We start from the raw sequence: 112,247 nt of genomic DNA on the forward strand, positions 1-112,247 counted from the left end.
CCTTCACCAGCAGTACCGGTGAGAAGATTTCCTACCCCCAGGGTGGCTTTATCTTCGGCTACCAGAAGGACCAGCCGGTGCGGGTGTATTACCAGCCCGAGCGGCCGGCCAACAGCGCAATCATCGACGACCCGGCAGCACTCTGGGCCACCCCGGGTGTGCTCGGCCTGATCGGTCTGGTATTTACCCTGGCCGGCCTGGTGGGTGTCATCAGCCAGCGCGGACGAGCCACACAACGAGCAAAAGGACTTTGACCCCATGAACCTCAGCATTCCGATTCCGGTCAACGAAAGTAAATGGCTGTACCAGACCGCCAGCGGCGGCGGCCTGACCGTAGCCCTCGTGGCGGGTAGCGGCGGCTCGATCATCCTGCGTTCACCCCAGGGCAAGGACGTCAGCTATCGCTACGGCGGCCTGGGGGTGGGCGCCGGTTTTGGTGCGCGCCTGCCGCGTTTCGGCAAGGTCAATATCCAGGTCAAGGGCAAGAGCGTTGGAGGCGCAGGCGCGGCGGAGGCCTTTCCCAGCACCGGTAAGGTGTTTGTTAGCGATGCTCTGCGCAGCAGCGACCTGACGGAGGACGACATCACCGGCCCTTGCATGTACACCGAAGTGGGTGCAGGGCTGGTGGTGGGTGGTTCGGCCACGGCCTTGCTGTTCGGCTTGGACCCCAAGCTGCTTGCTATGGCGGTGGCCCTCAACTCCAGCCCGGTGACCTCGATCATCGCTTCGTCCCGGGTCAACGAACAGTTGATGCGCTCGGCCAAGGGCGCGTTGGTGATGGCGGGGATGAACGCCGGCGTACAGGCGGGTGGTGGCGCGGCGATCTACATGGGCTATCTGTTCTAGCCACGGCGCCGGCGCGCCGGGAATCACAGGCGCGCCAGGCATTCCTGGAGAATATCCAGGCCCTCCTCGAAGATTTCAGGCTCGGTGGTCAAGGGCGCCAGCAGGCGAATGATGTGCCGCGACTTGCCGCTGGGCATCAGCAGCAGGCCCGCATCCCGGGCGCTGCCTAGCAGCGTGCTCAGTTGCTCTGGCGCCGATTCGCCCCGGGCATTGACCAACTCGATGCCGCGCATGGCTCCCACCCCCGTCAGACGGCCCAGGAAGGGGCAGAGCCCACTGCTTTTCCAATGCTCATAGCGTTGCACGATCGCCCGCTCCTGGCGCTCGCCCCAGGCTTGCAGGTGCTCGTCGGTCATTTCATCCAGGGTCGCGAGCGCCGCCGCGCAGGCAATCGGGTTGCCCGAGTAGGTGCCCCCCAGGCCGCCCTTGGGCAGCACGTCCAGCAATGCTTTGCGACCCACCACGGCGCCCAGTGGAACCCCGCCGCCAATGCTCTTGCCCAGCAGGATCAGGTCCGGCTCGATGCCCAGGCGGGAGAAGGCAAAACGCTGCCCGGTGCGGCCGAAGCCGGACTGGATCTCGTCGGCGATCAGCAAAATGCCATGTTCATCGCAGAAGCTGCGCAAGGCCCTGGCGAACGTGGCGTCCAGGGCCAGGAAGCCGCCTTCGCCCTGCACCGGCTCAAGGATGAAGCAGGCCACTTCCTGTACATCGATCTCCACGCTGAACAGCCGACGCAATGCTTTCAGCGCTTCTTCGCAACTGACGTCGTTGTCGGCGCTGGGGTAGGGCAGGTGGTACACAGGCCCGGGTAGTACACCGACCTTCTGCTTGTAGGGCGCCACCTTGCCGTTGAGGTTGAGGGTGGCCAGGGTGCGCCCATGGAAGCCTCCGTCAAAGGCGATCACCGCGCTGCGCCCGGTAGCTCCGCGCACGATCTTCAGGGCGTTTTCCGCGGCCTCGGCGCCGCTGTTGGTGAGCATGCCGCTGACCGGGTAACTCACCGGGATGAAGTTCGCCAGGCGCTGTATGAACTCGATGTAGGGCCCGTGAGGCGCGGCATTGAAGGCGTAGTGGGTGAGCCGGGTGGCCTGCTGCTGGATGGCTGAGACTATGCGTGGGTGGCAGTGCCCGAGGTTGAGCACACCGATACCGCCGACAAAGTCGATGTAGCGCTTGCCATCGACGTCCCAGACCTCGGCGTTGCGTCCGTGGCTGAGGCGGATCGGGTGGACGGTGGAGATCGAACGGCTGATGTTCTCGTGGCTCATGGATGCGGGCTCTGGGTGCCGGAAACAAGCCGTTATCTAAGCCGGGGCCGGGGGGCCTGGACAAACGAAATAAAGTCGCCGGGTCAGTATGAAAATTCCCGATGTGCCAAAGCCCTTGTCTCAGTGCTGCTGGGCCTTGTGCCTATTACGCAAATGCCGCACCAGTGCCGCAAGGACCACCAGCGCTATCACCCCGAGGAAGATCGGCAGGCGATAGGGTTTCAGGTCGCCAAGAAAATGCTGCAAGGCTTCGCCGGCCCAGTAACCGGCGCTGACGAACAAGATGGCCCATACCGCAGCCCCCAGCACATTGAGCAGGGCGAAACGCCAGGGTGCCAGGCCACTGGCGCCGATCACCATCGGGCCCACCAGGCGCATGCCGTAGAGAAAGCGCACGGCGAACACCGAAGTCGAAGGGTAACGCCGGATCAGGCCCTGGACCCGTTCGATGGCCGCCTGATGGCGCTTGAGCTTGGGCAGCAGGCGCGCCCCGCCATAGCGCCCGGTCCAGAACAGCAACTGATCGCCGAGGATGCCCCCCAGGGTGGCCCAGCCGATCACTTGCGGCCATTGCAGGCTACCCTGATGCGCCGCCATGCCGCCGAGAATCAACACGGTTTCGCCTTCCAGCAGGCAGCCGATGAAGATCACCCAGTAGCCGTAGGCGGCGATCAGCGCGTTGAGGTCGAGGTGTTCGAGCATGGGCAAGGGCTTCCGCAGGGGGCATGAAAACAAGCCGGGCGATGATCAGGTTACAAATGGCTCTGATTCCTTTCACCGGCACAAGTGCCCGGGATCTTCCAGCGCAGGTACCGCCAGGGCGCCTGCCAGTCCATCAGAACCCAGCGTAGACGCCAGCCTCGGCGGCGGACACGGCTAGACCTACGGATATTGCTTGTGTGGAGCAAACTGGGTTCAGCGGGTATGTGAAAGCCCCTGCGAGTGCAGACTGGATGCGCGAGCAGGATCAGTCGTTATCTGCGTCGGCTTGCTCGGCCCAGGCGGACTTGGACGAGGGATAGCGTACTTCAACCTGGGCGCCGGCTTGAATCAGGGCCTCCTGCCAGACACTGAACTGTTGCGGCCAGGCCTGGATCACCTTGAAGGGGACGCCGGTCAGCAAGTTTCTGGCCACGTTGGGGCTTACGCCCATGGCTTGCCTGATCAGCGCGAAGATCTTCGCGGGGTTGGGGCCCACCTCGGTGATCCAGAGTGCTGGATCACTGGAGGCGAGGGGCGGGTAGTCCGCAAGCGGAGCATACTGCCGGGTCAGCACTGCCCTGGCATCGCTATAGCTCAGCGAAGCCAGGGCCCGGGCACTGGCCAGATGTTCATCGCAGAACCACTCGTAGCCATGAGGGTGCCCCGCGCACCCTTGGCCCAGCGGGCGATAATCGGCGAACTGCACCATGCCGCCGCCAGTTCCGGCATGGCACATCTCCGAGGAAAAATCGTTGTGGCACAGGTCGCATACAGGTGGCTTCATCGATCGATCTCTCTGGGCACGCTCGGCCTCTGGGCTGAGGTCACGCAGTCTGCCCCAACACCCACGCCCAGAACATCCCGGCCATGTACAAGCCCAGCCCGAACACCGAATGCGCCATCAGGCTGCGCAGCCGGGCCACATTCGGCTTGGGCATCTTGCTCGCCGCGATCCCGGCGCCCATGCCCGGTTGCATCAGCAGGAACGGCGCAGCCACCGTCAATACGCCGATGATCAGGGCCGGTGCCAGGGTCGGTTGCCGCGCCCACTCCAGGCCGCAGGCCAGCAGCAACAGGGCGGCAAACAGGACGCCGATCAGGTAGTGGGCCAGCCAGCCCAGGGCCCGTTCCCCCGGAACCGTGCCGGCTTGGGCAATGCTCTGGTGCAGGAACTGGCCACGAGGAAAATGCCCGATCCAGCGTCCGACCATGGCCCAGTTGGGGCCAGGAATGTTCAACACTCGTGCCAGAAACAGCGTCCACAAATCAAGGACCAAGGTAGCGCCGACACCGATCAGCAGTGCCGGTAAAATCAACGCCATGAACTCATGCATAAAGACTCCTGGGTATGGATGGCTGCACTTCAGCCTCGGCTATGGGTGTGATAAAGTTTCATTCAATTAAGTGATTGAATGATCAATAAAGCAGCAGGAGCTGTCAATGACTGATTCGATTTCCCCTCAACAGCCTCTGGCGGACATGGCCGAGCTGGCACGTATTCTCGGCCATCACCATCGCCTGATCCTGCTGGAGCACATTGCTCGTGGCGAGCAGCCGGTGGAGCGCCTGGTGGAAGCCTCGGGACTCTCGGTGGCCAACACCTCGCAACATTTGCAACAGCTGCGCCGGGGCGGTTTCGTGCAGACCCGGCGCGACGGCAAGCGGGTGCTCTACAGCCTCAGCCAGGGGCCGTTGGCCGCACTTCTGGGGGGCTTGCGCCAATACGTCGAATACAACCACGGGCAGATCCGTGAGCTGCTGGCCGACAGCGAGCAGCAGCCGGGGCGCCTGGAGGGCATCTCCCGGGAAGAGCTGCGCCAACGCCTGCAGGAGGGCGGCATGACCCTGCTGGACGTGCGCTCGCCGCAGGAGTTCGCCCTTGGGCATTTGCCGGGGGCAATCAATATCCCGGTGGAAGAGTTGGAGCAGCGTCTGGCCGAGTTGCCCGCGGGCCAGGAGTTGGTGGCTTACTGCCGCGGGCCCTACTGCGTGCTGTCACACAATGCCGCGGCCTTGCTTCGCGCCAAGGGTTTCAGGGTGCGGCGCCTGGACGACGGTTTCGTCGATTGGCAGGCCGCCGGCCTAGGGGTGGAAACCACCCGGTAAAAGTGTCGCAGTGTCGGCCATACAGGACATTGCCTATAGGGCCATGATCCATATCAACAGGGTTTTCAGAAAAATCCGCTACAAGGGCATCAGGCTCGGACCCACAAGGTATCGAGCCCCGGGCCTGTACCGTGAAGGCCGGGATAACCAATAAAAACCTTTGTGGATATCGGCCGAGGGGACCACCCCAGGCGGATTTTAAAGGAATAACCTGATGGCTTTTTCTCTGTCACGCCTGTGCCTTCTGGGCGCTGCGTTGCTCTGCGTACCCCTACTGCATGCCAGCGAGCCGACCCCGGCAGCGGCGGCCTCCACCCCAGATTCCGAACTGATCCAGCGTGGCCAGTACGTGGCCCAGCTCGGCGACTGCATTGCCTGCCACACCGCCAAGGGCGGGGCCACCATGGCCGGTGGCCTGGAGCTGAAGACGCCCATGGGCACCATCTACTCCAGCAACATCACCCCGGATAAAGACACCGGTATCGGCAGTTACAGCTTCGAAGCATTCGACCGCGCCATGCGCGAAGGCGTAACCCCTGACGGCAGTCATTTGTACCCGGCCATGCCCTATCCGTCCTACGCCAAGATGACCGAAGAGGACATGCGCGCCCTCTACGCCTACCTGATGCACGGGGTGGAACCCGTAGCCCAGGGCAACCTGGAAGCCGACATGGGGTTCCCCTTCAACCAGCGCTGGGGCCTGTGGTTCTGGAACCTGGTGTTCGTCGACAAGCAGCCCTTCAAGCCTGACCCGGCCAAGGACGAACAGCTCAATCGCGGCGCCTACCTGGTCCAGGGCCTGGGCCACTGCGGTTCCTGCCATACCCCGCGGGGCATCGCCTTCCAGGAGAAGGCCATGAGCGACAGCGAATCCGGCGGCCAGCACTACCTGGCCGGCGAGACGGTGGAAGAGTGGCGAGCCCTGAGCCTGCGCAACCTGTGGACCGTGGAGGACACGGTGCAGTTGCTCAAGACCGGGCAGAACCGCTTTGCCACGGTATCCGGCAACATGGCCGACGTGATCCACCACAGCACCCAGCACTTCACCGACGCCGACCTGACGGCCATCGCCGCGTACCTCAAGTCCCTGCCGGCCGGCAAGGACGACTTGCCCATGCCATCGGTGGCCCTGACCCCGGCGGCCCCGCCGAACGACCTGTTCACCTCCCGTGGCGGCCTGGGCTACGCGCAATTCTGTTCCGACTGCCACCGTCAGGACGGCGCTGGTGTGCCGCAGATGTTCCCGTCCCTGGCCGGCAACCCCAGCGTCGCTTCGGCCAACCCGACCTCCTTGCTGCACATCACCCTGACCGGCTGGAAGACCGCCCAGACCGCGGCCCATCCACGGGTCTACACCATGCCCGGCTTTGCCCAGCTGGCCGATGGCGAGATCGCCGAGATCCTCAGTTTTGTCCGCAGCAGCTGGGGCAACAACGGCTCCGCCATCAGCGCCGAGCAAGTGAAGAAGATGCGGGCGCAACTGAGCCCGCAAGTGGAAAGCACCCTGTTCGAAACCCCGCGCCTGGCCAACCTGCTGGCGGCGCCGAATGCCGAGCAAGTGGTGCGTGGCATGCGCCTGCACCTGGAAACCAAGGCCCTGCTGCCGGACAACGTCGGCAACTCGCTGAACTGCACCAGTTGCCACCTCAACGCCGGCACCGTGGCCGACGGTTCACCCTTTGTCGGCGTCTCGGCGTTCTTCCCCGGCTACGCGCCGCGGGCGGGCAAGACCATCACCCTGGAAGAGCGCATCAACGGCTGCTTCCGCCGCTCCATGCACGGCAAGCCGCTGCCGGTGAACGGCGCCGACATGCAAGCCATGGTGGCTTACTTCGAGTGGATGAAAATGAACACCCGCCCAGAAGACAAGGTGGCCGGCCGCGGTGTGGGCAAGATCGACCCGGCCCTCAAGCCCAATGCCGACAATGGCAAGCAGGTGTACGCCAAGCAATGCGCGGTGTGCCACGGAGCTGACGGTGAGGGCCTGAAACGCGCCGACGGCAGCCTGATCTTCCCGCCGCTGTGGGGCGATCAATCCTTCAACATCGGTGCCGGCATGGCCCGCACCTACACTGCGGCGGCCTTCGTCAAACGCAACATGCCGATCGGTTTCCACGAGAAGTTCCCCCTGGGCCAGGGCGGCCTCTCGGACCAGGAAGCCCTGGACGTGGCCGAATACTTCTCCCACCAGCCGCGCCCGGACTTCCCGGACAAGGTCAAGGACTGGCCCAACGGCGGTCGTCCGGCGGACGCCCGTTACTGAGGGCTTGACCCTGTAGTCGCCGCCTTTGGCTGCGGCTACAGGCCCCGCAGAAAAATCTGCCGATGCGCCCTGGCGCCGAGGTAAGATTGCCATCCTTTGCGTCAGCCTTCGCTGTCGGTCCTTCAAGGATGAATCATGCGGTTTCGCTCGATCCTGTTGCTGAGCCTGTCTCTGGGGCTCAGCGGTTGTGCCTTTGTTTCCGCGCTCAAAGCGACCACCGTCAGCTACCGGGTGCCGGCCGATGCCGGTGAAACCGCGCTGATCCGCATCGTCGCCCAGGGGCTGGTGCGGGGTGTGCCCTACAGCGACTGCATCGACTGGCGCAAACCCGCCTCAGGGCTGATGGTTCGCCCCCATCGCGGCATTGCCAATCCCAACTTCCGCAACCTGGGCATTCCCATGACGGCCGCTACCGACCGCATGCGCCGCCAGGAGGGCTTTGGTGCCAACGAACTGAAGATCCCGGCCAATCGCCCGTTCGCCTTCATGTTCTACAACACTGAACCGGGGATGGATAAGGACTACCGCGCCGTTTGCGAGCAAAGCGTGACCTTCGTGCCCGAGGCCGGCGCCACCTATCAGATGGTGTTTCTCCAGGATCAGATGTGCACCGCCATGCTGCGCAAGATCGACGACAAGGGCGAGATGCTGCCGGAGCGGGTGGCGCTGCGGCCTACCGATTACTGCAGCGCCGATGCGCGCTAGGGCAAGAACCTACGGGCCATAGTGCTTGCAGATTTCCTCCCAGATATAGGCGCCGCGAAAGCGGATCCAGCGGATGAACAAGCGGTCGCGAAAGGCCTGCCAGCGGCTGCTGCGCCGTAGTGCCAGGCTATCCTCGATTTCCTCCAGCAAGGACTCCCGCTCGAAGCCGATCCAGATCTCCGGGATCACCGACATCAGGTTGATGTAGCACACCGGCGCCACCTCTTCGTAGAGAATGCGCTCCACCTCGGCCCGGTCGTAGGCCTGGGTTTCCCGGGCGATGTAGGCGTAGTCCACCTCGTTGTCGACAAAGGCGTCCGAGAGCAGGTAGCGGATGGTGTCTCGCTGTACCGGGGTGATCGGGCTTGAAGGCATGTTGGGGCGGGTCCTTCCTGGTGGCCGGCGACAGCGGATTCTATCTCGGCGCAATCATCCGTGTCGGCGCCGTGCCATTGGCATTGTGCTGATAGATCGCCACGGGCTGCCCCTGCTCATTGAAAAACACCTGGCCGATCCCCGACGAGTTCCACAGCCGCTCCCCGGCCTCGGCATGCTCGGGCACATGGGGCATCACCTTCATCCGCCGGCGCTTGGTGAACCAGTTCAACGGCGAGCGCGGCGAGTAGAGCCAGCGGTTGAGGCGGTCGAACCATTCCAGCAGGGCGGCGGGGAATTCGTTCTTGATGCCGCTGCTGGTGATCTGCCAGATCCGCGGGCCGCCCTGGCGGTGGCGGATCAGCACTTCGTAGACGAAGGAGTAATGCACATCCCCCGAGAGAATCACGTAGCTGCCCGGGGTTCGCGAGTGGCGGAAGATGTTCAGGATCACCTGGGCGGAACCGCGATGGGCCATCCAGTTTTCCGCGTCCACCAGCAGCGGGTAGCCGCACCAACTGAAGACCTTCTGCACCGTTTCGATCAGCTTGACGCCGAAGATCGGCGCCGGTGAAACGATGATCGCCGAGGGGTGATCCAGCAGTTCATGTTGCAGTTCGCTCAGGGCTTCCCAGTCCAGCAGGCCGGAAGGCTGGCCCAGGTTGGACTCGCTGCGCCAGCGCCGGGTGCGGGTGTCCAGCACCACCAGGGCCGGGGTGCTGGGCAATACGTATTGCCATTGTTCAAAGCGCAGCAACTGGTCGATCAGATCGTCCTGGGGCTGACGTTGCAGCAGGTGTTCCGAGGCTTGTGCCGTGGCGCTCAAGGCCCGAGTGTGTTCCAGCAGCTGGGCGAAGGCATCCGGGTTGTTGCCCCAGCCCTGGCACAGCATGTAAGCCAGCAGCGCGTTGCCGATGATGCGCTTGGAGAAGGGGTGACCGTAGGCGGTTTCTTCCCATTGGGCGCTGAGGTTCCAGTCGTCGGTGATGTCGTGGTCGTCGAAGATCATCAGGCACGACAGGTGGGCAAAGACCCGCGCGGCACCCTTCAGGCCCTGGACAAACTCGTCGATGCGCTGCTGTTCCCGGGTGTAGCGCGTTTGCTGTTCCGGCGTCAGTTCCGGCGGCTGTGGCGTGATCAGGGTCCAGGGCAGCGGCGACCAGACCAGCAGGTACATGGCCAGCACCTCGGCGAACGTCACCAGGTGGTTGTCAGCGTTGCTGCTGGTGAAGATCGGCTTTTTCACTCCGCCGAAAAACCGCTCGCGCAGGGTTTCATTGCTCTTCAACGCCGGGAGCAATTCGGCCCGCTGGTAGTAGCTGGCGCCATGGCGGTACAACGCCTGACTGTCGGCCACTACGGCGCCTTCCAGTTGTTCATCGAACAGCCCGAGGCGCTCGATCAGGGCGTGAATGGCCCGCAGCATGGGGCCGGCCACATCGTCGGCGTACACCTGATCGCCGCTCATCATCAGCAAGGCCGGGCGTTGTCCGGGCTCGGGCTGTTGCGCCAGCAGGCGGTCGACGCAGAGCAAGCCGTCAGCGGACGGGTGATGGGGCTTGCGGCAGGAGCCGTGGAGCAGGTTGTCGATGCGGCTGTGGAGCACGAACTCAGGGGACCCGGCATCGCCATACAACAGGTGCGGCGCCCAATCGGCAATAGCCCGGGCGCTGTCGTCGGCATCGTTGATCAGCAGGTCATAGGCGATCGTCACGTCCAGGGGCAGGGCGTCGTCCAGTGCCACATCGATCAGATGGATGAAGGCATGGCGACCGACGGGAATGACCTGGCATTGCTGCGGGTCGAGGGCCAGATCCAGGGTCGCGCTGCCAGCGGGCTGCAGGCGCAGGGTCAGCGCCAACGCCCTGGAGCCCACCAGCCACAGCACCAGCCGCGTCGGCTCCAGGCGGCGCAGCAACGGGCCGGCGAGAACAGGAGGCAGGGCAGTGGGGGGCGTGGTCGGGAGCATCTGCTGCGGGATCTCTGGCGGTTGCAAAGGGGGCGAAATGGTAGCGCAGCCGATGTCGAAGAAACGTCGGTTGCGCGGGCTGGAGCAAGGCTTTTGTATCCGATTATTTATGGGCGTTGGCCCGCATTGCCCGCAAGCTGTTGCACCTGATTATCCATGGCGTCCTGGTGAATCTGCGCCAGCATCCAGTCGATAAACACCTGGGCTTCGGGGGCCGCATCACTGGCCAGCGCGTAGTAATAGCGGGTCAGGGGCTGGCGCAGGTCCGGCAAGGGGCAGATCAGGCGGCCGCTGGCCAGGTCCTTGGCCAGCAACGATGCCGGGCACAGCGCCAGGCCCAGCCCGTCAACGCAGGCCTGGAGCACGAAGTGCATATGGTCGAAATGCAAGGTTGGCGAGGTACGCAGCGGTTTCAGGCCGCAGTGCTCCAGCCACTTCTGCCAGTCGCTGGCGCGGGTGCGGCTGACCAGCAAGGTATGTCGCGGCAGATCATCGGGGCTGTTCAATGCTGTGCTGTGCAACAGCGACGGCGCTGCCACCACCAGGATTTCGTCTTCCAGCAGGCGTTGGGGTTGCAGCGTGGTTGCCCAGCCCGAGCGGCCACGGCGAATCACCAGGTCGAAGGTTTCCTTGGCGGGGTCGGGGAGCAGGGTGCTGGTCACCACCTCCGGCTGGATCTGCGGGTACAGCGCCATGAACTGCGGCAAGCGGGGAATCAGCCAGCGCACCGCGAAGGACGGCCGCACATTGATGGTGACCTTGCGCAGGGCCGCGCCGCGGCGCAGGGAGGCGGCGGCATTGGCGATCTGGGCCAGGGCCACGCTGACCTGCTCATGGAAGGCTTGCCCGGCAGGGGTGAGCACCGACTGGCGGATGCGCCGCTCGAACAGCAGCACCCCCAGGTGCTCTTCCAGCAACTTGATATGGCGGCTCACCGCGCTGTGGCTCACATGCAGTTCTTCGGCGGCGCGGCTGAAACTCTCGTGGCGAGCAGCGGCGGCAAAGGCGCGGACGGCGTTCAGGGGCGGCAGGTCAGTGATCATGTGTCTAATTTAGTCACATGTATGGCGCAATTAAAGCGTTTGTCAGTGCCGCAACAGAAGGTCACGCTGAACGCCGTTCATGACCTGCCGGTTTGCCTGCCATGCCCGATACCCACGCCCGCACCACCGACGAGGCTTCCGCCCGCGCCGCCTCGATCCTCGGCCTGTGCCTGCCCGGCGACACCTTGCTCTACCTGTTGCTGCCCATGCAGCACGAGGCCTTCGGCGTGACCCTGGCCGAAGCCGGCCTGTTGCTGGCAGCCAACCGCCTGGTGCGGATCTTCGGCTACAGCCATGTGATGCGCTTCTACGCCCGGCGCGGTGATCGCCCGGTTTGCGTGCTGGCCGCCTTCACCGCCGCCCTCTGTGCCCTGGGCTACGCCACCTTGTCCGGTTTCTGGTGGCTGCTGCTGTTGCGCCTGGGCTGGGGCCTGACCTACGCGGCCCTCAACCTGTCAACCCAGGTCATGGCCACCGCCGAGCCCACGGGCGCCGCCCGCCGCACCGGCCGCTCCCGGGCGCTGATCGCCACCGGGCCGATGCTGGCCTTGCCCCTGGGCGCGCTGGTCAGCGTCGAATATGGCCCGCGAGTGATCTTCCTTCTTATGGCCCTGACGTCGCTGGTCGCCCTGCTCCTGGCCTTCGGCCTGCCGAGCAAACCCCATCCACTGGCCAGTTCCAGCCGCCGTTTTCAGCGCCCCGACAGCGTGGCGCTATGGTCCTTTATCGAAGGGCTGGTGCTGGATGGTCTGTTCATCATTGGCCTGTCGCTGCAGGCCGAGCAGCTGATGGCGGGCAATGCGGTACTGGTGGCGGGCGGGCTTCTGGCCCTGCGCTACGTTTCGGAAATGCTCCTGAGCCCCCTGGGCGGCCTCGCTGCACAACGCTGGGGCGCGACGCGGATGTTGATCGTCTTCTCCCTGCTGACCTCTGTGGCCCTGGTGGGCTTTGGTTGCCATTGGCTGATTGTCGGCGGTGCCCTGGTGCTGGTGTTGCGGGCCCTGCAATTGCCGCTGGTGGTCACGGTGGTTGCACAGCGGCATCCGGGGACGGGCAGGGTGCGGGCCCTGGCGGCCAATGCGGTGTGGCGGGATATCGGCGCCGGGGTCGGGCCCTTGATCGCCGGCTTGCTGCTGCCGGTGGCGTCCACGGTGTGGGTGTATTCGCTGGCGGCGGGGTGTCTGGCGGTGAGTGCGTTGGCGTGTCGAGAGGTTGGTGTTCGTGGGGAGGCGGGCAGACAGGCGTCTGCCGAAGAGACTTAGGGGCGCCTCTGTGGCCACGGCCAGTCAGATCAGTTAGCGGAGTTCTGTAGGGGCGAGGCCTTGTGTTCTTCTCCGCGTTCAATGCTCTGCGGCTGGCCCTGCTCGATCACCCAGCGCAGCAGGTCGGTCACCGACACCCGATGCTTGCGCTCCACCCACTCCATGCCCTCGGGGCTGTAGTGCTCGCTGTAGCGGGTCAGCACCAGGTGATTCTGGTCTTCAGACATGCGCAGGCTGACTTCGCGGCAATGCAGGCTGGCGTTGTCGAGCTTGGTCACGCGTTGCAGCAGCATCAGGGCGTGTTGTTCGCAGGTGGGCATGGGCAGCTCCTTTGCGGCAAGAGGGGCTGGGGCCGAGGCGGGTTTGAGCAGGCGCATGGTCAGGGTTCTCCAGCAAGGGGAAGCCGATGCTGGCAGGTGAACCTTGCGCAAAGATGTCTGCTTTATTGCGTGGCTGAAGGTTTGTTACCACGTTGAAATATATGACGGGCCGCGCCGAATGGTTTTAGATAACGGCTCTTTCCGACCTTGAGTGATGCCTGCTGGTGAGCCGTCTTTTGATCGTGGACGACGACATTGAAGTCCTCGCTCTGCTGAAGAAATTTTTTGTCCAACAGGGCTATCAGGTGGCCGTGGCCACCGATGGCGCTTCGCTGTGGGCGGCTCTGGAGCGGGAGGTGCCGGACCTGATTATCCTCGACCTGATGCTCCCCGGCGACAACGGCCTGACCCTGTGCCAGCGCTTGCGCCAGCAGCACGCCACGCCGGTGATCATGCTCACCGCCATGGGCGAGTTGAGCGACCGGGTGGTGGGCCTGGAGATGGGCGCCGACGATTACCTGAGCAAGCCCTTCGATGCCCGCGAACTGCTGGCCCGTGTGCGGGCGGTGCTGCGCCGGGCCGGAGAGAGCCGGCCGGCGAGCGCGGACGTGCCGCGGCCCCTGATCAAGTTCGCCGACTGGCAACTGGACCTGACTCGCCGTGAGCTGCGCTCGCCGGACCAGGTGATGATTCCGCTGTCGGCGGGGGAGTTCGACCTGCTGCTGGTGCTTGTCGAGCACCCGCAACGCATCCTCACCCGCGAGCAGTTGCTGGACCTGGCCCGGGGCCAGGCCCATGACGCCTTCGATCGCAGCATCGATGTCCAGGTCAGCCGCCTGCGGCGCAAGCTGGAGTTCGACACCAAGCGCCCGGCAATGATTCGCACGGTACGCAACGGCGGCTATCTGTTCACCCCCAGCGTGACCCGCCAGTGAAGCTGATCAAGCCCTTGTGGCGTTATCGCCTGCGCGACACCGTGGCGCGCTGGATCGCCCTGACCATCATCATGGCCATGCTCACGGCCCTGGCGTTCAATGCGCTGTTCGTGCAGTTGGCCGGGGTCTGGGCTTATCCGCCACTGGCGGAAACCGGGTTGCTGGAGAAGTCCGCGGCCATCGTGCGCATGGTCGAGGCCTCGGAGCCGGGCCAGCGCTCGCGGTTGGCGGCTTCGGTCAGCACCGATCACCTGAGCATTGTCTGGCAGGCGACACGGCGGGGCCTGGATCTGCCGCTGCTGGAAGACTCCGAATACCGCGACGGCTCCGAGGCGTTTCGCGCCTTGCTCGGCCCACCGCAGCGGCATATCGAGGCCTATCAGCCCAGCGACTGGCGAAGCGACCAAGGTCGCTACGCGCTGCTGGTGCAGTTGAGCGACCAAAGCTGGCTGATGTTTTCTTCGGCGTCACGCAGTTGGGGGCTGGAGGAGGGCACGCGCAACCTGATCGTAATTGCCCTGGTGCTGATTTCCACCGGCCTGGTGGCCTTGATTGCCACTCGCCGGCTGGCCAAGCCGCTGCAGCAGTTCGCCCAGGGCGCCCGGCGCTTTGCCGTGGACTTTCGCGCGCCGCCCATCGATCCGGTGGGGCCCCACGAGATCCGTCAGGCGATTCTTGCCTTCAACGCCATGCAGGCGCAGTTGCAGCACTTCATCAAGGACCGCACCCAGATGCTCGCGGCCATCTCCCATGACCTGCGCACACCGCTGACCCGCATGCGCCTGCGCGGTGAGTTCATCGAGGATGCCGACCAGCAGCAGCGCCTGTTCCGCGATGTGGACGAGATGCAGGCGATGATCAATTCGGCCCTGGAGTTCTTCCGCGACGATGCGCGGCTGGAGCAGGCCACCCATTTCGACCTGGCCGAACTGTTGCAGACCCTGGTGGACGACTACCGCGACCAGTCCATGGAAATCCTCTTCACCGGGCCGCCGCGTCTGGTGTATTGCGGCCGGCCCCTGGGGCTCAAGCGGGTGATGACCAACCTGCTGGACAACGCGCTCAAGTACGGTGCGCAGCCAGCCATCGTGCTGGAACAGGGAGCGGATCAGGTGCGGGTACGCGTGCTCGATCGTGGCCCGGGGATTCCACCCGAGGCTCTGGAACAGGTGTTTGCACCATTCTTCCGGCTGGAGAGCTCGCGCAACAAGAGCACCGGCGGCGTGGGCCTGGGGCTGTCGGCAGCACGGGCCATTGTCCGCGAACACGGCGGCGAGTTGCGGCTGTTCAATCGTGAAGGCGGTGGGCTGGAGGCGCGGGTGGAGTTGCCGCTGTAGCCGCTGCCGCAGTTGAGGGCTTGCGTCAGAGCTCCATTGCCTCCGGCCCTGGCCCGCTAGGCTTTTTTTCAAGCTGCCCGTAGCGTGACTTGCGCCATCCTGCATTTGCAGGATGGTTTCTGCCCTGGTGCGCCGGGATACTCGATCAGGCATTACCGCGCCCCTGGGCGCACCCTCGCCGAAACCGATAACAACAAGAACGGTGGGCACTATGAACGCAACCCTGGTTGTCCGGAACGCGCCTGCCGCCTGGACATTGATCGATCCGCCTGTGCAGTACCTGGCCCCGGGCCAAGGTTCTGAACATCACGTCTTCCGCTGTTCGTCCACTGGCATGCGCCAGACATCACGGCCTCAAGCGCCGCCCTGAGTTTGTCCTTCCTGCAATCGCACTTCTCTGTCTGTGGCCTCTGTCGCGGGCCGCTATTGCTCGTCCCAAAGAAAGGATCTGCTTCATGACTGGTAAACCTTTAGCCATGCTGAGCGCTATTTTGCTGATCGTCAGTCTTGGCACTCATGCGGCGCAGCCGCCGGTGCAGCCCTACCTGGCGCCTCAGGCGCTGGATCTGGCGGCCTTCCTGCCTCCACCACCACTTGCCGGCAGCTCCGAGGACCGCCAGGACCTGGAGACCGTACTGCTGGTCCAGGGCCAACGCACGCCGCAGCAGGTGGCGCAGGCCAAACGCGACGATCATCTGAGCGACGCGGTATTTCCCTTTGCCGGGGAGATTTTCGGGCCGCAGTTCACTCTCGACCGGCACCCGCTGACTGCGCAGTTCTTCCGCCGCACCCTCAAGGACCTGGTGCAGACCCTGATGCCTGCCAAGGCCCATTTCGCCCGCCCCCGGCCTTATGAGCTGAGCGCCGAGGTAAAGCCGGTGCTGGCGCCGCCGATGGGCGAGTCCTACCCCAGCGGGCACACCATGGATGCCTACCTGAGCGCCATTCTCCTGGCGCGAATGGTCCCGGAAAAGCGTGACGAGCTGTTTGCACGGGCCGCTGCCGCGGGGCAAAGCCGAGTGGTGGCCGGGGTGCATTACCCCACGGACCTTGAAGGGGGGCGGATCTCGGCGGTGGCCCTGGCCGTCGAGCTGCTGCACAACCCTGAGGCCCTTGACGACTTCAACCGGGCCCGGCGCGAACTGCGCGCCACCCTGGCCCTGGATTGACCTCCTATCCCTGAGCGCCGGCTACGGGCGGCGCTCCTTCACTGACAAGGAACAGTGCCATGTCCGTGTATCGCACAAGCATTGTGCTGCTGGGGTTGTGGCTGGGCCCGGGCGGTATCAGCCAGGCGGGAGTTGAGGCCTGGGAGGAGCTGTTCACCGAGGGCGAGGCCCGGATGTTTTTCGATAACCAGTACTTCGCCCGGGATTACCGCAACGGGCCCAACAACAGTGGCCGTAACCGCTACAAACCGCGTAGTGAGCGCAATGGTTATCGCCAGGAGTGGGGCCAGTCGGTGCAGCTGTATTACCGTTCCGGTTTTACCCCCGGGCTTCTGGGCCTGGGGTTCGATGCCTTTGCCATGCAGGCCTTCAAGCTCGACAGTGGCGGTGGGCGCACCGGCACCGGCACCCTGGCGCTGGACGGCAAGGGGCATCCGCGGGACAGCCATGGCAAGGTTGGCGGTGCCCTCAAGCTCAAGGTGGCCGAGGCACAGCTGCGTTATGGCAATTTCACCACCCAGGCGCCGGTGCTGGCGGCCAACAACAGCCGGATCATTCCCGGGATGGCCTACGGCTGGCAGTTACAGCGCGACTGGGACGGGCTGAGCCTGGAAGCGGCGCGGCTGAGTGCCTTGTCCGGCCCCACCGAAAGCAAGGCCCGAGGCGGGATTTCCACGGTATACGGACGTTTGTCCGGGGCGCGGATCAATATCGACAGCGCCCAGTACCTGGGGCTGAACTACAGGGGCGAGCAATGGCGCGGGGCTTATTACCTGGGGCAACTGGAGGACGTCTGGACCCAGCATTACCTCAACCTGGGCCACACCCTGGAACTGGCTGGCGAGCGCAGCCTGAGCAACACCTTCAACCTGTATCGCACCCGGGATAGCGGCGCCTCGTTGTTTGGCCCCATCGACAACCTGATCGCCTCCCATGCCCTGGCGTACCGTTTCGATGCCCATCGCTTGACCCTGGCCTACCAGCGCTCGTTTTCGGATACCCCGTTCGACTACATAGGTTTCGGAGACGGCCAGACCGGGCAATCCATCGTCCTGGCCAACTCCGCGCCCTACTCGGATTTCAACGGGCCACGGGAACGCTCCTGGCAATTGCGTTACGACCAGCGCCTGGCCTGGCTTGGGCTGCCGGACCTGAACCTGGGGCTGCGTTATCAGCGGGGCTGGGGAGTGGATGGCAGTCATGCCCCGGCCAACAGCATCTACCATGGCCTGTATGGCGAAGATGGCCGTCATCACGAAACCGACCTGGATTTGAGCTACACCTTCAGCAGCGGTTCGCTGAAGGGCCTGCACCTGCGGGCCACGCAGATCTGGCATCGAGGCAACAGCGCCCAGGCCGATGGTTCCATCGACCAGTTGCGGATTCGCGTGCAGTATCCGCTGGCGCTGTTCTGAAGGGGCGGGGTGGGACTCAGGACCAGTCGAAGCAGAACAGCACCAGCCCTTCCACCGGTTCGTAGAACATCACGATCAGGTCGGCGCCGCTGATTCCGTAGTGGCTGGCCGGTACGCTGAGCGCGTGCTCGAAGCGCCGGCCAGCGGGGCTCAAGGGCCAGACGTCGATGTCGCCGCTGTCATCCGTGGCTTCGACGATATCCATGGGAAATTCCACGGTTTCCACCCAGTTGCCATAGCCCTCGGCGATGCCGGCCATCTGGTCGATGAAGGTCATGTGGTAGTCGCTGTCCTCCGGCCAGGTCAGGCGGCCGAGTTCCTGGTAGCGCTGGCGCGAAGCCTGGTAGGTGGCGTGCTCTTGGGCGTAATGGCGTTGCAGGCTGGCCCGCACGTTGCGCCGGGGCTCGGGCAGATCGGCATTGCCCGGGTGCAGGAAGAAGTAGCGCGGGTCGCCGCACAGGCGGTAGCGGCCGTTCTCGATCTTGAAGCCGATCCAGTTGGTCTTCAGCAGTTCGCTGCCAAAGCCGCAGTCTGCCGTCAATTCGCCTACCAGCCCCTCATCGGGTTCGATGGGGCTCAGCAGGTGCAGGCGCCCGGACCAGCCGGGGTTGATCAGGTTGGCGTCGATGGACAGCAGCGGCAGCAGGTGCTCGGCCAGTTCCTGCTGGTCGGCGACGAACACCTCCTGGGCATCGGGGTAGGCGACGGCGCCGGCCGGCAGTTGGGTGCATTCCGGGGTCTGGATCGTGGGCATACAGCGGGTCCTTGCTCAAACGGGAACAACAGGGAAAGAAGGCCGCGCCTCAGGCGCGGCTGTTACGGAAACTGCCGGGGGTAATGCCCACCACCTTCTTGAAGGCGCGGGTCATGTGGCTCTGATCGAAGAAGCCGCAGCTGAACGAGGCTTCCGCCAGGCTGGCGCCGGTGCGCAGCAGGTTCTGCACCTGGGCCACGCGCTTCTGGATCTGGTAGCTGTGGGGCGAGACGCCGACGGTCTTCTTGAACACGCGGATCAGGTAAAGCGGGTCCATGTCCACCAGTTGCGCCAGTTCTTCCAGGGGAATGTGCCGGGCGTATTCGTCTTCGAGCTTCTTCTTGATGAACTTGACGGCGCTGCGCTCGGCGCTGGCGATGGCGGCAATGGGGGCGCCGCTGCGTTCGAAGAGTTGGGTCACCAGGTCCAGGAGGATGGATTCGCGCTCCAGGCTGGGTGGGGAATTTTCGATGATCTGGTGTTGCTGGAGGAAGGTCAGGGCAAAGCTGGGGTCCAGGTTCAGGGCATTCTGGAACAGATGGATGTGCTCGGCGCCGAAGCGACCCTGGAAAATCACCCGGTTGACCCAGCCCGGGTCGAGGTAAAGCATGCGGTACATCCAGCCCTGGTCATGCCCGGGGAGGCCGTCATGAATTTCCCCCGGGGTGATGGTGACCACGCTGCCGGCGCTGCCCAGGTAGTAGCTGCCTCTATAGAAGAGTTTTTCCACCCCGCTGCTTATAACGCCTACTGCATACCGATCATGTGAATGCCTGCCAAAAGACTGAGTGCTATAACGCGCCGATAACAACTCACAGTCGCCTTCTGGTATTCGCCAAAACTGCACGAAATCCTTGTCTGGCCTAAAGACTTTGCCGGGTTGGTGCTCATCCATGAGTTTGTCCAGTTTTGTGCAATACGTTGGAAAAGAGGGCCGCTAAATTTAGCACCCATTTCACAACGCGAGCTAGGGGAAGTGATGCCTACAAAACTAGTTATTGGGGATTACAAAAAGTCTTCATGGTCATTTCGTGCATGGCTGGTTCTTGTAACGGCAGACGTCTCCTTCGAGACCCTTCAGGTCAAGCTGGAACAGGATGACACCCGCCAGCAGATCCTGCGCTATTCGCCCTCGGGCAAGGTGCCGGCACTGCTGCTGGACAAGGTGGTGATCAACGACAGCCTGGCCATCTGCGAGTACGTTGCCGGTGCCTATCCGGCGGCCAACCTGTGGCCCCAGGACCCGCTGGTCAAGGCCCAGGCCCGCGCTGCCGCGGCGGAAATGCACTCCGGGTTCGTCAACCTGCGTACCCAGATGTCCTTCGGCCTGAACACCGGCGATACCCCCGAGCCGCTGACCGCCGACACCCAGGAAGAGATCCAGCGGATCTTCGACATCTGGACCAACCTGCGCCACGCCAGCGGCTCCAAGCAGTTCCTGTGCGGCGACTTCGGCATCGTCGATGCCATGTTCGTACCTGTGGTGTTCCGCTTCCGTCGTTATGGCGTGGCGGTGCCGGCACAACTTCAGGCTTATGTCGAACAAGTTCTGGCCTACCCGCCAGTACAAAAGTGGCTGAAGTTGGCTGCGGAAGAAGTTTGAAAAAGCCGAACTAGTTATAACGAATAACGCTAACTAAAAATTAATGGCTATTTGACGGAAGGCAGAAAAGACACTGGTGTTTTTTCTGCTTTTTCGAGTCTGACTTTTGTTGCAGGAAGGGGAATTTATGAGTGTTCATAAAGTGACTGCCAAGGATGTTGGCCGTGAAGGGCAAGTTTACGACGTGATCGGCATCGGTTTTGGCCCGGCGAACATCGCCCTGGCCATCGCCATGGAAGAGATGGAATTTGCCGGCACCCGGCTGTTTCTCGAGCGTCACGCGAGCACTCAATGGCAGCCGGAGATGATGCTCTCCGGCAGCGATATCCAGAACCACCCGAGCCGTGATCTGGTAACGCCGCGCAACCCGCGCAGCCGCTATACCTTCACCAACTTCCTGTTCGAGAACGACCGCCTGTTCGAACACCTGAACCTGGGCCTGGAGTTCCCCCTGCGCAGCGAGTTCGCCGAGTACGTACGCTGGGTTGCCGGCTTTTTCGCCCGGGACGTGGCCTACAACCAGAGCGTGAGCCAGATCCAGGTCGACCCGGCCAGCAACCTCTACACCATCACCACCCAGGCCGGCGTGCAGTATCAGGCGCGCTCCGTGGTCCTGGCCCCGGGCCGCACCCCGGTGATTCCGCAGGTGTTCGCCAACGCCGCGGCGGACCGGGTGTTCCACCTGACCCAGTACCTGGGGCGCCTGGCCAGCCTGGCGCAGAAGGGTGAGCTCAAGCGTGTGGCGGTGGTCGGCGGCAGCCAGAGCGCCATCGAAATCATCCTGCACCTGCGCCACACCTACCCGAACCTGGAAATCGTCAGCGTGCAGCGCGGCTACGGCTTCCGCCTCAAGGACACCAGCCAGTTCAGCGAGCACGTGTACTTCCCGTCCTTCGTCGACCAGTACTACAACAGCTCCGCCGAGGCGAAGAAGAACATCAACCGCCACCTGCACTACACCAACTATTCCGCTGCCGATGCCGACGTAATCAAGGAACTCTACGTGGGCATGTATGAGGACAAGCTGCAGGGCCGCGAGCGCGTGATCATCAAGGGGCTCAGCGAGATCCAGGGCTGCACGCCGGACGGCGAGGGCTACAGCCTGTCGCTGCGCAACAGCAGCACCCACGCCACCGAGGAGCTGGGCGGGCTGGACGCGATCGTCCTGGCCACGGGTTTTCGCAACCTCGGTACCGGCCCCCAGGAAGAACGCTACCCGGCGATCCTCAAGGACCTGGCCGAACACCTGGAGAGCGACGCTCAGGGCGTGATCCGCATCGGGCGCGACTACAGCCTGGCCGCAGCCAAGGGCAGCCATCTGCCAGCGTTGTACCTCAATGGTCTGTGCGAATCCTCCCACGGCTATGGCGATGCCGGCTCCTTCAGCCTGCTGTCGCTGCGCTCGCGGGACATTTTCAACTCGCTGAACCAGCAACTGGGCCTGGCCCAGGCTGCAGAAAAGATCGCTTGAGCCGCTGCATCGAATCCTGAACCTCGACCCCTTTATGTGAGCAGGCAGCAATGGATATTTCAGAAATGGATGAGTTGGGCGTATTTGCGGATGTGGAGTCTTCGGCGCGCAGTTACTGCCGCAGCTTTCCGGTGGTCTTCGACCAGGCCCAGGGCAGTCATCTGTATGACCTGAAAGGCCAGGCCTATATCGACTTCCTGAGCTGCGCCGGGTCCGTGAACTATGGCCACAACCCCAAGGCGGTGAAGGCCGCGGTGATCGACTACCTGCAACGGGACGGCATCCAGGCCGCCCTGGACATGCACAGCCGGGCCAAGCAGGAGTTCATCTACAACTTCCGCAAGATCATCCTGGCGCCCCGGGCCCTGCCCTACAAAATGCAATTCACCTCGCCCACCGGCACCAGTGTGGTGGAGTCGGCGGTCAAACTGGCGCGCAAGGTCACCGGGCGCCGGCACATCGTGGCCTTCACCAACGGCTTCCACGGCATGTCCAACACCTCCCTGGGGCTGACCGGCAACCGTGACAACCGCCAGCCAGGGGTCGATCCCTATGTGTTCCGCATGCCGTTCGACGGTTACCTGGAAGGCCTGGATTCCATCGCCTACTTCGAGCGCCTGGTCAAGGACAACAGTTCCGGCATGGACCTGCCGGCAGCGGTGATCCTGGAAACCATCCAGGGCGAAGGCGGGATCAACGTGGCTTCGGCAGAGTTTCTCCAGCGCCTGCGCCAGCTGACCGCCGAGCACGGCATCCTGCTGATCGTCGACGACATCCAGGCCGGCTGCGGCCGCACCGGGACCTTCTTCAGCTTCGAGCCCTCGGGCATCACCCCGGACATGGTGTGCCTGTCCAAGTCCCTCAGCGGCTACGGCTTGCCGTTCGCCCTGCTGCTGCATCGCCCGGAACTGGACCAATGGTCCCCTGGCGAGGACAACGGCACTTTCCGCGGCAACACCCTGGCCTTTGTCGCCGCCACCAAGACCGTGCAGGAGTTCTGGAGCGACGACCGCCTGGTCAAGCACATCCAGGCCAACGAAGCACAGCTCAAGGAGTGGCTGGCTGAGGTGACCGAACGCTTCGCCGGGCATATCAAGGATGTGCGCGGACGCGGGCTGTTCTACGGCATCGAGTTCCACGACCCGGCCCTGGCCGCCGCGGTGATGCGTGCCTGCTTCGCCCGCCGCCTGATCATCGAGCGCTGCGGTCCGGTGGACCAGGTACTCAAGCTGATGCCGGCGCTGACCATCAGCAGCGAAACGCTGCAGGCCGGCCTGGCGAGCATTTTCGACGCCATGCAACAGGTGCTGGAGCAGGGCAAGTTAAGTGACCCGGACCAGGACGTCGATCCTCTGGTCTTCATTAATGGAGTCGCGCATGTCGACTAATACCAACCGCGCCATCATCGAGCTGACCATTGGTGGCTTGATGCTCAGCCTGTCGGCGCTGGCCGTGGCCTTTGCCCACATCGGCGCCGGTGGGGCCGGGTTCTACCGCATGCTGTTCGCCTCGATCCTGTTCTTCCTGCTGCTCAAGGTGCGGCGCATCCCGGTGCTGCTCAAGAGCGCCAAGGCGCAGCTGTACACGGCCCTGGCCGGGGTGTTCCTGGCCATCGACCTGGTGCTCTGGCACCAGAGCATCTACATCGTCGGCCCGGGCATCGGTTCGATCCTGACCAATTGCCAGGTGTTCTTCATGACCCTGCTGGGTCTGTACCTGCTCAAGGAGAAGCCGTCGATCTACTTCCTGATCTCCATCACCCTGGCGTTTATCGGCCTGTACCTGTTGCTGCTGCCGGAAATGACCAGTGCAGTGGGCATCAAGGGTGTGGTCTATGGCGTGCTCTCGGGCCTGGCCTACGCCATTTGCGTGTATTTCCTCAAGGTCAACACGCAGTTGCCTGACGGTGGGGGCGACAAGATCGCACAGATGCTCAACCTGAGCCTGTGGGCCGCGCTGGTGCTGCTGGTGTATGCCCTGGCCATGGGGGAAAGCCTGGCCATCGTCGATGGGCAGACCCTGGTGATGCTGATCATCTACGGGGTGATGGTGCAATTCGTGGGCTGGTTGCTGGTCAACCGCTCCATCGGTGCCATCAGCCTGGGCCTGGCGGGGCTGATCCTGCTGCTGGAACCGGTGATCACCTACTTCGTCGATGTGGCGTTTCTCGGCAAGGCCAGCTCGGCGCTGCAGATCGCGGGTGCGCTGTTGACCATCTTTGCGGTGTACATCGGCTCTATCAAACCACCGGAGAAGGTGACGCCGGTGACCGAGGTTGCCTGAGGCCTCGAACTGATCCAGTGCTCTGATTCATAGATCCGCTCGACTTTTGCTGCGCCCAGACCCGCCTGTCTGCGCGCAGTTTTTTTTGCCCGGAATTCAGGCTGACAAGGCCAGGCGTGTGGCTCGCGGATCTGTCGCAGCCTGGGCCTGGGTGCCTTCATCCTCTTCCAGTACCCGCGAGGCGCGGCCCACCAGCAATGGGTCTGGGGCATGGGCGACTTTCAGGTCCTTGCCCGGGTAGTCCAGCTCGTGCAGGAAGTGGCGGATACAGTTGATTCGCGCGCGCTTCTTGTCATCGGACTTGATCACCGTCCAAGGGGCATCGGCGGTGTCGGTGTGGAAGAACATCGCCTGTTTGGCAGCGGTGTACTCGTCCCACTTGTCCAGGGACTTGATGTCGATGGGCGAGAGCTTCCAGTGCTTGAGCGGGTCGTCCCGACGGGAGATGAAGCGGCGCAGCTGTTCTTCGCGGTTCACCGAGAACCAGAACTTGAACATCAGGATGCCGCTGTTGCACAGCATGCGCTCCAGCTCCGGGGTCTGGCGCATGAACTCCAGGTATTGCAGGGGCGAGCAGAACTCCATCACCCGTTCCACCCCGGCGCGGTTGTACCAGGAGCGGTCGAAGAAGACCATTTCCCCGGCGGTGGGCAGGTGCTGGATATAGCGCTGGAAGTACCACTGGCCCTTTTCCTGTTCCGAGGGCTTTTCCAGGGCCACGATCCGCGCGCCGCGGGGGTTGAGGTGTTCCATGAAGCGCTTGATGGTGCCGCCCTTGCCAGCAGCGTCACGGCCTTCGAACAGCACAACGATGCGCTGCCCGGTTTCCTTGACCCAGCTTTGCACCTTGAGCAGTTCGATCTGCAGTTCGTTCTTGGCCTTTTCGTACTCGGCGCGGCGCATGCGGTTGCGGTACGGATAATTGCCCGGCAGCGCAGCGGACACGCTGTCTTCGTTGGAGCCGCGCGGCGCGCTGGCCACCTGCAGGGCCATGGGCTTCTGGCTGATGGCGCTGATCTCGGCCTCGGCGGCTTTCACCGGTGCAGCCTTGCTCGCTGTGCGTTGGCGACGCGGGCGCGGCGTTGCGGGTTTGCGCGGGGTGCTCTTGGCAGGGCTGGCGGAGCTGGCTTCCGGCAAGGCTTTGGGTTGGGTGCGGAGGGTGGATTCTTCACTCATATAAGGAGGGCCTATGCGTCTCGTTCAAATGTTCACTTACAAGTGTATGGCCCTCAAACGTCGGCTCTTTGACCTCCATCAAGGATGTGCCCGAGAGATGCTTGTATCAGGCGCGCGGGGCCCTGGCGCCGGCTACGGAAGCAATTCCTGCTGATGCACCGCGAGCCTCGGGAATCCAATGCGAGTGTCGCCCCTGGCAGGGGGAGCGACATTCCTCGGAACCTGCATGGAAGGATGCTGAATATGGATACTGATACCGTTGTTCATTCACGCCGCCGTCTTCTGGCGCGTCGCTGGCAAAGTCTGTTTCTGCTACTGGGCCTGGGTGCGCTGGCGCAATCGGCGCTCGCCATCAACGTGGCGTTTGACGGTTCCTGTGCCACCCAGGCTGACCGTACCGCGGTGAGCAATGCCGTGGCTGTCGCTACTACCTGGTCGACCAATGCCTACAACCAGGTCAACAACAATGAAGCGACCTTTCGCCGCAATCAGGACCTGGCCTACCGGACCTGGTTCGGTACCTTCAGCCAGGATCGTTACCAGCGGGTGCGTGCAGTGCTCGACGGGGTGCGTTTCAAGCTCAACAGTGGCAACACCCTGACGGCCTATTGCCGGGTCAACCCGAATGACCCTTGCGACGCGCCCGGGGATATCGCCGCCACCTACGTCAACGCCCGCGGGGACGTGCAGGCCTGGTTCTGCACGGCATTCTTTGCCCTGCCGCCGCGCGTGGGTTTCGATACCCAGGCCGGTACCGTGGTGCATGAACTGACCCATTCCATTGGCCACACCACCGATATCCCCGGCGCCTACGGCGTGGCGGGATCGCAGAACCTGGGAGCCAACCGCCCGAGCGACGCGGTGGAGAATGCCGACAACTACGAGTACTACGTGGAGGACTTGTACGACTGAGCAGGGCGGGAAAGAGGCCCGCAACGGGAGGTGTGCGCCGTGCTGGCACTTTTCTGCAGGCGAAAAAAAAGACCTTGGATTTCAAGGTCTTTTTCATGTTTGGTGCCCCGAGGGAGACTCGAACTCCCACTTCTTGCGAAAACGGATTTTGAATCCGCCGCGTCTACCAATTCCGCCATCAGGGCTCAATGGCGGCGAAGTATAGAGAGGCGCTTACCGTTGGTCAATCGGCTTTCATGGTCAATTTTTGCTTAATCCGCTAAACTTTCCGGCCCTGCTAGACGAACCCCATCATGCGCGTTGCTGACTTTACCTTCGAGCTTCCTGATTCGCTGATCGCCCGCCATCCACTGGCCGAGCGTCGCGGCAGCCGTCTGTTGACCCTGGATGGGCCAACCGGCGCCTTGGCCCACCGTCAATTCACTGATTTGCTTGAGCATTTGCGCCCGGGCGATCTGATGGTGTTCAACAATACCCGGGTGATTCCGGCCCGTCTGTTCGGTCAGAAGGCTTCCGGCGGCAAGCTGGAAATCCTCGTCGAGCGGGTGCTGGACAGCCACCGTGTGCTGGCCCATGTGCGCTCCAGCAAGTCGCCCAAGCCTGGGTCGAAGATCCTCATCGACGGCGGTGGCGAAGCCGAGATGCTGGCGCGCCATGACACGCTCTTCGAGCTGGGCTTTGCCGAAGAAGTGCTGCCGCTGCTGGACCGGGTCGGGCACATGCCGTTGCCTCCTTATATAGACCGTCCGGATGAAGGCGCCGATCGCGAGCGTTACCAGACCGTGTACGCCCAGCGCCTGGGCGCGGTGGCGGCACCGACCGCCGGGCTGCATTTCGACCAGCCGCTGCTGGAGGCCATTGCCGCCAAGGGCGTGGAGACCGCGTTCGTCACCCTGCACGTGGGGGCTGGTACCTTCCAGCCGGTGCGGGTCGAGCGCATCGAAGATCACCATATGCACCACGAGTGGCTGGAAGTCGGCCAGGACGTGGTGGATGCAGTCGCTGCGTGCCGGGCTCGCGGTGGCCGGGTGGTGGCAGTGGGCACCACCAGCGTGCGCTCCCTGGAAAGCGCCGCGCGCGATGGCGTGCTCAAGCCGTTCAGTGGCGACACCGACATCTTTATCTACCCGGGCCGGCCGTTCCATGTGGTCGATGCCCTGGTGACCAACTTCCATCTGCCGGAATCCACGCTGTTGATGCTGGTTTCGGCGTTCGCCGGCTATCCCGAAACCATGGCCGCCTATCGCGCCGCGGTGGAAAATGGATACCGCTTTTTCAGCTACGGTGATGCGATGTTCATCACCCGTAATCCCGCGCCGACCGCTCCCAAGGATCTGGCCCCCGAGGAAACTGTATGAGTCGCACTTGTCGTATGTCCTTCGAGCTCCTGGCCACTGATGGCAAGGCTCGTCGCGGTCGCCTGACCTTCCCCCGCGGCACGGTGGAAACCCCGGCCTTCATGCCGGTGGGCACCTATGGCACGGTCAAGGGCATGCTGCCGCGGGATATCGTCGCTACCGGCGCCGAAATCATCCTCGGCAACACCTTCCACCTGTGGCTGCGCCCGGGTACGGAAGTGATCAAGGCTCACGGTGACCTGCATGATTTCATGCAATGGAAAGGCCCGATTCTGACCGACTCCGGTGGCTTCCAGGTGTTCAGCCTGGGGGCCATGCGCAAGATCAAGGAAGAGGGCGTGACCTTCGCCTCGCCGGTGGACGGCGCCAAGGTGTTCATGGGCCCGGAAGAGTCGATGCAAGTGCAGCGCGACCTGGGTTCGGACATCGTGATGATCTTCGATGAATGCACGCCGTACCCGGCTGATGAAGACGTGGCGCGAATCTCCATGGAGCTGTCCCTGCGCTGGGCCCAGCGCTCGAAGAATGCCCACGGCGACAACACCGCGGCGTTGTTCGGTATCGTCCAGGGCGGCATGCACCAGGACCTGCGCATGCGCTCCCTGGAAGGCCTGGACAAGATCGGCTTCGACGGCCTGGCCATTGGCGGCCTGTCGGTGGGCGAGCCCAAGCATGAAATGATCAAGGTCCTGGACTACCTGCCAGGCCAGATGCCAGCCGACAAACCTCGTTACCTTATGGGAGTTGGCAAGCCGGAAGATCTGGTTGAGGGTGTGCGCCGCGGTGTGGACATGTTCGATTGCGTGATGCCAACCCGCAATGCCCGCAATGGGCATCTGTTCATCGATACAGGCGTGCTGAAGATCCGTAACGCGTTCCATCGCCATGATGATTCGCCGCTGGACCCAACTTGTGATTGCTACACCTGCCAGAACTTCTCCCGTGCTTATCTGCACCACTTGGACAAGTGTGGGGAAATGCTCGGGAGTATGCTCAATACCATCCATAATTTGCGCCATTACCAGCGTCTTATGGCTGGTTTGCGCGAGGCTATTCAACAAGGTACATTGGCCGCCTTTGTCGATTCCTTCTATGCCAAACGCGGGTTACCCGTGCCGCCTTTAGAATAAGTTCTAAAGACGTTAAGACACTAATTCTGAAATTATCGGAGTGTTAAATGAGCTTTTTGATCCCTGCCGCGTATGCGGACGCCGCTGCACCTGCCGCTGCCGGTCCTGCTGGCACTGGTTTCGAGTGGATTTTCCTGGTCGGCTTCCTGGTCATCTTCTATCTGATGATCTGGCGCCCACAGGCCAAGCGCGCCAAAGAGCAGAAGAACCTGCTGGGTAGCCTGCAGAAAGGCGACGAAGTTGTGACCACCGGCGGTATTGCCGGCAAGATCAACAAAGTGACCGACGACTTCGTGGTTCTGGAAGTGTCGGACTCCGTTGAACTGAAGTTCCAGAAGGGCGCGATCGCTGCCACGCTGCCAAAAGGCACGCTGAAAGCGATCTAAGTTTCATCTTTTACCAATCGACGGGGCGCGCAAGGCGCCCCGCGTCATAAACGGGCGGCGTGATGCTGAACAAATATCCTCTGTGGAAGTACCTACTGATCCTGGCGGTGCTGGCGATCGGTTTTATTTATTCCGCTCCCAATCTATACCCTGATGATCCGGCCATTCAGGTCAGTGGCGCGAGTACCGCGTTGCAGGTCACTCAGGCGGATCTGGATCGTGCGAGCAAAGCGCTCACCGACGCCGGCATCAACGTCAAGGCTTCTTCCATTGCCGCCAACGGCAAGGGTGGCCTGCTGCGCTTGACCAACAAGGAAGACCAGCTTCCGGCCAAGGATGTAGTGCGCAAGGCGCTGGGCGATGACTATGTGGTGGCGTTGAACCTGGCGCAAACCACTCCGCAATGGCTGCGCAACCTCGGTGCGCACCCGATGAAACTGGGTCTGGACTTGTCCGGTGGTGTGCACTTCCTGCTGGAAGTGGACATGGACAAAGCCCTCGACGCCCGCCTGAAAGTCTATGAAGGCGACGTCAAGAGCCTGCTGCGCAAAGAGCGCCTGCGCTATCGCAGCCTGCCGCAGCTCAATGGCGCCATCCAGCTGGGCTTCAGCGATGAAGACAGCCGTGAGCAGGCCCGTTCGCTGATCCGCAAGAACTTCAATGATTTCGATATCGTACCGGCCGACCTCAATGGCCAACCGGTGCTGCGTCTGGCGATGACCCCAGCCAAGCTGGCGGAAATCCGCGAATACTCCATCAAGCAGAACTTGACCACCGTGCGTAACCGGGTCAACGAGCTGGGTGTGGCCGAGCCTCTGGTTCAGCGCCAGGGTGCCAACCGTATCGTGGTTGAGCTGCCGGGCGTGCAGGACACCGCTGAAGCCAAGCGGATCCTGGGCAAGACCGCCAACCTGGAGTTCCGTCTGGCCGCCGAGCCGGGTGCTTCCAAGGCGACTTCCGAGTCCTTCGAATTCCGTGAGGGCAATCGTCCTCCAGCGCAGATCGAGCGTGGCCTGATCATCACCGGTGACCAGGTGACCGATGCCCAGGCCGGTTACGACGAGCATGGCCGCCCACAGGTGAACATCAAGCTTGATGGCCACGGTGGCGAGCTGATGAACCGTTCGACCCGCAGCAATGTCGGTCGCAGCATGGCGGTGATCTTCATCGAGCAGAAGCCGATCACCACCTATACCAAACAGGTGGTCGACGGCGTCGAGAAGGACGTGCCGGTCCAGGCGTTCAAGGAAGAGAAGAAAATCATCAGCCTGGCGACCATCCAGTCGCCGCTGGGCAGTCAGTTCCGTATCACTGGCCTCAATGGCCAGGGCGAGTCCTCCGAACTGGCGCTGCTGTTGCGTGCCGGTGGTCTGGCGGCGCCGATGTACTTCGCTGAAGAGCGCACAATCGGTCCGAGCCTGGGTGCTGACAACATCACCAAGGGTATCGATGCGTCGCTGTGGGGCATGCTGTTCGTGTCGCTGTTCATCATCGCCATCTACCGCTTCTTCGGGGTGATCGCCACTGTGGCGCTGGCCTTGAACATGGTGTTGCTGCTGGCCCTGATGTCCCTGCTGGGGGCTACGCTGACCCTGCCGGGTATCGCCGGTATCGTGCTGACCATGGGCATGGCGGTGGACGCCAACGTGCTGATCTTCTCGCGGATACGTGAAGAGATCGCCGCCGGCATGACCGTGCAGCGAGCAATTAACGAAGGCTTCGGCCGGGCATTCACCGCGATTCTGGACTCCAACCTGACCACATTGCTGGTGGGTGGCATCCTCTTTGCCATGGGCACCGGCCCGGTCAAGGGCTTTGCGGTGACCATGTCCCTCGGGATCTTTACCTCGATGTTCACGGCCATCTGGCTGACCCGCGCGATGGTCAACCTGATCTTCGGCGGTCGTGACTTCAAGAAGTTGTGGATTTAAGGGGCTGCCATGTTACGTACTATTAACTTCATGGGCGTGCGCAACGTTGCGTTCGGCGTCACTGTGCTGCTCACCATCCTGGCGTTGTTCAGCTGGTTCCACAAAGGCTTGAACTACGGTCTGGACTTCACCGGCGGCACGCTCATCGAGCTGACCTACGAGCGTCCGGCGGATGTGATGAAGGTGCGTTCGCAGCTGAACGACGCCGGTTATCACGAAGCCATCGTGCAGAGCTTCGGTGCGACCACCGACCTGCTGGTGCGGATGCCGGGCGAAGACCCGCAACTGGGCCACCAGGTGGCGGCCGCCCTGCAGAAGGTCGGTGGTGACAACCCGGCGCAGGTCAAGCGCGTCGAGTTCGTCGGCCCGCAGGTGGGTGAAGAGCTGCGCGACCAGGGTGGCCTCGGCATGCTCATGGCGCTGGGCGGCATCCTCATCTACCTGGCGTTCCGCTTCCAGTGGAAGTTCGCGGTCGGTGCCATCGTCTCGCTGATCCACGACGTGATCGTGACCGTGGGCATCCTGTCGTTTTTCCAGATCACCTTCGACCTGACGGTGCTGGCGGCGGTGCTGGCGATCATCGGTTACTCGCTCAACGACACCATCGTGGTGTTCGACCGGGTGCGTGAGAACTTCCGTGTGCTGCGCAAGGCCAGCCTGATCGAGAACATCAACATCTCGACCACCCAGACCCTGCTGCGCACCATGGCCACTTCGATCTCCACCCTGCTGGCGATCGTGGCCCTGCTGTTCTTCGGTGGCGACAACCTGTGGGGCTTCTCCATCGCCCTGTTCGTCGGTGTGTTGGCGGGTACCTACTCGTCGATCTACATCGCCAACGTGGTGCTGATCTGGCTGAACCTGAACAGTGAAGACCTGATTCCTCCGGCCAATACCGAGAAGGAAGTGGACGACCGTCCTTGATGGCCTGACCTGTTCCGGCTGTCAGTTAAAAAGGCGCGAGTGTTGAACTCGCGCCTTTTTTTTTGCTCCAAGGCTGGGAGAAGCGCGGGCTTTTGACCCGCATGTATGGTCAGGAGGTTCACGTGAACAAGTCGTTGCTGGTTGGTGCGGTATTGGGTGCTGTCGGTGTCACCGCCGGGGGTGCTGTTGCCACCTACAGCCTGGTTAAAAGCGGCCCTGAGTATGCGCAAGTGCTGGCCGTTCAGCCGGTCAAGCAACAGATCAAGACCCCGCGGGAAGTCTGCAAGGACGTCGCCGTGACCCGGCAGCGCCCGGTCAAGGATGAGCATCAGATCCTGGGCACTGTGGCTGGCGCAGTGGGCGGTGGCCTGTTGGGCAGCATGATCGGTAATGGCAATGGTAAGAAACTCGCCACGGTTGCCGGTGCTGTTGGTGGGGGCTATGCGGGGAACAAGGTGCAGGAAGGCATGCAGGAGCGTGATACCTACACCACTACGCAGACTCGCTGTAACACGGTCAATGACATCAGTGACAAGATCGTTGGTTATGACGTGAAGTACGACCTGGGTGGCAAGCAGGGCCAGGTGCGTATGGATCGGGATCCGGGCAACCAGATTCCGGTGGATAAAGAAGGGCGCCTGATTCTCGGTCAGAACCAGAATCAGCCCGGCCAGTAACCCTCAACTGCAGGGGCTGTTTGCCGGCGAAGGCGATCTCAAGGTCCCATTCGCCGGCAAGCTGGCTTCTACGGCAATTGCGGGCATAAAAAAAAGCACCCCTCGGGGTGCTTTTTTGTCGCTGGTGCTTAGCGCTTCAGCGAAGCCGGCAGGTGCGGCTGGATGGCGGTCAGAACTGCCTTGAAGCATTTGGTGTTGCCGGCCACGACGTGGCCTTTTTCCAGGAAGTCGTGACCGCCGGTGAAGTCGCTCACCAGGCCGCCGGCCTCCTGGATCAACAGGGCGCCTGCTGCCATGTCCCATTCGGACAGGCCCGATTCCCAGAAGGCGTCAAAGCGACCGGCGGCGACGTAGGCCAGGTCCAGGCTTGCTGCGCCAGCGCGACGGATGCCGGCAGTCTGGCCAACCAGGGCGCGGAACATGCCCAGGTAGTTGTCCAGGTTGTCCATCTGGTCGTCACGGAAGGGGAAGCCGGTGCCCAGCAGGGCGCCGTCCAGGCTGGTGCGGCCGCTGACCCGCAGGCGACGACCGTTCAGCTGGGCACCGCGGCCACGGCTGGCGGTGAATTCTTCCTGGCGAACCGGGTCCAGAACCACGGCGTGTTCCAGGCGGCCACGGTATTTGCAGGCGATGCTCACGGCAAAGTGCGGGATGCCGCGCAGGAAGTTGGTGGTGCCGTCCAGCGGATCGATGATCCACAGGTAGTCTTCGCCTTCGCCGCTGCCGGCGTGCAGGCCGGTTTCTTCGCCGAGGATGGCGTGAGTCGGGTAGGCTTTGCGCAGCGCGTCGATGATCTTCTGCTCGGCAGCGCGATCAACTTCGGATACGTAGTCTTTGGCGTCTTTTTCGTCGACCTTGATGGTATCCAGGCGCTCGATGGAGCGGAAAATCAATTCACTGGCGCTGCGGGCGGCGCGCAGCGCGATATTCAGCATTGGCTGCATGGATAGGTCACCTAAGGTTGTTAAAGAAAGCCGAGCATTCTAGCAGAAAACTTTTGCAGATGAAGGTCGGCGTTCGCTTTGATTGCATTGATCCGCTGTGTGGCGCATTTCCTTGGCGGGTATCGGGCGCTCCTGTCGCGGGCTCTCAATAAGGCGGCGGAATTGGCAGATGGTTATTTTTGAGGCGGTGGTGCAGCCTGTTCTGTAATATTTGCTCCCCCTTCCCGTGTCCGAGAGCGCCTCCCTTGCTGCAGAACATTCGTGTCGTCCTGGTCAATACCAGTCATCCGGGCAATATCGGCGGGGCTGCGCGTGCCATGAAGAACATGGGCTTGTCGCGGCTGGTGCTGGTGGAGCCGCGGGTATTTCCGTCCCATGAGGCGGATGCGCGGGCTTCTGGTGCCACCGATATTCTCGAAAATGCCCAGGTGGTGGCGACGCTGGAGGATGCTCTGGCGGGTTGCACCCTGGTGTTCGGCACCAGCGCTCGTGATCGGCGCATTCCCTGGCCGCTGCTGGATCCCCGCGAGTCGGGCCTCAAGGTCGTGGAGGAGGCCGGGCAGGGGGCGCAGATCGCTCTGGTGTTCGGTCGTGAAGATTCCGGCCTGACCAATGACGAACTGCAGCGATGTCATTTCCATGTGCATATCCCGTCGGATCCGGAGTTCAGCTCGTTGAACCTGGCCACGGCGGTGCAAGTGCTGACCTATGAAGTGCGCATGTCCTGGTTGGCAGCCCAGGGCCAGCCGAGCAAGGTGGAGAAGGATGAGGTGGCGTCGCCGCGCAGTGATGAGCTGGCAACCATGGATGAGCTGGAGCGGTTCTACGAGCACCTGCAGCAAACCCTGGTGGCCATCGACTTCCTCGATCCGGAGAAACCTCGACACTTGATGGCGCGCTTGCGTCGGTTGTACGGTCGCAGCTCGGTCAGTCGGGCGGAAATGAATATATTGCGAGGCATCCTCACGGAAACCCAGAAAGCGGCTCGTGGGGAGCTACAGAAGCGGAAGGATCAGTGATGTTCGAACGTCTGCGTGAAGATATCCAAAGTGTTTTCCATCGTGACCCGGCAGCGCGCAACGCCTTTGAGGTGCTGACCTGCTACCCGGGGATGCATGCGATCTGGATCCATCGCCTGTCCGGCGCCTTGTGGGGGATGGGCTGGAAGTGGCTGGCGCGGCTGGTCTCGAACTTCGGGCGCTGGCTGACCGGGATCGAGATTCATCCGGGGGCCAAGGTCGGTCGTCGCTTCTTTATTGACCATGGAATGGGCATCGTCATTGGCGAAACCGCCGAGATCGGTGATGACGTCACGCTTTACCAGGGGGTGACCCTGGGTGGCACCAGTTGGAATAAAGGCAAGCGCCACCCGACCCTGGAAGATGGTGTGGTGGTGGGGGCTGGCGCCAAGGTGCTGGGACCGTTCACGGTCGGGGCCGGGGCCAAGGTCGGTTCCAATGCCGTGGTGACCAAGGCGGTGCCGGCCGGTGCGACCGTAGTGGGGATTCCGGGGCGGATCATCATGAAATCCAATGATGAGCAGGAAGCCAAGCGCAAGGCCATGGCGGAAAAGCTCGGCTTCGATGCCTATGGCGTCAGCGAAGACATGCCTGACCCCGTGGCGCGGGCCATTGGTCAGTTGCTTGATCACCTGCAAGCGGTCGATGGTCGTCTGGAGGGGATGTGTGGCGCGCTGAAGGATCTGGGCAGTGACTACTGCGCCAAGGACTTGCCTGCCCTGCGTGAAGAAGACTTCGCTGAAGTCAAGGGCAAGGGCGACAGCCAGGTCGGCTGATGCTCCGCAAACCGGCTTCTCCTGCAGGAACCGGTTTGCCGGCGAAAAAGCCCCCGAGATGCCATAAGCGACCCGCGGGTCAGTTGTTGCCATCGCGCTGTGCCATTACGTCGCAGACTTTGCTATGATTCGCGCGCTCTTTTGCGGGTAAATCCGACTAAAGTAGTTGGTCTTATAGTTGACCTGATTACTCGGGTATTGCATACTCGCCTCCATTCCGAAACTCCGTGGTACTTGTCCATGCGACTGACTACTAAAGGCCGATACGCCGTGACCGCCATGCTTGATCTGGCGTTGCACGCGCAACATGGCCCGGTCTCCCTGGCCGATATCTCCGAGCGCCAAGGCATTTCCCTGTCCTATCTCGAACAGCTTTTCGCCAAATTGCGCCGTAGCAATCTGGTGTCCAGCGTCCGGGGTCCTGGTGGCGGCTATCAGCTGTCCCGCGACATGCAGGGGATCCAGGTGGCCCAGGTGATCGATGCGGTGAACGAATCGGTCGATGCAACCAAATGCCAGGGGCTGGGTGATTGCCATGCCGGCGACACCTGCCTGACGCACCACTTGTGGTGCGATCTGAGCCTGCAGATCCACGAATTTCTAAGCGGTATCAGCTTGGCTGACCTTGTCACTCGCCGTGAGGTGCAAGAAGTAGCCCAGCGTCAGGACCAGCGCCGTTGTAATGGCAAGGCGCCGCGCCTGGACAAGATTGAAGCGTCCGCCGTCGAATGACAGCCAAAGAGCTAGCGGCACGCCAGCCAGCCTGATTTAGGAGAGAGTCCATGAAATTGCCGATTTACCTTGATTACTCAGCGACCACCCCGGTTGATCCGCGCGTCGCGCAGAAAATGAGTGAATGCCTGCTGGTCGACGGGAACTTCGGTAACCCGGCGTCCCGCTCCCACGTGTTTGGCTGGAAAGCCGAAGAATCGGTGGAAGACGCCCGTCGCCAAGTGGCCGACCTGGTTAACGCCGACCCGCGTGAAATCGTCTGGACTTCCGGTGCTACCGAATCCGACAACCTGGCAATCAAGGGTGTCGCGCATTTCTACCACACCAAGGGCAAGCACCTGATCACCTCGAAGATCGAGCACAAGGCTGTCCTGGACACCATGCGCCAACTCGAGCGTGAAGGCTTCGAAGTGACCTACATCGAGCCGGGCGAAGACGGCCTCATCACTCCGGCCATGGTCGAAGCAGCCCTGCGTGACGACACCATCCTGGTTTCGATCATGCATGTGAACAACGAGATCGGCACCATCAACGACATCGCTGCCATCGGCGAACTGACCCGCTCCAAGGGCGTGTTGTTCCACGTCGACGGCGCTCAGTCCACCGGCAAGGTCGACATCGACCTGCAGGCCCTGAAGGTCGACCTGATGTCCTTCTCCGCCCACAAGACCTACGGCCCGAAAGGGATCGGCGCGCTGTACGTCAGCCGCAAGCCGCGGGTGCGCCTGGAAGCCACCATGCACGGCGGTGGTCACGAACGCGGCATGCGTTCCGGCACCCTGGCTACTCACCAGATCGTCGGCATGGGCGAAGCCTTCCGCGTGGCCAAGGAAGACATGGCCGCCGAGAACCTGCGCATCAAGGCCCTGAGCGACCGCTTCTACAAGCAGGTCGAGCACCTGGAAGAGCTGTACATCAACGGCAGCATGACTGCCCGCGTACCGCACAACCTGAACCTGAGCTTCAACTACGTTGAAGGCGAGTCGCTGATCATGGCCCTCAAGGACCTGGCAGTGTCTTCCGGTTCGGCCTGTACTTCGGCCTCCCTGGAGCCTTCCTACGTGCTGCGTGCCCTGGGTCGCAACGACGAGCTGGCTCACAGCTCGATCCGCTTCACCTTCGGCCGCTTCACCACTGAAGAAGAAATCGATTACGCGGCGCAGAAAGTCTGCGAAGCCGTTACCAAGCTGCGCGCTCTGTCGCCGCTGTGGGACATGTACAAAGATGGCGTCGATATCTCGAAGATCGAGTGGGCGGCGCACTGAATATAAGTCGCCGCACAGGGTTCTGTAGAGCGTACCGATAACGGCGATTTGCAGAACCCAAGAGCGACTCTCTGATGAGTGAGGATTAAGAATCATGGCTTACAGCGAAAAGGTCATCGACCACTACGAGAACCCGCGCAACGTCGGCAAGATGAACGCGGAAGATCCGGATGTCGGCACTGGAATGGTCGGCGCTCCTGCCTGCGGCGACGTGATGCGCCTGCAGATCAAGGTCAATGAGCAGGGCATCATCGAAGACGCCAAGTTCAAGACCTATGGCTGCGGTTCCGCCATTGCTTCCAGCTCCCTGGCCACTGAGTGGATGAAGGGCAAGACCCTGGATGAAGCCGAAACCATCAAGAACACCCAGCTGGCTGAAGAGTTGGCCCTGCCTCCCGTGAAGATTCACTGCTCGGTACTCGCCGAAGACGCCATCAAGGCCGCCGTACGCGACTACAAGCAGAAGAAAGGCCTGATCTGACCGATCGGCTTTCACAGATTTGGCGACAAGTAAGGAGTCACGATGGCTATCAGCATGACAGAAGCGGCTGCTCAACACGTGCGACGCTCCCTCAACGGGCGCGGCAAGGGTGATGGGATTCGTCTGGGTGTTCGCACCACGGGCTGTTCCGGCCTTGCCTATGTGCTGGAGTTCGTCGACGAGATTGGCGAGGACGATCAGGTATTCGAGAGTCACGGCGAGAAAGTGATCATCGATCCGAAAAGCCTGACCTATCTGGACGGCACCGAACTTGATTTCGTCAAGGAAGGGTTGAACGAAGGCTTCAAGTTCAACAACCCCAACGTTCGCGGTGAGTGTGGCTGCGGCGAAAGCTTCAACATCTGAGGCTTGTCGTGGGTACTCCTTGTCATTTCGCTTTATTTGAGCTGCAACCGAGCTTCCGCCTGGATCTCGAGCAGTTGGCCGCGCGCTACCGCGAGTTGGCGCGCGGGGTTCATCCAGACCGTTTTGCCGATGCTTCCGAGCGCGAGCAGCGCCTGGCCCTGGAGCAGTCGGCAAGCCTCAACGAGGCTTACCAGACCCTCAAGAGCCCGCCCAAGCGCGCCCGTTACCTGCTGGCTTTGAATGGCGGCGAGTTGCCGCTGGAAGTCACGGTGCATGATCCGGAGTTTCTTCTGCAGCAGATGCAATGGCGCGAAGAACTCGAGGATTTGCAGGACAGCGCCGACCTGGCCGGAGTGGCGGCATTCAAGCGTCGGCTCAAGACAGCCCAGGATGAACTGAATGAAAGCTTCGCAGCCTGTTGGGATGATGCGGCGCAACGCGAGCAGGCCGAGCGCCTGATGCGGCGCATGCAGTTCCTCGACAAGCTCACCTACGAAGTGCGCCAGTTAGAAGAGCGCCTCGACGATTAACCCAGTGCCGCTCCGGTCGCACGCCTGATATACAGATAAGTCCAGATAAGCATGGCCCTACTGCAGATCGCCGAACCCGGCCAAAGTCCTCAACCGCACCAGCGTCGCCTGGCTGTGGGGATCGACTTGGGCACTACCAATTCGCTGGTCGCTGCCTTGCGCAGTGGTCTTTCCGAGCCGCTGGCCGACGCGCAGGGACAGGTGATTCTGCCGTCCGCGGTGCGTTATCACGCCGACCGCGTCGAGGTGGGCGAGTCTGCCCGCCTGGCTGCACCTACCGACCCTTTGAACACCGTGCTTTCGGTCAAGCGCCTGATGGGGCGTGGCCTGTCCGACGTCAAGCAGCTGGGTGAGCAACTGCCCTATCGCTTCGTCGAGGGCGAGTCGCACATGCCGTTCATCGAGACCATCCAGGGGCCGAAAAGCCCGGTGGAGGTATCGGCTGAAGTGCTCAAGGTGCTGCGTCAGCGTGCTGAGGCGGCCCTGGGTGGCGAGCTGGTAGGTGCGGTCATCACCGTTCCTGCCTATTTCGACGACGCCCAGCGTCAAGCCACCAAGGATGCGGCCAAGCTGGCTGGCCTGAATGTGCTGCGCCTGCTCAACGAGCCGACCGCGGCGGCTGTGGCTTATGGTCTGGATCAGCACGCCGAAGGCGTGGTGGCGATCTATGACTTGGGTGGCGGCACCTTCGATATTTCCATTCTGCGCCTGACCGGCGGCGTCTTCGAAGTCTTGGCTACCGGTGGCGATACTGCCTTGGGCGGCGATGACTTCGATCACGCCATTGCCGGCTGGATCATCGAGGGCGCGGGCCTGTCCGCCGACCTCGACCCGGGTACCCAGCGCAGTCTGTTGCAAGCCGCTTGTGCGGCCAAGGAAGCCTTGACCGGCGCCGCGTCCGTGGAAGTGGTGTATGGCGATTGGCGTGCCACCCTGACTCGCGACGCCTTCGACGCCCTGATCGAGCCGATGGTTGCCCGCAGCCTCAAGGCCTGTCGTCGTGCTGTACGCGATTCCAATGTCGAATTGGATGAAGTGCAGGCGGTGGTCATGGTGGGCGGTTCGACTCGTGTGCCGCGTGTGCGTGAGGCGGTGGCTGAAATGTTCGGTCGCCAGCCGTTGACCGAGATCGATCCGGATCAAGTGGTGGCCATTGGGGCCGCGATCCAGGCCGATACCTTGGCCGGCAACAAGCGCGAAGGCGGCGAATTGCTGCTGCTGGACGTGATTCCGCTGTCCCTGGGGTTGGAAACCATGGGCGGGCTGATGGAGAAGGTGATTCCGCGCAACACCACCATTCCGGTTGCCCGTGCCCAGGACTTCACCACCTACAAGGATGGCCAGACGGCCATGATGGTTCATGTGCTGCAGGGCGAGCGCGAGCTGATCAGCGACTGCCGCTCCCTGGCGCGTTTCGAATTGCGCGGCATCCCACCGATGGTGGCCGGTGCGGCGAAGATCCGCGTGACCTTCCAGGTCGACGCCGATGGCCTGCTCAGCGTTTCTGCGCGAGAGCTGGGTTCGGGCGTCGAAGCCAGCATCCAGGTCAAGCCATCCTACGGTCTGACCGACGGCGAGATCGCCAAGATGCTCAAGGATTCCTTCCAGTACGCCGGCGACGACAAGGTGGCCCGTGTACTGCGCGAGCAGCAGGTTGATGCTCAGCGCCTGATCGAGGCGGTGCAAGGTGCCTTGGACGCCGATGGCGAGCGTCTGCTGGACGCCGAAGAGCGCATGGTCATCGAGCTGCAGATGCAGGAATTGAGTGAATTGATGCGTGGCACCGATGGTTATGCCATCGAGCAGCAGACCAAGCGTCTGTCGCAAGTGACCGATGCCTTTGCTGCCCGACGCCTGGATTCGACGGTGAAAGCCGCGCTGGCGGGGCGCAACCTGAATGAAATCGAGGAATAACTGATGCCGCAGATCATTTTTCTGCCACACGCCGTGTTCTGTCCGGACGGCCTGGTTGTAGAGGTCGAGCCTGGCGTCTCGGTGCTCGAGGTGGCGCATGACAACCACATCGAGATCGAAAGTGCCTGTGGCGGCGTCTGTGCCTGCACCACCTGCCATTGCATCATTCGTGAAGGCTTCGACTCGCTGAACGAGGCTGACGAGCTGGAAGAAGACCTGCTGGACAAGGCCTGGGGTCTGGAAGCGCAGTCGCGCCTGTCCTGCCAGGCCATCGTCGGCGATGAAGACCTGACCGTCGAAATTCCAAAATACTCGCTCAACCATGCAGCCGAAGCGCCGCACTGATTTCAAGGAACTGGCATGAGCCTCAAGTGGGTTGATGTACTGGAAATCGCGATCCAACTGGCTGAGTCCAAGCCGGATGTGGATCCGCGTTATGTGAACTTTGTCGATCTGCACCAATGGGTTCTGGCACTGCCGGAGTTCAGCGACGATCCGGCTCGCGGAGGCGAGAAGGTTCTTGAAGCAATTCAGGCCGCCTGGATCGACGAAGCTGACTGAATCCGCGGGCTACGCAGTTAGGCAATCCCTATAAACCCGCGTATAATTCGCGGGTTTAATTTTTCGCTTTAATCACCGTTTCTGGAGTTACACCATGGCTGTTCAACGTACTTTCTCCATCATCAAGCCTGACGCTGTTGCAAAAAACGTTATCGGCAAGATCGTTTCCCGTTTTGAAGAAGCCGGCCTGCGCGTTGTAGCTTCGAAAATGAAGCAACTGTCCAAGGCTGAAGCTGAAGGCTTCTACGCTGAGCACAGCGAGCGTGGCTTCTTCGGCGAACTGGTTGCCTTCATGACTTCCGGCCCGGTTGTTGTTCAGGTTCTGGAAGGCGAAAACGCCATCGTTCGCAACCGTGAGCTGATGGGCGCTACCAACCCTAAAGAAGCTGCTGCCGGCACCATCCGTGCTGACTTCGCCGAGTCCATCGACGCCAACGCCGTTCACGGTTCGGACTCCGAAGCTGCCGCTGCTCGCGAAATCGCTTACTTCTTCGCAGCTACTGAAGTAACCGCTCGCTGAGTAAGGCTTGCGCGTGAGAGGTGAAACCATGACTGCATCGATCGGCAAAACTAACCTGTTGGGGCTTACTCAACCGGAAATGGAGAAATTCTTCGACTCAATCGGGGAGAAGCGTTTCCGTGCCGGTCAGGTAATGAAATGGATTCACCACTTTGGCGTCGATGATTTCGACGCCATGACGAATGTCGGCAAGGCCTTGCGCGAAAAGCTCAAGGCTGTTGCCGAGATTCGCGGTCCGGAAGTGGTCAGCGAGGACATCTCCAGCGACGGCACCCGTAAATGGGTGGTGCGCGTGGCGTCCGGCAGCTGCGTCGAGACCGTCTACATTCCCCAGGGCAAGCGTGGCACTCTGTGCGTTTCGTCCCAGGCGGGCTGTGCCCTGGATTGCAGTTTCTGCTCCACCGGCAAGCAAGGCTTCAATAGCAACCTCACCGCCGCCGAAGTCATCGGCCAGGTGTGGATTGCCAACAAATCCTTTGGCAGCGTCCCGGCGACCGTCGACCGTGCCATCACCAACGTGGTGATGATGGGCATGGGTGAGCCGCTGCTGAACTTCGACAACGTCATCGCTGCCATGCACCTGATGATGGACGACCTGGGCTACGGCATCTCCAAGCGCCGGGTGACCCTGTCGACCTCCGGCGTGGTGCCGATGATCGATGAGCTGGCCAAGCACATCGACGTCTCGCTGGCGTTGTCTCTGCACGCACCCAATGATGCGCTGCGCAACCAGCTGGTACCGATCAACAAGAAGTACCCGCTGAAGATGCTGCTCGAGTCCTGCCAGCGCTACATGTCGGCCCTGGGTGAGAAGCGTGTGCTGACCATCGAGTACACCCTGCTCAAAGACGTCAACGACAAGCTTGAGCACGCGGTGGAGATGATCGAGCTGCTCAAGGATGTACCGTGCAAGATCAACCTGATCCCGTTCAACCCGTTCCCGCATTCCGGGTACGAGCGTCCGAGCAACAATGCCATTCGTCGCTTCCAGGACCAGCTGCATCACGCCGGTTTCAACGTCACCGTGCGCACCACGCGTGGTGAAGACATCGATGCCGCCTGCGGTCAGTTGGTCGGGCAGGTGCTGGACCGCACCCGTCGTAGCGAACGCTATATCGCCGTGCGTGAGTTGAGCGCCGACGCCGATATGCCGCAAAGCGCCGCGACCCGTACCTGAGAGAGGATCTCCATGGCCCTGCGCTTTGCGCTGCTCCTGCTTGTTGCCAGCCTGTGTGCTGGCTGTGTTCTGTCGGGTGATTCCAACCCGATGAACACCAGCAAGGGGCGCGACGAGGCGCGCGAGGCCTATGTGCAGTTGGGCCTGGGCTACTTGCAGCAGGGCATGAGCGAGCGGGCCAAGGTGCCACTGAAGAAAGCCCTGGAACTGGCCCCCGCCGATGCCGACGCCAATGCTGCCCTGGCACTGGTGTTCCAGGCCGAGATGGAACCGGCCCTGGCCGACGAGCATTTTCGCCAGGCCCTGGCGGCGCGTCCGGACAGTGCCCGGATCCTCAATAACTACGGCAGCTTTCTGTTCCAGGAAAAACGTTACAAAGAGGCTTATCAGCGCTTTGAGCAAGCCGCTGCTGATACTCTGTACCCCGAACGTTCCCGAGTGTTTGAAAACCTCGGCATGACCGCTTCAAGGCTCGGCCAGCGTGATCTGGCCCAGCTGCAGCTGGAAAAGGCCTTGCGTCTCAATCATCAACAGCCCCGTGCATTGCTGGAAATGGCTGAGTTGTCTTACGAAGACAGGCATTATGTGCCCGCGCGCGACTATTACGATCGTTTTAGCCTGCTCGGCGAGCAAAATGCACGTAGTCTATTGCTCGGCGTTCGGCTGGCAACGGTGTTCGAAGATCGCGACAAGGCCGCCAGTTACGGTCTGCAACTAAAACGACTTTATCCCGGTACGCCGGAATATCAGCAATACCTGTCGGAGCAATGATGAAAGCGGCCCATCCCGAAGTTCAAGCAGTGACTCGCGTAAACCCCGGTGAGACCCTGCGTCAGGCCCGCGAAAGCAATGGTTGGTCGCTGGCCGAAGTGGCCCACAAGCTCAACCTCACCGTGAGCTCCCTGAGCAACCTGGAAGCTGGCGCCTTCGACAAGCTGCCGGGGCACACTTTCGCCCGTGGCTATATTCGTGCCTACGCCAAATTGCTGGGCATGGATCAGGCGGTACTGGTCCAGGAGTTCGATCAATACACCGGTACCGACTCCCAGGGCAGCAGCGTCCATGCCCTGGGGCGCATCGAAGAGCCGGTGCGGGTTTCCCACACTATCTTGCGCATTGTCAGTTTGCTGCTGCTGGTGGCGGTGGTTGGTGGCGGTTTCATCTGGTGGCAGGATCAGTCCTCCCAGCGCGGCAAGGAGCCGGTCTCCCTGAGCCCCGAGCATGTCGAGGTCGAAGGCGCCGACGGCACTACCCAGATTCATCCTATCGACGAGCCCGAAGACCAGGCGGTTGCCGAGGGGCAGAGCGAAGCGCTGGACAACGCCGCTCAAAGCGAAGGCCAGGCAGCGAGCGAGACTCCTGCCGCCCCAGCCGTTTCGACCGCTCCGGCGCCGGCTGCCACTGCGTCCGTCCCCGCAGCTCCCGTGCACAACGCGCCGGCTCCGGCGCCTGTCGCACCGGCTGCCGTGGCGCAAGCGCCTGTCACGCCGACCGCGCCTGCTGCTGCGGTTGCACCGGGCAGCGCTGCGGCAACTGCAGTTGCAGGCGCGGGCCAGGTACAGATCCAGTTCAGCGCCGACTGCTGGGCCCAGGTCATCGATGCCAACGGCAAGGTTCTGCTCAGCGCCCTCAAGCGCAAGGGTGAAAATGTCGATGTCAGCGGCAAGCCGCCTTTTGCCGTACGTCTGGGCTATGCCCGTGGCGCACAAATCACTTACAACGGTCAGGCGGTGGATATCGCCCCGTTCACCAGTGGCGAGACTGCTCGCCTGAAGTTAGGTCAATAAGTCATGCACGGCGAATCTCCAATCAAGCGTCGCGAATCCCGCAAGATCTGGGTCGGCTCGGTACCGGTCGGAGGCGATGCCCCGATTGCGGTGCAGAGCATGACCAACAGCGACACCAACGACGTGGCCGCAACCGTCGCCCAGATCAACCGCCTGGAAGCCGCCGGTGTCGATATCGTGCGGGTTTCGGTGCCGGACATGGACGCCGCCGAGGCGTTCGGCCGGATCAAGCAGCAGGTCAAGGTACCGCTGGTGGCCGACATCCACTTCGACTACAAGATCGCGCTGCGCGTGGCCGAACTGGGCGTCGATTGCCTGCGGATCAACCCGGGCAATATCGGTCGTGAAGACCGGGTACGCGCGGTGGTGGATGCTGCCCGTGATCGCGGGATCCCGATCCGTATCGGGGTCAACGCCGGTTCCCTGGAAAAAGACCTGCAGAAAAAATACGGCGAACCGACCCCGGCTGCATTGGTGGAGTCGGCGCTGCGTCACGTAGAGCACCTGGAACGCCTGAATTTCAAGGACTTCAAGGTCAGCGTGAAAGCCTCGGACGTGTTCATGGCCGTCGAGGCCTATCGCCTGCTGGCCAAGGAAATCATCCAGCCCCTGCACCTGGGGATCACCGAAGCCGGTGGTTTGCGTTCAGGCACAGTGAAATCCGCCGTCGGCCTCGGTATGCTGCTGGCCGAAGGAATTGGCGATACCATTCGCATTTCGCTGGCGGCCGACCCGGTCGAGGAAGTGAAGGTCGGCTACGACATTCTCAAGTCCCTGCACCTGCGTTCCCGTGGCATCAACTTCATCGCCTGCCCGAGCTGCTCGCGGCAGAACTTCGATGTGGTGAAAACCATGAACGAACTGGAAGGACGACTTGAAGACCTGTTGGTGCCGTTGGATGTTGCAGTGATCGGTTGCGTGGTCAACGGCCCGGGTGAAGCCAAAGAGGCGCACATCGGCCTGACCGGTGGTACACCGAACCTGATCTACATCGATGGCAAGCCGGCACAGAAACTGACCAATGACAATCTGGTGGACGAGCTTGAAAAGCTGATCCGGCAGAAGGCGGCCGAAAAGGTCGAGGCCGACGCAGCGCTGATCGCTCGCGGCTAACCGAACGTATTTAAGGATTTTTTGTGAGCAAGTCTCTGCAAGCCATTCGTGGCATGAATGACATCCTGCCCGAGCAGACGCCCCTGTGGCGTTATTTCGAGGGTACTGTGGCGCGCCTGCTGGATAACTACGGTTACAAGCAGATCCGCATGCCGATCGTCGAGTTCACCGAGCTGTTCAAGCGCTCCATCGGTGAAGTGACCGACATCGTCGAAAAAGAGATGTACACCTTCGAAGATCGCAACGGCGACTCCCTCACCCTGCGTCCGGAAGGCACCGCTGCCTGTGTCCGTGCAGTGCTGGAGCACGGCATCACTGGCGGTGGCCAGGTGCAGAAGCTGTGGTACATCGGCCCGATGTTCCGTCACGAGCGCCCGCAGAAAGGCCGTTATCGCCAGTTCCACCAGATCGGTTGCGAGGTATTCAACCTCGACGGGCCGGACATCGATGCTGAACTGATCGTGCTGACCTGGCGCCTGTGGGGCGAGCTGGGCATCCGTGATGCGGTCAAGCTCGAACTCAACAGCCTGGGTACCGCCGAAGCGCGCGCGCGCTATCGCGACGCGCTGGTGGAGTTCCTGTCGGCGCGCATGGACAAGCTGGACGAAGACAGCCAGCGCCGCCTGAAGACCAACCCGCTGCGGGTGCTGGATACCAAGAACCCGGACACTCAAGCCGTGCTGGTGGATGCGCCCAAGCTGGCCGACTACCTGGACGAAGAGTCCCGCGTGCACTTCGAAGGCCTCAAGGCCCGCCTGGATGCTGCGGGTATCCCCTATGTGATCAACCCCAAGCTGGTGCGCGGGCTGGATTACTACAGCAAGACCGTTTTCGAATGGGTCACCGACAAGCTCGGTGCCCAGGGTACTGTCTGTGCCGGTGGCCGTTACGATGGCCTGGTGGAGCAGATGGGCGGCAAGCCTACCTCGGGCGTTGGCTTTGCCATGGGGATCGAGCGTCTGGTGCTGCTGCTGGAAACCCTGGAGCAGGTCCCGGAAGAGATCTCGCGCCAGGTCGACGTTTACCTCTGCGCCTTCGGTGAGGCCGCCGAACTGGCCGCTCTGGCGCTGAGCGAGCGTGTTCGCGATCAATTGCCGAACCTGCGTCTGCAGATCAATGCCGGTGCCGGCAGCTTCAAGAGCCAATTCAAGAAGGCCGACAAGAGCGGCGCGCTGTATGCGCTGATCCTCGGTGACGACGAACTGGCCCAGCAAGTGGTAGGTTTCAAACCCCTGCGTGGCCAGGGCGAACAACAAAGCATTGCCTGGGATGCACTCGCTGCGCACCTGGCCACCTGCGTCGTGCAGGGTTGAAGCTGTCAAACAGCCGATTTAGCGAATAAGGAGTATTGGGGTGTCGAGTACCGAAGATGAACAGCTGGCGGAATTGAAAGACTGGTGGCAGCGTAACGGCAAACCCCTGGTGACTGGCGGCCTGCTGGCCCTGGTTATCGTGTTCGGCTGGCAAGCCTGGCACAAGTATCAGAACAATCAGTCGCAAGGCGCTTCGGTGCTCTATCAGCAACTGCTGGAAACTACCCTGACGCCGGATGGCAAGCCGGATGCGGCTCGTGTTACGGACCTGGCGGGCAAGCTCAACAGCGAGTTCGGCGGTACTGCCTACGCGCAGTACGGCAACCTGTTCGTGGCCAAGGTGGCAGTAGACACCGGCAAGCTGGACGATGCAGCGGCACAGCTCAAGGCCGTGGCCGACAAGCCCGCCAACCCGACCCTGGGTGAAGTGGCGCGTCAGCGCCTGGCACAGGTACTGGCGGCGCAGAACAAGGCCGACGAGGCTCTGAAGCTGCTCGACGGCGATGCCGACAAGGCATTCCTGGCGACTCGTGAAGAACTCAAGGGCGATCTGCTGGTCCAGCTGGGCCGTGTGGACGAAGCCCATGCGGCATACCAAAAAGCCAAGGCGGCGCTCTCGGATGAAGCGGCAGTCGGTGGCCTACAAATCAAGCTGGACGACCTGGCCAAAGGGGATGCATGACGTGATCCGTTGGAAACATGCAGCATTGCTGGCTCTGGCCTTGTTGGCCGCGGGTTGCAGCAGCAACAGCAAGAAAGAACTGCCACCGGCGGAACTGGTCGACTTCAAAGAAGAAGTGGTCCTGCAGAAGCAGTGGAGCCGTTCGATCGGTGACGGTCAGGGCGAAACCTACAACATGCTGGTGCCAGCCATCGATGGTGACACCATCTATGCCGCTGACGTGACCGGCGTGGTGGTTTCCATGGATCGCATGAACGGCGACGTCAAATGGAAGAAAGATCTCGAACTGCCTGTTTCCGGCGCCGTGGGCGTGGGTTATGGGTTGGTCATGATCGGCACTCTGAAAGGCGAAGTGGTTGCCCTGGATGCCTCCAGCGGTGAAGAGAAATGGCGTGCCCGTGTGACCAGTGAAGTGCTGGCTCCGCCAGCTACCAACGGTGACGTGGTGGTGGTGCAGACTCAGGACGACCGCGTGATTGGCCTTGAAGCCAGCACCGGTCACCAGATCTGGCTCTACGACAGCACTCCAGCGGTGTTGACCCTGCGGGGCACCAGTGCGCCGTTGGCGACCAACCGTCTGGCCCTGGCCGGTCTTTCCACCGGCAAGGTGGTCGCGCTGGATATTCGCAACGGCGTGCCGGTGTGGGAGCAGCGTGTAGCCATTCCACAAGGCCGTTCCGAACTGGATCGGGTCGTGGACATCGACGGTGGCCTGCTGCTGTCCGGTGGCACCCTGTACGTTGCCAGCTACCAGGGGCGTGTGGTTGCCCTGGACCTGGAGAGCGGCCGTCCGCTGTGGCAGCGTGATGCTTCCAGCTACGCCGGTGTGGCCCAAGGGTTCGGCAGCGTTTATGTCAGCCTGTCCTCGGGTACCGTGGAAGGCGTGGACGAGCGTTCGACTACCGCGCTGTGGAGCAACGACTCCCTGGCTCGCCGCCAACTGTCGGCACCGGAAGTCTTCTCCAGCTACGTAGCCGTGGGCGACCTGGAAGGTTACCTGCACCTGCTGAGCCAGGTTGACGGTCGCTTCGTCGGTCGTACGCGCATCGATAGCGACGGCCTGCGTGCTCGTCCGCTGGTGGTGGGCGACATGATTTATGTGTATGGCAACAGCGGCAAACTGGAAGCCCTGACCATCAAGTAATGGTTTGACTATGCTTGGGGTGATCCCCAAGCGAACTGCAGGAGCGAGCGTGCTCGCGATGGATGCCAGGTGACGCCAGCTTGCTGGACGAGCGCGGCGCCATGGAGTTAATCGCGAGCACGCTCGCTCCTACAGTGCTGCCCCGAGCACCAGCCGCTGCCTCGCAGCGGCTTTTGTATTTTCTGAATTAACGCAGTGGAGAGCCGCATGGTTCCCGTAATCGCCCTGGTGGGCCGACCTAACGTCGGCAAGTCCACCTTGTTCAACCGCCTGACTCGGACTCGCGACGCCATTGTCGGCGACCTGTCCGGTCTGACCCGTGATCGCCAATACGGTGAGGCCAAGTGGCAAGGGCGTACCTATATTCTGATCGACACCGGCGGTATCTCCGGTGACGAGCATGGAATGGATGAAAAGATGGCCGAGCAGTCGCTGCTGGCCATCGAAGAAGCTGATGTGGTGTTGTTCCTGGTGGACGCCAAGGCCGGGTTTACCGCGGCCGACCAGATGATCGGCGAGCACCTGCGCAAACGTAACAAGACTTCCTACGTGATCGCCAACAAGGTCGACAACATCGACCCGGACATGGCCCGCGCCGAGTTCGCGCCGCTGGGCATGGGTGATGCCATCCCGATCGCCGGTGCTCATGGCCGCGGTATCACCCAGATGCTGGAAATCGCCCTGAGCGAATTCCCCAAGGATGACGCTGACGAGCCGGAAGAAGGCGAGGAAGAGATCGTTGCCGAGGGTGAGGAAGCCAAGCGCATTCCGGGCCCGAGCGAGAAAGACGGGATCAAGATCGCCATCATCGGTCGTCCCAACGTCGGCAAGTCGACCCTGGTCAACCGCATGCTCGGTGAAGACCGGGTGATCGTCTATGACCAGCCCGGCACCACCCGCGACAGTATCTACATCCCGTTCGAGCGCAACGACGAGAAGTACACCCTGATTGACACCGCCGGTGTGCGAAAGCGCGGCAAGATCCACGAGGAAGTTGAAAAGTTCTCGGTGGTCAAGACGCTGCAGGCGATCAAGGACGCCAACGTGGTGATCTTTGTCATGGACGCCCGCGAAGGTGTGGTGGACCACGACCTGAACCTGCTGGGCTTTGCCCTGGAAGCCGGTCGGGCCCTGGTGATCGCCCTGAACAAGTGGGACGGCATGCAGCCGAGCGAGCGCGACTATGTGAAGACCGAGCTGCAACGCCGGCTGTTCTTCGTCGACTTCGCCGATATCCACTTCATCTCGGCGCTGCACGGTACCGGTGTGGGCAACCTCTACCAGTCGGTGCAGAACTCCTTCAAGTCGGCGGTAACCCGCTGGCCCACCAGCCGCCTGACGCAGATCCTCGAAGATGCCGTTGGCGAGCACGCGCCGCCCATGGTCAACAATCGCCGGATCAAACTGCGCTACGCCCACTTGGGTGGTGCCAACCCGCCGCTGATCGTGATCCACGGCAACCAGGTGGAGAAGGTGCCCAAGTCTTATGTGCGCTATCTGGAAAACACCTACCGTCGAGTCTTGAAGCTGGTAGGTACGCCGATCCGCATCGAGTTCAAGGGCGGCGAGAACCCGTACGAAGGCAACAAGAACACGCTGACCGACCGCCAGGTCAACAAGAAGCGTCGCTTGATGTCGCACCACAAGAAGGCCGACAAGAAGCGCCGCGACAAGCGCTGACCGGCTTAGGGGCCGGCTTGCCGGTGAAGCTCCGGACCTGCTTCAGAGCTTCGCTGGCAAGCCAGTTCCTACGGGATCTGTGTGGATAAGAGGGCGCCCCGGGCGCCCTTTTTCATGCCTGGCGTTTGGGCTATTCTCGGGGACCTCCGCGCCGCCGTAGTGCGGACTGCTCAGCAGGGAATCCTCATGATCATCAGTAAGTTGCCGAATGTCGGCACCACCATCTTCACGCAAATGTCCCAGCTCGCGGTGGAAACCGGAGCGCTCAACCTGTCCCAGGGCTTTCCTGATTTCGATGGCCCGCAAGCCCTGCGTGATGCGCTTGGCTGGCATGCCGCCAATGGCCATAACCAGTACGCACCCATGACCGGCCTACCGGCACTGCGCCAGCAGGTCGCCGCGAAAATCGCCCGCAGCTATGGCGTCCAGGTCGATGCTGACGCTGAGGTGACCATCACGCCCGGTGCGACCCAGGCAATCTTCTGTGCCATCCAGGCGGTGATCCAGCGCGGTGACGAAGTCATTGTGTTCGACCCCAGTTACGACAGCTATGAGCCGTCGGTGGAGCTGGCCGGTGGGCGTTGTGTGCATGTGCCGTTGGCCGGGCAGGGCTTTGCCCTCGATTGGCAGAAACTCGGTGAAGCCCTGAGTCCGCGCACGCGGATGATCATCCTCAATTCGCCGCACAACCCCAGTGGTGCCTTGATCAGCCGCGCCGAGCTGGACCAGTTGGCCGCCCTGATCCGTGATCGCGATATTTATCTGGTCAGTGACGAGGTCTACGAACACCTGGTGTTCGATGGCGTACCCCATGTCAGTGTGCTGGCCCATGAGGAGCTGTATCAGCGGGCCTTCGTGGTCAGCTCGTTCGGCAAGACCTACCACGTGACCGGCTGGAAGACCGGTTATGTGGTTGCACCACCGGCCCTGAGCGCCGAGCTGCGCAAGGTGCATCAATATGTCAGCTTCTGCGGGGTCACGCCTTTGCAGTACGCTCTGGCGGACTTCATGGCCGAACACCCGGAACATGTCGAAGAGTTGCCGGCCTTTTACCAGGCCAAGCGTGATCTGTTCTGCGATCTGCTGAGCGCCTCGCGTTTCAGCTTCAACCGGGTGTCGGGTACCTATTTTCAATTGGTGGACTATTCGCAGATTCGTCCAGACTTGAATGATGTCGACATGGCGACATGGATGACCCGCGAACACGGCGTGGCGGCCATTCCGGTGTCGGTGTTCTATCAGCAGCCGCCCCAGGGGCAGCGCCTGGTGCGTCTGTGTTTTGCCAAGCGCGAGGAGACGTTGCGCCAAGCAGCGGAGAAACTATGCGTGATCTGAGTGCATTACCCGATCTGAATCTGGCCCTGATCCAGACCACCCTGGCCTGGCACGACCGCCAGGCCAACTTCGAGCATTTCGAGCAGTTGCTGGAGCAGGCCCGTGGTGCAGATCTGATCATCCTGCCGGAAATGTTTACCACCGGATTCTCCATGGAATCCGCGACTCTCGCGGAAGCGGAGAATGGCCCTACCAGCAAATGGCTACGTGGCCAGGCGAAAAAGCTGAATGCGGTGATCACCGGCAGCGTGATAATCCAGGCAGCGGATGGCAGCCATCGCAATCGCTTGCTGTGGGCGCGCCCTGACGGTGAGGTCTGGCACTACGACAAGCGCCACCTGTTTCGCATGGCCGGCGAGCACAATCACTACACACCGGGGGAACGGCAGGTACAGTTCGAGCTCAAGGGTTGGCGTATTCGCCCGCTGATCTGCTATGACCTGCGGTTCCCGGTGTGGAGCCGGGACGCCCAGGACACCGACCTGCTGCTCTACACCGCCAATTGGCCGGGTGCCCGCCGCCTGCACTGGAATCGCCTGCTGCCAGCCCGGGCCATTGAAAACCTCTGCTACGTTGCGGCGGTGAACCGGGTGGGCACCGACGGCAAGGGCTTTGCCTATACCGGAGACAGCCAGGTTCTGGACTATCAGGGCGAAACCCTGCTCAGCGCCGGAGAGGCCGATGGCGTCTTCCAGGTGTGCCTGAACGCGGGTGAACTGGCGGCTTACCGTGCGCGTTTTCCGGCGAACCTCGACGCCGATACCTTCATGTTCACTTAGGATCGCTTCGGCACTGCACACTTTTTTACAGGTTGTGAATATCAAGCTTCGAGGGTGAAGGCCGATAGCAGGATCAGTTCAGGAGGAATCAACCATGACTACCATCACTGCCACCATCGTCAATCCTTACCCCCTGTCGGCACCCAAAACTGCTTCGACTGAAGCCGAAGGCAACAGCGCCAGCCCGCTGGCGCCGGTGGATGACAGCAAGGACGGTCAGGATAAGGAGCTGCGGGTCAACTCTGGCGATGCCAATATCGATGCGGTAAAGGCCGGTGGTGATCCGGTCAAGGCGCTGCAGAAACAGATCGAGCAGACCCAGAAAACCCTGACCGAACAGCAGGCCCAATTGGCCAATGTGCAGAAGGGCCAGGCCAGCGACGAACAGAAAGCCCAGCAGGTGATGGAAGTCCAGGCGCAGATCGCCGTGACCAACAGCACCTTGCAGGTGCTGCAGGCGGCTTTGCTGCAAGCCATGTTCAGTGTTGATGTGCATGCCTGAAACAGTCGTTGCTGACATTTAGCTGGTGTTATCTGTTCCTGCATAAAAAAGGCCCCGGGGAGTCGAGCTCCTCGGGGCCTTTTGCTTTTGGCAGCCTTTAGGCTGCCTTGGCCTGCTGCTCGCTCAAGGAGCGGTTCAGCGCACTGAACAGCGCCTTGAAGCTGGCGGTGGTGATGTTTTCGTCGATACCGACGCCGTGCACGGCGCGCTCACCGTTGACCCGCAGTTCGATGTAGGCCGCCGCCTTGGCGTTGGTGCCGGCGCCGATGGCGTGCTCGTTGTAGTCCATGATCTCCACCGGAACCGGCAGCCCGGCCACCAGCGCTTCCAGGGCACCGTTGCCCTTGCCGCGCCAACTGAGGTTGGTCTCGCCCTGACCCTTGCTCGAGACTTCCACTTCCACGGCGCTGTGGCCGTTCTCTTCCTGCAAGCGATGGCTGACCAGCGCGTAAGGAGTGTTGGCCTGCAAGTACTCGCTGTGCAACAGCGCGTGGATCTGCTGGGCGGTCATTTCCAGGCCCAGGCGGTCGGTTTCCCGCTGCACCACCTGGCTGAACTCGATCTGCATGCGGCGTGGCAAGCTGATGCCGTATTCCTGCTCGAGCAGGTAGGCGATACCACCCTTGCCCGACTGGCTGTTGACGCGGATCACCGCCTCGTAGCTGCGACCGATATCGGCCGGGTCGATCGGCAAGTACGGCACCTCCCACAAGCCATCGGCTTTCTGCTGGGCGAAGCCCTTGCGGATCGCGTCCTGGTGCGAGCCGGAGAACGCGGTGTGGACCAGGTCGCCGACATAAGGGTGACGCGGGTGCACGGCAATCTGGTTGCACTCTTCCACGACTTTGCGCACGCCGTCGATGTCGGAGAAATCCAGTTCAGGGTTCACACCCTGGGTATAGAGGTTCAAGGCCACAGTGACCAGGTCGACGTTACCGGTACGCTCGCCGTTGCCGAACAGGCAGCCTTCGACACGGTCGGCGCCGGCCATCAGGCCCAGCTCGGTGGCGGCCACGCCCGTACCGCGGTCGTTGTGGGTGTGCAGGCTGATGAGCACGCTGTCACGACGGTTGATGTTGCGGCAGAACCACTCGATCTGGTCGGCGTAGATGTTCGGTGTGGCGACTTCAACGGTGGCCGGCAGGTTGAGGATCACCTTGTTGCTTGGCGTGGCGTTCCAGACTTCCACCACGGCGTCGCAGACTTCCTTGGCGAACTCCAGCTCGGTGGCGCTGAAGGTCTCTGGCGAGTACTCGAACTGCCACTGGGTTTCCGGTTGCTGGGCGGCGTATTTGACGAACAGCTTGGCCGCATTCACCGCGATCTCTTTCACACCGGCCTTGTCCTGGTTGAAGACAATGCGGCGGAACGAAGGGCTGGTGGCGTTGTACAGGTGGACGATGGCCTTTTTCGCACCACGCAAGGACTCGAAGGTGCGGGCGATCAAGTCTTCACGGGCCTGGGTCAATACCTGGATGGTGGTGTCGTCCGGAATGTGCCCGCCTTCGATCAGGGTGCGCACGAAGTCGAAGTCGGTTTGCGAAGCGGCCGGGAAAGAAGCTTCGATTTCCTTCACACCTACAGCCACCAGTGTCTTCCAGAAACGCAGCTTCTTGACGGCATCCATCGGTTCGATCAACGACTGGTTGCCATCACGCAGGTCCGAACTGCACCAGATCGGCGCGCTGGTGATGGTTTTCGACGGCCAGGTACGGTCCGGCAAGTTGATGGTCGGGAACGCGCGGTACTTGGAGGATGGGTCTTTGAGCATGGTCATGGAGAAATCCTTATTGTCCGGGCCGAAAAGAGGCGGCCTGCCGGTGAGTCAAGAGTGAGGTTGACGCAGGGGGATGAGGCACCGCGATTCAGCCTGGCAGTCGTGCGCTGACGAGGCAGAGGCTCCGGTGTTGACGACGCTGAATGAGGGTGTGAGAGGTTTTCATGTGCTCAACCCTAACCACTGGGGTGAGAGATGGCAAGCAGTCGAAAAAAATTGAGAGGAATACTCGAAAACAAAGCTATATCGAGATTTTATGCTGGGTATTCTTTGAAAGAATACTAACGATTGCGCAGTCGAGTAGGGCTGCGCAATCCCTGTGGGCGTCGGCTCGCCGCTGAATCAATGCCTGATGCAGGCAAGCGGCGCTGCGCGATCAGGGCTGGAAGGCCCCGATAAAGATGGCCGGATCGACACGCGCATCATTCAGGCTGACGTTCCAGTGCATATGCGGCCCGGTGGCGCGGCCGGTCGCCCCCACCTTGCCCACCACGGCGCCACGGGCCAGGGACTGGCCGATCTTCACGTCGATTTTCGACATGTGGCAGAACATGCTGATGAAGCCCTGGCCGTGGTCGACGAACACGGTGTTGCCGTTGAAGAAGTAGTTGCCGATCAGGATCACTTTGCCCGCCGCCGGGGTCTTGATCGGTGTGCCTGCCGGCACCGCGAAGTCCAGGCCCGCGTGAGGGTTGCGCTCTTCACCGTTGAAGAAACGGCGTACGCCGAACTTGCTCGACAGGGGGCCATTCACCGGCTTGTCCAACAGCAGGTTGCTTGGGGTGTTGGGGCTGAAGCTGCGGTAGGCGCGGATCTGTTCCGCCAACTCGCCGTCGATGCGCTTGAGGTCCGCCGGGTTCGGATTGACCTGGCGCTGGTTCTTCAGGGTGATGTGCTGCTCCGGGTATTTCTTGTTGCCGACCACGAAGTTCAGGCTGCGCCCGCCGGTGCTTACTTGTTGAGTGCCGGGCTTGACCGTCAGCGGGATGCCGACAATCGCCAGCCAGTTGTTCTGCTCCTTCACCACCAGCACCGGCTTGCCCTGGTAGCTGGCCTTGGGCGCCTGGGCGGCGCTGCCCAGGTCGACCACCGCTACGCCACCGGGTACGGGTTTGTTCAGCAGGCGGGTGATGTAGCTGTCGGCGTGAGCATTGAAGGCCAGGCACAGCAACAGCAGGGAGCAGAGAAAACGCGGCATGGATTAATCCAGTAGAGAAAGGGTGACGGGCGTCAGGTGGTTGTCTTCGACGCGTACTTGCAGCTCGCCTTCGCCCAGGCGGGCACTGAGGCGCTGGCCTGGGCGGGTCTGGCCGGCACTGCGAATGGCCTGCCCGCGATCGTCCAGCAGGATGCTGTAACCGCGCCCCAGGGTGGCCAGGGGGCTGACCACATGCAGGGTCTGCATCTGGCTGTGCAATTGCAGGCGGCGGCCCTTGAGGCCTTCGCGCATGGCCCGGGGCAGGCGTTCGGCCAGGCTGTCCAGACGCTGGCGCAGCAGTGCCAGTTGCCGCCCTGGATGCTGGGCTCCGAGGCGGGTTTCCAGGCGGATCAAGCGTTCGCGACGGGTATTGAGGCTGCGCTCGAAGGCGCGGCGCAGGCGCATGTCCAGGTCGTCCAGGCGCTGTGCCTGCTGGCGCAGGCGTTCGCCGGGATGGCGCAGGCGTCGGGCCAGGCCGTCCAGGCGCAGCCGGTCGCGCACCAGCCGGTCGCGCATGCGCATCACCAGGCGTCGATGCAGGTTGTCGACCCGGCGTTGCAGGTCACTGGAATCGGGGGCCAGCAGTTCGGCTGCTGCGGAAGGCGTGGGCGCGCGAACGTCGGCCACGAAATCACTGATGGAGACGTCGGTTTCATGGCCGACGGCGCTGACGATCGGTGTCACGCAGGCATCCACCGCACGGGCCACGGCTTCTTCGTTGAAGCACCAGAGGTCCTCCAGGGAGCCGCCGCCACGGGCCAGGATCAGCGCGTCGAAGCCCCGGGCGTCGGCCAACTGCAGGGCCCGGACGATCTGCGCCGTAGCCTCGCGACCCTGCACGGCGGTAGGGATCAGGGTCAGCACAACCTGCGGTGCGCGGCGCCGGAACACACTGATGATGTCGCGGATCACCGCGCCGGTGGGCGAACTGATGATGCCGATGCGTTGCGGATGGGCCGGTAGTGGCACTTTGCGTTCGGCGCTGAACAGCCCTTCGGCGCTCAGCTTGTCTTTCAGGGCATCGAAAGCCAGGCGCAGGGCGCCATCACCGGCCGGTTCCACGGTGTCGAGAATCAGCTGGTAGTCACCGCGCCCTTCGAACAGCGAGACCTTGCCCCGCACCTTGACCGCCAGGCCGTCCTTCAGCGCCTGGCGGACCCGCGCGGCGTTCTGCCGGAACAGTGCGCAGCGCACCTGGGCGCCGCTGTCCTTGAGGGTGAAGTACACATGGCCGGAGGCCGGGCGGGCGAGGTTGGAGATCTCGCCCTCCACCCAGATATTGCTGAACACGTCCTCGAGCAGCACCCGGGCGCGGCCGTTGAGCTGGGTGACGGTGAGGACCTCGCGGTCCAGGCCGAGTCGTGCGAAGGGATCTTTAATCATGGGGCGCAGTTTAAAGGCCTGTCTCTGAATGGAACAACGCAAATAAACTACAAGTGATTGCGAAAATGTTCGACGAATTGCGCCACCAGGGGCGTCGGCTCCTGTCGATAGGCGAGGGCCACGGTGCTCTGGCAATCGGCATCCGCCAGCGGCAGGAAGCGGATGCTGGCCGGGGCGATGTCCTGCATCGACTCGGGCAGCAGGGCGATGCCGAAGCCGGCCTGGATCAGTTGCAATTGGGTGGTCTTGCGCGACATCACCCGCGCCGCCCTGGGAAAAAAGCCCTGGCGCATGCACAGCTCGGCCGAGAGGTAACTCAAGCCGCCCCGCTGGGGGTGGGGGATGGAGATGAAGGCTTCCTCGCGAAGCTGGGCCAGGTCGACGCCCCCGGCCGGAGGGTCCAGCGCCAGTGGGTGCTGAGGTGGCACCGCCAGCAGCAAGGGTTCGGCGAACAGGGGCGTGATCTGTACACCTGCCCGTTGACGTAACACCGGCAGGCGCAACAGGCCGATATCCAGGTGCCCCTGCGCCAACTCTTCCAGTTGCGCCTCGGAAGACAGCTTGGCGATGTCCATCGAGGCTCCAGGGCAATGCTGCAAGTAGCTGCCGATGCCCTGGAGTAGCCGGCCGCTCATGGGCACGGTGCTGGAGTGGCTCAGGCGCAAGGTGCCCAATTGCCCCAGGCCTACCTGAGTGGCCAGTTCGCTGGCCTTGTGCAATTCACTCAGCAGGTTGCGTGCCTTGGGGAAAAACGCTTCACCGGCCGCCGTCAGCCGCGGCAGGCGCGCGGTGCGCTCGAACAGTGGGGTCTGCAATTGGTTTTCCAGCTCCTTGATCTGCCGGCTGAGGGCTGACTGGGCGACGAACAGGCGCTCGGCGGCGGCGCTGAAGCTGCCGCATTCGGCGATTTCCACGAAATAGCGCAGTTGGCGGGTCGAAATCACGAGGCATGCCTTTTTGCGATGAGTTGGCGACTTCGACGATATTAGTCGCAAGGCTCACTGCTGGCTAAAGTCACTGCGTATTCAACTGGGAAGTCGCAGCGATGAGCGTGGTAATCGAGGGTTTGAACCAGTGGTCTTTCGGCCCGGGCAGTTGGTTGGTGATCGGCCTGGGTATCGCGCTGGCGTACATAGTGTTCGGCATTGCCGGGTTCGGTACGGCGCTGGTGGCCGGGCCGGTGCTGATCCTGTTCATGCCGCTATCGAAGATCGTGCCGCTGCTGGTGCTCCTGGATTTTGTCGCGGCCTTTGGCAACCTTCTGCCCTCGCGCAAGGATGTGGCCAGGCCGGAGTTGCTGCGCCTGTTGCCCTGCATGGCAGTGGGTTGCACCTTGGGGGTGATCTTCCTGCTCAACCTCAAATCCGATCTGTTGCTGCTATTGATGGGGCTGTTCATCAGTGCCTACGCCATCTACAGCCTGTGGGTGAAGGCGCGTCCGACCCAGCTGGCGGCCGGCTGGGCGGTGCCGATGGGGATTGTCGGTGGGCTGTTTGGCGCACTCTTCGGCAGTGGCGGCTTTTTATATGCCATCTACCTGAACAGCCGCCTGCCCAAGGACCCGGCGCGGGCGACCCAGAGCGCGCTGATCAGTTGCAGCACCGTGGTGCGCTTGAGCCTGTTCGCCCTGGCCGGGGTCTATGCCGAGTTGCCGCTGCTGCTATTGGCGCTATGCCTGTTGCCGGCGATGGCCTTGGGGTTGTGGATTGGCCGCCGGCTGACGATGAAACTGTCCCGGGAGGCTTTTGTACGCCTGGTGACCTGGCTGGTGCTGGCCAGTGGCGTTGCCTTGATCGGCCGTTACCTGAGCACTTGACCTGCTGGGGCCAGGGATTAAGCTGCGGGCCTTTGAATTCGTTCGCCGGCAGGCCGGCTCCTACAATTGATGACAGGAGCCGGCTTGCCGGCGAAAGCGTGAGTACCGTCCCCGCATGTTTCAGGCTTATCCATGAACTCCCAAAGCATCCTCGTCCCGAAAATTTCCACCCTGCCGGTGCACGAGCCCCGGGCCCGGGCGATCGTGCGCTGGCTGGTGCGCAAGAACATCGTCGAGGAAAGCCTCAGCACCTGCGGGCGCACGGGCAATCGCATGGGGCACGCCATTGCCGCCGGGGCACGGGAGGTGGTGCTGCGGCCAGAGGCGCTGCCCTTCGGCGAGCCGATCAATGGCCTGGAAATCATCACCAAGCGCTGCATCTATACCCCGGCCAAGGGCTTTCTCGAGGAAGCGGGCTGTGCCGAGTGCCGGCAGGAAATCGGTGAGGCGCTGTTCGAAAGCCTGGAAGACTGGATGCCAGGGCGTACCGACAACTTCACCTGCCCCGAATGCGGCCATGAAGATGACATCAACGGCTTTCTGTTTCTTCAGGAATGCGGTTTTTCCAACTTGGGCTTTATCTTCAACAACTGGGCCGAAGCGGGTTTTAAACAGAGCTTTATCGACGAGTTCGCCGACTGGCTGGATCAGCCGATAAGTTGGGTCAAGGTCGAGTTGTAGCGCGCGGATATCTCCATCTATCACTCCAGCGATATTAGCCAGAGTTTTACATTGAGCCCGGGTAGCTGTCTGAGTATAATGGCGCGCTTCCATTTTCCCGCCCGGGAGCCCCCGCGATGCTGCGTATCAGCCAAGAAGCCCTCACCTTCGACGACATTCTCCTAGTGCCCGGTTATTCCGAAGTACTGCCTAATGAAGTCAGTCTTAAGACCCGTTTGACCCGTGGCATCGAGCTGAATATTCCACTGGTTTCCGCCGCCATGGACACCGTCACTGAAGCCCGTCTGGCAATCGCCATGGCTCAGGAAGGCGGCATCGGCATCATCCACAAGAACATGACCATCGAGCAGCAGGCTGCCGAAGTGCGCAAGGTCAAGCGTTTCGAAGCCGGTGTGGTCAAGGACCCGATCACCATCGAGGCCGACGCCACCGTGCGTGACCTGCTCGAACTGACCAGCATGCATAACATCTCCGGTGTGCCGGTACTGCACAACGGCGACCTGGTGGGCATCGTGACTTCCCGCGACGTGCGTTTCGAAAGCCGTCTGGAAGTCAGCGTCCGTGAAGTGATGACGCCTAAAGAGCGCCTGGTCACGGTCAAGGAAGGCGCCGACAAGACCGCCGTCCGCGAGCTGCTGCACAAGCACCGCATCGAGCGTGTACTGATCGTCGACGACGCCTTCGCTCTCAAGGGCATGATGACCGTCAACGATATCGAGAAAGCCAAGGCTTACCCTCTGGCCAGCAAGGACGACCAGGGTCGCCTGCGCGTCGGCGCTGCGGTCGGTACTGGCAAGGACACTGGCGATCGCGTTGCTGCGCTGGTCAATGCCGGTGTCGACGTGGTGGTGGTGGACACCGCCCACGGTCACTCCAAAGGCGTGATCGACCGCGTTCGCTGGGTCAAGGAAAACTTCCCGCAAGTGCAGGTGATCGGCGGCAACATCGCCACTGGCGCTGCTGCCAAGGCCCTGGCCGAAGCTGGCGCCGACGCAGTCAAGGTCGGTATCGGCCCGGGCTCGATCTGCACCACCCGTATCGTTGCCGGTGTTGGCGTGCCGCAAATCAGCGCCATCGCCAATGTTGCAGCGGCGCTGGTAGGCACGGGAGTGCCGCTGATCGCCGACGGCGGTATCCGGTTCTCCGGTGACCTGTCCAAGGCCATCGTCGCCGGTGCTTCCTGCGTGATGATGGGTTCGATGTTCGCCGGTACCGAAGAGGCTCCAGGCGAGATCGAGCTGTTCCAGGGCCGCTCCTACAAGGCTTACCGTGGCATGGGTTCCCTGGGCGCCATGTCCCAGGCCCAGGGCTCTTCCGACCGCTACTTCCAGGACTCCTCCGCGGGTGCCGAGAAGCTGGTGCCGGAAGGTATCGAAGGTCGCGTGCCGTACAAGGGCACCCTGACCGCGATCATCCATCAGCTGATGGGCGGCCTGCGTTCTTCCATGGGCTACACCGGTAGCGCCAACATCGAAGAAATGCGCACCAAGCCGGAGTTTGTCCGCATCACCGGTGCCGGCATGGCTGAATCCCACGTCCACGACGTGCAGATCACCAAGGAAGCGCCAAACTATCGCGTAGGTTGATAGTGATCGCCTCCAGGCCAAGGCCCGGAGGCGATTGACGAATTTAGTAACCGGGGCTGTGTTTTTCAGCCCCGTGTCGTTTCTGAAATTAGACGAGACTGACCATGGCCCTCGACATTCACGCTCACCGTATCCTGATCCTCGACTTCGGTTCCCAGTACACCCAACTGATCGCCCGCCGTGTGCGCGAGATCGGGGTCTACTGCGAACTGCATCCGTTCGACATGGACGACGAAGCGATCCGCGAATTCGCTCCCAAAGGTGTCATCCTCGCCGGCGGCCCCGAATCCGTGCACGAAGCCAACAGCCCTCGCTGCCCGCAGGCGGTGTTTGACCTGGGCGTCCCGGTCTTCGGCATCTGCTACGGCATGCAGACCATGGCCGAGCAGTTGGGCGGCAAGGTCGAAGGCTCCGAGCTGCGTGAGTTCGGCTATGCCCGGGTTGATGTGGTCGGCAAGAGCCGCCTGCTGGACGGCATCGAAGACCACGTCGACGCCGACGGCCTGTTCGGCCTAGACGTTTGGATGAGCCACGGTGACAAGGTCACCAAGATGCCGGAAGACTTCCACATCCTGGCCAGCACCCCGAGCTGCCCGATTGCCGGCATGTTCAACGACGACCTGCGCTACTACGGCGTGCAGTTCCACCCGGAAGTGACCCACACCAAGCAGGGCGGTCGTATCCTGTCGCGCTTCATCCTCGACATCTGCGGCTGTGAAGCGCTGTGGACCCCGTCGAAGATCGCCGAGGACGCCATTGCCCAGATCCGTGCCCAGGTTGGCACCGACAACGTGCTGCTGGGCCTGTCCGGCGGCGTCGACTCCTCGGTGGTCGCGGCCCTGCTGCACAAGGCCATCGGCGACCAGCTGACCTGCGTCTTCGTCGACAACGGCCTGCTGCGCCTGCACGAAGGCGAGCAAGTAATGGCCATGTTCGCCGAGAACATGGGCGTCAAGGTGATCCGCGCCAACGCCGAGGAGCAGTTCCTCAATAACCTGGCCGGCGAAGCCGACCCGGAGAAGAAGCGCAAGATCATCGGCCGTACCTTCATCGACGTGTTCGATGCCGAATCCTGCAAGCTGGAAAACATCAAGTACCTGGCCCAGGGCACCATCTACCCGGACGTGATCGAGTCGGCTGGCGCGAAAAGCGGCAAGGCCCACGTGATCAAGTCGCACCACAACGTGGGCGGCCTGCCGGAAGAAATGAACCTCAAGCTGGTCGAGCCACTGCGCGAGCTGTTCAAGGACGAAGTCCGTCGTCTGGGCCTGGAACTGGGCCTGCCGTACGACATGGTCTACCGTCACCCGTTCCCGGGCCCGGGCCTGGGTGTGCGCATCCTTGGTGAAGTGAAGAAGGAATACGCCGACCTGCTGCGTCGCGCCGACCATATCTTCATCGAAGAGCTGCGCAAGGCCGACTGGTACCACAAGGTCAGCCAGGCATTCGTGGTGTTCCAGCCGGTGAAATCCGTGGGCGTGGTAGGTGATGGCCGTCGTTACGCCTGGGTCGTGGCCCTGCGCGCCGTGGAAACCATCGACTTCATGACCGCACGTTGGGCGCACCTGCCTTACGAACTGCTGGAAACCGTCAGCGGCCGGATCATCAACGAGATCGAAGGCATCTCCCGCGTCACCTACGACGTGTCGAGCAAGCCGCCGGCCACGATTGAGTGGGAATGATCGGGGCCGAGTGATCGGCGCTTGATCCATTCGCGTTAGCCAATGGCGATCGGGACCTTCGGGTGTCGATCGCCATTGTCGTTTCTGGGGGATTGCCTGCGGTACACATCGGCATTTGTGTTGCAGGACCTTTGGAAGCGGCGCTTTTTCGCCTTCCGGCAATATCACGTAAGACATGCTCGGCCCCTTGTCCTGGGCTTCTCTCTACCCTTGGATCTCCCCCCGCCTGTTTTTGCTGCGGCTTGTTCGCGGCGGGGTTTGATCGGAGGGTACAGGGTTGTCGGTTGACAACCTTGTGTGACTGGCGATACTGGAGGCTATGGATGGCTCGTGCAACTCATCCCAAGAAGGACATTGAAATGGCCCTGCGCTACGCCGAATGGCAGGGCTGGCGCATCGAGGTCGGCGGTGGTCATGCCTGGGGGCGGATCTACTGTCCGTACAACAACGAAGTGTGTCGCTGTGGCGAGTTTTGCATCACCAGCGTATGGCGCACGCCGAAGAATCCGACCCAGCACGCCCGGGCGTTATGCCGGGTGATCGATAACTGCACCCTGAACCAGCTGCGTGGAGCCAAGTCGCCGGCAGCCCGCTAGGAGTAAGCACCATGGAATACCTGTTCACCCTCAACTACTTGCTGCCGCTGGAGGGCTGTGATCCGCTGCAACTGGTGGAGCGCCTCGGTGCGGCGGGTTGCACCGACGTCCTGGTGGGCACCGGCCTGGCCGGGCGCCTGGCCCTGGAGTTCAGTCGCGAGGCCGAGAGTGCCGAAGCGGCGCTGCTCAGTGCCCTGGCGGATATCAAGCGGATCATTCCCGAAGCGCGGCTGGTGGAGGCCAGCCCGGATTTCGTCGGCCTCAGCGAGATCGCCGAGATCGTCGGCGTGTCCCGGCAGAACATGCGAAAGCTGATGCTCGGCCATGCCGACAGCTTTCCCCTGGCGATCCATGAAGGCAGCGCTTCGCTGTGGCACTTGGCGGAGGTCCTGAGCTGGCTGGACAGCAAGGGCGGCTACGCCCTCAAGCACCCGGTGATCGAGGTGGCGCGGGTGGCGCAGCAGGTGAACACCGCCAAGGAGTCGAAGCGCATCGGCCCCCTCAGCGGTGAACTGGTGGCCTTGCTGGGCTGATGGGGCAGGGTGGGGCTTAGCGCCGCGCCACGTCGGAGAAGTAGAACTTGTCCAGGGTGTGCCGTGATTCGGTGTACTCGAACTGGCGCCCGTCCTGCAGAAAGGTCTGGTTGCTCACCACGATCACGTGGCTCTGGCCGTCCAGGTCGAGCAACTGCTGGTCGTCCTTGCTCCGCGGGCTGGCCTCGATGGTGCGTTGGGCGTAGCTGATGCTCAATTGCAGGGTTTGTTCGATGTAGGCATAGATCGACTGCTCGGCGATCTGCCGGTCCAGCCCTGGAATCAGATCGGCGACAAAGTGGTTGATGTCGAGAATCACCCGTTTGCCGTCAATGCGCCTGACCCGCTTGATCCGGGTGATCAGGCTGCCTTCTTCGGCTTGCAGATGGGCCCGCAGCGGGCCTTCGAGAGGAAACTGGCTGAACTCCACCACCTCGGTGCTGACGTCATCCCCCAGGCCTGGATAGGTTTCCTGGAAGCTGACGATGCCGCCCAGTTGGAACTCGATGGGATTGGGCGAAAGCACGAAGGTGCCCTTGCCGTGGATCTTCTGCGCGAAGCCGCGCTCCTGCAGCAGTTCGATGGCCTTGCGCACGGTGCCGCGGCTGGCCTGGTAGCTGTCCATCAGTTCGCTTTCCGAAGGCAGGCGGGCGCCACGCTCCAGACCTTCGGTGGTGATGCTGGCAAGCAGATCGCTGTAGATCTGGTTGTATTTGCTCATGGGATGGCTCTGTGCCGCGCTGTGCTCAAGGCAGGCACCTTAAGGGCTGCGCGGGGTATTTGTCCATGTACCTGGCAGGCCGGAGTCGGCTCGGAAAAGCACATTTCGAGCGTTGGCTCGAAGAAAAATCCAAACTCGTCTGTACGAGTTGTTGATTTAACTCGTACAGACGAGTAGTTTCCTCCTCGGCGTGCTGCCAATAACAAAAATCTCAGGTGGAAGAACGAGCATGAGCCACGACTATTCAACGATCGCCAGCGAGTTGCTGCACAGCCTCGGTGGCGCCGACAACCTCGAGCAGGCTGCCCATTGCGTGACCCGCCTGCGCCTGGCCCTGAAGGACCCGAGCCGGGTCGACAGCGCCACGCTCAACCAGATCGACCTGGTCAAGGGATCGTTCTTCACCGGTGGCCTGTTCCAGGTCGTGATCGGCCCCGGCGAAGTGGAAAAGGTCTATGCGGCGCTGCGTGAGCAGACTGGCCTTGCGGCCTCGACCATTGCCGATGTGAAGGACAAGGGCGCGCAGAAGACCCACGCCATGCAGCGCCTGGTGCGGGTGTTCTCCGATGTGTTCATGCCTATCCTGCCGGCCCTGATCATCGCCGGCCTGCTGATGGGGGTGAACAACCTGCTGGGTGCCAAGGGCATGTTCATCGAGGGCCAGACCCTGCTTGAGGCCTACCCGGGCCTGGACGGGCTGTGGAGCCTGATCAACCTGATGGCCAACACTTCCTTCGTGTTCCTGCCGGCCCTGGTGGGCTGGTCGGCAGCCAAGCGCTTCGGCGGCAGCGAGATCCTCGGCATCGTCCTGGGGCTGATGCTGGTGCACCCGGACCTGCTCAACGCCTGGAACTACGGCAAGGCCGTGGCCGGGCTGGATGGCCAGAGCCTGCCGTACTTCGACATCCTCGGCCTGTTCCAGATCGAGAAGGTCGGCTACCAGGGGCAGATCCTGCCGATCCTGCTGGCAGCCTATGTGATGAGCGTGATCGAAAAATGGCTGCGGGCCCGGGTGCCCAACGCCATTACCCTGCTGGTGGTGCCCATCACCACCATCGTGGTCACCGGGGTGCTGGCTCTGGCGATCATCGGCCCGGTGACCCGCCATCTGGGGATCCTGATCACCGAAGGCGTGGTCACCCTGTTCGACCTGGCGCCGGTGGTGGGTGGGGCGATCTTTGGCCTGCTCTATGCGCCGCTGGTGATCACCGGCATGCACCACATGTTCCTGGCGGTCGATCTGCAACTGATCTCCACCCAGGGCGGCACCTTTATCTGGCCCATGATCGTCATGTCCAACCTGGCCCAGGGCAGCGCGGCCCTGGCGGTGTTCACCATGAGCCGCAATGCCCGGGACCGCAGCATGGCTTCGACCTCGGCGATCTCGGCCTATTTCGGCATCACCGAGCCGGCGATGTTCGGCGTCAACCTGCGCTACAAGTTTCCGTTCTATGCCGCGCTGATCGGTTCGGCCCTGGGCAGCATCTTCCTCTCGCTGAACAAGGTCCAGGCCTCGGCTATCGGCGTCGGTGGGCTGCCGGGGTTCATCTCGATCATTCCGCAATACATCCCGATGTTCGTGATCGGCATGGTCGTCGCCCTGGTGGTGCCTTTCGTCCTGACCTGCGGCCTGAGCCTGAAGATCATCCGTCCCGGCTACCGAGTGGCCTGACCGGCCCTGCAGGAGCCGGCTCGCCGGCGAATGCCCTCGCACTTTCCAAAGGATTCCCCCATGCAAGACTGGCAGCGTTCGGTGATCTACCAGATCTATCCGAAAAGTTTTCACAGCCACCAAGGGCAGGCCACCGGCGACCTGCTGGGAGTGGTGGACAAGCTCGACTACCTGCACTGGCTGGGGGTCGATTGCCTGTGGTTGACCCCGTTCCTGCGTTCGCCGCAACGCGACAACGGCTATGACATCAGCGACTACTACGCCATCGACCCCAGCTACGGCAGCATGGCCGACTGCGAGTTGCTGATCGCCGAGGCCGGCAAGCGCGGGATCAAGCTGATGCTGGACATCGTGGTCAACCACACCTCCATCGAGCACGCCTGGTTCCAGCAGGCCCGCAGCAGCCTGGACAACCCCTACCGGGATTTCTACATCTGGCGCGATGAGCCCAACAACTGGGAGTCCAAGTTCGGCGGCTCGGCCTGGGAATACGAAGCGCAGACCGGCCAGTACTACCTGCACCTGTTCGACCACACCCAGGCCGACCTCAACTGGGACAACCCACGGGTGCGCGCCGAAGTCTTCAAGATGATGCGCTTCTGGCGGGACAAGGGCGTCGGCGGCTTTCGCCTCGACGTGATCAACCTCATCTCCAAGCCTGCGGACTTCCCCGAGGACCAGAGCGATGGCCGGCGCTTCTATACCGATGGCCCGAACGTTCATGAGTACTTGCAGGAAATGCATCGGGAAGTGTTCGCCGGCCATGACCTGGTGAATGTCGGCGAGATGTCGTCCACCCGCCTGGAACACTGCATCCGCTACTCGAACCCGGAGTCGAAGGAGCTGTCCATGACCTTCAACTTCCATCACCTGAAGGTGGATTACCCCAATCAGCAGAAGTGGCTGCGAGCCGATTTCGACTTCCTCGAGCTCAAGCGCATCCTCTCCGACTGGCAAACCGGCATGCAGGCCGGTGGCGGCTGGAATGCGCTGTTCTGGTGTAACCACGACCAGCCCCGGGTGGTATCGCGCTTTGGCGACGACGGCGAACACCGTGTGGTGTCGGCGAAGATGCTGGCCACCGCATTGCACCTGCTGCAGGGCACGCCCTTTGTCTATCAGGGCGAAGAGCTGGGCATGACCAATCCGCATTTCCAGCGCATCGAGCAGTATCGCGACGTCGAGACCCTGAACATCTACCGCCTCAAGCGCGAGGCCGGTGAAGAGCCGCAGGCCATCATGGCGGCGATCCAGCAGAAGTCCCGGGACAACGGGCGTACGCCAATGCAGTGGAATGCCGGGGCCAATGCCGGTTTCAGCAGCGGCACCCCCTGGATCGAGGTTGCGGCCAACGCTGGCCAGATCAACGTCCAGGCACAGCTCGACGACCCGCAATCAGTGCTGCACCACTATCGCCAATTGATCGCGTTGCGCCGTGAGCAGGGTTTGATCCAGCACGGCGTCTATCGCCAATTGCTGCCCGAGCATCCGCAGGTCTGGGCCTACGTGCGGGAAGGGCAGGGCGAGCGACTGCTGGTGGTGAACAACTTCTACGGTTCGCCGTGCGAGGTTGAATTGCCGCAGGAGGTCATCGAGCCGGGCATGCAGCAGCGTCTGCTGATCAGCAACTACCCGGGGGATGGCGCCCGCAGCCGGCATTTGCGGCTGCGGCCCTATGAGTCCTTCGTCCTGCACCTGACCGACTGCTGACAATCCTCGCAGAAGCTGCCGGGCGGTTTGCCTCTGCCGTGAATGCGCTGTTGCAGATACAGCGCAGGGCTTCGTTCGTCGGCAAGCCGGCTTCTGCGGATCGAAATATCACAATAAAAATAATGGGGTGGCTTATGAAAACAACAATAAATCGCGGCCTGGCGGCGTCCTGCCTGTGCCTGGCATTGCCCTTTCCGGCCCAGGCCCTGGAGTTCGCCGGCTACCTGCGCAGCGGCCTTGGCACTTCGGTCAACAGCGGCCCGCAATCCTGCTTTCAGCTACCCGGCGCGCCTTCCAAGTACCGCCTGGGCAACGAGTGCGAGCAGTACGCCGAGCTTGAGCTGCGCCAGGACCTGTACACCCTGGAGGACGGTTCGGTACTCAGCGTCGACGGCATGGCTTCGCTCTACAACCGCTACGACCGCAACCTGACCTTCCAGGGCGAAAACGGCTCGGCGCGCATGCCGCAGATGTACGCCCAGTGGTCGAACCTGCCCAGCCTCAATGGCGGCTCGCTGTGGGCCGGGCGCCGTTACTACAAGCGTAACGACATCCATATTTCCGACTTCTACTACTGGAACCAGAGCGCCACTGGCGGCGGGGTCGAGGACGTGCGCATCGGTGATTTGAAATACAGCTACGCCTTTTCCCGCAAGGACAACCTCTACCAGAAGCAGGCCGTGAGCCGTCACGACTTCAACGTTGCCGGTTTCCAGACCAACCCCGGCGGCGAGCTGGAGCTGGGCCTGAGTTACCTGGAAAAGCCCGATCGCCGTGGTGCCCACAATGGCTGGGCGATCACCACCCAGCATGTGCAGAAAGACTTTTTTGGCGGCAAGAACAAACTGGCCCTGCAATACGGTGAGGGGCCTGGTGCCGGCCTGGGCTACACCGGCAATCCCTACCTGGATGACGGCAACAAGAGCTATCGCCTGGTGGAGTTCTTCGATTGGCAGGTCACCCCGCGCTTCGGCGGCCAGGTAGAGGCGGTCTATCAGAAGGACATTCGCCCCGACGGCCAGGACCAGAACTGGATCTCCCTGGGTGTGCGCCCGGCCTATGCCATCACCGAGCAGTTCAAGCTGGTGACCGAGTTTGGTCATGATCAGGTGGAGGCGCCCGGTGGCACCCGCAAACTCAGCAAGTTCACCTTCGCGCCCACCTGGTCGCCCAAGGGGCCGGAGTTCTGGGCGCGGCCCGAGGTGCGCCTGTATTACACCTATGCCAGTTGGAACGAGGCCGCCAAACGCGCGGCCAACGAACTGGCGGCCGGCTCCGCGCTGTCCGACAGTGGTGTCTTCGGCACTGCCCGACACGGGGCGAACGTCGGTTTGCAGGTCGAGTACTGGTGGAAATAAGCGATGCTGTCGGGGCTCGCGCTCCATCGGCACTTCAAGGAATCATTAGCAGGTGACGTCATGGCCATAACCCAACCCTTGCAATTGCTCGCGCCCCTGTCCGGGGTGCTGCTGCCCCTGGACCAGGTTCCGGACCCGGTGTTTTCCAGCCGGGTGATCGGCGACGGCGTGTGCATCGACCCGACTTCCCAGACCCTCTGCGCACCTCTGTCCGGGGTGATCAGCAACCTGCAGCGCAGCGGCCATGCGGTGAGCATCACTGGTGAACAGGGCCAGCAGGTGCTGATGCACATCGGGCTGGATACGGTGAACCTCGCGGGCAAGGGCTTCACCTGTCTGGTCGAGGAGGGTCAGCAGGTCTCGGCAGGCCAGCCGCTGATCGAGTTCGATGCTGATTATCTGGCCCGGCACGCGCGCAGCCTGTTGACCCTGATGCTGGTGGTCAGTGGCGAGGCGGTGACGGGGCTGGTGTCCGGCAGCCTGCTGGTGGAGCTGGGACAGCCGGTGTTGCAGATCGAGCCCGCCTGCGCAGAGGAGGGGGCCAAGGTCGAGGGCGCTGAAGCAGAGGCGCTGTTTTCCAAACCGCTGATCCTGGGCAACCCACAGGGGCTGCACGCACGTCCGGCGGCGTTGCTGGCCCAGGCCGCCAAGGGCTTTGCCGCGAATATCTGCCTGCACCGGCGCCAGGACTCGGCCAATGCCAAGTCCCTGGTGTCGATCATGGCGTTGCAGACGGTGCAGGGCGATGTCTTGCAGGTCAGTGCTGCGGGTGCGGATGCCGAGCAGGCGATCCAGGTTCTGGTGGAGCTGCTGGCCTCGGGTTGTGGCGAGAACGTCAGTGCTGCGGCGCCGAGTCCTGAGCCAGTAGCGGCGCGGGATGAGTCGTTGGAGACGGTTCTGCGGGGTGTCTGTGCGTCACCGGGTTCGGCGGTCGGCCAGGTGGTCCATGTAGCTGAGCAGCGCTTGCAGATAAGCGAGTGGGCGGTGAACCCGCAGCAGGAGCGCGAAGTCCTTGAGCAGGCCTTGCGAGAGGCGGTGCGGGGCCTGCAACAGCTGCGGGACAATGCCCCGGGTGAAGCACAGCAGGAAATCTTCCGCGCCCACCAGGAACTCCTCGACGACCCGAGCCTGTTGCAGCAAACCGAAGCCCTGATCGTCACCGGCAAGAGCGCCGCCTTTGCCTGGAACAGTGCCATCGAGGTTACCGCCGAGCTGTTCAAGGGCCTGGGCAGCACGCTGCTGGCTGAACGCGCGGTGGATCTGGCGGACGTCGGCCAACGGGTGCTCAAGCTGATTCTCGGGGTGCAAGAGCATGCCGTGAGCTTGCCGGACCAGGCCATTCTGATTGCCGAGCAACTGACCCCCTCGCAGACCGCCAGCCTGGACACGGCCAAGGTGCTGGGGTTTGCCACCGTCGGCGGCGGCGCCACCAGCCACGTGGCGATTCTCGCCCGAGCCCTGGGCCTGCCGGCGATCTGTGGGCTGTCGCCCCGGGTCCTGTCCCTGGCCAACGGCACCCGGGTGCTGCTGGATGCCGATCGCGGAGAACTGCATACGGACCCTGACCCGCAACGCTTGCAGCAACTGGAGGCCCTGCGTCAGCAGCAACGCCTGCGCCAGCGTCAGGACCTGGCCCAGGCGGCGCAACCGGCGGTGACCCGCGATGGTCATCATCTGGAGGTCACGGCCAACATTGCCTCTCTGGCGGAGGCCGAGCAGGCCATGAGCCTGGGAGGCGAGGGCGTCGGCCTGTTGCGTTCGGAGTTCCTCTACCAGGACCGCAGCCACGCCCCCAGCCTGGAGGAGCAGGCCGAAACCTATCGGGCCATCGCCCAGGCCCTGGGCCCTGAGCGCAATCTGGTGGTACGCACCCTGGACGTGGGCGGCGACAAGCCCCTGGCCTATGTGCCCATGGACAGTGAAGCCAACCCCTTTCTCGGCCTGCGGGGCATCCGCCTGTGCCTGGAGCGTCCCGAACTGCTGCGGGAGCAGTTCCGGGCGATTCTCGCCAGCGCCGGGCAGGCACGCCTGCACATCATGTTGCCCATGGTCAGCCAGCTGGCGGAGCTGCGTCAGGCGCGGCAGCTACTGGATGACGAGGTTCGGGCCCTGGGCCTGGCGGAAAGGCCCAAGTTGGGCATCATGATCGAGGTGCCTTCTGCGGCCCTGATGGCAGATCGCTTTGCTCCGGAGGTGGATTTCTTCTCCATCGGCACCAACGACCTGACCCAGTACACCCTGGCCATGGACCGTGATCATCCGCGCCTGGCCAGTCAGGCCGACAGCTTCCACCCGTCGGTGCTGCGCCTGATCGCGCGAACGGTGCAGGCCGCCCATGCCCACGGCAAGTGGGTCGGAGTCTGTGGTGCACTGGCGTCCGAAACCCTGGCAGTGCCGCTGTTGCTGGGCCTGGGGGTGGACGAACTGTCGGTGAGCGTGCCGTTGATTCCGGCCATCAAGGCTCGGGTACGCGAGCTGGATCTGAGCGAATGCCAGGCGCTGGCAGCTCGGATCATCGATCTGGAGGACGCGGTTCAGGTACGTGAATACCTGCACAAGCAGCAAGTCGCAGCCGATTCACTGGTTCTGGAGAACTGAAAATGTTCGAGAAATTGCAACGCGCGTTCTGGAAAGCCCTGACCCCGGATCTGATCCCTGATCAGCCGAAGGCCCCCAGGGCCAACGGCAATGTTCTGAATGACGCAATGCTGACGGCGCTGGGTGGCAGCGCCAACATCAAGAGCCAGCAACCCCTGGCCCTGACCCGTCTGCGCCTTGAGCTGCATGATCCGCAACTGCTGGACAGCAGCGCCCTGCGCGTGGCGGGGGTACCGGCGGTGATGCCCCTGGCCGGTGGCGTGGTGCACCTGCTGTTGGGGTTGCAGGGCTGAGGGGCCTGTTCGCCGGCCAGCCGGCTCCTACAAGAGCAACGGGCTTGCCAGCGAGCAGACTCTCGAAAACACCCATCGTTTCCCCGTATCGCCTGCGTCCCGTCGCCGCGCCGGCCTTACTGTTTCTCAACTGCGGGTGTATCGTATTCGCCTTTTGCGGGCCTGGGCCCGCGGCTGATACGTGAGGTAGTTGAGTCCATGTCCTTTACCCGTCGACAAATACTCGGTGGTCTGGCCGGTCTGGTAGTGGTGGGTGTGGGGGTGGGCGGCGCATCGCGTTATTGGCTGGGAAAGATGGCTGACGCTGAGGCGGGGCACGATTACGAGCTGATCGCCGCGCCACTGGACGTGGAGCTGGTGCCTGGGCACAAGACCGAGGCCTGGGCCTTCGGACCATCGGCACCGGGCACCGAACTGCGGGTACGTCAGGGCGAGTGGCTGCGGGTACGCTTCATCAACCACCTGCCGGTGGCCACCACCATCCACTGGCACGGCATCCGCCTGCCCCTGGAAATGGACGGCGTGCCTTACGTCTCGCAACTGCCGGTGCTGCCCGGCGAATACTTCGACTACAAGTTCCGCGTGCCGGATGCCGGCAGCTACTGGTATCACCCCCATGTGAACAGCAGCGAAGAACTGGGTCGCGGCCTGGTGGGCCCGCTGATCATCGAAGAACGCGAACCCACCGGCTTCAAGTACGAGCGCACCCTGAGCCTGAAAAGCTGGCACGTGGATGAAGAGGGCGCGTTCATGCCCTTCAGCATCCCTCGGGAGGCGGCGCGCGGTGGTACGGCCGGGCGCCTGTCCACCATCAACGGTGTGTCCCAGGCAGTGATCGACCTGCCGGCCGGGCAGATCACCCGGGTGCGCCTGCTCAACCTGGACAACACCCTGACCTACCGCATCAACATCCCGGATGTCGAAGCGCAGATCTACGCCCTGGACGGCAACCCCATCGAACCGCGCCCCTTGGGCAAGGAATACTGGCTGGGCCCGGGCATGCGCATCTGCCTGGCGATCAAGGCGCCGGCGGCCGGTGTGGAGTTGTCCCTGCGCAACGGACCGGTGCGCCTGGGCACTTTGCGCTCGGTGGCCAACAACGACGCGCCCACCCAGTGGCCCGCTGCCTTGCCGGCCAACCCCGTGGCCGAGCCGGATCTCGACAACGCCGAGAAGCTCAACTTCAATTTCGAATGGGTTGGCTCGGTCTCGGTGAACGTGGACAATGGCAAGCCGCCCAGCCTGTGGCAGATCAACGGCCAGGCCTGGGACATCACCGACAAGACCTGCGCCGACCGCCCGATTGCCACCCTGAAAAAGGGCAAGAGCTACATTTTCGAATTGAAGAACATGACCCAGTACCAGCACCCGATCCACTTGCACGGCATGAGCTTCAAGGTCATTGCCTCGAACCGCAAGAAGATCACCCCCTACTTCACCGACACCTACCTGTTGGGCAAGAACGAGCGCGCCCGGGTCGCCCTGGTGGCGGATAACCCGGGGGTCTGGATGTTCCACTGCCACGTGATCGACCACATGGAAACCGGCCTTATGGCCGCCATCGAGGTGGTGTGATGCGCCAGATACGCCCGGCGCCGATCATCGACCGCAGCCGCGACCAGGACTTCATGCGTGAAGCCCTGGCCCTGGCCGCGCAGGGCGCTGCCCTGGGCGAGGTGCCGGTTGGCGCGGTGCTGGTGCTGGATGGGCAGGTCATCGGCCGTGGCTACAACTGCCCCATCAGCGGCAGCGATCCCAGCGCCCACGCCGAGATGGTGGCGATCCGCGAAGCGGCCCAGGCGGTGAGCAACTATCGCCTGCCCGGTAGCACTCTGTACGTGACCCTTGAACCTTGCAGCATGTGCGCCGGGCTGATCGTCCATTCGCGCATTGCCCGGGTGGTGTACGGCGCACTGGAACCCAAGGCCGGCATTGTGCAGAGCCAGGGGCAGTTCTTTACCCAGGGGTTTCTCAACCATCGAGTGCTGTACGAGGGCGGGGTGCTGGCCGAGGAGTGCGGCACGGTGCTGAGCGAATTCTTCAAGGCGCGTCGAGCGCGCTGATCGCAAACCGGTTCGCGGCCTACACAAAACCGTAGGAGCCGGCTTGCCGGCGAAGAGGCCCTTGAGCCTTGCGCCGCTCTGGCGGGCGCCTTCGCTGGCAAGCGGAACGCCGCCCGGCCAGCTCCTACGGGGGGGAAGGCGGCGTTATTTCTTGGCAACTATCACCGCACGCATCGGCGCCGGCAGGCCCTCGATGGTCTTGCTGTGATCGTTGGGGTCCAGGAAGTCGCTCAGGGACTGATACTTCATCCACTCGGTGCCGCGCTGTTCCTCGATGCTGGTCACGCTCACATCCACGCAACGCACATCGCTGAAACCGGCCCGTCGCAGCCACAGTTCCAGGGCCGGTACGGACGGCAGGAACCATACGTTGCGCATCTGCGCGTAGCGATCTTCCGGTACCAGCACCTGATGCTGGTCGCCTTCCACCACCAGGGTTTCCAACACCAGTTCACCGCCCTTGACCAGGCAGTCCTTGAGCGCCAGCAGGTGCTCGATGGGCGAACGGCGGTGGTAGAACACCCCCATGGAGAACACCGTGTCGAAGCCTTCCAGGTTGGCCGGCAGGTCTTCGAAGGGGAAGGGCAGGTGCCACACCGAAGGCTCCGACAAGTAACGCTGCACCGCCTGAAACTGGCAGAAGAACAGCCAGTTGGGGTCGACGCCGATCACGCTGTGGGCGCCGGCGCCAAGCATACGCCACATGTAGTAGCCATTGCCGCAGCCGACATCGAGGATGCGCTTGCCCTCAAGGTCCAGGTGCGGAGCGACCCGCGACCACTTCCAGTCCGAACGCCATTCGGTGTCCACGTGCACGCCGAACAGGTCGAACGGGCCCTTGCGCCACGGCGACAGGCCCATCAGTGCGGTGCGCATCTGCGCCCGAGTGGCGTTGTCGCAGTCGGTGTCCAGGCGCAGGCCATTGATCAGGTCGATTTCGCTGGGCTGGATCTTCGGCAATGCATCCAGGGCGCTTTGCCAGCGCTCCAGGTCGCCATGGCCTTTTTCCATCTTGGCGTCGAGCTGGGCTTGCAGCCCATTGGCCCAGGTGGCCAGGGGCGTACCCGCCAGACGGCGAGCGAGGGGGGACAGATCAATCATGGCAGGGCAATCAACGAGGCAAAGTTAAGGCATTGGAACCACGGCACGACTTTCGAGAACCCGGCAGCCAGCAGGCGTTCGCGGTGTTCTTCGAGGCTGTCGGGCTTCATGACGTTTTCGATGGCACTGCGCTTCTGGGCGATTTCCAGTTCGCTGTAGCCGTTGGCGCGCTTGAAGGCGATGTGCAGGTCGGTGAGCAGGGCGTGTTCCTGGCCATCGTTGAAGCGCAGCTTCTCCGAGAGGATCAGCGCGCCACCGGGTAGCAGTGACTGGCGGATGCGCCCCAGCAGGGCCAGACGCTGCTCGGGGGCGATGAACTGCAGGGTGAAGTTCAGGGCCACCACCGAGGCCGGCTGGAATTCCAGGGCCAGGATATCGCCCTCGATCACCTGCACCGGCAGCAGCTCCTGGAACATCGAGTCCTGGCCGTTGAGGTATTCCCGGCACCGTTCGACCATGGCTGCGGAGTTGTCCACCGCGATGACCCGGCAGCCATCCGTGCGCACATGGCGGCGCAGGGCCTGGGTCACTGCCCCCAGGGAAGAGCCCAGGTCGTAGAGCACGCTGTTGGGCTGGGCGAACTGCGCCGCCAGCACCCCGAGGTTCTCGACAATGGTCGGGTAACCCGGCACCGAGCGCTTGATCATGTCCGGGAACACCCGCACCACATCCTCGTTGAAGGCGAAGTCGGGCACCTGGGCCAGTGGCTGGGCGAAAAGGCGGTCGGGTTCTTTGCTCACGGCGGTTCCGGCGATGGAGATAAAAAGAGGGCGGCATTGTAGCCGCTGCCGCAGGCTGCGATAAGGCCCGCAGGGCCTTCAGGGGCGCAGGGCGACGCAAGGTGTGGTCCTTTCGCCGGCAAGCCGGCTCCTACGGAGAGTAGGGACCGGCCTGCCGGCGCAGGCGGCTCAGCGCGGCTTCTGGCTGAACGCCGAAGCGGCAATGCCCCACTGGCCCAGCCAGTAGAAAATGATGATCAGGTAGGGCGCGGCGTCGAAGGCCAGCACGAAGCGGCTGATGCCGATCAGGCTGTCGGAGAAGGCAAAGCTCAGGGCGCCCAGCGCTGCCAGTACCGCGGACCGCGTGGGCACCGCTGAGCCGAGGCGTGCCAGGGCGCGCCAGAGCATGGCGCTGATGGTCAGGGCGTAGACGATCACCGGCACCAGCAACGGCCCCAGGCCGTGGGAGATCAGGATGCTCAACAGCACCGCGCCAATGGCCAGTGCCACCAGCAAGGGCAGCAGCGCCGGGCGCCGGCAGTCACTGAGGTAGGCCTTGAGGTAGGCCAGGTGCGCCACCAGGAAGGCTCCGAGACCGAACACGAACAGGTCCGTGGGCCAGGCCAGCAGGACATCCCCCAGCACCGAGAACAGCAGGCCGATGATGATCCAGCGCCGGTAGTCCCCGGGCGGTGCATCGTGCAGCCAGCCCAGCAGGGCCAGCACCGGCAGTGGCTTGACCAGCAGGCAGAGCAGGGTGGCATGCACGCTGACGCCGTAGAGGAAGGTCGCGGCGCCCATCAGCGCCAGTATCAGCCAGCCCATGTCAGTTCACCGTGATCGAGCAGTCGAAGGCCTTCACCGGGGCCTCTTCCGGTGCCCAGGGTTGCTGGTAGGTCAGCAGCAGCCGGCCCTGGCCGCTGGCGAAGGCCTGGAAACGCCAGGTCGACTGCCCGCCACTGCCCACCAGGCCGGTGTCTTCGGGGTTGCTGTAGACCTCGGGGCTGACCTTGCGCAGGATGCCGCCGGCCGAATCCTGGATCGCCCAGCGATAACCGGTGGTGGGGTTGCTTGGCAGGGTGAGGATCAGGTTCTGCCCATTGTGCAGTTGCAGCGGGCATTCACTCTGGTTTTCAACGGTGACGTTCTGCTTGGGCTGGCTGGCGCAAGCGGTCAGCAGGGCGAGGCTGAGCAGGGCAAGAAGGCGGGGTGTGGGCATGGGTCAGGAAGCTCCGATCATTCATGACGAACGGCGAGCATAACTGAAGATGATGGGCGGTGTGGGGAGGGGAATAAAGGTTGGCGGTTATGGCCTGTTCGCCGGCAAGCCGGCTCCTGCGAGGGGGGGCCCTGCAGGAGCCGGCTTGCGGCGAAAGGGGTTAGAACAGCACTTTGGCCACGTCGGCAAAACGCTTGGCAAAATGCACGGTGATGCCTTCCTTGAGGTAGTCCGGCAGTTCTTCGAAATGCCCGCGGTTGGGCTCCGGCAGTATCAGCTCGTGGATCTTTTGGCGCCGCGCGGCGATGACTTTCTCGCGCACCCCGCCAATGGGCAGCACGTGGCCGGTGAGGGTCAGCTCGCCGGTCATGGCCACGCCTTTCTTCGGCGGCTGGTTGCGCGCCAGGGACAGCAGGGCGCTGGCCATGGTCACCCCGGCACTGGGGCCGTCCTTGGGGGTGGCGCCTTCGGGAACGTGCAGGTGGACGAAGGCTTCGTCGAAGAACTTGCTGTCGCCGCCGAATTGCTTGAGGTGCGAGCTGACGTAGCTGTAGGCGATCTCCGCCGATTCCTTCATCACATCCCCCAGTTGCCCGGTGAGCTTGAAGCCGCGGTTGTGGGTGTGAATGCGCGTGGCCTCGATAGGCAGGGTGGCGCCGCCCATGCTGGTCCAGGCCAGGCCGGTGATGACCCCGGTGCCGCTCAGGACCTGCTCGTTACGGAACACCGGCATGCCCAGGGAAGCCTCCAGGTCCTTGGGCGCGATCTTGATCGTGGCGTCCGGCTCGTCCAGCAGCTTGACCACGGCCTTGCGTACCAGCTTGCCCAGTTGTTTCTCCAACTGGCGCACCCCGGCTTCCCGGGCGTAGCCATCGATCACCGTGCGCAGGGCGCTGTCGCTGATGCTCAGGCTGGTCTTGGTGACACCGGCCTTTTCCAGCTGCTTGGGCCACAGGTGGCGTTTGGCGATGGCCAGTTTTTCTTCGGTGATGTAGCCGGACAGGCGAATCACTTCCATACGGTCCAGCAGCGGGCCGGGAATCGAATCCAGGGTGTTGGCGGTGCACACGAACAGGACCTTGGACAGGTCCATGCGCAGGTCCAGGTAATGATCGAGGAAGTCGACGTTCTGCTCCGGGTCCAGGGTCTCCAGGAGGGCCGAGGCCGGGTCGCCCTGGTAGCTCTGGCCCATCTTGTCGATCTCGTCGAGCATGATCACCGGGTTCATCACCTCCACTTCCTTGAGGGCCTGCACCAGCTTGCCCGGCTGGGCGCCGATGTAGGTGCGGCGGTGGCCCTTGATCTCGGCTTCATCACGCATGCCGCCGACGCTGAAGCGGTAGAACGGCCGCCCCAGGGATTCGGCGATGGATTTGCCGACGCTGGTCTTGCCGACACCGGGTGGGCCTACCAGCAGCACGATGGAGCCGCTGATCTCGCCCTTGTAGGCGCCCACCGCGAGGAATTCGAGGATACGGTTCTTGATGTCGTCGAGCCCGGCGTGGTGCTTGTCCAGCACCTTGCGCGCGTGCTTGAGGTCGAGCTTGTCGTCGCCGAAGACACCCCAGGGCACGGCCGTGGCCCATTCCAGGTAGTTGCGGGTAACCGCATATTCCGGCGAGCCGGTCTCCAGGATCGACAGCTTGTTCATTTCCTCGTCGATGCGTTTCTGCGCCTGGGGCGGCAGCACTTTGCCAGTCAGGCGCTGTTCGAACTGCTCCAGGTCGGCGCTGCGGTCATCCTTGGTCAACCCCAGCTCCTGCTGGATCACCTTGAGCTGCTCCTTGAGGAAGAACTCGCGCTGGTGCTCGCCGATCTTGCGGTTGACCTCGGCGGAAATCTCTTTCTGCAGGCGCGCCACTTCGACTTCCTTGCGCAGCATCGGCAGGACTTTTTCCATGCGCTTGAGCATGGGTACGCAGTCCAGCACTTCCTGCAGTTCGTTGCCGGTGGCGGAGGTCAGGGCGGCGGCGAAGTCGGTCAGGGGCGACGGATCGTTGGGGCTGAAGCGGTTGAGGTAGTTCTTCAGCTCTTCGCTGTACAGCGGGTTGAGCGGCAGCAACTCCTTGATCGCATTGATCAGCGCCATGCCGTAGGCCTTGACCTCGTCGGTGGGCTCGCTGGGCTGATGGGGGTACTCGACCTCCACCAGGTAGGGCGGACGATGGTGCTTGAGCCAGGTGCGGATGCGCACCCGGGTCAGGCCCTGGGCAACGAACTGCAGCTTGCCGTTTTCACGGCTGGCGTGATGGACCTTGACCAGGGTGCCGTACTCCGGCAGCGCGGAGGTATCGAAGTGCCGCGGGTCCTCCTGCGGGGTGTCCATGAAAAACAGGGCAAGGGAGTGATGCTCGGATTTGCTCACCAGTTCCAGGGTTTCGGCCCAGGGCTCTTCATTGACGATGACCGGCAATACTTGCGCAGGAAAGAAGGGACGATTGTGAATCGGGATGATGTAGACCTTGTCCGGCAGATTCTGTCCGGGCAGGGCCAGGCCGGTGCCATGGGCAGCCTGGTGTTCGGTGTTTTCCGGATCGACGTAGTCACGTGGATCTTCGGGAAATTCTTGCTGGTCGCTCATGGAGGCTCCTGCGCGATGGACTATGCAGCTTAGATGGGGCAGGTCGCCGCGGGTTTCAATGGGGGACTGGTTTCAGCGTTTTTCCGAAGCGGTGGGAAATGCCGCTGCATCGCCCCTTGCCCTGGCAGAGAAGCGTTGCATAGCCGCGGTCTAGGCTGTTCTTGCTGCATGCCTGGGGGTTTTTGCGAAGGGATTCAAGCTCACTTGAAGGGGCTGTTTGACATGGGTTGTCAATAAAATGACTGCGATGTCACCTGTTTTATTGCGTGATCTTGTGTAATTTGAGGATTAATCTGATTGCCCGGAATGCCGGAATGAAGCTGGCATTTATTTGACGCGCGCATTCAGCTTCTCAGAGGGATGGGTATGAAGAAGGGATTTTTCAGCTTCCGGCAGGGGTTATCCGCGTTGGCCTTTTCAAGGCCCGCCGGGGACTTGGAGCGACTGAGAGCAGCCTTATGAAGTGGCGCCGAACCTTTCAGGCAAGGATTGTCGGGGTGCTGGCGCTATTGCTGTTGGTATTGATTGCCGCGGTGTATTTCGCGGTCAAGACCGCCACTACCCAAGCGGTGGAGCGCCAGGCGCAATTGCAACTGAAGATCGGCACCCGGGTATTCGAACGGCTGCTGGACTTGCGCGGTCGCAACCTGCAGTACGGTGTCGACTGGCTGGTGGTGGATTCCGAGTTTCGCCGGGCGGTGCTCAGCGGCAAGCCGGTGGATATCCTTGCCGCCCTGGCCCAGCATAGCGGCGGCATCCGTTCCAGCGAGATGTTCGTGCTCAGCCCCGAGGGCCGGGTCATCGCCAGCACCCTGCCGGTGATCGCCCGGGACCAGCACTTTCCCTACGACCAGGCCCTGCGCCGGGCCATGCGGCACAACACCCACATGCTCTTCGTCGCAATCAAGGGCCGGCCCTATCTGCTGGTCCAGGGGGAAGTGCTGGAGTCGCTACCCATCGCCCGGGTAGTGATGGGCTTTCCCATGGATGAGCTGTTTGCCCAGGAACTGCGCTCCATGAGCAACCTGGAAGTGTCGTTTCTGACGGTCGATGGTCAGCATCCCGGCGAGCTGTTCAGCACCCAGCCGGAGTTCTTCTGGTCGCCCATCATCAATGTCCTGGCCGACTCCCTGTGGCAATCCCTGCCGCAGTTGAGCGAGACCCATGGCCAGCGTTTCCTCAACCAGGCCTTGCAACTGGCCAATACCGGGGATGCCGGCGATCCGCGGGTCATGGCCTTGCTGCAAAGCCCCCTGGAGCAGGAGTTGCAGGCCTTTGCCCCGCTGGACCGGGAGTTCATGTGGATCGCCATGGTGGCGCTGGTGGTCTCCCTGGTCTGCGCCCTGCTGATGGCGCGGCGGGTATCGCGGCCCCTGGAAGACCTGGCCCAGGCGGCAAGACGCATCGGTGCCGGTAACTATCAGGCCCCGGTAACCATCAAGCGCAGCGACGAGTTCGGGGTGCTGGCAGATGCCTTCAACGCCATGCAGAGCGCCATTGCCACCCGCGAACGGCAACTGGCCCACAACGCTCTGCATGATCCGCTGACCGGGCTGCCGAACCGGGCCCTGGCCATCGAACGCCTGACCAAGGCCATTGCCGCCCGGCGCAATGTGGTGCTGCTCTACCTGGGCATCGACAACTATCGGGCGATCAACGAAGGCTTTGGCACAGAAGGCCTGGACCAGATGATGGGCGAGCTCAGCCGGCGCCTGCGAGAAGTATTGTCCCAGGGCGATACGGCGGCCCGGATCACCGCCAGTGAATTCCTCCTGCTGCTGGAGAACACCGAACTGGACGGGGCCATGGCCATGGCTGACCGGCTGCATGACCTGCTCAGCCGGCCGCAACTGATCCAGGGCGATGAGGTGCGCCGGCAGATCTGCATGGGGATGGCGGTGTACCCCGCCGACGGCAAGTCCGCCGAGGAACTGATCAGCCGCGCCGCTATCGCCCGCCATGATGCTTCGCTCAAGCCCGGTTACTTGCAGGTCTACCAGCAGGACCGAGACCTGGCTCACCAGCGGCAGATCAGCCTGATCCGCGACCTGCGCCGGGCGGCCGCCGAAGGTGAGCTGTTCCTGTTGTACCAGCCCAAGCTCGATCTGCGCCGGGACTACCTGCACCAGGCCGAAGCCCTGCTGCGCTGGCAGCACCCGGTGTTCGGCGTGGTCTCGCCGGCGGAATTCATTCCCCTGGCCGAGCGCACCGGCAGCATGCACAGCCTCACCGCCTGGGTCATCGAAGCCTGTATCCGCCAGCTGGCGGAGTGGAACCGCCGGGCCCTGCCCGTACGCCTGTCACTGAACATCTCGGCCAGCGACCTGGAGGACGACGGCCTGGAGGTACGGGTCAGCGATTACCTTGAGGGCTATCAGGTGGCAGCCGAACAGTTGGTGTTCGAGATCACCGAGAGCGCCATCATGCGCGACCCGGAGCAGGCCCTGGCCGTGCTGCAACGCTTGCGCGGCTGCGGCATCAGCCTGTCGGTGGACGATTTCGGTACCGGCTATTCATCCCTGGCGCAGTTGCAGCGCCTGCCGGTGCAGGAACTGAAGATCGACCAGTCGTTCATCCGCAATCTGGATGAAACCAGCGGCGATGCGGTGATCGTGCGTTCCACCATTGAAATGAGCCACAAGCTGGGGCTCAAGGTGGTGGCCGAAGGCGTGGAATATGAGCATTGCCTGAAATTGCTGGAAAGCTGGGGCTGCGACACGGTGCAGGGCTATCTGATCAGCCGACCGTTGCCGACCGAGGCCTTTGAGCGCTGGCTGGTGAACTCCCGGGTGTCGAGCTGAAAGCTGGATGGCCGAGGGGCCATCCAGGGGGCGCGCTCAGGGAGCGGCGGACTCGGCCTTGGTCAACAGGCTTTGCAGCTCGGGCTCTATGCCTTCCTCACTGAGGTTGTCCATGATTTCCAGGATGCAGGGCGCATAGCGGGGCTCGATGGCCGCTTCCGACCAGTCCAGTTCATAGATCGCCATGACCCTCACGTCCAGGTAGGGCGAATCCACCAGCAGGCGTTTCAGCAGCTCGATGGCCGGCGGGCTGCGCAACTCTCCCAGGGACACCGCGCAGCGGTGCTGCCAGTACTCGGGGCGCGACAGCAGGGTTTCGCCGAGGCGTTGCCATTGCGCCGGGGTAAAGGCGTGGAGGACTCCCTTGGCCACCTGCTCGGTGGTGTATTCGTTCCAGTTGGCGGCTTCCGAGTCACCGAACCAGTGGTGTAACCGTTCAAACAACTCATCACGCTTATCCGTACTCATGATGTCTTTCTCCTGCGAGGGCGGTCGCGCCAGCACGCTGTTCCTGGCGTGCCGCCCAATGCCATGGCGTTTATACCGGCGTGCCAGAACCGATGCTGCCTCATTTGCGCAGGGCTTCCCAGCATTAACGGCGCGCGCTGACCAACCGTGTCTTGGCATTCTGGTGCAGGCCGCCCGATAGCGCGGCCCCGATTGTCCCGGTTTACCAGGTGCCGGCGAACTTCACCGCCGCCGCGGCGCGCGACGGCACCTTGAGGGTATGCAGCAGGGAAGACACGTGGATGCGCACGGTGAACGGCGAGATATCCAGCTCTCGGGCGATTTCCTTGTTGGTCTTGCCCTGGGCGATCAGGCGCAGGACTTCCTGTTGCCGGGTGGTCAGCTGGCTTACTTCGGCGCAGGCGTCCAGGGGCAGCAGCAAGCCGGAAGGCGCGTACTTGACCACCACGTCGCCTTCGCGGATGGCCTGAATCGCCTGGCCGATCTCGTCCGGGCTGATGCTCTTGCCGATGAAACCGTCGGCCCCGGCGGCCATGACTTCGGCGATCAGGTCCTGGTTGTCGACCATCGACACCACGATGATCGAGGTGCGCGGCAATTGCTGGCGCAGGCCGGCAATCATGCTGACCGAGGTCAGGCCGGGAAAGCGCAGGTCGAGAATCAGCGAGTCCGGCTCCTCGCCGCTCTCGGCCAGGGCCATTACCGCAGCCAGGTCGCCGGCCTCTTCGAGCACGGCATCGGGCAGCAAGCGCTGGATGGTGCGCAGCATGCCTTCGCGAAACAACGGGTGGTCGTCGGCGACGATAATTCGGCATGTCATGTTTGAAACTCCTTGAAACATCCAGTCCTGTGGGCATGCTAACTTGGCGCACGGCGTTGTAACTGCCCGCTGGTCGTGTCCGATGGGCCAGTTTGCCGAACGGCAAAAGACCACGGCAGCGCATATTGCACAAGGAGGTGATTGCATGAAAGTTGAGAAAGACAGTGAACTCGATCAGGCCACCCTGCGGATTATCGTGGCCGGATGCGCCCTGGTCTGGTTTGGCGTGATCGGCTTCCTGCCGGGGCAGGATATGGATCCCTACGTGCCGGTGATGATCTACATTTCCCTGTTCATGCTGGGTTCGATCGTGCTGCGCATGGCCATTGCCCGTTGGCCCGGGCACTACCCGGCGCGGCGCATCCTGGGCATGGTCTATGACTACACCGGCACCTGTTACGGCCTGGTGGTAGGCGGCGAGGGGGCGCTGCCGATCTATGCGGTGATGGTCTGGGTCAACCTGGGCAATGGCATGCGTTTCGGCTCGCGCTACCTGGCCATCGCCACCGTGCTGGCGCTGTTCGCGCTGTTCATGGTCTACCTGCTGACCCCCTATTGGCAGGCCCAGCCCTACATGGTGCTGATGCTGATGATCACCAGCACGGTGATCCCGGTGTACGCCCACATCCTGCTCAAGCGCACCCGCCTGGCTTCGGAAGAGGCGATTGCCGCCAACCTGGAAAAGTCCCGTTTCCTGGCCCAGGCCAGCCATGACCTGCGCCAGCCGATCCACTCCATCGGCCTGTTCACCGCCTGCCTGCGCGAAGCCAGCCTGGGGGGGGATGAGCGGCGCCTGGTCGACAACATCGATCGTTCGCTGCTCAACGTCTCGCAGTTGTTCCGCTCGATCCTCGACCTCTACACCCTGGACAACGGGCGAGTGCAGCCCAAGTACGAAACCGTCCACCTGGGCGAACTGCTGCGCGACCTGGTGCGCCAGAATTCCGAGGCGGCGCGCTGGGCAGGTGTCGAACTGCGGCTGCGGCCCTGCGCCCATTGGGTGCGGGTCGATCCGGGGCTGCTGGCGACCATGGTGCAGAACGTACTGTCCAATTGCTTCAAGTACGCCGCGGAACGGCCGGTGCTGATTGGCGTGCGCCGGCGTGGCCAAGGCCTGGCCATTGTCATCTATGACCAGGGCCGGGGGATTGCCGAGGAGCATCTGCCGAAGATCTTCGATGAGTTCTACCGGGTTCGCCAGGTACGGGACAAGGACGTCGAAGGCGTCGGCCTGGGCCTGTCCATCGTCAAGCGCCTGGGGCAGATGACTGACCTGCAGGTGACGATTCGTTCGCGGGTCGACCACGGCACCACGGTCAGCCTGCACGGCCTGTCACTGGCCGCGCCACAGCGTTTGCACGGTCGTGACGAGGCGTTGCAGAGCGGCTTGCTGACCGGGCTGCGGGTCTGTCTGGTGGAGGATGACCGTAACGTGCTGCTGGCCACTTCGGCGCTGCTGGAGCGCTGGGGCTGCGTGGTCCAGGCCGAATCGAGCGGGGAGAACCTGCTGACCGATTGCGACATTATCGTCGCCGACTATGACCTGGGCACCCGGGCCTCGGGTATCGAATGCATCGACAGCATCCGTCAGCAGCGGGGCTGGGAAGTGCCGGCGCTGATCATCACCGGGCACGACATCGAGAAAATCCACGCCGCCCTGCACGACCGCAACATCGCCATCCTGTCCAAGCCGGTGCGGCCGGTGGAACTGCGCAGCACCTTGCGAGCCCTGCGCGAGGCACCGCTGGTGCCTGCCCACAGGGCTGCGGCGCCAGAGACAGTTACCAGGTCCGGCACGGGATAAGCAGGGGGTAGTTGGTCATGGTCAGCTTCTTGTTCTCGCCGCTGGCCAGTTCGACGAAGTCATCCAGCATGCCCGAGTACGAAGAGATCGAACTGCGCTCGGTGTAGTAGTGGGTGGTCACCGGCCCGTAGTTGGTGTTGCTCTGGCCGGTGCCCACGTACTCGTTCCAGCGGCTGGTGCCGTACACCATATCGTGGCCCTGGACGAAGTAGCGGCCCGGTTGCAGCCCCGTGAACTGGAAGATGCCGTTGCCGTCGGTGCGGGTCACCCGGTGCACGGCCAGGGCCTCGGGGACCATGCTCACCGGTGCGCCTTCGGGTTGGGACGCGCGCAACTTGTGCCAGGCCTGCAAGTGCGGGGTGGCCGGGTAGAGATAGATCTCGACGTTGCGGCTGTCTTCGATACCGTCATTGCCGACGATACAGAACTTGCCGGTGAGCGTTGCGGTGCCGGGTTGCAGCGCGGCGCGCGCGGCCTGGGTGTCGAAGGGCTCGTCGGGGTACTGCACGGTGGGAATCTTGACTGGCGGGTATTCGTCCAGGGTTCGCCCTTGGCGCGGCGCGCAGGCAATCAGGGTACAGGCGAGCAGGGCCAGGCCTGTCACCATGAAGAGACGGGGTTTCATCAACTCAGGACCTTTTCAGGAGGGAGCGGTGCTTGCCCGACGCTGTCCCGCTGCTACACCGGGGCAGCCCGTCGCGGCGAACCTGGTTGGCCAGGGGCCAGCGGTTTATTGCTTGCTGCACTCGGCCGGCAGCGCTACTGCTCCACCCATGGTGGCGAAGGCGACCATGCCGCCGCTGGGCAGTACGCAATTGTATTCGCCGGCACTGGTGCTGGCGGTGAAGTAGGTCTGGGACGCGTCGCTGCGCACGTTGGAAACCGTGGAAACCGGCTTGCCAAGGGTGATCTGGGCGCGGTTCTTGAGGTCGTCGTTGCTCGGTTTGGCGATGGCGCAACCGCCCAGGGCGAGTGCCAGGAGGCTGAGCAGGGCAACGGGGCGGAGGCTGGACTGGAGTTTCATGATGAATCTTCCTTGGTGTTGTTGTGTTTTCAACGGCGCAGCCGCTCCCGACACCGCAGGCTGGCAACGGTGGGGAGATCAGATGGTTGCTCGGCACTATAGCCCCGGGTTGGGGGAGGGTCGATTAGCACAAATGGGCTAATGTCGCTTTGCAATTACGGGACTGCTGGGCAGGCGAACAGGGCCGCTTGAGAGGGCCGGCGAGGCGCCGCCGGTCCTGGAGCCGGGGTCAGGTCAGCAGTTGTTCCTGCAGGCGTCGGCCCAGTACGTCCAGCAAGTCGCAGCCATCGCGCAGGGGGATGACGCACAGCTGGGCGAAGTCCTGAAGCAGGGCCGGGTTGCTCTGCAGGTTGTCGTGGCTGGCGATGTTCTCCAGCAACTGGGTGGCCGCGCGGATGCGGTGCGCGGCGGCTTCGTGGAGAGCGTCCAGCGGGGCCTGGGTGTCCACCAGCAGGGCGGGGATGTTGTAGTCGTTGCTGGTGAGGGGCATGTATTGCTCCACGGCTTTGTCCAAAGTGCAGGCTACAAACAGGTCAGGCATTTGCGGGTGCTTTGCGCGCCTGACGATATGGGGGGCTTCCACACCCCTGTCACTGAGTTTTCAATGACCCCCAGACCTTAAGGGCAGAGCCCTTGAGGGGCAAGGTGATGCGATGGGACGTGAGTTGTAGGAATTTTCGGTGACCGTCCTTTGATGGGCTGCCGGTCGAGCAAGATGGAATGACAAGCCCCTTGTAGGAGCCGGCTTGCCGGCGAAGAGGCCCGCAAGCCATGCAGCGCCCGGGCCCGCGTCTTCGCTGGCAAGCCAGCTCCTACGCAGAGGGCGAACGGCACAAAAAAAGGCGGCTACCAGAAGGTAGCCGCCTTTTTCATGCCTGCCGGTAAAGCTTATTCCGACAGTTTGTAGGCAATGATGTAGTCGCCCATCTTGGTGCCCAGGGAGCCGTGGCCGCCCACGACCACCAGCACGTACTGCTTGCCATCCTTGCCGGTGTAGCTCATCGGCGTGGCCTGGCCACCCGCTGGCAGGCGGGACTTCCACAGCTCCTTGCCGTTCTTCACGTCATAGGCGCGGATGTACTGGTCCAGGGTGCCGCTGAGGAAGCCCACGCCACCACCGGTAACCATGGAGCCGCCCATGCTCGGCACGCCCATCGGCAGGCCGATCGGGATTGGCGAGCTGTCACGGCTGGTGCCGTTCTTGTGCTTCCACACCACCTTGTTGGTGGTCAGGTCGATACCGGCCACGTAGCCCCAGGCCGGAGCCTGGCAAGGTACGCCGAGCGGCGACATGAACGGATGCATGATCACCGCGTAAGGCGCGCCGGTGTTGGGTTGCACGCCCGAGGTCTCGCTTTCGCGCTTGCTCCCGGCAGCCACTTCTGCGCGCGGCACCAGCTTGGAAACGAAGGCCATGTAGTTCGGGCTGGTGAACAGCAGTTGGCGAACCGGGTCCAGGGACACGCTGCCCCAGTTGAACACGCCGACGTTGCCCGGGTAGATCAGGCTGCCCTGCACCGATGGCGGGGTGTACTGACCTTCATAGCGCAGTTCCTTGAACTGGATGCGGCACAGCATCTGGTCGAACGGCGTCGCGCCCCACATGGCTTTCTCGTCCAGTGGCGGCGGCAGCAGGTTCAGGTCCGAACGGGCCTGGGTCGGTGCGGTGTGGTCGCCTTCGACTGCGCCGGTCGGGGCCGGTACTTCACGGATCGGCACGATCGGGGTGCCGTCGCGACGGTCCAGTACGTACAGGCTGCCTTGCTTGGTCGGCTGGATCAGCGCCGGCTTGACGCCGTCCGCGGTCTTCATGTCCAGCAGAGTCGGCTGGCTGCCCACGTCCATGTCCCACAGGTCGTGGTGGGTGAACTGGTAGTTCCAGCGCAGCTTGCCGGTGTCGATGTCCAGGGCCACGGTGCCGGCGCTGAATTTCTCGGCGCCTGCGGTGCGGTTGCCGCCCCACTGGTCAGGCATCTGGTTGCCCAGTGGCAGGTAGACCATGCCCAGTTTCTCGTCGACGCTGGCCAGGGACCACATGTTCGGCGAGTTGCGGGTATAGGTCTTGCCTTCCGGCAGCGGAGTGGTCTCGTCCGGGTTGCCCGAGTCCCAGTTCCACACCAGGTGGCCGTCGTGCACGTCGAAGGCGCGGATCACGCCGGACGGCTCGTTGGTCGACTCGTTGTCGGTCACGTGGCCGCCAATGATCACCAGGTTACGGGTGATGGCCGCCGGGGAGGTGGAGTAGTAGCCGCCCGGGGTGAATGGGCCGATACCGGCCTTTAGGTCCACGGCGCCCTTGGTGCCGAAGTCTTCACAGACCTTGCCGGTGTCGGCGTTGATGGCGATCAGGCGCGCATCGGCGGTAGGCAGGAACAGGCGACGCGGGCAGCTGGTGGCGATGGCCTGGCCCGCGGGGGACAGGGTGGCCGGCTGGCTGATGGCGTCGGCGTTCTTGAAGTTGGCTTCGTCGTAGTACGACACGCCACGGCAGGTCATGTGTGCCCAGCCACGGAAGTCGTCGCCGTTGGGGCCCTGGATCTGCGGGTCGAAGCGCCAGATTTCCTTGCCGGTATCCGGGTCCAGGGCCAGCACCTTGCTGTGGGCGGTGCAGGCATAGAGCTTGCCGTTGACCTTCAGCGGGGTGTTCTGGTTGGTGATTTCCACCGGGTCTTTGTCGGTCGGCATGTCGCCGGTGCGGATGCGCCAGGCTTCCTGCAGCTTGCCGATGTTGGCCGGGGTGATCTGCTTCAGCGGCGAGTAGCGATCGCCGAACTCGGTGCGGCCGTAGGCCTGCCATTCACCGTCGGGGATGGCCGGCGCGGTGCTGGTCATGTCCGCGGTGTCGCGGCCCAGGTCACCGGAGATTTCCCCAGGGTTAGTGAACTGGCTGCCAATGGCGGCGCCACCGGCCAGGACCACGGCCACGCTCAGGGCAGCGGTGCCCAGCGGGGCCGGGCCATCGCGCAGCAGCGGGCGACGGAACCAGGGCAGCAGCAGGACCACGCCGAGGGCGAACCACAGCGACAGGCGTGGCACCAGTTGCCACCAGTCCAGGCCGATTTCCCATAGCGACCAGACGGTACTGGCGAACAGTACCAGGGCGTACAGGCCCAGCGCCGCGCGTTTACCGGCCAGCAGCAAGAGGCCGGTCAACGTCAGGCCGATACCGGCCAAAACGTAGTACAGCGAGCCGCCGAGCATGCTCAGCTTGATCCCCCCGGCCAGCAAGGCCAGGCCCATTAGCAGCAGCAAGATCCCGAGCAGGCTTGGCAGCAAGCGGCTCGGACTTGAAGCACCCTCAGTGCTCATAGTGTGGTTCTCCGTGACGTTTAGAGTGTTCCCGCGCATGTTCACTGTAGATGACGATCAGGCGCGGGCTTGGTTCAGCTGAAAACTGTGAATGGCGTCGTTGTGTGCCTGTCGGCCTTAGAACGAACTCTGGATCTTGATCCCGCCGATCAGGGCGTCGTCCACCCGGCTCACGCCGCCGGGGTGGCGGATGTATTGCAGGTTGGGGCGCACGGTCAGCCAGTTGGCCAGGTGCACGCCGTAGTACAGCTCGGCGCTGTATTCGGTGTCCTGGGGCGGCAGGTAGCTCGGGTTGTCGTAGTCGTAGAGCGCCCGGGCCTGGTTGCTGGCCTGGGCGTTCTTGCGGTACGCCGGGTTGACATGGACCCGGGCCAGGGCAAAGCCGATGTCATCCTTGGCCCGGGCATCGAACAGCCCCTTGTAGACCAGGCCCGCCTGGACATAGTTGTCGATGGCGTTGGTCTTCTTGTCGTGGGCGGTGACGTTGGCGAACAGGCTCAGGCCGCGGGAGTGGTCGCTGGCCTGGCTGGTGACCTGCTGTTGCGCGCCCAGCCACAGGCCGTGCTTGCTGGAGCTGCTGCGGTAGGCCTCGCCGGTCAGGGCTGCAGGCTGGCCATTGCCATCCTTGTAGACGTCGCTGGCCTTGGCGCTGCTGTAGTAGTAGCCGGCGCGGTACTCACCGGCCAGGCCGTTGAGTTTGGGTGTCCACACCAGTTCCACTGGCAGCAGTGTGCCCTGGGTGCCGCTGCCGCTGAGCTTGAAGCCGTTGTCGCGATCGAGGTTCGAGGGGTTCTGCTCATAGGCACCGATCTGCGCGTAGAGCTCGGCGTTCAGGTGGTATTTGACCCGCAGGGCCCACTGGCTGACCGGCCAGTTGTACCAGACGCTGCCGGCCCAGTTGCCCACCTGGGAGCCGCAGAACGCCAGGTTCTGGAAGTCGCAGGGAAAGCTGTTGAAGTCTTCGCCCTGGCCGAAGCGGCCGGCCTTGATGTCGAGCTTCTGGTCGAAGAATTTCTGCTGGTACCACATTTGCGTCAGGCGCCAGGTCTGGCCGCGGCCCCAGACTTCCTGGGCCGAGGTGAAGCCGCCGACCCGCGGGTCGTTGATCCGGTCGTTGCTGATGTTGTCGCCGTCGCGCTTGGTCACCGTCAGTTGGAATTCGGCGTCGTCCCAGCCGAGGATCTTCTGCAGGTCCAGGTGGCTGCCGAAGGCAAACTGGTCGCTGTAGCGCGCGGTGCGGTCGTGGTCGTAGCCACCGTGCAGGTTGGCGCCCATCTCGCCGACGTAGTCGATCTTGAAGTCGTAGCCTTTGTTGGCCAGTTCCGTGCGGGTGCCATTCCAGTCGCCGAGCATCCACGGTGAGTCACTGTCGAAGGCCGGTGCGGCCTGGGCGCAGGCGGCAAATCCAAGGGCGCCGAGCAGGCTCAGGCTCTTGGGCAGGGCGACGGAAGTCAGGACAGCGCTGTCTTTTAAACGCTGAAAAGTGGGCATAGGCATTCGGATAAGGTCTTTTTCTAGGAATAGGCAGAAGCAAGGGCATGGCGCGTAGCATCGATGCAGGTTGATCGAGAACGGCAGGCCACTGATTTCAAAGGGAAAGATGAAACGGTTCAGCTTTATTAGGGGGCTAAGGATAAAGCGCCGTCTCCGGGAGAGAAAGCGCTTTTATTGACATGAACAGTTTCGCAATCGGTAACAGTTCCCGGCCCGGGCTCTGCTCAGCGTGGGGCGCTGGCTTGGGCGAGGCTGGGTTTGTGCCGGGTGTGGCTCAGGGCAAAGTGCGCCACCAGGCCGAAGATCAACCCCCAGAACGCGGCGGCCAGGCCCAGGAAGCTCATGCCCGATGCCGTGACCAGGAAGGTGATCAGCGCTGCTTCACGCTGTTTTTCGTCGGCCATGGCGCCGCTCAACCCGGCGTTGATGGCGCCGAACAGGGCCAGGCCGGCCAGTGCCGCAATCAGTTCCTTGGGCAGGGCGGCGAACACCGAGGCCAGGGTCGCGCCGAAAATCCCCATGAGGATGTAGAACAGGCCGCAGGCGATCCCGGCGATGTAGCGCTTGTCCTTGTCTTCATGGGCTTCGCGGCCGGTGCAGATGGCAGCGGTGATGGCCGCCAGGTTGATCCCGTGGGAGCCGAACGGCGCCAGCAGTGCCGAGGTGATGGCTGTCCAGGAAATGATCGAGCGGGCCGGGGTGTTGTAGCCGGCGCTGCGCATCACCGCCATGCCCGGCACGTATTGCCCGGTCAGGGTGACCAGGGCCAGGGGCAGGCCGATGTTGATGATGGCGTGCCAGCTCCACTCGGGAGCGATGAAGATCGGCTGGGCCACCGCCAGGGTGATGGCACCGCCATTGAGTTCGCCCAGGCCTGCGGCCATCGCGCAGCCCACCAGCAGCACCGCGAGGATCGCGTAGCGGGGTGACAGGCGCTTGCCCAGCAAATAGGTGGCGATCATCGCCAGCACCAGGGCCGGTTGCAGGCTGACCGAAGTGAACAGGCCGGCGCCGAAGCGGAACAGGATGCCCGCCAGCATGGCGGCGGCAATCGCCTTGGGCAGGCGGCTCATGAGCTTGTCGAAGGCCCCGGAAAGCCCGACCAGCGCGATGAGCAATGAGGCCACGATGTAGGCGCCGATGGCCTGGGGCAGCGACACCGTGGGCAGCATCGACACCAGCAGCGCCGCGCCGGGGGTGGACCAGGCGGTGATCACCGGCACTTTCAGGCGCCAGCTCAGCAGCAGGCCGGTGAGGCCGCTGCCGATGGAGATGGCCCAGATCCACGATGACACCTGGTCGCTGGGCAGATGGGCTTCGCGGGCGGCCTGGAACACGATGATCAAGGGGCCAGCGTAGGAAATGATCACGGCGATCAGGCCGGCGATCACGGCGGAGAGGGACAGGTCCTTGCTGAGACTGTGCATGGCATCTCGACTGGGCATGGGTGGGAGGGATTGAGTCGATTGGGTTGGTGCTGTATGAGTGTATTTCAATGAATTGAATCGATTCAATTGTTTCTCGGGATGGCTCTACCGAAGTTGGCTGTGGTTTGTTGATAACTTACTGATTTATAGGAATTTATAGATCATATAAAAATTTTTTAGCGGTTTTGAGTCGCCAGTTTGGCTTGAAGATCGAATCAATTTTCCAAATGAGTCGATGTTAAGGGGCGATCCATGGCTGTGATATGCTCCGGTCCACCTCAACGCAGCCGATGGTCATCAGCCTCCATGTGGGTTCCCCAGTTAAGCGAGTTCAATCAACCGGTCTACCTGTCCATCGCCGACGCCCTGGCGCGGGATATCGGCAGCGGTTTGTTGAATGATGGTGACCGCTTGCCGACTCTGCGCGAGCTGGCGGTAACCCTGAATGTCACCCCTGGCACCATCAGCCGCGCCTACAGCGAAGCTCAGCGGCGCGGGTTGGTGCAGGGCGAAGTCGGCCGCGGCACTTACGTGCTGGCGCAGCCGCCGCTGGTGTTGCCCGAAGGTTCCAGCGCTCCGTCCCTGTCCCTGGGGCAGGCCGAAGCCCTGGACCTGTCGATCATCAAGCCCTACAGCGAAACCCTGGAGTACTGGTTGCGTGGCGCCCTGGTGGGCATGGCCCGCAGCAGTGACTTCGGCCGGGCGCTGGACTACGCCCCCGATGGAGGCCACCCGGCTCATCGCGAGGCCGGGGCGCAGTGGTTGCGGCATTCCTTGCCCGAGGCCAACTGGCAGCAGGTGGTCATTACCTCCGGTGCCCAGCACGGGCTGATGGTGGCCATCAGCGCCCTGAGCAACGCCGGCGACCTGGTGCTTTGCGAGTCGCTCTGCTACCCGGGCATCATCTCCGTGGCCCACGGCCTGGAGCGGCGCCTGCGGGGCGTGGCCATGGATGAAGAGGGGATACTCCCCGAGGCCCTGCGCGAGCAGTGCCTGCGGGAAAAACCGGCGCTGCTGGTGTGCGTCGCCAGTTGCCAGAACCCCACCACGGCGATCATGTCGCCAAGGCGTCGGGCGCAAATTGCGGCAATCGCCGAAGAGTTCGATTTTTTGATCATCGACGACGATATCTACGGCTTTCTCGCCACCGATCCGTCGATCAAGCCGCTGTCGAGCTATGCGCCGCAGCGTTCGGTGTACCTCACCAGCCTGTCCAAGGCGATCATGCCGGCGTTGCGCGTGGGTTACCTCTACAGCCCGCCAAAGCTGCTGTCGCGGCTGAGTTCCATGGTCCGTAGCAGCGTGTGGATGCCGTCGCCGCTGACCGCGCAATTGGCCAGCAATGTGATTGTCGAAGGCTTGGACCGCAAGCTGGTACAGACCCAGCGCAATGAAGCGGCAGCGCGCCAGGCGATTGCCCGGGACGTGTTTGCCGGCCTGGAGATCCGGACCCAGCCCCACAGCTATCACCTGTGGCTGACCTTGCCGGAGCCCTGGACGGGCGATGAGTTCGCCACCCTGGCCCGAGCCAATGGCGTGCTGGTGATGAGCGGCAGCCAGTTCCAGGTGGAACGCGGTGCCAGCTCCCGTTGTGTGCGGGTGGTATTGATGTCGCCCACCACCCAGGACGAGTTGCGCTTTGCCCTGACCCAGCTGGCCAGCCTGATCGAGGCTGACCCGCGGCGTTACCGCTAAGCCCTTGGCCGGCAAGCCGGCTCCTGCGGGGCCGTGTAGGAGCCGGCTTGCCGGCGAACAGGGCCTTAAAAGGTAGTACGCAACCCCACTTCCACACTGCGCCCGGCGGCCGGCGCGATATCCCGCAGGATCGAGCTGGCATAGCGCACGGTCTGGTTGGTCAGGTTCTCGCCCTTGACGAAGGCCAGCCACTGGCTATGTCCGATATCGAAGCGATAACCGGCACTGGCGCCAAAGGTGGTGTAGCCATCGGTGCCGCTTTCGTTGTCCGGCACCCGGCCCTGGCTGGCGGCATGTTGTACATCCAGGCGTGCCTGCCAGCGGTCCAGTTCCCACAGCAGGCCACTGTTCAGGCGCAATGGAGCGATGCGGGGCAGGTCCTGGCCGTTATCCAGGTTCTTGGCCCGGGTGTAGTCGCCGGACAGTTCCAGGGCGAACTTGCCGTAGGCGTTTTCCCCCAGGGTCCAGCGATCCTGGGCCTCGATCCCACTGAAGCGTGCCCGCACTCCGCTGTAGGCGTATTCCGGGATGCCTGTCGCATCTTCTTCGCCTTCATCGTTGAGGGTGCGCCCCGTGCCCAGCAGGCCGATGTAGTTGGAGAAGTGGCTGTAGAACACGCCGACGCTGCCTTTGTGGATGCCGTTGTCGAAGCGCAGGGCCAGGTCGCTGGACACGGCTTTTTCCTTCGATAGCTTGGCGCTGCCCACTTCATAGGTGCCGGTGGCGACGTGGGCGCCGTTGGCATACAGCTCGTAGAAGGTCGGGGCGCGCTCGGTGTAGCCCAGGGTCGCGGCCAGGGACCAGACCGGGGTCAGGGTGTAGACCGCCCCCGAGGACAGGCTGCCGGCGGTGAAGCTGCTGGACTTGTCGGCCTGGGCGAAGCGTTCGTTGCCCTTGCTTTCCGGGTCCACGGTGGTGTGTTCCAGGCGCCCGCCGAGGCTGAGCCGCAGGCGTTCGGTGGCTTGCAGTTCTTCGAGGATGAACAGCGCGCCGCTGTTGGTATCGGTCTGTGGCACGAAGGCTTCTTCGCCCAGGGCGGAGAATTCGTTGCGGTTGACCTGTGCACCGATCACCCCTTCGAGCGGGCCCAGCGGCTGGTGCCGGGCCTCGACACGGGCCTCGTAGCCCTTGTTCTTGAAGGTGGTGCCGGTTTCGCCGCCCTCGATCTCGCGGTGTTCGTAGTCGGTGTAGCCGGCGTTGAACTTGAGCGAGCTGAACGGGCCCTGCAGGTTGCGCAGTTCCGAAGCGAAGGCGTAGTGGTCCTGCTTCATGCGGATGCGCACGTCTTCTTCGGCGGGGGAGCCGTAGTTGGAGTCGTAGTTGCTGTAGGACAGGCCGGCATAGCCGTCGTCCCAGGTGTAGGAACCGCCGATGGCACCGCCGTCCTGGCGACCGTCGCTGTTGCCCAGGCGGCCTTTCTTGCCATCCCCGTCTTCACTGGCCGCAGCGTGACGGCTGCGGGCGTAGCCGGGAATCTTCAGGTCATTGAACTGCCGCGAGTTGGCATCCAGGTGCAGGGCAAAGGTGCCATCGCCGGCTTCCAGCTTGCCGGCGCTGCTGCGGGTGGTGTCGGCGCCGCCGTAGCGCAACTCGCCCGCCCCGTGGATGCCCTCGATGGCCTCGGTGGGAATCCGATTGTCGAAGCTGTTGACCACCCCGCCAATGGCGTTGCCGCCGTACAGCAGGGCCGCCGGGCCGCGGACGATCTCGATGCGCTCGACGTTAACCGGGTCCAGGGGCACCGCATGGTCGTAGGACAGCGACGAGGCGTCGAGGGCCCCGACGCCGTTCTGCAGAATGCGAATCCGGTCGCCATCCAGGCCGCGAATGATCGGCCGGCTGGCCCCCGGCCCGAAGTAGGATGAAGACACGCCCGGCTGTTTGTTCAGGGTTTCACCGAGGCTGCCTTTTTGTTCCAGGGTCAGTTGGTCGCCTTCCAGCACAGTGCTTGGGGCGGCCAGTTCGGTGCTGCCCAGGGGGTTGGCGGTGATGACTTGCTGGGGCAATTCCACGGCATGGGCCTGGGAGGCGATCAGCAGCGCGGCGGACAGTGGCGACAGGCGCCAGAGCAGGGAGCGAGAAGGGCGGTGAGTTGAGCGGGACATCGGTCATTCCTTGGCGAACAGAGCGCTAGGCGCTTTGAGTCAGTGAGCAGGCGGGACACGGGGGTGCCCAAAATGCGGGTGAGTTGTTATTGATTGATACAATATAACATCTCTTTTATTTCGAAAAGCCAGGAACTTTTCGCTGTTCATGCCCGATCGCCTCGGTGACGGGCTGCGACTACAGTTACTCAAGCGTGCTGGCGCGGGGCCAAGCCCTCGGCTAAGGTGCGCGGCTTTCCTCATTTTCTTCCCGCAAAGGCCTGGCATGACCGACACCCACACCGACCCGCTGCATGGCGTGACCCTGGAACAGATCCTCAAGGCGCTGGTGGAACACTACGAGTGGTCGGGGCTGGCTGAACGCATTGATATCCGCTGCTTCAAGAGCGACCCGAGCATCAAGTCGAGCCTGACCTTCCTGCGCAAGACGCCCTGGGCGAGGGAGAAGGTCGAGAAACTCTATGTGAAGTTGCAACGCACCAAGCGCCCGCTTTAAGGAGCCCTATGGCTGGCTTCTCGCTGCCGGGGCTGTGCACTCGGCGTGGCCTGATTGCCGTGGCGGCGATCCTTGGCTGGTTCGGGCTGACCGTCCAGCTGTACCTGATCCTGCTGTTGCGCTGGGACAGTGGCGCCAGCCTGCTGGGCGGGCTGGTGAACTTCTTCAGTTTCTTCACCGTGCTCAGCAATACCCTGGTGGCCAGCGTGCTGACTTGCGCCCTCAACCTGCGGGTTTCCAAGGGGCAGGCGTTCATGCTCCAGCCCTGGGTCAGCGGCGCCGTGGCGGCGAGCATTCTGCTGGTGGGGCTGGCCTACAGCCTGCTGTTGCGCCACCTCTGGCATCCCCAGGGTTGGCAATGGCTGGCGGACGAGTTGCTGCATGACGTGATGCCGCTACTATTCCTGGTCTATTGGTGGTGTTGCGTGCCCAAGGGCGGGCTGCGGATGAGGCACATCGGGTGGTGGACGCTCTACCCGATTGTGTATTTCGCCTACCTGTTGCTGCGCGGGCACTTGCTTGGGCTGTACCCCTATCCCTTCATCTCCGTGGACAGGCTGGGCTACCCCCGGGTGCTGCTCAATGCCCTCGGGATATTGGCGGGGTTCGTCCTGGTATCCCTGCTGTTGCTGGGGCTGGACCGCTGGCTGGGTAAACTCCGGTCCCGGGCCCCGTAGGAGCCGGCTTGCCGGCGAGGGGGCCCTTGGGACCGCCTTCGCTGGCAAGCCAGTTCCTACCCTGATGCGCGATTATTCTTCTTCGCTGCTGTCCAGGCGCCAGTAACCGGCGGCCTTGACGAATTCGTCGTTGAGCTGGTGCTCATCCAGCAGCACTCGACGCACCTGGCGCGACACCTTGCTCTCGGTGGCTACCCAGGCATACAGCTTGCCTTGCGGCACCTGCACCTGGCGCACCGTGCTGATCAGGTCCTGCCCGCCTGCGTCCCGTTCAACCCAGATCACCTGCACCTGGGCGGCGCTGTCCAGAGCCTGGCGTTCGGCGGCGTTCTGCACCTCGATCACCGCCAGCACCTGGCGCCCGGCCGGCAGTTCTTCCAGGCGCCGGGCAATGGCCGGCAGCGCGGTTTCATCGCCGATCAGCAGGTAGCTGTCGAAGATATCCGGCACCACCATCGAGCCCCGTGGCCCGCCGATGTGCAGGAACTGGCCCGGTGCGGCCTGTTCGGCCCAGGTGGAGGCGGGGCCGTCGCCGTGGAGCACGAAGTCGATGTCCAGTTCGCCCAACTCCAGGTCGTAGCGGCGCGGGGTGTAGTCGCGCATGGCGGGCATCGGGCCGCTGTCCTTGCCCGGGCCCAGTACCAGGGTTTCCAGGGCGGCTTGCTGTTCGGCGTTCTGCGGGAACAGCAGCTTCACATGGTCGTCGCTGCCCAGGCTGATGAACCCGGCCAGCTCAGGGCCGCCCAGGGTGATGCGGCGCATGCGCGGGGTCAGGTCGACTACGCGCAGCACCTCCAGGCGGCGGCGCTTGATCTCGTGCATGACCCGATGGATGGACAGTTCTGGGCTGGCAGTCATTGGCTTTTCTCCGGGGCGGGGTGGCTCACAGGACCATCGACAATGGCCTTGGCGGTGTTGTTCAGCAGGTCGCGCACCCGAAGGATTTCTTCCGGGCTCCAGCGGCCATGGTGCATTTGCAGGGCGTGGCGCAGGTTGTGCACCGCCTCGTGGATTTCAGCGGGGCGATCATGTCCGCGCAGGGAACGCTTGCTGACCTCGATGCGCATGCGCACGCCGTCCAGGGCGATGGCCTGCTCCTGCAGGGAAAGACGTCCGGCGTCGGTCACGCTGTAGCGCTTTTTGCCGCCTTCGGCATCGCCCTGGATCATTTCGCTTTCTTCGAGAAAGGTCAGGGTCGGGTAGATCACCCCGGGGCTGGGGCTGTAGGCGCCGTCGAACATGCTTTCGATCTGGCGGATCAGGTCGTAGCCGTGGCAGGGCTGCTCGGCGATCAGCGCCAACAGCAGCAGCTTCAGGTCGCCGGGGGCGAATACCCGGGGCCCGCGGCCACCGCGTTCGCGGCCCGGGCGGCGTTCGAAGATCTCATGGCTGTCCCCGTGCTCGCGATGGGGAGGGTGGTGGTGCTCTCTCATTTTCTCTATCTCCGTTTCGATTTAGACATAACTTAAGATATATCTTAAGAATGACGCAAGCACTTCTGCCTGCGGCAAAGCTGCCGTTTGTCGGAGAGAGAGGGGGCTGCCTGTCGTGATTCAGCGTTGCGCCACGCTGCCCAGGCATTGGGTGCCACTGCCCGGTTGCAGGTAGGGCATGAGGATCGGCGCCATGCCCTTGAGCACCTGCACCGGCAAGGCCGAGGTGAATCTGAAGGCCTGGGCCGAGGCCCCCGGCACGTAGGCGGTAAGGGTGCCGAAATGGTGGTCGCCGATGTAGAACACGAAGGTTGCGGTGCGGTTGATGGATTTGGAGCTCAACACCCGCCCGCCGGCGCCAATGGCTTCGATGCGGTTGTCGCCGGTACCGGTCTTGCCGCCCATGGCCAATGGCGTGCCATCAGCCAGCTTGAAGCTGCCGGACACCCGTTTCGCGGTGCCGGCATCCACCACCTGCGACAAGGCTCCGCGCAGCGCCGTGGCCACCTCCGAGGGCATCACCCGCTTGCCCTTGTCCGGGTCGTTGAGCAGGCGGGTTTCATAGGGCGTGCCGGCGGCGAAGTGCAGGCTGTCGATGCGCAAGGTTGGCAGGCGCACGCCGTCGTTGAGGATGGTGCCCACCAGTTCCGCCAACGCCGCGGGGCGGTCGCCGGAGCTGCCGATAGCAGTGGCCAGGGACGGTACCAGGTGGTCGAACGGATAGCCGACGCTCTGCCAGCGCTGGTGGATATCGAGGAAGGCCTCGATCTCCAGCATGGTGCGGATACGGCTGTCGCGGGCACTGCGATGGCGGCTCTTGAACAGCCAGCTGTAGACCTCCTGGCGCTCGAACTCGCTGGCCTTGACGATCTGGGTGAAGTTCGCCTCCGGGTTGTTCATCAGGTAGCCCAGCAGCCAGAGGTCCAGGGGGTGGACCTTGGCGATGTAGCCCTGGTCCGGCAGGTCATAGGCGCCGGGGCCGTAGCTGGCGTAGAGCTTGTCCAGGCGCTCGTCGGTGAGCTTCTCGCTGACCTTGGCGCTCTTCATGTGGGCCCGGACGAAGCGGTTGAAGCTCTCCTGGCTGGCGTCCGGCAGCAGGTAGCGGTGCACGGCGGCGAGGCGGATTGCCGTGGGGTGCATGCTGTCGAGGAAGGTTTCCAGGCGCGACTGGGTGTCCTTGTTGCGGTACTTCTTCCAGAAACGCAGCAGGAACGAGGTGCCCTCACGGTCGGCAAAGCGTGCCAGGTACTCCTGGCGCCGCGGGTTCTGGTCGTCCTTGAGCAATTCGGCGCTGCTGCTGTCGCCGCCATAAGTGCTGTAGCGCACCAGGTCACGCATCAGGCGGATGAACGGCAGGTTGATGGATTCGCGCAGGGCATCGCGCAGGGTCGGGCTGCGGCCGTTGTCTTCGTTGCGAAAGTTGTGGAAGTGATGCACCCCGCCACCGGTGAAGAAGGCCTCGCCGGGGCTGGCGGAGTAGGTGCGGTCCAGGGCGGCGTCGAGCATTTTCGGCAGGCTGCGGTCGCTGTTCTGCATCAGGTAGTCGAGGGCCCAGCGGCTCAGGCGGTCCTGCTCGTTCACCGGGATCTTTTTCAACTGCGCGGGTGTTTGCGTGGCGTACTTGTCGTGCAGCTCGGAAATGATCTGCAGGTAGGTGGTCAGCACCCGCAGCTTGGCGGTGGAGCCCAGTTCCAGCTTGCTGCCTTCGTTGATGTCGAAAGGCTGGTCGGTGCTGTCGGTCTGCACCCGCACCCGCGAGCCGTCGGGGGTCAGTTCGAACAGGGTGAAGCTGTAGCGCACCTGGGTGGTGCTGGTGGGGGTCAGCAGGCGTTCGCCTAGCACACCAATCTGCGCGGCGAAGGCCGGGTCCGCAAGGTGCTTGAGGTATTCGGTGGCCTGGCGCTGCAGGTCGCTCTGCAAGGTGCTGGTGGCCGAGAGGTCGAGGCGGTCCAGGTCATACAGCGGTCGGTTGAGCAGGGCGGCGAGGCGGCTGCGGGCGACGCTGATGCCCTTGTTGGTCTCGATCGGCTGAATGGTCGGCTGCTGCTGCCAGTCGCGGTAGGTCACCTGGCTGGCCAGGGCGACGCTGCTCAGCGCCGGGTCGATGACGTTGTTCTGTGCCAGCAGGCGGATATGGCTGTCCGTCAGTTCCGCCAGTTCTGCGCGACCCTTGGCCAGGTAATGGGAGGGACGGCGCTGGGCAATCATCAGCGACAGCACCTGGCGCAGGGCCAGCCCTCGTGCGGCGAGGCTTTTCGAGTCCATGGCGGTGCTGCCGAGCACCTGGTTGACCTTGTCGAAGTCAGCGCCATACCAGACCCGCAGCCCCTCGGCCATGCCGTGCACTTCGCCGTGGCCGGGCACTGCGGACAGCGGCACGCTGTTGAGGTAGTCGCGCACGATGCGTTTGCGGGCCTCCAGGGTCTGTGGGCCGTCCTGATAGGCCCGCACGCTGGCGGAAACCATCTGCCGGATCTTCTCGCCCCCGGATACCGTCAGGCCATCCGGCGAATGGCGGTATTTTTCCAACTGGGTGGCCAGGGTGCTACCCCCGGCGCTCTGCCCCGGCAGGTGCAAGAGCCGGGCGATCTGCGACCAGGCGGCCTTGGCAAAGCGCGGCCAGTCCACCGCCGGGTTGGCCTCGGCCGGCTTGGGGGCCAGCAGATCGCGGTTCTCGATGAACAGCAGGCTGTGCACCACCAGCGGCGGAATGCTGGCAAAGCTCTCATACAGCTGTTGCGGGTAATTGAACTGGTACAGGGGCGCGGCGCGGCAGTCGGTAATGGACAGGCCAGCCTGGATCTTTTCGGTGTAGGGCACGAAAAATCCGCTTTTGCTGTAGTCCATCAGTGCCGGGGAGAAACGCGTCTGGGCGTCGATCAGGTAACCGCGCTTGAGCAAGCGTGGCAGGAACTCCCCCAGGGCGCTGTAGCCCAGGCGCCGGTCGAACGGCCCGGCACCGGGATAGAGCACGGCATCACTGGGGCCGGGCTCCAGGGAGTAGCTCAGGTCAGCGGCCAGCCGGCTGAATTCCCGGGCCTGGAGTTTCGAGGTGCGCATCTCCCGGGCAGCGGCAAAGCCAAGGGCAATCAGGGCGATCAGCAGCAACAGCCAGAACAGGCGCCAGGCATAACGGCGGGATTTGCGGCGTTTCGGTAAAGGCGTTTCGTCCTCGCTGTGGCTTGGCACTGCGTTCTTATGCGAATCGGTCTGCCACAGAGCGCCCATAGTCGATTGATCCATTCACGCAGATTGATCGGACTTGCCTGAAGCTTAGTCGGTGGTGGGCGTCGGTGAAGAAAATGTGAAAACGACCCGGCCCCGCTTCTGTGGCGAGGGAGCAAGCTCCCTCGCCACAGGGTAGAGCCTTTTCCCAGGTAAATACGCCCTAGGTAGGGGCATGACGATGCACCAGGCCTGTGCAATACTCCCGGCCCTTTCCGAGTGAGGTTTCAGGGCAAAAAGCAGGTAATGCTTCTCCGTGAAAGCGGTATTTGCCGAGATTTCTCTCTGAATATTGCAACTTATAGAGTGAAAAGCCCTGTCGGGAGCTTTTTATACTGCGCACCCCGCTGATCTGGCAGGTCTTGTCCTACCAGACGCTCCGTCCCACAAGGCCGGTGCGGTCGAGCAAGCTTCGGCTATCCGCTGGCGCTTCGAAGGCTCGGTGGTTCATATCCAATAACAAAATGAGGTTGTATCTCTATGCCAGTTGGCAACCAACTGCCCCACGGCGAGACCGCTCAGGGCGGCCCGCTGAAACGCGAACTCGGCGAACGGCATATTCGCTTGATGGCCCTCGGCGCCTGTATCGGTGTCGGCCTGTTCCTCGGCTCGGCCAAGGCCATCGAAATGGCCGGCCCGGCCATCATGCTGTCCTACATCATTGGCGGCCTGGCGATCCTGGTGATCATGCGCGCCCTCGGCGAGATGGCGGTGCATAACCCGGTCGCAGGTTCCTTCAGCCGTTACGCACAAGACTACCTGGGCCCGCTGGCGGGCTTTCTCACCGGCTGGAACTACTGGTTCCTGTGGCTGGTGACCTGTGTTGCGGAAATCACCGCAGTGGCGGTGTACATGGGGATCTGGTTCCCCGATGTGCCGCGCTGGATCTGGGCCCTGGCGGCCCTGGTGAGCATGGGCTCGATCAACCTGATCGCGGTCAAGGCCTTCGGTGAGTTCGAGTTCTGGTTCGCCCTGATCAAGATCGTCACCATCATCGCCATGGTGGTCGGCGGCATCGGCATCATCGCCTTCGGTTTCGGCAATGACGGCGTGGCCCTGGGCATCTCCAACCTGTGGACCCACGGCGGCTTCATGCCCAATGGCGTGACCGGCGTGCTGATGTCCCTGCAGATGGTGATGTTCGCCTACCTGGGCGTAGAGATGATCGGCCTCACCGCCGGTGAAGCGCGCAACCCGCAAAAGACCATTCCCAACGCCATCGGCTCGGTGTTCTGGCGCATCCTGCTGTTCTACGTGGGCGCGCTGTTCGTGATCCTGTCGATCTACCCGTGGAACGAGATCGGCACCCAGGGCAGCCCCTTCGTGATGACCTTCGAGCGCCTGGGTATCAAGACCGCCGCCGGCATCATCAACTTCGTGGTGATCACCGCCGCGCTGTCCTCCTGCAACGGCGGCATCTTCAGCACCGGGCGCATGCTCTACAGCCTGGCGCAGAACGGCCAGGCCCCGGCCGGCTTCGCCAAGACCTCGAACAACGGCGTGCCGCGTCGCGCCTTGCTGCTGTCGATCTTCGCCCTGCTGCTGGGCGTGCTGCTGAACTATTTGGTGCCGGAAAAAGTGTTCGTCTGGGTGACCTCCATCGCCACCTTCGGTGCGATCTGGACCTGGGTGATGATCCTTCTGGCCCAGCTCAAGTTCCGCAAGGGCCTGAGCCCGGCAGAACGTGCCGGCCTGAAGTACCGCATGTGGCTGTACCCGATCAGTTCCTACCTGGCCCTGGCCTTCCTGGTACTGGTGGTGGGGCTGATGGCCTACTTCCCGGATACCCGTGTGGCGCTGTATGTCGGCCCGGCGTTCCTGGTGCTGCTGACAGTGCTGTTCTATCTGTTCAAGCTGCAACCGACCAATGTCCAGCAAGGTTCGGCGCGGTCGGCGTCCTGACCTGCGCTTCGGTGATGCGGCTGGCTTGAGCATCCTGGACTGAAACGCTGAGACCAGAAATCCGGCGACCTGCAAAGGCCGCCGGATTTTTTTTGCCCGGGTCAACCGCCCAGGGTGCCGCTGGTATCGGCGTCGAAGATGGCCTTGGCCTGCAGCGCCGCCGGCGCCAGCAGGGCGAGCAACGCCGTTTCGCTGTGGAGCTGATGGGCGGCCAGGGTCTTGGGTGTCGGCTCGATGGGAATCAGCACCTCTTCGCCGGGCCCATGCAGCCAGATCGCCGTGACCTGCAGCGCCGAGATGAACAGCAGGCGCAGTTCATAGCTTTTTCCCTGCAGTTGCGGCGCCTGTTCCGCCAGGTCCAGGGCGTTGACGGCGGACGCCGCCAGGCTGCCATGGTTCAGCGCAGAGAAGCCGACCTTGCCGGCCACCTCGGTCAACTGCGCATCGGCAATCGACACTCCGGCATCGAACACCAGGTAATGCCAGTCACCGGCCTTGGCCTCGGCCAGCCCCTTGCCCTGGGCCAGGTCCTCCAGGCTCAGGGCGTAGCCGCGAAAGGCCTGGGACAAATTCAGGTTACGGGCACGGGCCTTGGCAAACCCGCGGTTGATACCGAAACCCTGGGTCTGCAGGGCCGCCTGAAGGGCCGAGTGCAGGTGCTGGACGCCATCGACAGGCGCCTTGGGGTAAGTCAGTTGCATGTCGCCTCCTAGTTTTTTCGGGTGAAGTAGGTGTGGGTCCAGTTGCCGCCGCCGTTGTAGGAACCGGGGAAACTGTTCAGGGCGCGGGTCGAGTAACCGTAGATCGAATCCGCCACCAGGATGTAGCCGCCATCGCTGCCGTAGATCGTCAGGAAATGCGCACCGCCGCCGTACCAGGCACAGCGCAGGCCCACGGGGCGGCCCATGCCGAGCTGGTTGTCGATGGCCGGCATTTGCATCCGGTCCTCACGCATGCCGCCGTAGCAGCGGGTGGTGCGCAGGGCCGAATCCAGGTAGCCGTAGACGTTGCACGGCCCGGGCTGGCTGCAGCAGGAGTTGCGGCCCAGTTCGGCGTTGGCCACTCCGCACTGGGTCCAGGAACCGGTGCCGTAGTAGTTGCCCACCGATGCGGACAATGCGGCCCAGCACCAGTTGCTCTGGGTTTGCTGCTGCACGCTGAAGTTGAGCCGGGCAGCGGCCTGGGGCGCAGCTTCGGTGTGTGGATCGACTTCGCTCAGTTGCGGGTCGAGCAGGCTGCCGGCCAGGCACTGGGGCAGGGCCTGGGGAGCGTCGCCTGGGGTCAGGTTGCTACTTAACATGTTCATCCTCCATGAATGAAATCCAGCCTCCGGCTGGTGTCGTCGTTGCGTGTCGGGCTACTGCGCGTAGCCGGACCCGGGACATGACGCTGCGCTGGGCCAGCCTCGATGGCCTGCGTTGACCGGGTCTGCAAACAACCTTAGAGGATTGATGCGTCAATGCAATTAAAATATGCGTTTATGCATATTGTCTGCCGTGGACGTCCCTGGAAAGAGGGGCATCCATGGCGATGGCCGGGGCTATTTTTCGTCGAGGAAATGTTCCAGGGCTGCATTGAACAGGCCCGGGTCCTGGAGGAAGGCGAAGTGGCTGACGTTGGGCAGGATCAGCAGCCCGGCGCCGGGAATCGCCTGGGCCATGTATTCGGTGTGCTCGCGCTTGATGGCTTCATCGTGGTCGCCATCGACGATCAGTACCGGCGTCTTGATCTTCGCCAGGTCGGCGTCGCTCCAGTTCGGCTGGCTGGCCCACATGTGGCCGATCTGCTCGACAAAGGCCGGGTACTCCTTGGGCGTGGGTGACAGGCGGGTGTACTCCTGGCCGGCGCGTTCGATGTAGGCGGCGAAGGTCGGGTTGTTCTCCACGCCTTCCTTGACCCCTGAGGTCTGGGTGTTGGCGGCGTAGGCGAAGACCTTGCCGACCCGCTGCGGGTAACGCATGGCCAGGTCCAGGCCGAGGATCGCGCCGTCGCTCCAGCCGACGAAATCGGCGCGGGGGATCTTCAGCTGGTCCAGCAGGGCGATCACGTCGTCGGCCATCAGGTCGTAGCCGTAGGGCCGGGCGTCCCGGGTGCTGCGTCCGTGGCCGCGGCTGTCGACGCTGATCACCGTGTGCCGGGCGGCCAGGGCCTTGGCCTGGAGCCCCCAATAGTCGGCATTACCCAGGCCGCCATGCAGCAGCACCACCGGTGAGCCGTGGCCGAGCTTGCTGTAATACAGGCGGATGCCGTTGACTTCGGCATAACCGGCTTGCGCCCCGGCCACCGGGGCCGGTGTGGGCGGCAGGCTCTGCCAGCGTTCGCCGGCAAAGGCACTGTTGAAGGACATCAGTAAAGCGATCACTGCAAACAGACGACGAGGCATGGGCTTCTCCGTGCATGGGCCCTCTGGTCGGACCGAGCTTGGGCAGGTGGTTACCGCGATTGAGTCGATGCGAGACAGGCTAGACGTCGATGATCACCAGGGTGCCGTGGCTGCCGGGCAGCACGCTATGGGCCTGGCCGGCCTCCACCAGGTACATCTGGCCCGTCGCCACTTCCACCACGGCCTGGCCAATGCCCAGGTGCAGGCAGCCCTGGGTCACCAGCAGGCCTTCGTTGAAGTCGTGGGTTTCTTCCGGGTAGGGCTGGCCGTCCATGCGCAGCACCTTGATGCGGGCCGGGCCGACCTGGCCCACCAGCGTGGATTGCCAGGGCGCTGGCAGTTGGCGGGACAGTTGTTCGAATGACAGCAAGGGCATGTCGGGTCTCCGAAAGGTCAGTGGGATTCGGGTCTGCTTTCGGTGGTCCGGTCAAGCAAGGTCTGGGTCGGGTTTTCTAGAACTCGTTCATCAACAGCACGCGGCATTCGCGGCGCTGAAAAGCATTGATCTGCGGCACCAGGCGGGTGAAGTGCTCGGTCTGGCAGTGGGTGTCGAGGGCCGCTTGGTCCGGCCACTGTTCGACGAAGATGAAGTGCCCGGGGTCTTTCTGATCGACGAACAGATCGTAGGCGATGCACAGCGGTTCCTGGCGGGTTTTTTCCACCAGTTCGGCGTACCACGGGCGCACGGTGTCCAGGTGTTCGGGCTGGATGAAATCTTCAGCGATGACCTTGAGCATTGCAATCTTCCTTGGGTGACGCCCCGCGCTCCCCGGCAACCGGGGAGCACTGGGCAGTGGGGCTTAAGCGGCGGCTTCGGTGTTGGGTTCGAAGCTGTCGGCCCGGGCCAGTTGCCACATGCGCGAGTAGAACTCGCCGTTGACCTCGCCGGTGAGCAGCTCGCCGGGCTTGAGGAACACGTGCAACTGGGAGAACAGCTTGATCTCGGTGGCCGACATGCGTCGCACCAGGTGCTTGGCTTCCAGTTGCGAAGGGTGTTGCAGGCCGGCGGCAGCGAGCATTTCCGCCAGTGCCTTGAGGGTGTTGCGGTGGAAGCTGAATACCCGCTGGGCCTTGTCCGGCACCACCAGGGCGCGCTGGCGCAGGTTGTCCTGGGTGGCGACGCCGGTGGGGCACTTGTTGGTATGGCAGCTCTGGGACTGGATGCAGCCGATGGCGAACATGAAGCCCCGGGCCGAGTTGGCCCAGTCGGCACCGATGGCCAGCACGCTGGCGATGTCGAAAGCGCTGACGATCTTGCCACTGGCGCCGAGCTTGATCTTGTCCCGCAGGTTCAGGCCCACCAGGGTGTTGTGGACGAACAGCAGGCCCTCGCGCATCGGTGCGCCGATGTGGTCGGTGAACTCCACGGGGGCCGCGCCGGTGCCGCCTTCCTTGCCGTCCACCACGATGAAGTCCGGCAGGATGCCGGTTTCCAGCATGGCCTTGGCTATGCCCATGAACTCCCAGGGGTGGCCCAGGCAGAACTTGAAGCCCACCGGCTTGCCGCCGGACAGCTCACGCAGTTGCTGGATGAAATGCATCATCTCGATCGGGGTGGAAAAGGCGCTGTGGCTCGACGGTGATATGCAGTCCTCGCCCATGCGGATGCCCCGGGTGTCGGCGATTTCCTGGGTCACCTTGTGCTTGGGCAGGATGCCGCCGTGGCCAGGCTTGGCGCCCTGGCTCATCTTGATCTCGATCATCCGCACCTGGGGGTTCTGCGCCTGCACGGCGAAGCGCTCCGGGTCGAAACGGCCGTCGCTGGTGCGGCAGCCGAAGTAGCCGCTGCCCAGTTCCCAGGTCAGGTCGCCGCCGTGTTCGCGGTGGTAGGGGCTGATGCTGCCTTCACCGGTGTCGTGGGCGAAGTTGCCGAGCTTGGCACCCTGGTTCAGGGCGCGGATGGCGTTGGCGCTGAGGGAGCCGAAGCTCATGGCCGAGATGTTGAACACCGAGGCCGAGTAGGGCTGGGTGCATTGCGGGCCGCCGACGGTCACGCGAAAGCTGTTGGGATCACTCAGGGGCGCCGGGCGCATGGAGTGGCCGATGAATTCGAAGCCCGACTGGTAGACATCGATCAGGGTGCCGAAGGGTTTGTCGGCGCTTTCGTTCTTGGCCCGGGAGTACACCAGGGAGCGTTGGGCGCGGGAAAAGGGCAGGGCGTCGCTGTCGGATTCCAGCAGGTACTGGCGGATCTCCGGGCGGATGCCTTCCACCAGGTAGCGTATATTGCCCAGGATCGGGTAATTGCGCCGCACCGCGTGCGGGCTTTGCAGCAGGTCGAAGATCCCCAGCAGGCTCAGCAGGCCGGTGACCAGGGCGAATGGCCAGAGCCAGTCGTGTTCGAGAAAGGGCAGGCTGGCGAGGGTGAAAATCACACAGGCGGCAAAGAAGGCGTAGCGGCTCAGAAGGGACAGGCTCATACGGTTTCCTTGGTTCGGACTCATTAAGGTCGTTTATCAGTACTCATTCTTATGGGGGCACAAGATCTTATTGTTGTGTGGGGCTGCCGGGGCGGCCCTGAAGGGGTATCAGGCGCTTTGCGCCTGGAGAAAAATCGAAAACAGCTCGGACTGGGATTTGATGCCCAGCTTGCTGTAGATGTGCTTTTTATGAACTTTCACGGTTTCGGCGGAGATTTCCAGCTTACGAGCGATCTCCTTGTTGGAGCAACCGCTGAGCATCAGGCGCCCCACATCCAGCTCCCGGGCGGTGAGTTGTGCGCCCCGCAGTTGTTGCATGGAGTGGTCCAGCTGGCTGCGCCAATCGGGCATTGGATGCAATTGCGCTGGGTTGTCTTGCTCAATGCTTTCGTGGGGCAGGCGCTGGCGCAGCAAGGCCACCACCCAGGGCTCGATCAGTGACAGCAGGGCGATCTGGGGTGGGGCGAAGCGTTGTCGCGAACCCAGGGACAGGCACAGGGTGCGGCCGTCCGCCAGCTGGCAATTGAACTGGATTTCATCGGCCACCACATTCAGACGAAAGTAGCGTTGGTAGTACTCGGTCAGCTGGAAGTGTTCCGGGGCCACTTCCGCCAGGCGCAGCAGGCCGCTGCGCGATTGTTCGCGGCTGGCAACGTAGAAGGGGTCGAGCAGGTACAGGCCGTTGAGGTAGTCCTGGAACAACTGGTCGGGGCTGCCGTCCTCCCCCGGGCATTCGGCGAACACCAGGGGTTTGCGCTCACTGCAAAACAGCAGCGCCACCCAGCTGTCGAAACTCACGTACTGCTCCAGCAGGCGCACCAGCTGGGGCCAGAAACTGGCCTGGTCCAGGGCTTCGATCATCTGCCCCACCGAGCGGTGCCAGGCGATGTCATCCAGCGACAATGTCATGCATCTACCCCTATCGGGTTACCCCGGCTGCGTGATTTGCGGGCCGGTTGCTGCTGCGCATACTGCGGCACAGCCAAAGAACAAGGAATACCCATGAAGGTTGAACTGGCCCAGTTGGCGGGCCGTGATAACGCCACAGCTTACAACCTGGAACGGGCCCTGGCGGCCATTGCCGCCTGCGCCGCCGATACCCGGTTGATCGTGTTTCCAGAAACCCACCTGATGGGTTTCCCCAGCGCCGAGACCGTGGCCGCCGTGGCCGAGCCGCTGGATGGCCCCACCGTGCAGGCCGTGATCCAGGCCGCCCGGGCGCGCAATATCGCGGTGGTGATCGGCATGGCCGAAAACGACGACGGCCGATTCTATAACACCACTTTGCTGATTACCCCCGAGGGCATCGCCCTGCGTTATCGCAAGACCCACCTGTGGGCTTCCGACCGCGGTGTGTTCACCCCCGGTGACCGCTACGCCACCTGCCTGTGGAACGGTGTGCGGGTCGGCCTGCTGATCTGCTACGACATCGAGTTCCCCGAAAGCGCCCGGGCCCTGGCGCAACTGGGCGCCGAACTGCTGATCGTGACCAATGGCAACATGGACCCCTACGGGCCCACCCACCGTACCGCGATCATGGCCCGGGCCCAGGAAAACCAGGCGTTCGCGCTAATGGTCAACCGAGTGGAAGAAGGCGATGGCGGCCTGCTGTTCGCCGGCGGCAGCGCCCTGGTGGACCCCCTGGGTAGCCTGCTGTTCGAAGCCGGGCGCGAGGAAGGTCAGTTCAAGGTCGAGCTGGATCTCAAGCAACTGCAGGTGGCGCGCCAGGACTACCGCTACCTCGAAGACCAGCGCCTGAAGCTTGCGGGCGAAGTGCTCGAACACGGCGATGGCGTGCGTGAACTGCTGATTCCGATCCGCTGAAAGGGCCGTCCGCGGACGGCCAATCCCATAAGAAAGACCCCCTGCTTCACTCATTTCAGTCCTGCCATAAATCTAATAATTGCGGAGTACTCGCTCATGGCTCGCTTGCAACGCACCCTTTCATTGGGCGCGGTGGTGCTGTTCGGTATCGCTTACATGACGCCGATCATTGTCCTCGGCACCTTTGGCATCCTCGCCCAAACCACCGCTGGCATGGTGCCGGCAGCCTATCTGGCGGCGCTGGTGGCGATGTTCTTCACCGCCATGAGCTACGGGCGCATGGCCGCGGCGTTTCCCGTGGCCGGCTCGGCCTACAGCTATGTGCGCAAGGCCATCAGCCCCAAGCTGGGTTTCATCGCCGGCTGGGCAGTGCTGCTGGATTACCTGTTCCTGCCCATGGCCATCTGGCTGATCGGCGCCGCTTACCTGCATTCGGCGTTTCCCGGTGTACCGCAGTGGGTCTGGGTGCTGGCTTTCATCGGGGTGACCAGCGCGATCAATATCGTTGGCCTGAAACTGGCCAACGGCATCAACGGCCTGCTGATGCTGGTGCAGTTCCTGGTGCTGATCGCCTTTGTCGGCCTGTGCATCCACTACCTTGGTGGCGAGGCCGGGCGGCCGCTGTTCACCCTGGCACCGTTCTTCAACGGGCAGATGCACCTGCCGCTGATCATGAGCGGGGCGGCAATCGCCTGTTATTCGTTCCTGGG

Annotated in this window: 105 protein-coding genes and 1 tRNA gene (2 of these 106 cut by a window edge); 64 read left to right on the forward strand and 42 right to left on the reverse strand. The window is 62.9% G+C overall.

The window, feature by feature from the left end; translation table 11 throughout:
* Nucleotides 1–254 carry the 3' portion of a DUF3592 domain-containing protein gene (locus ACUXVH_RS12665; protein ID WP_026020098.1) on the forward strand. It extends 187 nt beyond the left edge of the window, so the window shows 254 of its 441 coding nt (coding positions 188–441); its start codon lies off the left edge, out of view; the stop codon is at nt 252–254.
* A gap of 4 nt (nt 255–258) precedes the next feature.
* On the forward strand, nt 259–846 hold the full coding sequence (locus tag ACUXVH_RS12670; protein ID WP_011063260.1) for a hypothetical protein: 588 nt from the start codon (nt 259–261) through the stop codon (nt 844–846).
* A 23-nt stretch (nt 847–869) separates the two neighbouring features.
* Here ACUXVH_RS12670 and ACUXVH_RS12675 read toward each other — a convergent pair whose 3' ends face one another.
* The 4 genes from ACUXVH_RS12675 to ACUXVH_RS12690 all read right to left on the reverse strand — a co-directional run bounded on the left by ACUXVH_RS12675 (nt 870) and on the right by ACUXVH_RS12690 (nt 4,153).
* Nucleotides 870–2,117, reverse strand: coding sequence for a 2-aminoadipate transaminase (locus tag ACUXVH_RS12675; RefSeq protein ID WP_065365231.1), 1,248 nt, complete (start codon nt 2,115–2,117; stop codon nt 870–872).
* 120 nt (nt 2,118–2,237) lie between these two features.
* Nucleotides 2,238–2,819 (reverse strand): DedA family protein, encoded by a 582-nt coding sequence (locus tag ACUXVH_RS12680; RefSeq protein ID WP_019094247.1) that lies wholly within the window; start codon nt 2,817–2,819, stop codon nt 2,238–2,240.
* Between the two features lie 265 nt (nt 2,820–3,084).
* Nucleotides 3,085–3,603 (reverse strand): hypothetical protein, encoded by a 519-nt coding sequence (locus tag ACUXVH_RS12685; protein WP_019094248.1) that lies wholly within the window; start codon nt 3,601–3,603, stop codon nt 3,085–3,087.
* A gap of 40 nt (nt 3,604–3,643) precedes the next feature.
* Nucleotides 3,644–4,153 carry a DUF2938 domain-containing protein gene (locus ACUXVH_RS12690; RefSeq protein ID WP_011063256.1) on the reverse strand — a complete coding sequence of 170 codons (510 nt, stop codon included), beginning with the start codon at nt 4,151–4,153 and terminating at the stop codon, nt 3,644–3,646.
* Between the two features lie 106 nt (nt 4,154–4,259).
* Between ACUXVH_RS12690 and ACUXVH_RS12695 the strand changes: the two genes are divergently transcribed.
* From ACUXVH_RS12695 to ACUXVH_RS12705, 3 genes are all read left to right on the forward strand, one after another.
* Nucleotides 4,260–4,925, forward strand: a complete 666-nt coding sequence (locus ACUXVH_RS12695) for an ArsR/SmtB family transcription factor (RefSeq protein ID WP_065365232.1) — start codon at nt 4,260–4,262, stop codon at nt 4,923–4,925.
* Nucleotides 4,926–5,139: 214 nt separating this feature from the next.
* Nucleotides 5,140–7,188, forward strand: coding sequence for a c-type cytochrome (locus ACUXVH_RS12700; RefSeq protein ID WP_015636897.1), 2,049 nt, complete (start codon nt 5,140–5,142; stop codon nt 7,186–7,188).
* A 135-nt stretch (nt 7,189–7,323) separates the two neighbouring features.
* On the forward strand, nt 7,324–7,893 hold the full coding sequence (locus ACUXVH_RS12705) for a hypothetical protein (RefSeq protein WP_065365233.1): 570 nt from the start codon (nt 7,324–7,326) through the stop codon (nt 7,891–7,893).
* Between the two features lie 9 nt (nt 7,894–7,902).
* Here the strand turns inward: ACUXVH_RS12705 and ACUXVH_RS12710 are convergent, their stop codons facing one another.
* From ACUXVH_RS12710 to gcvA, 3 genes are all read right to left on the reverse strand, one after another.
* Entirely contained in the window at nt 7,903–8,268 is a 366-nt protein-coding gene (locus ACUXVH_RS12710) for a DUF7079 family protein (protein WP_239690659.1), read from the reverse strand.
* A gap of 40 nt (nt 8,269–8,308) precedes the next feature.
* Nucleotides 8,309–10,237: an alkaline phosphatase D family protein gene (locus tag ACUXVH_RS12715; RefSeq protein ID WP_065365234.1), complete on the reverse strand. Its 1,929-nt coding sequence runs from the start codon at nt 10,235–10,237 to the stop codon at nt 8,309–8,311.
* 107 nt (nt 10,238–10,344) lie between these two features.
* Nucleotides 10,345–11,280, reverse strand: coding sequence for a transcriptional regulator GcvA (gene gcvA / locus ACUXVH_RS12720; RefSeq protein WP_123397323.1), 936 nt, complete (start codon nt 11,278–11,280; stop codon nt 10,345–10,347).
* A 101-nt stretch (nt 11,281–11,381) separates the two neighbouring features.
* Between gcvA and ACUXVH_RS12725 the strand changes: the two genes are divergently transcribed.
* Nucleotides 11,382–12,542, forward strand: a complete 1,161-nt coding sequence (locus ACUXVH_RS12725) for an MFS transporter (RefSeq protein WP_065365236.1) — start codon at nt 11,382–11,384, stop codon at nt 12,540–12,542.
* A gap of 29 nt (nt 12,543–12,571) precedes the next feature.
* Here ACUXVH_RS12725 and ACUXVH_RS12730 read toward each other — a convergent pair whose 3' ends face one another.
* Nucleotides 12,572–12,862: a hypothetical protein gene (locus ACUXVH_RS12730; protein ID WP_255313438.1), complete on the reverse strand. Its 291-nt coding sequence runs from the start codon at nt 12,860–12,862 to the stop codon at nt 12,572–12,574.
* A 224-nt stretch (nt 12,863–13,086) separates the two neighbouring features.
* On the opposite strand from ACUXVH_RS12730, the gene ACUXVH_RS12735 reads away from it, so the two are divergent.
* From ACUXVH_RS12735 to ACUXVH_RS12750, 4 genes are all read left to right on the forward strand, one after another.
* Nucleotides 13,087–13,797, forward strand: coding sequence for a response regulator (locus tag ACUXVH_RS12735; protein ID WP_065365238.1), 711 nt, complete (start codon nt 13,087–13,089; stop codon nt 13,795–13,797).
* A complete protein-coding gene (locus tag ACUXVH_RS12740; protein ID WP_065365239.1) occupies nt 13,794–15,134 on the forward strand; it encodes an ATP-binding protein in 1,341 nt (446 codons plus the stop codon). The genes ACUXVH_RS12735 and ACUXVH_RS12740 overlap by 4 nt, the downstream gene beginning before the upstream one ends.
* Before the next feature lie 455 nt (nt 15,135–15,589).
* Nucleotides 15,590–16,303 carry an acid phosphatase gene (locus tag ACUXVH_RS12745; protein ID WP_065365240.1) on the forward strand — a complete coding sequence of 238 codons (714 nt, stop codon included), beginning with the start codon at nt 15,590–15,592 and terminating at the stop codon, nt 16,301–16,303.
* Between the two features lie 59 nt (nt 16,304–16,362).
* Entirely contained in the window at nt 16,363–17,718 is a 1,356-nt protein-coding gene (locus tag ACUXVH_RS12750) for an OprD family outer membrane porin (RefSeq protein WP_065365241.1), read from the forward strand.
* Between the two features lie 16 nt (nt 17,719–17,734).
* Here the strand turns inward: ACUXVH_RS12750 and ACUXVH_RS12755 are convergent, their stop codons facing one another.
* Together ACUXVH_RS12755 and ACUXVH_RS12760 are read right to left on the reverse strand one after the other, a co-directional pair.
* Nucleotides 17,735–18,472, reverse strand: coding sequence for a hypothetical protein (locus ACUXVH_RS12755; RefSeq protein ID WP_011063242.1), 738 nt, complete (start codon nt 18,470–18,472; stop codon nt 17,735–17,737).
* Nucleotides 18,473–18,521: 49 nt separating this feature from the next.
* On the reverse strand, nt 18,522–19,367 hold the full coding sequence (locus tag ACUXVH_RS12760) for a helix-turn-helix domain-containing protein (protein ID WP_011063241.1): 846 nt from the start codon (nt 19,365–19,367) through the stop codon (nt 18,522–18,524).
* An 84-nt stretch (nt 19,368–19,451) separates the two neighbouring features.
* On the opposite strand from ACUXVH_RS12760, the gene ACUXVH_RS12765 reads away from it, so the two are divergent.
* The 4 genes from ACUXVH_RS12765 (at nt 19,452) to ACUXVH_RS12780 (ending at nt 23,829) form a co-directional block, all read left to right on the forward strand.
* Nucleotides 19,452–20,075 carry a glutathione S-transferase family protein gene (locus ACUXVH_RS12765; RefSeq protein ID WP_011063240.1) on the forward strand — a complete coding sequence of 208 codons (624 nt, stop codon included), beginning with the start codon at nt 19,452–19,454 and terminating at the stop codon, nt 20,073–20,075.
* Nucleotides 20,076–20,202: 127 nt separating this feature from the next.
* Nucleotides 20,203–21,546 (forward strand): SidA/IucD/PvdA family monooxygenase, encoded by a 1,344-nt coding sequence (locus tag ACUXVH_RS12770; protein ID WP_019094258.1) that lies wholly within the window; start codon nt 20,203–20,205, stop codon nt 21,544–21,546.
* A gap of 65 nt (nt 21,547–21,611) precedes the next feature.
* Nucleotides 21,612–22,934, forward strand: coding sequence for a diaminobutyrate--2-oxoglutarate transaminase (gene ectB / locus ACUXVH_RS12775; RefSeq protein WP_019094259.1), 1,323 nt, complete (start codon nt 21,612–21,614; stop codon nt 22,932–22,934).
* Nucleotides 22,924–23,829, forward strand: a complete 906-nt coding sequence (locus ACUXVH_RS12780; RefSeq protein ID WP_401402220.1) for a DMT family transporter — start codon at nt 22,924–22,926, stop codon at nt 23,827–23,829. The genes ectB and ACUXVH_RS12780 overlap by 11 nt, the downstream gene beginning before the upstream one ends.
* Before the next feature lie 96 nt (nt 23,830–23,925).
* Here the strand turns inward: ACUXVH_RS12780 and ppk2 are convergent, their stop codons facing one another.
* A complete protein-coding gene (gene ppk2, locus ACUXVH_RS12785) occupies nt 23,926–24,822 on the reverse strand; it encodes a polyphosphate kinase 2 (protein ID WP_161466650.1) in 897 nt (298 codons plus the stop codon).
* Between the two features lie 426 nt (nt 24,823–25,248).
* Here ppk2 and ACUXVH_RS12790 point away from each other — a divergent pair, with 426 nt between their 5' ends.
* Nucleotides 25,249–25,917, forward strand: coding sequence for a M35 family metallo-endopeptidase (locus ACUXVH_RS12790; RefSeq protein ID WP_258611133.1), 669 nt, complete (start codon nt 25,249–25,251; stop codon nt 25,915–25,917).
* Between the two features lie 100 nt (nt 25,918–26,017).
* On the opposite strand, the gene ACUXVH_RS12795 is transcribed toward ACUXVH_RS12790, so the two are convergent.
* Nucleotides 26,018–26,102: transfer RNA gene (locus ACUXVH_RS12795), tRNA-Leu, on the reverse strand.
* A gap of 108 nt (nt 26,103–26,210) precedes the next feature.
* Between ACUXVH_RS12795 and queA the strand changes: the two genes are divergently transcribed.
* The 6 genes from queA to ACUXVH_RS12825 all read left to right on the forward strand — a co-directional run bounded on the left by queA (nt 26,211) and on the right by ACUXVH_RS12825 (nt 32,323).
* Entirely contained in the window at nt 26,211–27,275 is a 1,065-nt protein-coding gene (gene queA, locus ACUXVH_RS12800) for a tRNA preQ1(34) S-adenosylmethionine ribosyltransferase-isomerase QueA (protein ID WP_011063226.1), read from the forward strand.
* 14 nt (nt 27,276–27,289) lie between these two features.
* Nucleotides 27,290–28,405 carry a tRNA guanosine(34) transglycosylase Tgt gene (gene tgt, locus ACUXVH_RS12805; RefSeq protein WP_162470478.1) on the forward strand — a complete coding sequence of 372 codons (1,116 nt, stop codon included), beginning with the start codon at nt 27,290–27,292 and terminating at the stop codon, nt 28,403–28,405.
* Between the two features lie 47 nt (nt 28,406–28,452).
* Nucleotides 28,453–28,791, forward strand: coding sequence for a preprotein translocase subunit YajC (gene yajC, locus ACUXVH_RS12810; protein WP_011063224.1), 339 nt, complete (start codon nt 28,453–28,455; stop codon nt 28,789–28,791).
* Nucleotides 28,792–28,853: 62 nt separating this feature from the next.
* The gene (secD, locus tag ACUXVH_RS12815; protein WP_011063223.1) at nt 28,854–30,722 is read left to right on the forward strand and encodes a protein translocase subunit SecD; all 1,869 of its coding nucleotides are present in this window, start codon (nt 28,854–28,856) and stop codon (nt 30,720–30,722) included.
* Between the two features lie 9 nt (nt 30,723–30,731).
* Complete coding sequence (gene secF / locus ACUXVH_RS12820; protein ID WP_232641901.1) at nt 30,732–31,646, forward strand: protein translocase subunit SecF; 915 nt, start codon at nt 30,732–30,734, stop codon at nt 31,644–31,646.
* Between the two features lie 122 nt (nt 31,647–31,768).
* On the forward strand, nt 31,769–32,323 hold the full coding sequence (locus ACUXVH_RS12825) for a glycine zipper 2TM domain-containing protein (RefSeq protein ID WP_011063221.1): 555 nt from the start codon (nt 31,769–31,771) through the stop codon (nt 32,321–32,323).
* Nucleotides 32,324–32,451: 128 nt separating this feature from the next.
* On the opposite strand, the gene suhB is transcribed toward ACUXVH_RS12825, so the two are convergent.
* On the reverse strand, nt 32,452–33,267 hold the full coding sequence (gene suhB / locus ACUXVH_RS12830; RefSeq protein ID WP_011063220.1) for a type III secretion system regulator SuhB: 816 nt from the start codon (nt 33,265–33,267) through the stop codon (nt 32,452–32,454).
* A 245-nt stretch (nt 33,268–33,512) separates the two neighbouring features.
* Here suhB and trmJ point away from each other — a divergent pair, with 245 nt between their 5' ends.
* The 22 genes from trmJ (at nt 33,513) to ACUXVH_RS12940 (ending at nt 52,943) form a co-directional block, all read left to right on the forward strand.
* Nucleotides 33,513–34,286, forward strand: a complete 774-nt coding sequence (gene trmJ / locus ACUXVH_RS12835) for a tRNA (cytosine(32)/uridine(32)-2'-O)-methyltransferase TrmJ (RefSeq protein ID WP_019094261.1) — start codon at nt 33,513–33,515, stop codon at nt 34,284–34,286.
* Nucleotides 34,286–35,062, forward strand: a complete 777-nt coding sequence (gene cysE / locus ACUXVH_RS12840; protein ID WP_011063218.1) for a serine O-acetyltransferase — start codon at nt 34,286–34,288, stop codon at nt 35,060–35,062. Before trmJ ends, cysE begins: the two co-directional genes overlap by 1 nt.
* A 240-nt stretch (nt 35,063–35,302) precedes the next feature.
* A complete protein-coding gene (iscR, locus tag ACUXVH_RS12845) occupies nt 35,303–35,794 on the forward strand; it encodes a Fe-S cluster assembly transcriptional regulator IscR (RefSeq protein WP_011063217.1) in 492 nt (163 codons plus the stop codon).
* 50 nt (nt 35,795–35,844) lie between these two features.
* Nucleotides 35,845–37,059, forward strand: a complete 1,215-nt coding sequence (locus tag ACUXVH_RS12850) for an IscS subfamily cysteine desulfurase (protein WP_065365250.1) — start codon at nt 35,845–35,847, stop codon at nt 37,057–37,059.
* Between the two features lie 94 nt (nt 37,060–37,153).
* Nucleotides 37,154–37,540 carry a Fe-S cluster assembly scaffold IscU gene (gene iscU, locus ACUXVH_RS12855; protein ID WP_007929523.1) on the forward strand — a complete coding sequence of 129 codons (387 nt, stop codon included), beginning with the start codon at nt 37,154–37,156 and terminating at the stop codon, nt 37,538–37,540.
* 42 nt (nt 37,541–37,582) lie between these two features.
* Nucleotides 37,583–37,906: an iron-sulfur cluster assembly protein IscA gene (gene iscA / locus ACUXVH_RS12860; protein ID WP_007929524.1), complete on the forward strand. Its 324-nt coding sequence runs from the start codon at nt 37,583–37,585 to the stop codon at nt 37,904–37,906.
* Nucleotides 37,907–37,914: 8 nt separating this feature from the next.
* Nucleotides 37,915–38,436: a co-chaperone HscB gene (gene hscB / locus ACUXVH_RS12865; RefSeq protein ID WP_011063215.1), complete on the forward strand. Its 522-nt coding sequence runs from the start codon at nt 37,915–37,917 to the stop codon at nt 38,434–38,436.
* A 51-nt stretch (nt 38,437–38,487) separates the two neighbouring features.
* On the forward strand, nt 38,488–40,350 hold the full coding sequence (hscA, locus tag ACUXVH_RS12870) for a Fe-S protein assembly chaperone HscA (protein ID WP_011063214.1): 1,863 nt from the start codon (nt 38,488–38,490) through the stop codon (nt 40,348–40,350).
* A gap of 3 nt (nt 40,351–40,353) precedes the next feature.
* Nucleotides 40,354–40,695 (forward strand): ISC system 2Fe-2S type ferredoxin, encoded by a 342-nt coding sequence (gene fdx, locus ACUXVH_RS12875; protein ID WP_011063213.1) that lies wholly within the window; start codon nt 40,354–40,356, stop codon nt 40,693–40,695.
* A gap of 15 nt (nt 40,696–40,710) precedes the next feature.
* Nucleotides 40,711–40,911, forward strand: coding sequence for a Fe-S cluster assembly protein IscX (iscX, locus tag ACUXVH_RS12880; protein ID WP_011063212.1), 201 nt, complete (start codon nt 40,711–40,713; stop codon nt 40,909–40,911).
* Between the two features lie 94 nt (nt 40,912–41,005).
* The gene (gene ndk / locus ACUXVH_RS12885; RefSeq protein WP_011063211.1) at nt 41,006–41,431 is read left to right on the forward strand and encodes a nucleoside-diphosphate kinase; all 426 of its coding nucleotides are present in this window, start codon (nt 41,006–41,008) and stop codon (nt 41,429–41,431) included.
* Nucleotides 41,432–41,459: 28 nt separating this feature from the next.
* Nucleotides 41,460–42,608: a 23S rRNA (adenine(2503)-C(2))-methyltransferase RlmN gene (rlmN, locus tag ACUXVH_RS12890; RefSeq protein ID WP_011063210.1), complete on the forward strand. Its 1,149-nt coding sequence runs from the start codon at nt 41,460–41,462 to the stop codon at nt 42,606–42,608.
* A 12-nt stretch (nt 42,609–42,620) separates the two neighbouring features.
* The gene (pilW, locus tag ACUXVH_RS12895; protein ID WP_011063209.1) at nt 42,621–43,379 is read left to right on the forward strand and encodes a type IV pilus biogenesis/stability protein PilW; all 759 of its coding nucleotides are present in this window, start codon (nt 42,621–42,623) and stop codon (nt 43,377–43,379) included.
* Complete coding sequence (locus ACUXVH_RS12900) at nt 43,379–44,395, forward strand: RodZ domain-containing protein (RefSeq protein WP_015636879.1); 1,017 nt, start codon at nt 43,379–43,381, stop codon at nt 44,393–44,395. The genes pilW and ACUXVH_RS12900 overlap by 1 nt, the downstream gene beginning before the upstream one ends.
* A 3-nt stretch (nt 44,396–44,398) precedes the next feature.
* The gene (gene ispG / locus ACUXVH_RS12905) at nt 44,399–45,508 is read left to right on the forward strand and encodes a flavodoxin-dependent (E)-4-hydroxy-3-methylbut-2-enyl-diphosphate synthase (protein WP_011063207.1); all 1,110 of its coding nucleotides are present in this window, start codon (nt 44,399–44,401) and stop codon (nt 45,506–45,508) included.
* 23 nt (nt 45,509–45,531) lie between these two features.
* Entirely contained in the window at nt 45,532–46,821 is a 1,290-nt protein-coding gene (gene hisS / locus ACUXVH_RS12910) for a histidine--tRNA ligase (RefSeq protein ID WP_011063206.1), read from the forward strand.
* 40 nt (nt 46,822–46,861) lie between these two features.
* Nucleotides 46,862–47,503 carry a tetratricopeptide repeat protein gene (locus ACUXVH_RS12915; RefSeq protein WP_011063205.1) on the forward strand — a complete coding sequence of 214 codons (642 nt, stop codon included), beginning with the start codon at nt 46,862–46,864 and terminating at the stop codon, nt 47,501–47,503.
* Nucleotides 47,496–48,647 carry an outer membrane protein assembly factor BamB gene (bamB, locus tag ACUXVH_RS12920; RefSeq protein WP_011063204.1) on the forward strand — a complete coding sequence of 384 codons (1,152 nt, stop codon included), beginning with the start codon at nt 47,496–47,498 and terminating at the stop codon, nt 48,645–48,647. Before ACUXVH_RS12915 ends, bamB begins: the two co-directional genes overlap by 8 nt.
* Nucleotides 48,648–48,854: 207 nt before the next feature.
* The gene (der, locus tag ACUXVH_RS12925; protein ID WP_011063203.1) at nt 48,855–50,327 is read left to right on the forward strand and encodes a ribosome biogenesis GTPase Der; all 1,473 of its coding nucleotides are present in this window, start codon (nt 48,855–48,857) and stop codon (nt 50,325–50,327) included.
* A gap of 186 nt (nt 50,328–50,513) precedes the next feature.
* Nucleotides 50,514–51,662: a pyridoxal phosphate-dependent aminotransferase gene (locus ACUXVH_RS12930; protein ID WP_065365253.1), complete on the forward strand. Its 1,149-nt coding sequence runs from the start codon at nt 50,514–50,516 to the stop codon at nt 51,660–51,662.
* Nucleotides 51,650–52,441 carry an amidohydrolase gene (locus ACUXVH_RS12935; RefSeq protein WP_011063201.1) on the forward strand — a complete coding sequence of 264 codons (792 nt, stop codon included), beginning with the start codon at nt 51,650–51,652 and terminating at the stop codon, nt 52,439–52,441. Before ACUXVH_RS12930 ends, ACUXVH_RS12935 begins: the two co-directional genes overlap by 13 nt.
* A gap of 94 nt (nt 52,442–52,535) precedes the next feature.
* Nucleotides 52,536–52,943 carry a hypothetical protein gene (locus ACUXVH_RS12940; RefSeq protein ID WP_011063200.1) on the forward strand — a complete coding sequence of 136 codons (408 nt, stop codon included), beginning with the start codon at nt 52,536–52,538 and terminating at the stop codon, nt 52,941–52,943.
* Between the two features lie 97 nt (nt 52,944–53,040).
* Here the strand turns inward: ACUXVH_RS12940 and leuA are convergent, their stop codons facing one another.
* From leuA to ACUXVH_RS12960, 4 genes are all read right to left on the reverse strand, one after another.
* Entirely contained in the window at nt 53,041–54,720 is a 1,680-nt protein-coding gene (gene leuA / locus ACUXVH_RS12945) for a 2-isopropylmalate synthase (protein WP_011063199.1), read from the reverse strand.
* A 376-nt stretch (nt 54,721–55,096) separates the two neighbouring features.
* Complete coding sequence (locus tag ACUXVH_RS12950) at nt 55,097–55,918, reverse strand: M23 family metallopeptidase (RefSeq protein ID WP_011063198.1); 822 nt, start codon at nt 55,916–55,918, stop codon at nt 55,097–55,099.
* 3 nt (nt 55,919–55,921) lie between these two features.
* Entirely contained in the window at nt 55,922–57,301 is a 1,380-nt protein-coding gene (gene xseA / locus ACUXVH_RS12955) for an exodeoxyribonuclease VII large subunit (protein ID WP_011063197.1), read from the reverse strand.
* Nucleotides 57,302–57,348: 47 nt separating this feature from the next.
* On the reverse strand, nt 57,349–58,245 hold the full coding sequence (locus ACUXVH_RS12960; RefSeq protein WP_019093103.1) for a LysR family transcriptional regulator: 897 nt from the start codon (nt 58,243–58,245) through the stop codon (nt 57,349–57,351).
* 101 nt (nt 58,246–58,346) lie between these two features.
* Between ACUXVH_RS12960 and ACUXVH_RS12965 the strand changes: the two genes are divergently transcribed.
* The 6 genes from ACUXVH_RS12965 (at nt 58,347) to ACUXVH_RS12990 (ending at nt 64,195) form a co-directional block, all read left to right on the forward strand.
* Complete coding sequence (locus tag ACUXVH_RS12965) at nt 58,347–59,117, forward strand: sulfite exporter TauE/SafE family protein (protein ID WP_011063195.1); 771 nt, start codon at nt 58,347–58,349, stop codon at nt 59,115–59,117.
* A gap of 132 nt (nt 59,118–59,249) precedes the next feature.
* Nucleotides 59,250–59,798 carry a hypothetical protein gene (locus ACUXVH_RS12970; RefSeq protein WP_011063194.1) on the forward strand — a complete coding sequence of 183 codons (549 nt, stop codon included), beginning with the start codon at nt 59,250–59,252 and terminating at the stop codon, nt 59,796–59,798.
* A gap of 116 nt (nt 59,799–59,914) precedes the next feature.
* Nucleotides 59,915–61,384: an IMP dehydrogenase gene (gene guaB / locus ACUXVH_RS12975; protein ID WP_015636874.1), complete on the forward strand. Its 1,470-nt coding sequence runs from the start codon at nt 59,915–59,917 to the stop codon at nt 61,382–61,384.
* A gap of 104 nt (nt 61,385–61,488) precedes the next feature.
* On the forward strand, nt 61,489–63,066 hold the full coding sequence (guaA, locus tag ACUXVH_RS12980) for a glutamine-hydrolyzing GMP synthase (RefSeq protein WP_011063192.1): 1,578 nt from the start codon (nt 61,489–61,491) through the stop codon (nt 63,064–63,066).
* Between the two features lie 323 nt (nt 63,067–63,389).
* The gene (locus ACUXVH_RS12985; RefSeq protein WP_065365254.1) at nt 63,390–63,662 is read left to right on the forward strand and encodes a hypothetical protein; all 273 of its coding nucleotides are present in this window, start codon (nt 63,390–63,392) and stop codon (nt 63,660–63,662) included.
* A gap of 11 nt (nt 63,663–63,673) precedes the next feature.
* Nucleotides 63,674–64,195: a helix-turn-helix transcriptional regulator gene (locus tag ACUXVH_RS12990; protein WP_065365255.1), complete on the forward strand. Its 522-nt coding sequence runs from the start codon at nt 63,674–63,676 to the stop codon at nt 64,193–64,195.
* Nucleotides 64,196–64,211: 16 nt separating this feature from the next.
* Here the strand turns inward: ACUXVH_RS12990 and treR are convergent, their stop codons facing one another.
* Complete coding sequence (gene treR, locus ACUXVH_RS12995; RefSeq protein WP_065365256.1) at nt 64,212–64,916, reverse strand: trehalose operon repressor; 705 nt, start codon at nt 64,914–64,916, stop codon at nt 64,212–64,214.
* 229 nt (nt 64,917–65,145) lie between these two features.
* On the opposite strand from treR, the gene treP reads away from it, so the two are divergent.
* From treP to tadA, 7 genes are all read left to right on the forward strand, one after another.
* Nucleotides 65,146–66,588, forward strand: coding sequence for a PTS system trehalose-specific EIIBC component (gene treP / locus ACUXVH_RS13000; protein ID WP_011063187.1), 1,443 nt, complete (start codon nt 65,146–65,148; stop codon nt 66,586–66,588).
* A gap of 60 nt (nt 66,589–66,648) precedes the next feature.
* Complete coding sequence (gene treC, locus ACUXVH_RS13005) at nt 66,649–68,298, forward strand: alpha,alpha-phosphotrehalase (protein WP_065365257.1); 1,650 nt, start codon at nt 66,649–66,651, stop codon at nt 68,296–68,298.
* A 134-nt stretch (nt 68,299–68,432) separates the two neighbouring features.
* Complete coding sequence (locus ACUXVH_RS13010) at nt 68,433–69,656, forward strand: maltoporin (RefSeq protein WP_065365258.1); 1,224 nt, start codon at nt 68,433–68,435, stop codon at nt 69,654–69,656.
* A gap of 60 nt (nt 69,657–69,716) precedes the next feature.
* Complete coding sequence (gene ptsP / locus ACUXVH_RS13015; RefSeq protein ID WP_123397313.1) at nt 69,717–72,254, forward strand: phosphoenolpyruvate--protein phosphotransferase; 2,538 nt, start codon at nt 69,717–69,719, stop codon at nt 72,252–72,254.
* 2 nt (nt 72,255–72,256) lie between these two features.
* Nucleotides 72,257–72,547, forward strand: coding sequence for a PTS transporter subunit EIIB (locus tag ACUXVH_RS13020; protein WP_065365260.1), 291 nt, complete (start codon nt 72,257–72,259; stop codon nt 72,545–72,547).
* A 198-nt stretch (nt 72,548–72,745) separates the two neighbouring features.
* Nucleotides 72,746–74,122 (forward strand): multicopper oxidase family protein, encoded by a 1,377-nt coding sequence (locus ACUXVH_RS13025; protein WP_065365261.1) that lies wholly within the window; start codon nt 72,746–72,748, stop codon nt 74,120–74,122.
* Nucleotides 74,122–74,610: a tRNA adenosine(34) deaminase TadA gene (gene tadA / locus ACUXVH_RS13030; RefSeq protein ID WP_011063181.1), complete on the forward strand. Its 489-nt coding sequence runs from the start codon at nt 74,122–74,124 to the stop codon at nt 74,608–74,610. Before ACUXVH_RS13025 ends, tadA begins: the two co-directional genes overlap by 1 nt.
* A gap of 144 nt (nt 74,611–74,754) precedes the next feature.
* On the opposite strand, the gene cmoB is transcribed toward tadA, so the two are convergent.
* The 5 genes from cmoB to lon all read right to left on the reverse strand — a co-directional run bounded on the left by cmoB (nt 74,755) and on the right by lon (nt 80,230).
* Complete coding sequence (gene cmoB, locus ACUXVH_RS13035; RefSeq protein WP_065365262.1) at nt 74,755–75,711, reverse strand: tRNA 5-methoxyuridine(34)/uridine 5-oxyacetic acid(34) synthase CmoB; 957 nt, start codon at nt 75,709–75,711, stop codon at nt 74,755–74,757.
* Nucleotides 75,708–76,451, reverse strand: a complete 744-nt coding sequence (gene cmoA / locus ACUXVH_RS13040; RefSeq protein ID WP_019093109.1) for a carboxy-S-adenosyl-L-methionine synthase CmoA — start codon at nt 76,449–76,451, stop codon at nt 75,708–75,710. Before cmoA ends, cmoB begins: the two co-directional genes overlap by 4 nt.
* A 168-nt stretch (nt 76,452–76,619) precedes the next feature.
* Nucleotides 76,620–77,255: a lysoplasmalogenase gene (locus ACUXVH_RS13045; RefSeq protein WP_011063178.1), complete on the reverse strand. Its 636-nt coding sequence runs from the start codon at nt 77,253–77,255 to the stop codon at nt 76,620–76,622.
* 1 nt (nt 77,256) lies between these two features.
* A complete protein-coding gene (locus ACUXVH_RS13050) occupies nt 77,257–77,649 on the reverse strand; it encodes a protease inhibitor I42 family protein (protein WP_011063177.1) in 393 nt (130 codons plus the stop codon).
* A 160-nt stretch (nt 77,650–77,809) separates the two neighbouring features.
* Entirely contained in the window at nt 77,810–80,230 is a 2,421-nt protein-coding gene (lon, locus tag ACUXVH_RS13055) for an endopeptidase La (RefSeq protein ID WP_065365263.1), read from the reverse strand.
* Nucleotides 80,231–80,688: 458 nt separating this feature from the next.
* On the opposite strand from lon, the gene ACUXVH_RS13060 reads away from it, so the two are divergent.
* Nucleotides 80,689–83,031, forward strand: coding sequence for a putative bifunctional diguanylate cyclase/phosphodiesterase (locus tag ACUXVH_RS13060; RefSeq protein WP_445495032.1), 2,343 nt, complete (start codon nt 80,689–80,691; stop codon nt 83,029–83,031).
* A 36-nt stretch (nt 83,032–83,067) separates the two neighbouring features.
* Here the strand turns inward: ACUXVH_RS13060 and ACUXVH_RS13065 are convergent, their stop codons facing one another.
* Both ACUXVH_RS13065 and ACUXVH_RS13070 read right to left on the reverse strand, forming a co-directional pair.
* On the reverse strand, nt 83,068–83,499 hold the full coding sequence (locus ACUXVH_RS13065) for a hypothetical protein (RefSeq protein ID WP_011063174.1): 432 nt from the start codon (nt 83,497–83,499) through the stop codon (nt 83,068–83,070).
* A gap of 202 nt (nt 83,500–83,701) precedes the next feature.
* Nucleotides 83,702–84,319: a LuxR C-terminal-related transcriptional regulator gene (locus tag ACUXVH_RS13070; protein WP_015636859.1), complete on the reverse strand. Its 618-nt coding sequence runs from the start codon at nt 84,317–84,319 to the stop codon at nt 83,702–83,704.
* 145 nt (nt 84,320–84,464) lie between these two features.
* On the opposite strand from ACUXVH_RS13070, the gene ACUXVH_RS13075 reads away from it, so the two are divergent.
* Entirely contained in the window at nt 84,465–86,123 is a 1,659-nt protein-coding gene (locus tag ACUXVH_RS13075) for an ATP-binding response regulator (protein WP_065365264.1), read from the forward strand.
* Here ACUXVH_RS13075 and ACUXVH_RS13080 read toward each other — a convergent pair.
* The 6 genes from ACUXVH_RS13080 to ACUXVH_RS13105 all read right to left on the reverse strand — a co-directional run bounded on the left by ACUXVH_RS13080 (nt 86,101) and on the right by ACUXVH_RS13105 (nt 93,377).
* Nucleotides 86,101–86,748 (reverse strand): carboxypeptidase-like regulatory domain-containing protein, encoded by a 648-nt coding sequence (locus ACUXVH_RS13080; RefSeq protein ID WP_026019976.1) that lies wholly within the window; start codon nt 86,746–86,748, stop codon nt 86,101–86,103. The two genes, ACUXVH_RS13075 and ACUXVH_RS13080, sit on opposite strands and share 23 nt — an antisense overlap.
* 105 nt (nt 86,749–86,853) lie before the next feature.
* Nucleotides 86,854–87,147 (reverse strand): hypothetical protein, encoded by a 294-nt coding sequence (locus ACUXVH_RS13085; RefSeq protein WP_015636856.1) that lies wholly within the window; start codon nt 87,145–87,147, stop codon nt 86,854–86,856.
* A gap of 229 nt (nt 87,148–87,376) precedes the next feature.
* The gene (locus ACUXVH_RS13090; RefSeq protein WP_019093113.1) at nt 87,377–87,688 is read right to left on the reverse strand and encodes a hypothetical protein; all 312 of its coding nucleotides are present in this window, start codon (nt 87,686–87,688) and stop codon (nt 87,377–87,379) included.
* A gap of 347 nt (nt 87,689–88,035) precedes the next feature.
* Nucleotides 88,036–90,456 (reverse strand): glucose/quinate/shikimate family membrane-bound PQQ-dependent dehydrogenase, encoded by a 2,421-nt coding sequence (locus ACUXVH_RS13095; protein ID WP_015636854.1) that lies wholly within the window; start codon nt 90,454–90,456, stop codon nt 88,036–88,038.
* A gap of 117 nt (nt 90,457–90,573) precedes the next feature.
* Nucleotides 90,574–91,947: a carbohydrate porin gene (locus ACUXVH_RS13100; RefSeq protein ID WP_011063168.1), complete on the reverse strand. Its 1,374-nt coding sequence runs from the start codon at nt 91,945–91,947 to the stop codon at nt 90,574–90,576.
* A gap of 227 nt (nt 91,948–92,174) precedes the next feature.
* Nucleotides 92,175–93,377, reverse strand: a complete 1,203-nt coding sequence (locus ACUXVH_RS13105; RefSeq protein WP_065365266.1) for a benzoate/H(+) symporter BenE family transporter — start codon at nt 93,375–93,377, stop codon at nt 92,175–92,177.
* 306 nt (nt 93,378–93,683) lie between these two features.
* Between ACUXVH_RS13105 and ACUXVH_RS13110 the strand changes: the two genes are divergently transcribed.
* Nucleotides 93,684–95,072: an aminotransferase-like domain-containing protein gene (locus tag ACUXVH_RS13110; protein ID WP_053159944.1), complete on the forward strand. Its 1,389-nt coding sequence runs from the start codon at nt 93,684–93,686 to the stop codon at nt 95,070–95,072.
* Nucleotides 95,073–95,137: 65 nt separating this feature from the next.
* Here the strand turns inward: ACUXVH_RS13110 and ACUXVH_RS13115 are convergent, their stop codons facing one another.
* Entirely contained in the window at nt 95,138–97,177 is a 2,040-nt protein-coding gene (locus ACUXVH_RS13115) for a TonB-dependent receptor (RefSeq protein ID WP_065365267.1), read from the reverse strand.
* Nucleotides 97,178–97,442: 265 nt separating this feature from the next.
* Here ACUXVH_RS13115 and ACUXVH_RS13120 point away from each other — a divergent pair, with 265 nt between their 5' ends.
* Both ACUXVH_RS13120 and ACUXVH_RS13125 read left to right on the forward strand, forming a co-directional pair.
* Complete coding sequence (locus ACUXVH_RS13120; RefSeq protein ID WP_019093117.1) at nt 97,443–97,673, forward strand: VF530 family protein; 231 nt, start codon at nt 97,443–97,445, stop codon at nt 97,671–97,673.
* A gap of 8 nt (nt 97,674–97,681) precedes the next feature.
* Entirely contained in the window at nt 97,682–98,350 is a 669-nt protein-coding gene (locus ACUXVH_RS13125; protein WP_011063163.1) for a Pr6Pr family membrane protein, read from the forward strand.
* Nucleotides 98,351–98,422: 72 nt separating this feature from the next.
* Here the strand turns inward: ACUXVH_RS13125 and ACUXVH_RS13130 are convergent, their stop codons facing one another.
* From ACUXVH_RS13130 to ACUXVH_RS13140, 3 genes are all read right to left on the reverse strand, one after another.
* Entirely contained in the window at nt 98,423–99,208 is a 786-nt protein-coding gene (locus tag ACUXVH_RS13130) for a siderophore-interacting protein (protein ID WP_015636848.1), read from the reverse strand.
* A complete protein-coding gene (locus tag ACUXVH_RS13135; RefSeq protein ID WP_011063161.1) occupies nt 99,205–99,783 on the reverse strand; it encodes a PadR family transcriptional regulator in 579 nt (192 codons plus the stop codon). Before ACUXVH_RS13135 ends, ACUXVH_RS13130 begins: the two co-directional genes overlap by 4 nt.
* A gap of 120 nt (nt 99,784–99,903) precedes the next feature.
* On the reverse strand, nt 99,904–103,011 hold the full coding sequence (locus ACUXVH_RS13140; protein ID WP_065365269.1) for a transglycosylase domain-containing protein: 3,108 nt from the start codon (nt 103,009–103,011) through the stop codon (nt 99,904–99,906).
* A 477-nt stretch (nt 103,012–103,488) separates the two neighbouring features.
* On the opposite strand from ACUXVH_RS13140, the gene ACUXVH_RS13145 reads away from it, so the two are divergent.
* Nucleotides 103,489–104,910: an amino acid permease gene (locus ACUXVH_RS13145; RefSeq protein ID WP_015636846.1), complete on the forward strand. Its 1,422-nt coding sequence runs from the start codon at nt 103,489–103,491 to the stop codon at nt 104,908–104,910.
* 101 nt (nt 104,911–105,011) lie between these two features.
* Here ACUXVH_RS13145 and ACUXVH_RS13150 read toward each other — a convergent pair whose 3' ends face one another.
* The 7 genes from ACUXVH_RS13150 to ACUXVH_RS13180 form a co-directional block, all read right to left on the reverse strand.
* Nucleotides 105,012–105,611 carry a hypothetical protein gene (locus ACUXVH_RS13150; protein ID WP_065365270.1) on the reverse strand — a complete coding sequence of 200 codons (600 nt, stop codon included), beginning with the start codon at nt 105,609–105,611 and terminating at the stop codon, nt 105,012–105,014.
* An 8-nt stretch (nt 105,612–105,619) separates the two neighbouring features.
* On the reverse strand, nt 105,620–106,210 hold the full coding sequence (locus tag ACUXVH_RS13155; protein WP_011063158.1) for a papain-like cysteine protease family protein: 591 nt from the start codon (nt 106,208–106,210) through the stop codon (nt 105,620–105,622).
* A 240-nt stretch (nt 106,211–106,450) separates the two neighbouring features.
* Nucleotides 106,451–107,293, reverse strand: a complete 843-nt coding sequence (locus ACUXVH_RS13160; RefSeq protein ID WP_015636843.1) for an alpha/beta fold hydrolase — start codon at nt 107,291–107,293, stop codon at nt 106,451–106,453.
* A 79-nt stretch (nt 107,294–107,372) separates the two neighbouring features.
* A complete protein-coding gene (locus ACUXVH_RS13165) occupies nt 107,373–107,669 on the reverse strand; it encodes a cupin domain-containing protein (protein WP_011063156.1) in 297 nt (98 codons plus the stop codon).
* Between the two features lie 76 nt (nt 107,670–107,745).
* Nucleotides 107,746–108,030, reverse strand: coding sequence for a putative quinol monooxygenase (locus tag ACUXVH_RS13170; protein ID WP_019093120.1), 285 nt, complete (start codon nt 108,028–108,030; stop codon nt 107,746–107,748).
* A 63-nt stretch (nt 108,031–108,093) separates the two neighbouring features.
* Nucleotides 108,094–109,713, reverse strand: a complete 1,620-nt coding sequence (locus ACUXVH_RS13175; protein WP_011063154.1) for an FMN-binding glutamate synthase family protein — start codon at nt 109,711–109,713, stop codon at nt 108,094–108,096.
* Between the two features lie 108 nt (nt 109,714–109,821).
* Nucleotides 109,822–110,622 (reverse strand): helix-turn-helix transcriptional regulator, encoded by an 801-nt coding sequence (locus ACUXVH_RS13180; RefSeq protein ID WP_011063153.1) that lies wholly within the window; start codon nt 110,620–110,622, stop codon nt 109,822–109,824.
* Between the two features lie 93 nt (nt 110,623–110,715).
* Between ACUXVH_RS13180 and ACUXVH_RS13185 the strand changes: the two genes are divergently transcribed.
* Entirely contained in the window at nt 110,716–111,537 is an 822-nt protein-coding gene (locus ACUXVH_RS13185) for a carbon-nitrogen hydrolase family protein (RefSeq protein ID WP_015636841.1), read from the forward strand.
* 96 nt (nt 111,538–111,633) lie between these two features.
* A protein-coding gene (locus ACUXVH_RS13190) for an APC family permease (protein WP_065365271.1) crosses the window boundary here: on the forward strand, nt 111,634–112,247 show its 5' portion. It continues 712 nt past the right edge of the window; the window shows 614 of its 1,326 coding nt (coding positions 1–614); the start codon lies at nt 111,634–111,636; its stop codon lies beyond the right edge, outside the window.

This window comes from Pseudomonas sp. 8(2025) (assembly GCF_052665325.1).

Excerpts from the sequence above, each read along its gene's own strand:
- ACUXVH_RS12670 (WP_011063260.1), top strand. The coding sequence starts at position 259 with ATGAACCTCAGCATTCCGATTCCGGTCAACGAAAGTAAATGGCTGTAC.
- ACUXVH_RS12675 (WP_065365231.1), bottom strand. The coding sequence starts at position 2,117 with ATGAGCCACGAGAACATCAGCCGTTCGATCTCCACCGTCCACCCGATC.
- ACUXVH_RS12680 (WP_019094247.1), bottom strand. The coding sequence starts at position 2,819 with ATGCTCGAACACCTCGACCTCAACGCGCTGATCGCCGCCTACGGCTAC.
- ACUXVH_RS12685 (WP_019094248.1), bottom strand. The coding sequence starts at position 3,603 with ATGAAGCCACCTGTATGCGACCTGTGCCACAACGATTTTTCCTCGGAG.
- ACUXVH_RS12690 (WP_011063256.1), bottom strand. The coding sequence starts at position 4,153 with ATGCATGAGTTCATGGCGTTGATTTTACCGGCACTGCTGATCGGTGTC.
- ACUXVH_RS12695 (WP_065365232.1), top strand. The coding sequence starts at position 4,260 with ATGACTGATTCGATTTCCCCTCAACAGCCTCTGGCGGACATGGCCGAG.
- ACUXVH_RS12700 (WP_015636897.1), top strand. The coding sequence starts at position 5,140 with ATGGCTTTTTCTCTGTCACGCCTGTGCCTTCTGGGCGCTGCGTTGCTC.
- ACUXVH_RS12705 (WP_065365233.1), top strand. The coding sequence starts at position 7,324 with ATGCGGTTTCGCTCGATCCTGTTGCTGAGCCTGTCTCTGGGGCTCAGC.
- ACUXVH_RS12710 (WP_239690659.1), bottom strand. The coding sequence starts at position 8,268 with ATGCCTTCAAGCCCGATCACCCCGGTACAGCGAGACACCATCCGCTAC.
- ACUXVH_RS12715 (WP_065365234.1), bottom strand. The coding sequence starts at position 10,237 with ATGCTCCCGACCACGCCCCCCACTGCCCTGCCTCCTGTTCTCGCCGGC.
- gcvA (WP_123397323.1), bottom strand. The coding sequence starts at position 11,280 with ATGATCACTGACCTGCCGCCCCTGAACGCCGTCCGCGCCTTTGCCGCC.
- ACUXVH_RS12725 (WP_065365236.1), top strand. The coding sequence starts at position 11,382 with ATGCCCGATACCCACGCCCGCACCACCGACGAGGCTTCCGCCCGCGCC.
- ACUXVH_RS12730 (WP_255313438.1), bottom strand. The coding sequence starts at position 12,862 with ATGCCCACCTGCGAACAACACGCCCTGATGCTGCTGCAACGCGTGACC.
- ACUXVH_RS12745 (WP_065365240.1), top strand. The coding sequence starts at position 15,590 with ATGACTGGTAAACCTTTAGCCATGCTGAGCGCTATTTTGCTGATCGTC.
- ACUXVH_RS12750 (WP_065365241.1), top strand. The coding sequence starts at position 16,363 with ATGTCCGTGTATCGCACAAGCATTGTGCTGCTGGGGTTGTGGCTGGGC.
- ACUXVH_RS12755 (WP_011063242.1), bottom strand. The coding sequence starts at position 18,472 with ATGCCCACGATCCAGACCCCGGAATGCACCCAACTGCCGGCCGGCGCC.
- ACUXVH_RS12760 (WP_011063241.1), bottom strand. The coding sequence starts at position 19,367 with ATGGATGAGCACCAACCCGGCAAAGTCTTTAGGCCAGACAAGGATTTC.
- ACUXVH_RS12765 (WP_011063240.1), top strand. The coding sequence starts at position 19,452 with ATGCCTACAAAACTAGTTATTGGGGATTACAAAAAGTCTTCATGGTCA.
- ACUXVH_RS12770 (WP_019094258.1), top strand. The coding sequence starts at position 20,203 with ATGAGTGTTCATAAAGTGACTGCCAAGGATGTTGGCCGTGAAGGGCAA.
- ectB (WP_019094259.1), top strand. The coding sequence starts at position 21,612 with ATGGATGAGTTGGGCGTATTTGCGGATGTGGAGTCTTCGGCGCGCAGT.
- ACUXVH_RS12780 (WP_401402220.1), top strand. The coding sequence starts at position 22,924 with ATGTCGACTAATACCAACCGCGCCATCATCGAGCTGACCATTGGTGGC.
- ppk2 (WP_161466650.1), bottom strand. The coding sequence starts at position 24,822 with ATGGCCCTGCAGGTGGCCAGCGCGCCGCGCGGCTCCAACGAAGACAGC.
- ACUXVH_RS12790 (WP_258611133.1), top strand. The coding sequence starts at position 25,249 with ATGGATACTGATACCGTTGTTCATTCACGCCGCCGTCTTCTGGCGCGT.
- queA (WP_011063226.1), top strand. The coding sequence starts at position 26,211 with ATGCGCGTTGCTGACTTTACCTTCGAGCTTCCTGATTCGCTGATCGCC.
- tgt (WP_162470478.1), top strand. The coding sequence starts at position 27,290 with ATGTCCTTCGAGCTCCTGGCCACTGATGGCAAGGCTCGTCGCGGTCGC.
- yajC (WP_011063224.1), top strand. The coding sequence starts at position 28,453 with ATGAGCTTTTTGATCCCTGCCGCGTATGCGGACGCCGCTGCACCTGCC.
- secD (WP_011063223.1), top strand. The coding sequence starts at position 28,854 with ATGCTGAACAAATATCCTCTGTGGAAGTACCTACTGATCCTGGCGGTG.
- secF (WP_232641901.1), top strand. The coding sequence starts at position 30,732 with ATGTTACGTACTATTAACTTCATGGGCGTGCGCAACGTTGCGTTCGGC.
- suhB (WP_011063220.1), bottom strand. The coding sequence starts at position 33,267 with ATGCAGCCAATGCTGAATATCGCGCTGCGCGCCGCCCGCAGCGCCAGT.
- cysE (WP_011063218.1), top strand. The coding sequence starts at position 34,286 with ATGTTCGAACGTCTGCGTGAAGATATCCAAAGTGTTTTCCATCGTGAC.
- iscR (WP_011063217.1), top strand. The coding sequence starts at position 35,303 with ATGCGACTGACTACTAAAGGCCGATACGCCGTGACCGCCATGCTTGAT.
- ACUXVH_RS12850 (WP_065365250.1), top strand. The coding sequence starts at position 35,845 with ATGAAATTGCCGATTTACCTTGATTACTCAGCGACCACCCCGGTTGAT.
- iscU (WP_007929523.1), top strand. The coding sequence starts at position 37,154 with ATGGCTTACAGCGAAAAGGTCATCGACCACTACGAGAACCCGCGCAAC.
- iscA (WP_007929524.1), top strand. The coding sequence starts at position 37,583 with ATGGCTATCAGCATGACAGAAGCGGCTGCTCAACACGTGCGACGCTCC.
- hscA (WP_011063214.1), top strand. The coding sequence starts at position 38,488 with ATGGCCCTACTGCAGATCGCCGAACCCGGCCAAAGTCCTCAACCGCAC.
- fdx (WP_011063213.1), top strand. The coding sequence starts at position 40,354 with ATGCCGCAGATCATTTTTCTGCCACACGCCGTGTTCTGTCCGGACGGC.
- iscX (WP_011063212.1), top strand. The coding sequence starts at position 40,711 with ATGAGCCTCAAGTGGGTTGATGTACTGGAAATCGCGATCCAACTGGCT.
- ndk (WP_011063211.1), top strand. The coding sequence starts at position 41,006 with ATGGCTGTTCAACGTACTTTCTCCATCATCAAGCCTGACGCTGTTGCA.
- rlmN (WP_011063210.1), top strand. The coding sequence starts at position 41,460 with ATGACTGCATCGATCGGCAAAACTAACCTGTTGGGGCTTACTCAACCG.
- pilW (WP_011063209.1), top strand. The coding sequence starts at position 42,621 with ATGGCCCTGCGCTTTGCGCTGCTCCTGCTTGTTGCCAGCCTGTGTGCT.
- ACUXVH_RS12900 (WP_015636879.1), top strand. The coding sequence starts at position 43,379 with ATGAAAGCGGCCCATCCCGAAGTTCAAGCAGTGACTCGCGTAAACCCC.
- ispG (WP_011063207.1), top strand. The coding sequence starts at position 44,399 with ATGCACGGCGAATCTCCAATCAAGCGTCGCGAATCCCGCAAGATCTGG.
- bamB (WP_011063204.1), top strand. The coding sequence starts at position 47,496 with ATGCATGACGTGATCCGTTGGAAACATGCAGCATTGCTGGCTCTGGCC.
- der (WP_011063203.1), top strand. The coding sequence starts at position 48,855 with ATGGTTCCCGTAATCGCCCTGGTGGGCCGACCTAACGTCGGCAAGTCC.
- ACUXVH_RS12930 (WP_065365253.1), top strand. The coding sequence starts at position 50,514 with ATGATCATCAGTAAGTTGCCGAATGTCGGCACCACCATCTTCACGCAA.
- ACUXVH_RS12935 (WP_011063201.1), top strand. The coding sequence starts at position 51,650 with ATGCGTGATCTGAGTGCATTACCCGATCTGAATCTGGCCCTGATCCAG.
- ACUXVH_RS12940 (WP_011063200.1), top strand. The coding sequence starts at position 52,536 with ATGACTACCATCACTGCCACCATCGTCAATCCTTACCCCCTGTCGGCA.
- leuA (WP_011063199.1), bottom strand. The coding sequence starts at position 54,720 with ATGACCATGCTCAAAGACCCATCCTCCAAGTACCGCGCGTTCCCGACC.
- ACUXVH_RS12950 (WP_011063198.1), bottom strand. The coding sequence starts at position 55,918 with ATGCCGCGTTTTCTCTGCTCCCTGCTGTTGCTGTGCCTGGCCTTCAAT.
- xseA (WP_011063197.1), bottom strand. The coding sequence starts at position 57,301 with ATGATTAAAGATCCCTTCGCACGACTCGGCCTGGACCGCGAGGTCCTC.
- ACUXVH_RS12965 (WP_011063195.1), top strand. The coding sequence starts at position 58,347 with ATGAGCGTGGTAATCGAGGGTTTGAACCAGTGGTCTTTCGGCCCGGGC.
- ACUXVH_RS12970 (WP_011063194.1), top strand. The coding sequence starts at position 59,250 with ATGAACTCCCAAAGCATCCTCGTCCCGAAAATTTCCACCCTGCCGGTG.
- guaB (WP_015636874.1), top strand. The coding sequence starts at position 59,915 with ATGCTGCGTATCAGCCAAGAAGCCCTCACCTTCGACGACATTCTCCTA.
- guaA (WP_011063192.1), top strand. The coding sequence starts at position 61,489 with ATGGCCCTCGACATTCACGCTCACCGTATCCTGATCCTCGACTTCGGT.
- ACUXVH_RS12985 (WP_065365254.1), top strand. The coding sequence starts at position 63,390 with ATGGCTCGTGCAACTCATCCCAAGAAGGACATTGAAATGGCCCTGCGC.
- ACUXVH_RS12990 (WP_065365255.1), top strand. The coding sequence starts at position 63,674 with ATGGAATACCTGTTCACCCTCAACTACTTGCTGCCGCTGGAGGGCTGT.
- treR (WP_065365256.1), bottom strand. The coding sequence starts at position 64,916 with ATGAGCAAATACAACCAGATCTACAGCGATCTGCTTGCCAGCATCACC.
- treP (WP_011063187.1), top strand. The coding sequence starts at position 65,146 with ATGAGCCACGACTATTCAACGATCGCCAGCGAGTTGCTGCACAGCCTC.
- treC (WP_065365257.1), top strand. The coding sequence starts at position 66,649 with ATGCAAGACTGGCAGCGTTCGGTGATCTACCAGATCTATCCGAAAAGT.
- ACUXVH_RS13010 (WP_065365258.1), top strand. The coding sequence starts at position 68,433 with ATGAAAACAACAATAAATCGCGGCCTGGCGGCGTCCTGCCTGTGCCTG.
- ptsP (WP_123397313.1), top strand. The coding sequence starts at position 69,717 with ATGGCCATAACCCAACCCTTGCAATTGCTCGCGCCCCTGTCCGGGGTG.
- ACUXVH_RS13020 (WP_065365260.1), top strand. The coding sequence starts at position 72,257 with ATGTTCGAGAAATTGCAACGCGCGTTCTGGAAAGCCCTGACCCCGGAT.
- ACUXVH_RS13025 (WP_065365261.1), top strand. The coding sequence starts at position 72,746 with ATGTCCTTTACCCGTCGACAAATACTCGGTGGTCTGGCCGGTCTGGTA.
- tadA (WP_011063181.1), top strand. The coding sequence starts at position 74,122 with ATGCGCCAGATACGCCCGGCGCCGATCATCGACCGCAGCCGCGACCAG.
- cmoB (WP_065365262.1), bottom strand. The coding sequence starts at position 75,711 with ATGATTGATCTGTCCCCCCTCGCTCGCCGTCTGGCGGGTACGCCCCTG.
- ACUXVH_RS13045 (WP_011063178.1), bottom strand. The coding sequence starts at position 77,255 with ATGGGCTGGCTGATACTGGCGCTGATGGGCGCCGCGACCTTCCTCTAC.
- ACUXVH_RS13050 (WP_011063177.1), bottom strand. The coding sequence starts at position 77,649 with ATGCCCACACCCCGCCTTCTTGCCCTGCTCAGCCTCGCCCTGCTGACC.
- lon (WP_065365263.1), bottom strand. The coding sequence starts at position 80,230 with ATGAGCGACCAGCAAGAATTTCCCGAAGATCCACGTGACTACGTCGAT.
- ACUXVH_RS13060 (WP_445495032.1), top strand. The coding sequence starts at position 80,689 with ATGAAGTGGCGCCGAACCTTTCAGGCAAGGATTGTCGGGGTGCTGGCG.
- ACUXVH_RS13065 (WP_011063174.1), bottom strand. The coding sequence starts at position 83,499 with ATGAGTACGGATAAGCGTGATGAGTTGTTTGAACGGTTACACCACTGG.
- ACUXVH_RS13070 (WP_015636859.1), bottom strand. The coding sequence starts at position 84,319 with ATGACATGCCGAATTATCGTCGCCGACGACCACCCGTTGTTTCGCGAA.
- ACUXVH_RS13075 (WP_065365264.1), top strand. The coding sequence starts at position 84,465 with ATGAAAGTTGAGAAAGACAGTGAACTCGATCAGGCCACCCTGCGGATT.
- ACUXVH_RS13080 (WP_026019976.1), bottom strand. The coding sequence starts at position 86,748 with ATGAAACCCCGTCTCTTCATGGTGACAGGCCTGGCCCTGCTCGCCTGT.
- ACUXVH_RS13085 (WP_015636856.1), bottom strand. The coding sequence starts at position 87,147 with ATGAAACTCCAGTCCAGCCTCCGCCCCGTTGCCCTGCTCAGCCTCCTG.
- ACUXVH_RS13090 (WP_019093113.1), bottom strand. The coding sequence starts at position 87,688 with ATGCCTGACCTGTTTGTAGCCTGCACTTTGGACAAAGCCGTGGAGCAA.
- ACUXVH_RS13095 (WP_015636854.1), bottom strand. The coding sequence starts at position 90,456 with ATGAGCACTGAGGGTGCTTCAAGTCCGAGCCGCTTGCTGCCAAGCCTG.
- ACUXVH_RS13100 (WP_011063168.1), bottom strand. The coding sequence starts at position 91,947 with ATGCCCACTTTTCAGCGTTTAAAAGACAGCGCTGTCCTGACTTCCGTC.
- ACUXVH_RS13105 (WP_065365266.1), bottom strand. The coding sequence starts at position 93,377 with ATGCACAGTCTCAGCAAGGACCTGTCCCTCTCCGCCGTGATCGCCGGC.
- ACUXVH_RS13110 (WP_053159944.1), top strand. The coding sequence starts at position 93,684 with ATGTGGGTTCCCCAGTTAAGCGAGTTCAATCAACCGGTCTACCTGTCC.
- ACUXVH_RS13115 (WP_065365267.1), bottom strand. The coding sequence starts at position 97,177 with ATGTCCCGCTCAACTCACCGCCCTTCTCGCTCCCTGCTCTGGCGCCTG.
- ACUXVH_RS13120 (WP_019093117.1), top strand. The coding sequence starts at position 97,443 with ATGACCGACACCCACACCGACCCGCTGCATGGCGTGACCCTGGAACAG.
- ACUXVH_RS13125 (WP_011063163.1), top strand. The coding sequence starts at position 97,682 with ATGGCTGGCTTCTCGCTGCCGGGGCTGTGCACTCGGCGTGGCCTGATT.
- ACUXVH_RS13130 (WP_015636848.1), bottom strand. The coding sequence starts at position 99,208 with ATGACTGCCAGCCCAGAACTGTCCATCCATCGGGTCATGCACGAGATC.
- ACUXVH_RS13135 (WP_011063161.1), bottom strand. The coding sequence starts at position 99,783 with ATGAGAGAGCACCACCACCCTCCCCATCGCGAGCACGGGGACAGCCAT.
- ACUXVH_RS13140 (WP_065365269.1), bottom strand. The coding sequence starts at position 103,011 with ATGGGCGCTCTGTGGCAGACCGATTCGCATAAGAACGCAGTGCCAAGC.
- ACUXVH_RS13145 (WP_015636846.1), top strand. The coding sequence starts at position 103,489 with ATGCCAGTTGGCAACCAACTGCCCCACGGCGAGACCGCTCAGGGCGGC.
- ACUXVH_RS13150 (WP_065365270.1), bottom strand. The coding sequence starts at position 105,611 with ATGCAACTGACTTACCCCAAGGCGCCTGTCGATGGCGTCCAGCACCTG.
- ACUXVH_RS13155 (WP_011063158.1), bottom strand. The coding sequence starts at position 106,210 with ATGTTAAGTAGCAACCTGACCCCAGGCGACGCTCCCCAGGCCCTGCCC.
- ACUXVH_RS13160 (WP_015636843.1), bottom strand. The coding sequence starts at position 107,293 with ATGCCTCGTCGTCTGTTTGCAGTGATCGCTTTACTGATGTCCTTCAAC.
- ACUXVH_RS13165 (WP_011063156.1), bottom strand. The coding sequence starts at position 107,669 with ATGCCCTTGCTGTCATTCGAACAACTGTCCCGCCAACTGCCAGCGCCC.
- ACUXVH_RS13170 (WP_019093120.1), bottom strand. The coding sequence starts at position 108,030 with ATGCTCAAGGTCATCGCTGAAGATTTCATCCAGCCCGAACACCTGGAC.
- ACUXVH_RS13175 (WP_011063154.1), bottom strand. The coding sequence starts at position 109,713 with ATGAGCCTGTCCCTTCTGAGCCGCTACGCCTTCTTTGCCGCCTGTGTG.
- ACUXVH_RS13180 (WP_011063153.1), bottom strand. The coding sequence starts at position 110,622 with ATGACATTGTCGCTGGATGACATCGCCTGGCACCGCTCGGTGGGGCAG.
- ACUXVH_RS13185 (WP_015636841.1), top strand. The coding sequence starts at position 110,716 with ATGAAGGTTGAACTGGCCCAGTTGGCGGGCCGTGATAACGCCACAGCT.